Source organism: Naasia lichenicola (assembly GCF_004801885.1).
Classification (GTDB): Bacteria; Actinomycetota; Actinomycetes; order Actinomycetales; family Microbacteriaceae; genus Naasia; species Naasia lichenicola.
The window spans coordinates 1-112,984 of the sequence record NZ_SSSM01000001.1 but is presented as its reverse complement, the minus strand read 5'-3'; the positions used below and the strand labels follow the sequence as shown (position 1 = coordinate 112,984).

Genomic DNA, 112,984 nt, shown 5'->3' with positions numbered 1-112,984 from the left:
CGCCGGTGAGTGGGGCCACACCAAGCTCTCCCTCGGCGGTCCGCTCTGCAACTGCGGCGAGCACGGCTGCGTCGAGGCGTACGTCGGCAGCATCGCCATCGCGAACCGCTGGCGCGAGCACGGCGGTCAGCCGTCCGACAACGAGCAGGTCGCCTACGCCGAGCTGCTGGCCGCCGTCGAGGCAGGCGATCCCGTAGCGACCGCGGCTCTGGATGAGACGCTCGAGCTCATCGGCACGGCCCTCAGCGATCTGGTCAACCTGCTCAATCCGGAGCGCATCATCATCGCCGGCGCCAACGGCGTGCAGCTGACGTCGGAGCAGATCGCCGTCATCGAGCGGGCGACCCGCGCGCACGCCCTCCATCGCCCGGCATCCCAGTTCGACATGGTGCACGCCACCGTCTCCGGAGACGCCGGCGCACTGGGTGCCGCGATCCTCGCGGCACAGCGTCTGATCCGCCTCCCCCTGGCCACCGGGCGGATGTGACCAGTGCTCATCTCCGTTACATAATCGTTACTATAAGTCTTGAAGAAAGTGCAAGACTTCCCGTGGCTCGCCAATGGAGGCGGGTTACGGAGCCAGCTCCGTCAGTTTTGAAAGGTAATGACGCCGTGAAACTGTCTACCAAGGGCCTGTCCCTTCTCGCCGTGGGGGCATCGATCATCGCCCTCTCCGGCTGTTCAGCTGGTGGCCCGACCACCGGTGGCGATTCCTCCGAAGGCGCGGCGAGCACCCGTGCCTGCGTGATCCTCCCCGACGCCGACTCCGGCACCCGCTGGGAGCGCGGCGACCGCCCCGCTCTCGACAAGGCGCTCAAGGACGCCGGGTACGACACCGACATCCAGAACGCCAAGAGCGACACGACCGCCTACGCGACCATCGCCGATCAGCAGCTCGCCCAGGGCTGTGGCGTCATGATCCTGATCGACTACCAGGGCGCGGCCATCCAGGTAGCCGCCAAGGCCAAGGCCCAGGGCATCCCGGTCATCGCCTACGACCGCCCCATCGAAGGCGCCGACTACTACGTCTCGTTCGACAACTTCCACGTCGGCGAGCTGCAGGGCCAGTCCCTCCTCGATGGCCTCGAGGCCGCAGGGGTCGACCCCAAGGCCGCCCAGGTCATCTACGTCGGCGGCGACGCGACGGATGGCAACGCGAAGCAGTTCCACGACGGAGCCGACTCGATCCTGAAGGCCGCGGGCGTCGTCCCGGTCTTCGAGACCAAGGGCACCTGGGTCGCCGCCGAGGCCGGAACCGCCTTCGAGCAGGCCTACACCACCGTCCAGGGCAACCTCGACGGCGTCTGGGTCGCGAACGACACGAACGCGCAGGCCGTCATCGCGGTCCTCGACAAGAACGGCAAGAAGATCCCGGTCACCGGCCAGGACGCGTCGATCATCGGTCTGCAGAACGTGCTGCTCGGCAAGCAGGTCTCCACGATCTACAAGCCGTTCACGGTCGAGGCCGACGCCGCGTCGAAGCTCGCCATCCAGATCCTCGGCGGCGAGAGCCCGTCCGTCGCGGACAAGACCGATGACGGCGTGCCGTACGTCAAGCTCGACCCGGAGGTCATCACCCCCGACAAGGTCGTCGACGTGATCGACGGCGGCGACGCGACATACGCCGACGTCTGCACCGCCGACGTCAAGGCAGCCTGCGACGCCGCAGGCCTGACCGAGTAGTCGCACACCGCCGCATCGCAGCATCTGCACCACACCGCCGTGGGCCTGAGCCGTTCGTGACTCAGGCCCACGGAGGTGGTTTCACCCCCTCGCGGCGACGGTGCCACGAGGGAAGTGGTCCGGCTGGGCCGGCTCAAGAACGGGAGTGTGGACGTGGAAGTCCCGATTATCGAATTGACCGACATCCGCAAGAGCTTCGGCCCTGTCGAAGTCCTCAAGGGGGTCAACCTCAAGATCTATCCCGGCAAGGTGAGCGCCCTCGTCGGCGACAACGGCGCCGGCAAGTCCACGCTCATCAAGGGGCTCGCGGGAGTGCAGCCGTACGACTCGGGTGAGGTGCTCATCGACGGCACCCACACCGACCTGACCTCCCCCAAGGTCGCGACCGCGAACGGCATCGAGGTCGTCTATCAGGACCTCTCGCTCTGCGAGAACCTCGACATCGTCCAGAACATGTTCCTCGGCCGCGAGGAGCTCCGTCACGGCACCATCGATGGCGGGCGGATGGAGCGCGAGGCCTCCGCGACCCTGCAGTCGCTGTCGGTCAAGACGGTGAAGTCGGTCCGACAGAAGGTCTCGTCCCTGTCCGGCGGCCAGCGCCAGACAGTCGCCATCGCCCGTTCCGCGCTCAAGAAGGCGCGCGTCGTCATCCTCGACGAGCCGACGGCCGCGCTCGGCGTCGCTCAGACCGCCCAGGTGCTCGACCTCGTCCGTCGGCTCGCCGATCAGGGGGTCGGCGTGCTGATCATCAGCCACAACCTGGTCGACGTCTTCCAGGTCTGCGACTACGTCAACGTGCTCTACCTGGGCACCATGGTCGCCTCCGTGCCGGTCGCCGAGACCAGCAACTCCGACGTCATCGGCTACATCACGGGCGCCAAGACCTACCAGGGAGTGTCCCAGTGAGCGCCGGACCCGCGGCCCAGCCCATCGGCAGCGGACACGAGGGATCGGTCCGCGAGCAGCTGAGCGCCTACCTGTCGCGTGTGCGCGGCGGCGAGATGGGCGCCCTGCCCGCCATCGGCGGCTTCATCGTGCTCAGCGCACTCTTCACCGCGTTGAGCCCGTTCTTCCTCACCCGACTGAACATCGCCAACCTGCTCACCCAGTCAGCCACGCTGATGATGCTCTCGATCGCCTTGGTCTTCGTGATCCTCATCTCGGAGATCGACCTGTCCGCCGGTGTCACCGGCGGCGTGGGCATGGCGATCTTCATCCTGCTCACCAACTTCGCCAAGGTGCCCTGGATCCCCGCCCTGCTCGCCGCGCTCGTCTTCGGCCTGCTGGTGGGGGCCTTCATCGGCTTCTTCGTGGCGAAGGTCGGGGTGCCATCGTTCGTGGTGACCCTCGGGCTCTTCCTGGGCTTCCAGGGACTGCAGCTGGTGCTGCTCGGCAGCGGCGGCGTCTTCCGCGTGGAGACGCCCGAGCTGATCGCGATCATGAACAACAACCTGCCCGTCTGGGGAGGCTGGGTGATGCTCGCGGTGATGATCGTCATCTCGATCGCCACCGGGTTCTACGACCGCTACCGCCGCACCGCATCCGGCGTGCCGAACCGCCCGATCCTGCTCATGTGGGGCAAGGTCGCCGCGCTCGCCGTCGGATTCGGCATCCTCGTCGCGCTGCTCAACCAGAACCGCTCGGTCTCGGTGCTGCCCATCCAGGGCGTGCCGATCGTAGTGCCGATCGCGCTGGTCATCCTCTGGATCGGCACCCAGATCCTCGACCGCACGCGCTTCGGCCTGCACCTCTACGCGGTCGGCGGCAGCCCCGAGGCGGCACGCCGAGCGGGGATCAACGTCGCGGGCATCCGCATCGCGGCGTTCATGATCTGCTCGGCTCTCGGCATCGTGTCGGGCGTGCTCTCGGCCAGCCGCGTCGGCGCCGTCGAGGCGTCGTCCGGACGCGCGATCGTGCTCTCCGCGGTTGCCGCAGCGGTGGTCGGCGGCGTCAGCCTCTTCGGCGGACGCGGACGCCTCGTGCACGCGGCGGTCGGCGCGCTGGTCATCTCGGTGATCGACAACGGGCTCGGCCTGCTCCGGCTCCCCGCGGGCATCAGCCTGCTGGTGACCGGCGGGGTGCTGGTGCTCGCGGCCACGGTCGACGCGGTCTCGCGACACCGCTCGGGCGGCAATCTGACGCGCACCTAGCCCGCGTTCGACCACGAAGGGGCTCGGATGCACGTCGCATCCGAGCCCCTTCGCCGTCGCTTCTCCGCTGTCGGCCCCTCCGCACCTCTCACACGGATCCGTGCCAGTGGCTCACGCCTTGTCGGGCCACCTCTTCCAGCCATCGGGGAGTGCATCGAGCCGCGCCTTCGCCGCCTGTGCCCTGTCGAGCGGAAAGCCATCGAGCGTCGTCTCGCCGCTGCGTCCGCCCTCGAAGTTCTGCAGCGAGTACCCGAAGAACCCGCCGCTCCCGAACCGCACCCTCTCCGCGAAACCGCCCGCGGCCACGACCAGGGCCGACCACTCCAGCTGCTCGACCTGGGTCGACCAGGTCTCGTCGCACGCCTCGCAGCTGCAGGTCGGGAACGGGAACTCCGCGAGGACTCCCGCCAGCAGCCACATGGACGGATACGACGTGTAGACGAAGGTGAGCGGCGCGCCGTCCGGATCGGCCGGCGCGAGCCGAACCGCGCGGATGACATCCGTCCGACGAGCGAGCAGGCCACCCGCATGGGCGATGTCGTCCTGGGCCTCGACGAGGTAGCGCGAGCAGAGGTGCTCGATCAGCGCATCGGCCACCGCATGAAGGGGAGCGAATCGGTCGAGGTTCGCCTCCACGCTGTAGGTGTCGAGTGGGGGCGACTCGCCCTTCCAGCGGTCGCCGTACTGGATCACCCGCCCCGCGGGGTCGCGGAACACCTCATCGCGGATCGCGGGTCGCACGTAGTCGCTCACCAGCCGAGCGTACGGCGACCCCTGGATCAGCAGGCGGACTCGTCGACGGGTCGGACCACAGCGGCGCTCGCCTGGGCCCGCCCCGAGCGGTCGATGGCCGCGACCACGAAGGAGGTGGCGATGAGGATCGGGCCCAGGATGTAGGCGACCTGCTGGATGGGCGAGAGCACCGACATCAGGAACAGGGTGATGTCGAGCAGGCTGAGCGAGCCGAGCGGATTCAGCCGCAGGTCGGAGGTGGATCCGCCGTAGACCAGGAAGCTCCCGACCACGGCCAGCGCCGTGATTCCCACGCCCGCCCAGAAGATGCGGATCGGCGTTGCTCGTTCCATGGGCTGGCACTCCTTCGCTGCAGGGCTCTCATCCTCGTCCCGGTATCGGGCAGGGGAAAGCTCCAGTTTCCGACCCGCGGATGGGACGCGACGGCCGGCCGACTACCCGATCGCGGAGCGCACCTGCTCTGCGACCTTCCTGCCCTGACGCCCCGGCGCCTGCGGGTTCTGCGCCTGCTGCGCGGCGTGCAGCGCTCCCAGGTACCCGAAGATGCCGGCCGGAGAGATGCTGCTGCCCGGGCCGGGATAGGTGTGGCCCATCACGGATGCCGTGTTGTTGCCGGCCGCGTACAGCCCGTCGATCGATGAGCCGTCCTCGCGCAGAACCCGCGCGTGCTCGTCGGTGACGAGGCCGCCCTTGGTGCCGAGGTCTCCCGGGTAGAGCTTGAAGGCATGGAACGGACCCTTCTCGAGCGCGCCGAGGTTGGGATTCGGCTTCACTCCCGGGTCGCCGTAGTACCGGTCGTAGGAGGTCCGACCGCGCTGGAAGTCCCGATCCACCCCCTCCTTCGCGAAGCCGTTGAACCGCGCCACTGTCGCGAGCAGCGTCGCGCGGTCCATTCCCGTCTTGGAAGCCAGCTCCGCGAGGGTGTCGGCGACGACGATCTCGCCCTGCTCGATCAGCTCCTTCTTGCCCATGAGCGTGAAGGTGTTGAGGTAGCGCCGGGTGTGCCGTGCGTCCGTCACCAGCCACGAGTGGATGGCCGGGCTCACCTTGTCGCGCTCGAGCATGTGGTGCCCGAAGTCGACGTACGACTCCGACTCGTCGAGGTACCGCTCGCCGCTCTGATCGACGACCATGCTGTAGGGGAAGGACCGCTCCCCCAGCACGAAGCTGTTCGCACCCGACGCCATCTTGACGCCCGCACCCCACCAGGCGTCCTCCATCATCGCGATGTCGCCGCCGATGTCCATGCCCACCTTGATGCCGGTGCCGAGCTGGCCATCAGGAGCGGCGGACCACCCCGGGATGCCCTGGTACTTCTCTCGCCACTCCGTGTTGCGGGCGAAGCCGCCGGCCGCGAGCATGACGCCTCGGCGAGCGCGGATGCGCAGCTGCCGTCCGCGATTCGTGACGATGGCACCCACGGCCCGGCCGTCCTCGACGATCACCTCGGTGATGGGCGATCGCAGCCAGACGGGCACTCCGTGTCTACGGACGATGTACATGAGAGAACCAGCGAGGGCCGGGCCCATCCCCCGCTCCTGATCGCCGGCCACCAGGTGTCGGAGCGTGCGGAAGATGAACTGCGCGCCGCGGAGGAAGCCGTGCGGCGAGGACCAGGCGCGGCCGAGCAGCCACACGTCGTCATTGCGCAGCGGCGCCGGGATGCCCTGATCCATCCGGGACTTCTTCTGATAACCGCGCAGCTTGCGCATGTTGAAGGAGCGCAGCTCGATGGCCCGACCGGTCTTGCTGCCCGGGAGATCGGGGTAGTAGTCGGGGTAGTCCTTCGAGCGCGACCAGACGATCCCCTGGTCGGACAGCATGTTCACGTACGTCGGGATGGCGGTGAGGAACGCGAGCTTGCGCTCGCGACTGGTCCACGGACCGAGGTCGGGGATGATCGCGTCCATGTAGGCGAGCGCCTCCTCGATGGAGTCCTGGATGCCCGCCTTCTTCATCACCGGGTTGTTGGGCACCCACAGGCCGCCGCCCGAGATGCAGGTCGTGCCGCCCCACTTCTCCTCGCTCTCGACGACCAGCACGTCGAGCCCGTTGAGCGTGGCGGTGATGGCGGCGGACAGACCCGCGGCCCCCGATCCGGCCACCAGGAAGTCCACCTCCCGGTCCCAGGCTGTCGCCGTTCCTCCTGCGCTGCCTGAGCCGCCTGACTGGGAGAGATCTGCTTCGGCCACCGTCACCCCTTTCGCCGAGCGTCGATGCTCGGTCGCGATCTGCCGATTCTTCGCCTGCTCACCACGGCTGTCAACAAAGTTGATCGACTTCGGCGTGGCCATCGATGTGGCGGCGGGACGGACTGCTCCCGACGCTCGTCCCGGTCGATGTCGGCGCCGAAGATTAGCGTGGAGGAATGGTCGCTTCCTCCGACGCCGATCCGTCGACCTGCGCCATCCCGGGTTGCCTGAGCGCGAGCGACGATCCGGCGGCCATCTCGCTCTGCGCCGATCACCTCGCCATCGCCGCAGAGCTCCACGGGTTGCAGCACGGAGCGAGCGACCCATTGCCCGAACCGTGTGTGCTCTGCGGCTCCCGGCTCGGAATCCGCCTTCCCACGGGCTGGACCTGCGCGGTCTGCGAATGGCCTTACGGCGAGCATCCCGACGCCGAGTTCGCGGCGCCCCGCGTGGACGTCGTGTACTACCTCCGATACGGCGATCGGGTGAAGATCGGCACCACCGTCAGCCCACGCCAGCGCTTCGCGGCGCTCTGGCACGACGAGGTGCTCGCCTTCGAACGCGGCGATCGCCGCCTGGAGCATCGCCGGCACCAGCAGTTCCACAGTGCCCGTGCGGGCACCAGCGAGTGGTTCCACCTGACGGACGAGATCCGGGCGCACGTGGATGTGCTCGCGGGCGGCGTCGATCCCTGGGACCGCTGGCGGCGCTGGATGGCGGAGGCGACGGCGATCCGCTGAACGCCCCTACCTGAGGTAGGCATCGACGATCAGACCTCGGATGTCGCGCAGCCGGTCGATCAGCGCCGTGTAGGTCCGCTTCGTCACGCTGCTGACCTGCAGGTCGTAGGGGCCGAGCGCGGGCAGCTTGCCGGTGCGCACGCGCACCACCTCCCAGTGCGCGGCTCGGATGGCGCGATCCTTGCGCCGGTCCGCCGCCTCACGAGACCCCACGTGCTCGAGGCCGTGCCGGCCCGTGCTGTCGTATTCGATGGCGACGCGCAGTTCGGGCAGCAGGATGTCGGGCCACGCCTCGAGGTGGTCGAAGAAGGGTCGCCCCAGCCGGATCGCGTTGACCCCTTCGGAGAATTCGATCCGCTCGCGCAGCCCGGCCCGCAGCTCGGCCTCCACGACGGACGCCGGCTTCGGGGCGCAGGCGGAGGCGAACGGCTCCCCCACGGGCACATCGGGCGTCTTCGCGCACAGGACGCGGAGCGGCTTGGCCGGTCGTGGCAGCGCAGGCTCCTCGGGCACCCGGATCCGCGGCGGGCTCGCCTCATCGGAGCACTGCGGGCACCACGCGGATCGCCGCCGCTGTCGGCCCGGCCGAGTGCGCTGCTCCTCAGGGGTCGCGACGAAGACGTGTCCGACCTCGCACTGCCACTGAAGGAGCACCTCGGCCGCGGGCGGGATCTGGGTGAGGGTGATGCCCCTATTCAGCTCGGGGTGGTACTGCCTGATCAGAGCCGGAAACGACGACCACGCTTCCCGGTAGGTGCCGACGGGGTATGGCACGTCGACACCGCGGGAGAACTGCCGCCGCGCCCACCACCACTCCACCGGCTCCGCCATGGATGCGAGAGTACGAAGCACCACCGACACCCATCGACCACCTGGCGGAAGCCCGGCGAAGCAGGAATTCGCGGATCACTTCAGCGGCGCGGATGACGGTCGGCGCTCACCCCGCTGGGATATCGCAGTTCGCCACTGCCCGCTCGAGGGCGTAGCCGGGCACGACCTCCGACCAGGGCGACCATCTGGTGCCGGCCTCCTGCGCGGCGTACTCCGCGAAGGTCGGCGGCGTCGACAGCGTGTAGCCCGCGTGAACGAAGCATTCGTATGCCGCGACATGCCCGTCATAGCTGGCCGCCAGCTCGTCGTCCGCGGTCGGAGTCGATGACGCGGATGATCGAGCCTGGGTGGTCGTGATCGTGCCGTCGGGGCGCAGTTCGACGCTCACCAGCGAGAACGATGATCCCGCCGCGTCGCCGAGGGGATCGGCGACGCTCCAGGTGATCCGCAGTCCTGAGTCCTCGACCACGCTCCGCTTCGCGCAGCCCTCGACGAGCTGCCCGTCGAGCCTCTGCGCCTCGAGGCAGATCAGGTCGTCGACGTCACGAGCGATGTAGACGGCGGCGGCGCCTGCGTCCGCGGCGACATCGGGATCGGCGCTCGATACGTCGAGCTTGCGGACAGAACTCAGCTCGATCCCCGAGAGGAACATCCCGGTCGCGATCACGCCCTGGGGCCGATCACCATCTGCCTGATCGTCGAGCAGCCTGTCCAGCGCCGCATTGCGTGCGGGCGCCGAGGTCGGAGGGGTGGATCCGGCAGCGAGCTCGGCTGGCGGTGCGGCCGTCTGCAGGACGGCCGCCGTGACCACTGCGCCGACGAGCGCCGCGAGGAGGACGGGCAGCGCCAGTGCACGGACCCCGGCTGCGGCCCGACCGGCGGCCGACGGCGGAGTATCCGCGTCGTGCGTCGCATCCGGGTGGGACTGCTCGGGCCGATCCTCGATCGCTCGCCGAAGGGCGTCCGTCAGCTGGGCGTCCTCCGTCGAGACCTCGGACTCGAGCTCCGCCAGCCGGGCCAGCGCGCTGTCCCGAATCGCCTCATCACTGACTGCCGAGTAGGCGGCCTCCTGCAGGTCGCGCATCTGAGCACGCGGCGACACCGCGCCACTCGGCCCCGGCTCGAACGGATGCATCCGCCACCACAGGGCGTCCGACAAGTCGTGATCTCCGCTGTAGCTCGCCGCCACCCGGGCGAACAGGGCGGGGTCGACGCGCGCCATCTCGGCTGCATCAGTCAGATCGGGCACCGGCGCCTCCGAAACGGGGTCGTCCGCCATCCTGCATCAGATCCCACCGGACGCGAGCATTTCCGGGTGCAGTCGCAGGCCGAAGCCACGCCCGTCCGATCAGGCGGGCTGAAGCACCTCGGCCATCGCGTGCCGGTAGTGACCGATCAGCTCGTCGCAGATCGCCGCCCACGACCTTCCTTCGACGGCGATCCGTCCGCGATCGCCCATCTCCCGTGCAAGGTCGGGTTCCTCGATCAAGCCGGCGACGACCGCGGTCAGCTCCGCATCGTCGAGCGGGTCGTAGAGGAACCCGGTCACCCCGTCCGCCACGATGTCGAGCGGACCGCCCGCGGCAGGCGCCACGACCGGGATCCCGGTGGCCATCGCCTCCTGCAGCGTCTGCCCGAAGGTCTCCTGCGTGCCCGTGTGCACGAAGATGTCGAGGGCCGCGTAGGCGTCCGCGAGCCGGTTGCCCCGAAGCTCGCCGAGGAACGCCGTGTCCGCGGGCAGCAGCGCTTCGAGGGTCGACCGCATGGGACCGTCGCCGACGATCACCAGCGAGGCGCCGAGACCGGTCAGGGCATCGAGACGCTCGACCTGCTTCTCGAGCGCGAGTCGACCGACGTATCCGACGATGGGACCGCGCCTGCCCCGCAGCACCGACTCCCGGAGCCGGGCCACCTTGTCCGAGTCGCGACGATCGGGGCTGAACCGGATCGTGTCGACCCCGCGACCCCACTGATGCAGGCTCCGCTCTGCGACTCCGAACCGGATGAGGTCGGCCCTGGCCGATGATGAGGGAACGAGGTTGCGTGTCGCCAGGTTGTGCAGCTCCGCCATCATCTGCTCGGCCCGCTGGGTGATCAGGCGATTGCGGAACCGCCGGGAGTAGCGCGGGATGTCGGTCTGGTAGACAGCGATGGATGGAACCCCGAGCTGACGTGCCCCGAGCAGAGCGGTGCGGCCGATCGTCCAGGCCGGCGAGGCGACGTGCACGACATCGGGTGCGAAGCGCTCCAGCGCGTTGGGAACCCGCCGGGGCCCGGGCACTCCGAGGTTGAAGCCTTGGAACGGGATCGAGTTGGTCGTGACGACCTCGAAGCCTGCGAACGACTTCGGGGCCGGCTTCGGGCAGACGACGATCGCCTCGTGCCCCTGCGCACGCAGATGCTTGAGCGCCTGCCGCACGCTGGTGGTCACGCCGTTCATGTCGCTCAGCGGCGACTCGCTGACGACGGCGACCCGGAGCTGTTCGCTGCGGTGGTCCGTCCCGCTCGTCGACTCGTCGATATCTGTCAAGCGGAACGACTCCCGGTCCTGTCAAGCTGTCGCATCATCGTCATCGCGGCCGACGCTATCCGCCCGATGCGAACGCAGTGATTCGGGCGCTGATCAGGAGATGAAGAGCAGGTGAACACACGGCTGACACCGGACGCATGGCCGATGCCGCGCAGCTCCTCCCCGACCCGCATGCGCTCCGTGCGGGACAGCGGCGGCACGGGCCCCGTCATCGTGCTGCTGCACGGCTTCCTGGCCTCCTCCGGATACTGGAACCGGCTCGAGCCCCATCTCGTCGCTTCCGGGTATCGGGTGATCGCCGTGGACCTGCTCGGCTTCGGACTCGCCCCCAAGCCGCAGCGCTCGCGGTACGGATATCCGGAACACGTCGCCTACATCGATTCGGTCGTCGCCCGGCTCGGTCTGCGCCAGCCGTTCCTGCTGGTGGGCCACTCGATGGGTGCGCTGATCGCCGCGCGCTACGCGCTCGAGCACGAGCAGCGCGTGGAGGCGCTCGTCCTCCTGAATCCCCCGCTCTATCGAGATGCGCAGGAGGCGAGGGCGGTGCTTCGAAGGACCGGGCGGGTGTACCGCTTCCTGCTGGACTCGCGCTTTCGCCAGTTCGGCTGGAGTCTCCTGCCGACCATCACCTTCTTCCGGATCAGCCGCCACAGCCTGCGCTCACGAGAGCTCAGCCTGCGGAACGTGATCGAGCGATCCGGCATCGACGATGATCTGGCACGCCTGGGGACGCGGACGCTGCTGCTTGTCGGTCTGCGCGACCGTCCGGAGTACGGCGTCAATCTGCGCAGCTGGGCGCGCAACTCCCAGGTCACGGTGCTCACGGCCGACGTCTCGCACCACTCCCCTGTCATGAGGCCGCGCCAGGTCGCAGACGCTGTGGATGCGTTCGCCCGAGGCGCCTGAACGCGCCTCAGTCCGATCGACGCGGGATCTCGATCTGGCGCAGGCCGACCCGCTCGGCAGACCGGCCGAGTCGCAGATGCTCGGCGAGCTCGCGCGCCAGAGGCCTCCATTCGGGCAGGATCCGCGCGAAGACCTCCTGCCATCCGGAATTGCCGTCCTCGATGAAGTAGGTGACGCTGAATCCCGCGAGGTCGAGGTGCCAATAGCCCGTCGCCGGAGCATCATCCGCCACCGACGCCACCAGGCTCACCGGCGGCAGTCCGGCGAAGGCGAACTGCCGAAAGGTCGGATCCAGGACGAGCGCCGGGTCGCCGACACTGACCACCATGTGGCCCGCGCGCTGGAATTCCGAGCCGTCCATCGCCGGATTGTCCGGCGCGATGTCGTTCGTCGTCATCGGCCGTCCGGAGCTGCCCGCGAGATCGGTGAGGAAGGCACGAGCTCGCTCCCCCGTCGCGACCATGCGCCCCGTCGCGTGCACGTACGCGGCGATGGATACGGCTCGCGGTCGCACCACGAGGCCCAGCTCATCCGCGGTCGCGGTCAGCAGGGCCGCGGCTTCCACGCACTCCGCCTGCCGCCCGAAGAGGTCGCCCACCATCGCGGTGGCCTGCTGAAGGGTTCGGAAGGACGCGGCCGCTGAGCCATCCGGAGACGATGTGCCGTCTGCGCGCTCGCCCATCGACCCCTCGTCCTCGTCCGCGTGAGCCCGGATCTCGGCCCCAGTTCACTGTGGCGGCCCGGACGCCAGGCACACCCGAGACGCCTAAACGAGCTTTGCTCAGATACTTGAGCAGTCGCTTCCACGACGCGCGGCGGAGCTCAGGGCACCCCCGTGTCAGACCATCTCAGGCGCGGTCGTGGAGAGTGATCTGGTAGCCGTCCGGATCGGCGAAGGTGAAGGTGCGACCGAACGGACCGTCGATCGGCGCGCTGACGATCGTTGCGCCCGCGGCCGCGAGCTCGTCGTGGATCGTCTGAGGATCGGTGGCGTGCAGCCAGATCGCCGCGCCGATTCCGGGCTGAGCGACTGCGTCGAGGTCGACGCCGGGAACGAGGTCGCGCACCGCGAACGCGACGGGCTCGGTGTCGAACACGACGGCATGCGGCGGGCCGGCCGGCGATCGCGTGAGGCCCAGGTACTGCTCGTAGAACGCGGCCGAGCGCTCGAGATCGCGCACCTGCAGAGAGATGAAATGGGGTCCCGTGACGGTCATGATGATGCTCCTTGTCTTCGATGTCAGCCTTGTGACATCGTTCGAGGCTATGTCAGAATACTGACATGAGTCAAGCTGCGCAGGGCATCGACCTGGACACCTCGCTCGGTTACCTCTTGAAAGAGGCGTCGAGCGCCCTCCGAGCCGCCATGGAGGCGGTCCTCCGCCCGCTCGGGATGACCGTCACCCACTACTCGTGCCTCGAGCTGCTCGCCCAGCGGCCGGGACTGTCCAACTCCGACCTCGCTCGCGGAGCCTTCGTGTCGCGGCAATCCATGAACGTCCTGCTGCAGTCCCTGGAGCGGGACGGCTTCGTGGTCAGGCCGGCAGACGAGGCGGTCGGACGCGTGCAGCCGACCCGGCTGACCCCGCGGGGACGCAGCAGCCTCGCTCAGGCGACCGAGGCCGTTCGGTCGGTGGAGCAGCGGATGCTGAGCGGCCTGACCGAGCGCGACCAGGGGGAAGCGCGTCGGGTGCTGCGCAGCCTCGTCGCGTCGCTTCGCGATCCGTCGGGCGGCGTGGTGGGTTAGAGGTGGGCCCTGAGGGACTCGAACCCCCGACATCCTCGGTGTAAACGAGGCGCTCTACCAACTGAGCTAAGAGCCCGGACTGAGCGGTGAGCCCGGAGGCTCAAGTCTAGAGAAGGCAGCGATCACCGCGAGGACGGCGGACAGGAAGCACGAGATGGCACGCATCACCGAATTCACCCGCGATGGCCTGACCTTCGACGTCACCGACGCCGGTCCCCTGGACGGCCCCGTCCTCGTCCTGCTTCACGGCTTCCCGGCGGATAGATCGAGCTGGCGAGGGGTGGCACCGCTGCTGCACGACGCCGGTTTCCGCACGCTCGCACCCGATCAGCGCGGATACTCCCCGCGAGCCCGACCCAAGGGTCGGGCTGCCTACCGCGGGCGCGAGCTCGCGCGCGATGTGCTCGCCCTGATGGATGCGGCCGGAGTGCATCGAGCAGGCGTCGTCGGTCACGACTGGGGCGGCATCGTCGCATGGTGGCTCGCCATGGCGGCACCGACGCGCGTGCGGCACCTCACCGCAGTCTCGGTGCCTCACCCCACCGCGCTCCGACGTTCTCTCCTGTCCTCGGATCAAGCCCTTCGCTCCAGCTATGCCGCGTTCTTCCAGCTGCCCCTGCTGCCGGAACGCCTGATGATCCCCCGCCTCGACGGGCTGCTCGCCCGCTCGGGAGTCCCGCACGACTTCGCCGTCGACTACGCCCGCCGCATGCGGGAGCCGGGCGCTCTCACGGCCGCCCTCGACTGGTACCGGGCGGCAGCGCTGCCGGGTGGTGGCCGTCCGAATCGGGACGGCCTCGTCCATGTGCCGACTCGCTACATCTGGAGCAGTCGCGATGCCGCTCTCGGTCGACGTGCCGCGGAGCTGACGCGCGATCAGGTCGCAGGACCATACGAATTCGTGGAGCTCGACGAGCTGCACTGGATCCCCGAGCGCAGCCCCGAACGGCTCGCCGCCGCGATCCTCGCGGACCGGATCTGATTCGACTCCCGACGCCGGGCCACAGCCAGCCGATCGCCGAGGCAGGTCTGCGACGATGTGGCGATGCCAGCGCCTCCGAGTCGTCGACCGGCGCGATCGAGGGTCCGCGTGCTAGTCGCCGGGCTGGTCGTGCTCGCGCTGGGCCTCCTCTCGACTCGACTGCTTGACGGGGTGGCTGGCGACGTCGTGGGTGGCGGCCTGTACGCGCTGCTCGTCTATCTGGCCATCGCGTTCGGGCTCCCCCGCATCAGCGCGATCGCAGATGCCATCACCACCTTCGTCGTCTGCGCGCTGATCGAGCTGTGGCAGCTGACCGGGATGCCGGCTCAGCTGGCCGAGGCGTTCCCGCCGGCCGCGCTGCTGTTCGGCACGACGTTCACACTGGCGGATCTGCCGCCGTACGCGGTCGGCGCTCTGGCCGGCGTCGCGATCGACCGTCTGCTCCGCAGAATCCGACGGTGATCTCTCGTTCTCCAGAATCTGCCGAAATGATCGAGTCATTCGGGCGTTTTCTGGAGATCGACCCTGTCGCACAGGCCCTACGATCGCGCCATGGCCCAGCATCCGTCCCGCTCCGTCGAGACCGAGCACCGCTGGCCCGCGGTCATCGCCATCCTCGTCGCACTCGGTCTCTATGCACTCCTGCCCGGGTCGTTCTTCCCGGAGCTGCGCTACGTCGTCGTGGCCGTCGGGCTGATCCTGCTGGTCCCGATCGTGGTGCTCAATCCACGACGCCTCAATCGGGAGACGCGGTGGTCGCGGATGATCTCCATCGCCCTCGGACTACTGCTGCTCGCCGCCAACTCCGTCGCGCTCGTCGTGCTGCTCAGCCGCCTCCTGGCGGGCGGTGACACCGACAGCGTCAGCATCCTCATCGCCGGATTCCAGGTCTGGCTGACCAATGTGATCGCCTTCGCGCTCATCTACTGGGAGCTCGACCGCGGTGGCCCCGTCGCACGGCGGATGGACGCCCGCGCCGGGCTGCCCCTTGCGGACTTCATGTTCCCGCAGGACCAGAACGGCGACGCGATCGTCGAGGTCGCGAAGGGCTCGTCTGCCAAGTCGGACTGGATGCCGGGCTACGTCGACTACCTGTACTTCTCCCTGTCGAACTCGATCGCCTTCAGCCCGACCGACGTGATGCCGCTCACCCACCGCGCAAAGCTCCTGATGGCCGTCCATGCGCTGACCTCGTTCGTGACCCTTGCCCTGGTCATCGCCCGCGCCGTCAACATCCTGAACTGAGCCGGCACGAGTTGACAGTTGTGGTGGGTGCGCGACCTGCTGCACCCACCACTACTGTCACCTCACGGATTCGGCGGCCGAATCCTGCGGATCCGCCGCCCCGGACACACCCTGCCGGGCGCGCGCCGATGACGTCAGGACAAGCGACTAGGCTCACTGATTGGCTTTATTGGTTGTCGCAAACCGACAACTCCGGCCCCGTATCAGCAGGCACGATCTGCCGCGAAGGAAGGTCTAGGTTGACCGTCAACGACCAGGATCCGTACTCGGTGAACCACACCGACCCCGACCCCGAAGAGACCGCCGAGTGGAATGAATCCCTTGACGCGCTCGTCAAGGAGCACGGCCACCAGCGCGGCCGCGAGATCATGCTCAGCCTGCTGAAGCGGTCGAAGGATCTGCATCTCGGCGTGCCGATGGTGCCGACCACCGACTACCTAAACACGATCGCGCCCGAGAACGAGCCCGAGTTCCCCGGCGACGAGGCCATCGAGCGCCAGTACCGCGCCTGGCTCCGCTGGAACGCGGCCATCATGGTGCACCGCGCTCAGCGCCCCGGCATCGGCGTCGGCGGCCACATCTCGACCTACGCCTCCTCGGCGACGCTGTACGAGGTCGGCTACAACCACTTCTTCCGCGGCCAGGACGCCCCCGGCGGCGGAGACCAGATCTTCTTCCAGGGTCACGCCTCCCCCGGGATGTACTCCCGCGCGTTCCTCGAGGGCCGGCTCAGCACCGACCAGCTCGACGGCTTCCGCCAGGAGAAGTCGCACGCGGGCGGTGGGCTCTCCTCGTATCCGCACCCGCGCCTCATGCCGGAGTTCTGGCAGTTCCCGACCGTGTCGATGGGTCTCGGGCCGATCAACGCGATCTACCAGGCGCAGCTCGCCAAGTACCTGACCAACCGCGGCATCAAGGACGCGTCCGACCAGCAGGTCTGGGCGTTCCTCGGCGACGGTGAGATGGACGAGGTCGAGAGCCGCGGGCAGCTGCAGGTCGCCGCCAACGACGGCCTCGACAACCTCAACTTCGTGATCAACTGCAACCTGCAGCGCCTCGACGGACCCGTCCGCGGCAACGGCAAGATCATCCAGGAGCTCGAGAGCTACTTCCGCGGCGCCGGCTGGAATGTCATCAAGGTCGTCTGGGGCCGGGAGTGGGACGAGCTGCTCGCCCGCGACACCGATGGCGCCCTCCGCGACGTCATGAACCAGACGCCCGATGGCGACTACCAGACCTACAAGACCGAGAACGGCGCCTTCGTGCGCGAGCACTTCTTCGGCAAGGACCCGCGCGCACTCGAGCTCGTCAAGGACTACACCGACGACCAGGTCTGGGCGCTCAAGCGCGGCGGCCACGACTACCAGAAGGTCTACGCGGCCTACAAGGCGGCGACCGAGCACAAGGGCCAGCCGACCGTCATCCTGGCGAAGACGATCAAGGGCTACGGCCTCGGCCGCTCCTTCGAGGGTCGCAACGCGACCCACCAGATGAAGAAGCTCACCCTCGACGACCTCAAGCAGTTCCGCGACGAGATGCGCATCCCGGTCACCGACGCTCAGCTCGAGGAGAACCCGTACCAGCCGCCGTACTACCACCCCGGCCAGGACGACCCGGCGATCCGGTACCTGCAGGAGCGCCGCCGCGCGCTCGGCGGCTACATCCCCGAGCGCCGCACCAAGCACACCTCCTTCACGATCCCCGAGGCGTCGACCTACGCGATCGCGAAGAAGGGATCCGGCACCCAGCAGGTCGCCACGACCATGGCGTTCGTGCGGGTGCTCAAGGACCTGCTGCGCGCCAAGGACTTCGGCAACCGGATCGTGCCGATCATCCCCGACGAGGCCCGCACCTTCGGCATGGACGCGTTCTTCCCGAACGCCAAGATCTACAACCCGTTCGGCCAGCACTACACGTCGGTCGACCGTGAGCTGCTCCTCGCCTACAAGGAGAGCCCTCAGGGTCAGATCATCCACGTCGGCATCAACGAGGCGGGCGCGCTCGCGGCCTTCACGGCGGTCGGCACCTCGTATTCAACCCAGGGCGAGCCGCTCATCCCGGTCTACGTCTTCTACTCGATGTTCGGATTCCAGCGCACCGGCGACGCGGTCTGGGCGGCGGGCGACCAGATGGCCCGCGGCTTCATGATCGGCGCCACGGCCGGCCGCACCACGCTGACCGGCGAGGGACTGCAGCACGCGGACGGCCACTCGCCGATCCTCGCCAGCACCAACCCGGCGGTCGTCTCGTACGACCCGGCGTACGGCTACGAGATCGGCCACATCGTGCGCACCGGCATCGACAGGATGTACGGCGGCACGCACCCCAAGCCGAACGTCATGTACTACATCACGGTTTACAACGAGCCGATCGTGCAGCCAGCCGAGCCCGAGGGCTTGGACGTCGACGGCGTGGTCAAGGGCATCTACCTGCTCAAGGGCGCGTCCATCGGCGGGCCGCGGGCGCAGCTCATGGCGTCCGGCGTGGCCGTGCCGTGGGCGCTCGAGGCGCAGAAGCTGCTCGCCGACGACTGGGGCGTCTCGGCCGACGTGTGGTCGGTGACCTCATGGTCCGAGCTGCACCGCGACGGCATGGCGGCGGAGGAGCACAACTTCCTCAACCCCGACGCCGAGCCGCAGGTGCCCTACGTCACCTCGCGTCTGCAGGACGCCCATGGCCCGTTCATCGCGGTCACGGACTACTCGCACGCGGTGCCCGACCTGATCCGTCAGTTCGTGCCCGGCGACTACTCGACGCTCGGAGCGGACGACTTCGGCTTCTCGGACACCCGAGCCGCCGCCCGTCGCTTCTTCAAGATCGACGGACCGTCGATGGTCGTCCGCACCCTGCAGGCGCTCGCGCGTCGCGGTGAGATCGACCGCGCCATGGTCAGCCAGGCGATCGACAAGTACCGCCTGAACGACGTCAACGCCGGCACCAGCGGCAACGCCGGCGGCGACAGCTGATCTGTCCCTGAGCGACCAGGCAACTTCCTCGACACCTCTCTCGACAACGGAGCGAACAGGCCGGCAGTGGCGCGTACCAAAGCGGAGACCCTCGCCTGGCTGCGCACTGTCTCCGGCGAGCTCGCGACCGCGACGCTGAAGCGGCTCGAGGACACCCTTCCGTGGTACTCCTCGATGCCGCCCGGCCGACGGTCCGCCGTCGGCCTGGTCGCACAGGCGGGGATCACGTCGTTCATCAGCTGGTACGACGACCCCGAGTCGCTGCCGTGGATCGCGGCCGACGTCTTCGGAGCCGCTCCCCGCGAACTGCTCCGGTCGGTGTCGCTGACCCAGACCCTGCAGCTGATCCGCGTCACCGTCGAGGTCGTCGAGGATCGCGTGCGCGATGGCGGCGACGGGCTGCGAGAGGCGATCCTGCTCTACTCCCGGGAGATCGCCTTCGCGGCGGCCGACGTCTATGCGCGCGCCGCCGAGGCGCGGGGACTGTGGGATGCCCGACTCGAGGCGCTGGTCGTCGACTCCATCCTCTCGGGTGAGGCGGATGACGAGCTGCCCTCCCGGATCGCAGCCCTGGGCTGGCACGGACACGGCGAGGTCTGCGTCCTCGTCGGGACCACGCCGCAGATGCTCGATGTCGACCAGCTGCGCAGAACCGCACGGCATCTGCAGGCGGACGTGCTGATCGGTGTGCAGGGCACCCGGCTCGTGCTGGTGATCGGCCGGGCCGAGAACATGCCGGCCGATGTCGAGGACCAGCCGTCACCGTCGGGACCGCTGAGCTTCATGGAGATCGCTCAGCGGCTGGAGCCTGGCTTCGGGCCGGGCCATCTCGTGCTCGGACACGAGGTGCCGGATCTGGTGCAGGCGTCCCGCAGCGCCCGAGCCGCCCTGGCCGGCTTCGCGGTCGCGCGGGCCTGGCGGAAGGCGCCTCGCCCGGTGCACGCCAACGACCTGCTGCCCGAGCGTGCACTAGCCGGTGATCCTCTCGCCCGATCCACGCTCGTCAGCAAGATCTACCGGCCGCTGCACGACAACTCCCCCGAGCTGCTGACCACCCTGTGGTGCTATCTCGACAACGGCCGCTCGCTCGAGGCGACCGCGCGCGAGCTCTTCGTGCATCCGAACACCGTGCGGTACCGCCTGAAGCGCATCTCGGAGACGATCGGCTGGGACGCGACCGGCGCCCGCGAGGCCGTCATCCTGCAGTCGGCGCTGATCCTGGGCGCCATCGCCGAGCCGGCCGCCCCGGTGAAGCGCCGCTGACCCGAGGGCTCGATACATCTCGCTGGTCGAGGAGGGCGCCCAGCGCCCGTCTCGAGACCGGCTGCGGAAGCTGCCCGGTAGTCCTCCTGCGGCAGCCGGTCTCGAGACGCGCCGCAGACGGCGCTCCTCGACCAACGAAGAGAGGTCGAGTAGGGCGCCCCGCGCCCGTATCCAGGCCCTTGCGCCCGCCGCCTACGTGCGGGAATTACGGAGGCGGTCGCGAGCATGGGTGCGCGCCTCACGCTCTGCCTTGCGGGCCTCGGCGAGTGCCTTCTGGGCCTCCCGCACCCGCTTGCCCGCCTCTCGCACCTTGGCGTCGGAGGCGATCCTCGGGTCCTCGCCTGTTTGAGCCGGCCGCTCGCGAACGGCCGGTCGAGTGTCGATGTAGCGCTCGATGCCGTCCAACACACGATCGAGGCCGAACGCGAACGGATCGTCCTCGCCGGGCTCCAACGCACCGTCGTCGAGGATGCGGCGGACGAAGGGCAGATGCTCCGCCGTCACGAGCGCCTTGAGGGTGTCGGCGGCGACCAGGTCGAGCGCGTTCTCCGTGCGCCCTGCCGCCGTGGCCGCCTCCCGGTAGCCGCGCTCGATCGACCCCTGCCACCGAGTCTGCGCCAGCACTGCGAGGGAGATCGACAGCTTCTCCTCGGAGTCGAGCGGCTGGCCCTCGAGCACTTCCAGCGCCACGTCGAGCCACGCGAGGCTGTTCGGCGTGACCGGGGTTCCGGTGATCGCGATGTCGAGCAGCCACGGGTGCAGCTCGTAGACGCCGACCTGCTCGCGCGACCAGACCCGCAGCGCTTCGCGCCAGCCATCCGCTTCACGCACGCTTTCGGGCGGGATGCCGTAGCCCTGCTCCCCCATCAGCATGACCAGTTCGTCCTTGTTGCTGACGTAGCGGTAGAGCGACATGGTCGAGAAGCCGAACTCGGCTGCGACGCCCGCCATCGAGACGGCGGCGAGCCCGCCGGCGTCGGCGATGCCGATCGCGGCGTCGACGATCCGCTCGATGCTCAGCTCGCGCTTGGGCCCGCGCTGCGGGTTGGCCGCGATGCCCCACGCAAGTGCGACGCCGCGCGGCAGGTCGGGCTCGGCCGGGTCATCCACGGCTTCATCGTATGTCGCTCTTGACAACTGTGTACCTTCTACGCATTATAGTCTGTGACGTACACAGTATGCGGGCTACGCAGTTAGCACAGGCCCCAGATAGGGAGTGATGCAGATGATCGAGGTTGAGAAGCTGTCCAAATCGTTCGGCAGGCAGGAGGTGCTCCGCGGAGTCGATCTGACCGTGGAGGCCGGCGAGATCGTCGGGCTCCTCGGCCCCAACGGAGCCGGCAAGACGACGCTCGTCAACATCCTCAGCACCCTCGTGCTGCCCGACTCGGGAACGGCGAGGGTCGCCGGCTTCGACGTCGTCACAGAGTCCGACGAGGTTCGGCGCCGGATCAGCATCACTGGGCAGTCCTCAGCGGTGGACGAACTGCTCACAGCGGATGAGAACCTGCGGATGATCGGGCGGCTCTCCGGCCTCAGCGCCTCGAGCAGCCGCCAGCGATCCGCCGAGCTCCTCGCGCGTTTCGACCTCGTCGACGCAGCCCGCAGGCGGGTCGCGAGCTACTCCGGCGGTATGCGCCGACGGCTCGATCTCGCGTTGAGCCTCGTCGTCGCGAAGCCGGTGGTCTTCCTCGATGAGCCGACGACCGGGCTCGACACCCGCAGCCGACGCGAGCTCTGGGCCGCCATCCGCACCCTCGCGGACGACGGGGCCGCGGTGCTGCTCACCACCCAGTACCTCGAGGAGGCAGACCAGCTGGCGGACCGCGTGGCGCTGCTCGACGGCGGTCGCGTCGTCGCATCCGGCACTGCAGACGATCTCAAGGCTCGGATCGGCGATGAGCTGAGCCTGCCTGCTCCCACCCTCGACGACGTATTCCTGGCACTCACCGGAAGGAACTGACATGACCACCCTCGCCAGCAGCACCGCCTTCGTGCCGCGCCCCCTCGCTCCGTTCACCGAGGAGGGGGTGTTCATCCGTCGCGCGCTGCTGCACTCTCTGCGCAACACCGAATCGGCCGTGATGGCGATCATGCTGCCGGTCATGCTCATGCTGCTGTTCACGTTCGTCTTCGGTGGAGCCATCGACGGATCCGGCGACTACGTGGACTACGTCGTCCCGGGGATCATCCTGCTCTGCGCCGGATTCGGCGCCGCGGCGACAGCGGTCAGCGTCAGCCAGGACATGACCACCGGCATCATCGATCGTTTCCGGACCATGCCCATCCGCGCATCGGCTGTGCTCACCGGACACATCGTCGCGAGCCTGGTCCGGAATCTGATCGCGACCGGGGTCGTCATCGGCGTCGCCCTGCTGGTCGGCTTCCGACCGAACGGCGGAGTCGTGGATTGGATCGCCGCGATCGCGCTCGTCGCCCTGTACATCCTCGCCATCACGAGCCTGTTCGCCGCCGTCGGACTGGCGGCCTCCAACGCCGAGGCGGCCAGCGGATACGGATTCATCCTGCTCTTCCTGCCCTATCTCTCGAGCGCCTTCGTGCCCGTCGAGACGATGCCCGCCTGGCTGCAGTGGTTCGCGGCCCACCAACCGGTCACGCCTCTGGTCGAGACGATCCGGGCGCTGCTTCTCGGCGGGGACGCCTCGACGCGTTGGCCGACCGCCGTGGCCTGGAGCGTCGGCATCATCGTCGCCGCGTCGATCTGGGGTGCTCTGCTATTCCGCCGCAAGGCCGGCCGCCGCTGACCGAGGGCCTCGATACGGCCGTGAACGGCCTACTCGCCCACCGAGACGGCCACCTCGTTGGTCGAGGAGGGCGCCCCGCGCCCATCTCGAGACCGGCTGCGAAGCACCGCACCGCGATCCTCCCGCGGCGGCCGGTCTCGAGACGCGCCGCAGACGGCGCTCCTCGACCAACGAAGGAGGATCCAGGCCACGCGTACGCGCAGGATTAGTGGACGCCCCACAACGGATTCGCGGATCTTTGGTGTGCCATGACGCTGAGTCGGGGTCGCGGGTTGGCAGGATGAACAGGTGATCGTCGTCGTCGCCCCGGGTCAGGGTTCCCAGACCCCGGGTTTCCTCAGCCCCTGGCTCGAGCAGCCCGCCTCCCGTGAACTCCTCCAGACCCTCTCGACCGCCGCCGATCTCGATCTGATCGAGCACGGCACAGTGTCGGACGCCGACACGATCCGCGACACCGCTATCGCGCAGCCGCTGATCGTCGCGGCGGGCATCCTCACGCTGTCGGCTCTCCTGGATGGCGCCAGCACCACCCCCGCCGGGATCGCGGGCCACTCGGTCGGAGAGATCACGGCGGCGTCAGGAGCGGGGATCCTCACTCCTACGGACGCGATGACACTCGTCGCGGCTCGCGGGCGCGCGATGGCCGAGGCAGCCGCGCTCGTCGACACCGGGATGAGCGCGGTCATCGGCGGCGACATCGCCATCACTGAGGCGCGCCTTGCCGAGCTGGGTCTATTTCCCGCCAACTACAACGGCGGCGGCCAGCTCGTCGTCGCCGGCGCCAAGGATGCGCTCGCGACGCTGGCGGCCGAGCCGCCTGCTGGTACCCGCGTGATCCCCCTGCAGGTCGCTGGCGCATTCCACACCAGCTACATGCAGTCCGCGGTCGAGAAGGTCCGCGAAGTCGCCTCGACGCTCGCACCCGCCGACCCGACCCTCACCATCTGGACCAATTCCGACGGAACGCAGGTCACCTCGGGCCGGGCGTACCTCGACCTCCTCGTCGGTCAGGTCTCCTCGCCGGTACGGTGGGATTCGACGATGGAGTCCTTCAGCGCGGCCGGCGTCACCGGCATCATCGAACTGGCCCCGGCCGGGGCCCTCGTCGGTCTCGCGAAGCGCGGCCTCAAGGGAGTGCCGACCGTGGGCATCAAGACACCCGCCGACCTCGACGCGGCTCGCGCCATGCTCGAAGGCGCGGCAGCCTGATGGCCGCTCCGGCCCTCATCCAGTCCAAGGGCGTCGAGTACACCCGCATCCTCGCCATGGGAGCCGCGCGCGGCGATCTCATCGTCCCGAACGACGACCTGATCGGCCCGATCAACTCGTCCGACGAGTGGATCCGTCAGCGCACCGGCATCATCACCCGCACGCGCGCCTCCGCCGACATCAAGGCGCTCGATCTCGCGACCGAGGCCTCTCAGGAGGCCATCGCCGCGTCGGGAATCGCCCCCGAGCTGATCGACCTCGTGCTCGTCGCGACGATCAGCAACATCCAGCAGACGCCGTCGCTCGCCGCGGTGCTCGCAGACCGGGTGGGCGCCAACCCTGCCGCGGCGTACGACCTCAACGCAGCGTGCGCCGGCTACACCTATGCCATCGCCCAAGCGGATGCCCTGATCCGGGCGGGGGTCGGTCACTACGCGCTCGTGGTCGGCGCCGAGAAGCTCTCCGACGTCGTCGATCCGGGCGACCGCAGCATCTCGTTCCTGCTCGGCGATGGAGCCGGCGCCGCGGTCGTCGGCCCGAGCGACTTCCCCGGCATCTCCGCCACGGTCTGGGGGTCGGACGGCTCCAAGGCCGACGCGGTCGGGATGAACGGAACGCTCACCGAGTACCGCGACGGCACCTCCGCATGGCCCACCCTGCGCCAGGAGGGCCAGACGGTCTTCCGCTGGGCGGTCTGGGAGATGGCCAAGGTCGCCAAGCTCGCACTCGAAAAGGCCGGCGTCACTCCGGATCAGCTGGCCGCCTTCATCCCCCACCAGGCCAACATGCGGATCGTCGACGAGCTGGCCAAGCAGCTGAAGCTGCCGGACACCGTCGAGATCGGACGGGACATCGCCACGACAGGCAACACGTCGGCCGCATCCATACCGCTCGCCACCCACCGACTGCTCCAGGAGCACCCCGAGCTGTCCGGCGGTCTCGCCCTGCAGATCGGATTCGGCGCAGGTCTCGTCTACGGCGCGCAGGTCGTCGTCCTCCCCTAGAGCGGCCGTTCCCGCCCCCTTATGTCCCGGGCCGTGCGAGACCGCTTCGCTAGGCTTTGACCCGCCTCACACCGCAACTCAAGGAGAAACCCATGGCCCTGTCCACTGAAGAAGTACTCGCCGGCCTCGCCGAGCTCATCAGCGATGAGACCGGTATCGCGACCGACACCGTCGAGCTCGACAAGTCGTTCACCGATGACCTCGACATCGACTCGATCTCGATGATGACGATCGTCGTCAACGCCGAGGAGAAGTTCGACGTCAAGATCCCCGACGAAGAGGTCAAGAACCTGAAGACCGTCGGCGACGCCGTCGGATTCATCGTCAAGGCTGCGGGCTGACCCAGCCGCACGAGCCGGTCTGAGAAGACCGCGCACCACGGCTGCATCACCAGGATCGCGCACCAGACCAGCAGGAGCACCACATCATGCCCAAGAAGATCGTCGTCACCGGGATCGGAGCCACCAGTCCCTTGGGCGGCAACGCCCGCGACTCATGGAACGCCCTGCTTGCCGGGGAATCCGGAGCCCGGCCGATCGAAGCCGATTGGGTCGCCGCACTCGAGCTGCCGATCACCTTCGCCGCGCAGGCGAAGGTGCCGGCCGTCGAACAGCTCGCTCGCATCGAGGCCAAGCGCCTCGACCCGGGCAGCCAGTTCGCGCTGATTGCGGCTCGTGAGGCGTGGGAGGACGCAGGTCTGGGCGAGGACTTCGTGCCGGAGCGCTTCGGCGTCGACTGGGCCACGGGGATCGGCGGCGTCTGGACGCTGCTCGACGCATGGGACACCCTGCGCGAGCGCGGACCGCGACGCGTGCTGCCGATGACCGTGCCCATGCTGATGCCGAACGCTCCGGCCGCAGCCATCGAGATGGCGCTCGGCGCCCGCGGCGGCGCGCGCACCGTGGTGTCCGCCTGCGCGTCCAGCACGGAGTCGATCGCCAACGCGTACGACCACCTGCAGCAGGACCTCGCCGACGTGATCATCGCCGGCGGCAGCGAGGCGGCCATCCATCCGCTGCCGCTCGCCTCGTTCGCCGCCATGCAGGCGCTGTCCAAGCGCAACGACGACCCGGCGACCGCCTCCCGCCCGTACGACCTCACGCGGGACGGATTCGTCCTCGGCGAGGGTGGCGCAGCAGTGGTGCTCGAGACCGAGGAGCACGCGCTCGCCCGTGGTGCGAAGATCTACGCCGAGGTGGTCGGCGGCGCCGTCACCAGCGACGCGTACCACATCACCGCTCCCGACCCCGAGGGCTCCGCCGCCGCTCGCGCCATGATCCGCGCGATCGAGCACTACGGCTACTCGCGCACGGATATCACCCATGTGAACGCCCACGCCACGAGCACGCCGGTCGGCGACATCGCCGAGTACAACGCGCTCAAGCGGGTGTTCGGCGACCACCTGGCGAACATCGCGGTGTCGGCGACCAAGGCGTCCACCGGTCACCTGCTGGGTGCCGCCGGCGGCATCGAGGCGATCTTCACCGTGCTGGCGCTGCACGAGAAGGTGCTGCCGCCCACGATCAACCTCTCTGAGCAGGACCCGGACATCGATCTCGACGTCGTCCGTGAGCCGCGCAAGATCGAGGGCGACGTGATCGCCCTGAGCAACAGCTTCGGCTTCGGCGGCCACAACGCCGTCGTCGCCTTCAAGTCCTACTGAGTATCGGACCGTTGGTCGAGTAGGGCGCCCCGCGCCCGTATCGAGGCCCTCGCAGAGCCCGAAGTCCCGTCGAACCGGCCTGGACACGGCCCTGGCGGTCCTAGGCGACCGACAAGGGGCTTATTGAACCTCGCTCGCCCACGGTGGGTTGGCGCCCTTGCGGGAGACGGTGATCGCGGCGCACTGCACGCAGAAGTCCCCGATCCGCTCGAGTTCGACGTCGGGCAGCGCGTCTCCCGACGCGAGCTCCGCCGCGGTCAGTCCCTTCTCGAGCAGCTCGATGACCGAGTGGATGAGCGCGGACATGAAGGAGTCGCCGGCACCGATGGTGTCCGCGACCTCCACCGCCACGCCGGGTGCCGTGTAGCGGTGCACAGCGGTCGCCAGGAGCGCTCCCTCTCCCCCGCGAGTGATCGCAGCGACCGCCGGCCCGAGATCGAGGATGTGGTCGAGCACCTCGTCCAGCGATGCTCCCGGGTAGAGCCAGGCCGCATCCTCATCGCTCATCTTGAGCACATGGCTGAGGCGGGCGATCTGCTCGAACTGCGCGAACGCCTGCGCGTGGTCCGGCAGAAGGGACGCGCGGACGTTGGGGTCGAAGGTGATGATGGAGCCGGAACGGTGCTCGCCGAGCAGGCGAACCACCACATCGGCACCGGGCGGAAGGAAGGCGGCGATCGATCCGGTGTGGATGACGTCGGCGTCAGGAAGGCGCGCGTCTTCCGGGAGGCTCCAGTCGATCTGGAAGTCGTAGGTCGCCGCGCCCGTCTGATCGAGGGTGGCTGTGGCCGTGGAGGTCCGCGGGGCGGACTGCGATCCGACCACGAGCTGCACGCCGGCATCGGCCACGTGAGCCGCGATGGTGCGTCCTCGCTCATCGCCGCCCAGCGAGGTGAGCAGCGAGACGCGGTCACCGAGCCGACCGAGGCCGAAGGCGACGTTCATGGGCGATCCGCCCGCGTACTCGACGCGGCCGTTCGCGGACTCCACGATGTCGACGAGTGCTTCGCCGATGACGGCGACCTGCAGGGCCGATTCCGTCGCCTCGGTCGTGCTGTCGGGATTGCTCACCATCGTGGCGACCTCTCTGTCGCTTCCCATCGTGCCAGAGCGGACGCGGCCGTACGTCCAAGCGGAGATGGGACCGGATCCGGGTTCGAAACGACGCAGACGGCCTCAAGTCCGCTTGCGTGCACGCATGGAGACCGGGGATGGAGCCGTTAAAGGATGAAGAGCCCCCGGCGCGGTACCCATCCGGCCAGGGGCTCTTCTGTCGCAATCGCTAAGTTCGAGGGCTACTACCCAAGTAGCCCGAACGGGTTGGAGCGCGAGGCGAACACCTTTAAGTTATCTGCACCCACCGACTCTGGCGGGTCGTGTCGCGGCGTGTCGGCAAGACTTCCTCGATGACCTTGCCGGCACCGCCGCGAACGGGTCAGCCGGCCCGGTGCAGCCAGACGACGGGGCTGTTCTCGCCGGCGTGACGGAACACGTCGAGCTCGTCATCCCAGTCCTGGCCGAGGGCGGTGCGGAGCTCGCGGTGCAGGTCGAGCACGCTGGCGCCGGCGACCTCCATGGCGTAGCGGATGCGGTCTTCGGGAACGACGACGTTGCCCGCGGTGTCGGTCTGCGCGTAGAAGATGCCGAGCGCGGGAGTGTGCATCCAACGGGCGCCGTCGGTGCCGTTGCCGGCATCCTCGGTCACCTCGTAGCGCAGCTGCTCCCATCCGCGCAGAGCGGAGGCGATGGCAGCGCCGGTGCCGGCGGGGCCCTCCCAGTAGAAGTCGGCGCGCTGAGCACCGGGCAGGGTGGGCTGGTCGATCCAGTCGAAGTTGACGGCGCGACCCAATGCGCGTCCGGCCGCCCACTCGACGTGGGGGCTGAGGGCGCGTGGGGAGGAGTGAACGTACAGCACACCCCGGGCAAGCGATGCAGACACGATGATTCTCCGTTCGATAGGTGCGTCTTCCCCAACGACCTTTTGAACGAGCAACTTCGAGGTGCATAAATGAAGTTCTCAAGCATCAGCATGGCTGACTCGAAAGAGTATGCCGGACGACACGCCGGAATGACAAGGCTGTAGTGCACCGATCAGGTCTCGACCGGCGTGTCGCCGAATAGCATGTCGAAGGCGGAGCGGGAGGGCCCAGATGTCGGTGCGAGGAGGGCTCTTGGCTGTGCTCACTCTGGGCCCCGCATACGGCCAGCAGCTGCATGGCGAGCTGCTGGATCGGGCCGCGCACCGGCGGGCGATCAACGTCGGCCAGATCTACGCGACGCTGGATCGGCTGCTCACCAGCGGACACGTCGAGCGAGCCGGAGAGACCGACGACGGCCTCCCCCTCTATGCGCTCACGGCGGCCGGACTCGTGGAGGCAGAGGGCTGGATGGCCGGATTCGACGAGCTCGAGGCGGATTGGATCGAGATGCTCGACCGGGTGCTCATCGCCAGCTCGATCGACGGAGCCGGCGTCGGCCTCATTGACCGGTACGCCGAGCTCTGGACGATGTCGGCGGCCGGAGGCGTTCAGGCGAGCGGATCCGCGCGATTCGCGGATGCAGCCGCGACTGAGCTGGCCGGGGCGGCGCTGCGCTGGCTGGATGGGATCCGGCCGGCCGCCGCATCGGGCGATCTGGCGCACGGCCTCCGGGAAGACCGCCCACGACGCGGTCGCCGCCCCGCCTCCGCCTGAGCGCACGGCCTCGATACGGGCGCGGGGCGCCGGAAGACTCGTTAGTCGAGGAGGCGCCCCAGCGCCGTCTCGAGACCGGTTGCCCAAACTCAGCCGGTCTCGAGACGCTCCTTCGTCGCTCCTCGACCAACGGAAGATGTTCGTTGGTCGAGGAGGCGCGCCAGCGCCGTCTCGAGACCGGTTGCGCGGGCTCAGCCGGTCTCGAGTCCCCGGCGCAAGCGTGCGCCGTGGGCCCAGCTCCTTCGTCGCTCCTCGACCAACGGAAGATGTTCGTTGGTCGAGGAGGCGCGCCAGCGCCGTCTCGAGACCGGTTGCGCAATCCCGAACGACCAGCGGACTGCCGGACACTCGTTGGTCGAGTAGGGCGCCCCGCGCCCGTACCGAGGCCCTCGAGCTCAGTGGAGCAGGGAGCCGTCCTTCGCGAGGACGTTCTTCTCGCCCGCTTCGACCTTGAACGGGAAGCGGTTCTGCTTGGGCGGCATGGGGCAGTTGAAGTTGTAGCTGAACGCGCACGGCGGCAGCACCGCGGTGTTGAAGTTCAGCGTGATCGTGCCGTCCGGGTTCGGCACGGTGAAGAGGAACCGGCCGACGCTGTAGGTCGAGTCGCCGCTGGTCGCATCGGAGAAGACGAGCTGCAGCGCGCGGCCCTCCTGGAACGCGACGATCGTGTACTCGGTGCCGTCGTGCTCGAAGGTGATCTCGCCCGGGATCACCTTGTCGCGCGACTTGCCCTCGTCCTGCAGGTGCTGGAAGCTGAGGGTCGTGCCTTCGGGGTTGGGCGTGAACCTGCCGGTGACGATCCAGCTCTCGTCGAACGGGAACGCGTCGATGCCGCCGAAGTTCTGGATCGCCTCGGACTGGGAGTCCCAGACGCGCAGGCCGTAGTTGCCGTCGTCGCCGGTGATGACCGTGCCGACCGTGTGGTCGTCGAAGGACACCTCGCTGGGCTTCTCCGCGTCGCGTCCGTGAACGATGACCGATCCATCGACCAGCTGGCCGTCGACGGTGATGCCATCCGATGCCGTCGCCGTCAGCTGGAGGCCCGACTGACCCTCGGGCAACGGTGCCCAGATGCCGGGGACACCCCAGATGGGCTGCTCGGAGTCCACCCACTGGGTGTTCACCAGGGCGAGGAAGCCCTTCGGGGTCACCACGGCCTCGCCGCGGCGAGCGCGGAAGCGCTCGACGATCTGCTCGGCGGTCGGCTGGGCGGGAGCAGCACTGGTGGTCGCGGTCGTGTCGGTCATTCGTCCATCCTTCAGTTCTGCGGGGCTGTCGTCGAGTTCGACACGGCCGGTCGCCACAGCTCCAGCTCGGGAACCCCCGGCACCTCGAAGCCGAGCACCTGACCGTAGAAGGACAGGGATGCCTCCCGGGCACGGATGCGCGTCTCCGTCTTGCGGAAGCCGTGCGACTCTCCTTCGAACGCCACGTAGGCGTGCGGGATTCCCTTGGCCAGCAATCCGTCGCGGAACCTCTCGGATTGCGCGGGCGGCACCACAGGATCGTCGAGGCCCTGGAGGAGCAGGACCGGTGTGCTGAGTCGGTCGATGTGGTTGAGCGGAGAGCGCTCGTCGTAGATGGCCTGCGCCTCGGGCAGCGGACCCACGAGGCCGTCGGTGTAGCGGGACTCGAAATCGTGGGTGAACTCGGCGAGCGCCGTCAGGTCGGCGACGCCGTAGAGGGACACCCCCGCTGAGAACACGTCGCTGCCGGTGAGGGCGGCGAGCACCGTCCAGCCGCCTGCCGATCCACCCTCGATGCCGAGCCGCTTCGGGTCGGCGGAGCCTTCGGCGGCCAGCCCCTGGACGACGGTGATCACATCTTCGACGTCGACGATTCCCCACTGACCCCGCAGGCGGTTGCGGTACTCCCGGCCGTATCCGGTGGAGCCGCCGTAGTTGACGTCGACCACGCCGATCCCGCGGCTCGTGTAGTACGCGAAGACCAGGTTGAGCGAGGCCTGGGTGTGTGCGGTCGGACCGCCGTGCACGAAGGCGATGTACGGCGGCAGCTCGCCGTCGGGCGCGGTGTAGTCGGGGTTGCGCGGCGGATAGACGATGGCGTGCACCTCACGTGCGCCCGCGAACGTGCGCTCCTCGGCCAGTGGCAGGTACGCCTCGTCGGGCAGCGCGTCGACGTCGAGCCGGATATCGCGGAGAGCTCCGGTGTCGAGGTCGAGCTCGCGCATGCCACCCGCGATCCCGGCCGCTCCCCCGTCGAAGAGCAGTCTCGAGCCGCGGCGGTCGGCGAGCAGGATGCTGGTGAACGGCACGTCCAGCTCGACGGCTACCCCTGTGCCGAGATCGAGGAGCTCGAGCCGGTCGCTGCCGAAGGTGGACTGGAGGAGCACGCGACCGCTGCCGGTCCCGGATTCGAGCGGCGCGTACCAGGTCGTGCCGACGTTCCAGAGCGGGCCTCCGGTGTCGCGCTCCTGCGTGAGCAGCGGCGAGCTGGTCCCGTCGAGGCTGACCGTGGCGAGGTTCCAGAAGCCGCTGGCGTCGGTGATCGCAGTCAGGGTCGCGTCGTCGCGCCATTCGGGCTGCAGCACGGATTCGTCTGGGCCACCCAGCAGAGTGCGCGGTTCTCCGATTGTGCCGTCGGCCGCGATGGGGGCGACGCGGAGCTCGGTGCCGTCCCACGGCATCTGCGGGTGGTCCCAGGCGATCCAGGCGAGGTGGGTGCCGTCGGGTGAGAATCGCGGGGCGACGACGAAGTCGCTGCCCGAGGCGAGGGTTCGGATGCGGGCCGGATCATCGGCGGCCGTGCCGTCGAGCGGGATGGCGACGATGTCTCGAGCGACCCGCTTGCCGTCTTCGAGCTCGCGGATGGCGATGACCTCATCTCCTCGGACGGAGAGCTCGCCGAAGCTGAAGTGCTCACCGCCAGGGGTCAGCGGTGTGGGCTCGGCGCCGGCGCGGAGCAGGTGGACCCGCTGGTCGCCGAACTGCACGAAGACGAGCGCCCCGTCGTCCGTCGCGGTCCAGGCGCCTCCCCCGTACTCGTGCACTCGGCTGCGTGCATTCCATGGCGCCGGGAGCACGGCGATCGGCTCGCCGCCGTCCGGGTTGGCCCGGAAGACTCCGTAGCGGCCGCCCTCGGAGCCGCGCAGCTCGGACCACCAGATGTCGTCGCCCACATACCGGCCGGACTGCACGGGGTGCGAGCCCTGAGCCACGTCGGCGGCGCTGATGGGTGAGACCCATGATCCGTACGGAGCGATCGTCATGGATTCAGCGTAGGAGGTGCCTCCGACCGGGCAGGTACCGAGGGCCTCGATACGGGCGCGGGGCGCCCTACTCGACCAACGAGACCCGTTGGTCGATTAGGCCGCTCACGGCCGTATCGAGGCCCTCCGGCGCAGATCCGCTCAGAGGGTGACGATGACCTTGCCGCCCGCGTGACCGCTCTTGACCAGGTCGTACGCCGCGGACACCTCGCTCAGCGGGAAGATATCCGAGATGACGACCCGGAGCTTCCCGGCGGCGACGAGGTCGAGCAGAGGCTTGCCGGAGGCGCTGCGGATCGCGTTGCTGTCTGCCGCCGGGAGTCGGGTGATCCCGAGCTCCGCCGCCTGATCCGGCTCGGCGGCGACGGTGAAGATACGGGCCTTCTCCACGAGGGCGATGGACGCGTCGAGCGCCTCCTGGGTGCCGACCGCATCCATCGCTGACGCGATGCCGGACGGCGCGAGCGCGGAGAGGCGTTCCTGGAGCCCGTCGCCGTACAGGACGGGCTCGACGCCGATCGCAGTGAGAGCGTCGGAGTGCCGAGCCGACGCGGTGCCGAGCACGCGTGCGCCCTTGGCGACGGCGAGCTGCGCAGCGATGAAACCGACTCCTCCGGAAGCCCCATGCACGACGACGGTGTCGCCCGGCTTCGGATTCGCGTGCTCGACGAGATCCCATGCGGTTGTGCCTGCGAGGAGCAGACCGGCGGCCTGCTCGAACGTCACGCCTGCCGGCTTGGGCGTGAGAGATCGGGTCCGGACGTTCACCTCGGTGGCGAGGAGTCCTCCCGCGTTGCTGATGACCACTTCGTCACCGACCGAGACGGGGCCGAACTCGGTCGACGCTCCGTCCGAGATCGCGGTGACGACGCCGGCCGCCTCGTTTCCGACGCGGAGGGGCAGCTTGGCGGGATCGGTGCCGTAGAGCCCGGTGAAGACCTTCCAGTCGTAGGGGTTGAGCCCGGCGGCTTTCACGGCGACGGTCACCTTGCCCGCTTCTGGTGCGGGAACCTCGACCTCGACGATGGACAGGGTGGACGGGGCACCGTATTCGGTGGCGACGACTGCATGGGCCATGATCCCGCCAACCTACCGGGGCCCGGATCTATGCCCGGCCGATCATCCTCGCCCGGGCGACCGGGCTTCGACACGCGCCTGCGGCGCGGCTCAGCCACCGGGATGGACCAGACCACTCCTCCCCGGTGGCTGAGCCGGGCGCGGAGCGCCCGTGTCGAAGCCCGCTGGTGCCGGCTACTCCGCCATGCCGTAGTCGTCGACCACCGCGACGTCGAGCGGGAAGTCGATCGGGAAGGTCCCGAACATGATCCTCCCCGCAGCGGCGGCCGACTCCAGCACCGCCTGCCGGACCTGCTCGGCGAGCGCGATCGGCGTGTGCACGACCACTTCGTCGTGCAGGAACAGCACGAGGTGCGGACGACGGGACGGATCCCAAACGTCGTCTCGCGGCGGGTGGCGGCCCGCCCCGGGAACGGGCAGCGCGACGAGCCGATTGCGCAGCTCGGCGAGCCAGCACAGCGCCCACTCCGCCGCCGTGCCCTGCACCACGAAGTTGCGGGTGAAGCGTCCACGATCCCGGGCAGCCGATCCGGCCCGCCGGTCCGCGGCGGCGAGGTCGGAATCCGACGCCGTCGCCCGCGCCTCCGACACGTTCTCCATGGCAGAGCCGTCGATGCCGCCTCCGCGGGGCGAGCTCCGCCCGAGGCGGGTGGTGACCTGTTCCCCGCGCTCCCCCGCTCGCGCGGCATCCTCGACGAGCGAGATCGCCCGCGGATACGCCTTCTTCAGCCGCGGCATCATGGCGCCACCGGCTCCCCGGGTGGCGCCGTAGATGGCGCCGAGCATCCCGTATTTGGCGGACTTCCGATCCGGCACGGCACCCGAGGCGACGATGCCCGCGTAAAGGTCCGCTTCTCGACCAGCCTCGGCCATCGCCAGGTCTCCGGCCATCGCGGCGAGCACCCGGGGCTCGAGCTGTGCGGCATCCGCGACGACCAGCGTCCAGCCGGGATCCGCGACGACGGTGCTGCGCAGCTGCTTGGGAAGCTGCAGCGCTCCCCCGCCACGGGTGGCCCACCGCCCGCTGACGACTCCGCCGGGAACGTAGTCGGGATGGAATCGACCCTCGGGGGTGACCCAGGCATCGAGCCAGGTCCAGCCGTTGGCAGTGAGCAGGCGGGCGAGCTGCTTGTACTCGAGCAGCGGCGGGATCGCCGGATGCTCGATGCGCTTGAGCTCCCACGACCTCGTGCTGTCGACGCGCAGCCCCGCAGCCCGCAGGGCCCTGAGGACGTCGACGGGCGAATCGGGGTTGAGCGTCGGCGCGAGCAGTCCGTCACGGATGACCGCGGCGAGCACCTCGAGCTTCTGCGGCCGGACCCCGTACGGCACCCTCGGTCCGAGCAGCTCGGTCAGCAGGGCGTCGTGCCGTTCGATGCTCCACGGCATTCCTGCGTTGCGCATCTCGGCGGCGGCAAGGGCACCCGCAGACTCCGCCGCGAGCAGCAGTCGAAGCCGTCCCGGCTCCGCGCTCTCGCTGACCGCCGCCAGTTGGCGCCGCAGCTCGTCCACGGGATCCGCGACAGCGGGGAGCGCCTCGGCGATCTCGAACAGCGCGCTGACCGTCGACTCGGCCGCCGGCGATGCCTCATCCAGCTCATCCCGCGGCAGACCCGCCACCCCGCTTGACGCGCTCAGGGTCGACGAGCGGAGGATGGCGCGGCTCAGGCGGAGGTCGTGGCAACGGGCGATGCGCACACCCGCCGCGAGCAGCTGCGCATAGCTGACCGACGTGTCGGCCCAGACCCAGCGTGGAGCGTCCGCCCGTTCGCGCTCGCGCACGAACGCGATGAGCTCAGCATCGTCGAGCACGAGCTCGTCCGCCGGCGAGTGCTCGCGATCGAGCGCCGATCCATCGTCGGCGAGCGCGACCGCACGGGTGCCGTGGGGCACGCGGGCGAGAACGATGAACACCTGAGAAGTCTCCCGTGCCCCACCGACGTCAGGAGTACTCCGCCGACTGCTCAGGCGGGCAGCGATGCCTCGATCAGCTCGACGATCTGGGGGGCGTCGGGCTCGGTGCGCGGACGGAAGCGGTGCACGGTGCCGTCGGCGGTGATCAGGAACTTCTCGAAGTTCCAGCTGACCTTGCCGGCCTTGCCGTCGGCGTCGGCCGTCTTCTTCAGCTCGGAGTAGAGGGGGTGCTCGTTGCGGCCATTGACCTTGATCCGCTCGAACATCGGGAAGGTGACGCCCCACGTGGTGGAGCAGTACTCCTCGATCTTGTCCTCGGAGCCGAGCTCCTGCAGGAACTGGTTGCTCGGGAAGCCGAGCACGGTGAAGCCTCGATCGCCGTACTGCTTCTGCAGGGCCTCGAGCTTCTCGTACTGCGGGGCGAGGCCGCAGCGGGATGCGACGTTGACGATGAGCTTGACGGGCGAGTCGAACTTCGACAGCGACGTCACCTCACCCTTGATGGTGGTGACGGGGATCTCTGTGATGTCCATGAACTGATCGAACCATGCAGTGGATGCAGAAATGCCCGGCTCGAGGATCTCTCAGCGCCCGCTCGGTCTCGCATGACACTCGGTCGCGCCTGGACACCGTCCGTTCACCTGCCGGGGGCATCCTCATCGGATGGATACGCCCGATGAAGACGCAGCGGTCGCTGAGGTCGTCGACCGGCTCGCAGCGAAGCACCCGGATATCGAACGGGAGCGCATCGCCAGCATCGTCGACGACGTGCACTCCCACTTCCGGGGCGCCTCGGTCACCGACTTCATCCCGGTGCTCGTGGAGCACGACGTGAAGGAGCAGCTCCGCGAGATCGAGCAGGACGAGGAGCCGGCCGCTCCCTAGGCCCGTGGGAATGCGCCTCTCATAAGAGAAGGGGCGGCGGGCGGGGGCTCGACCGCGCTAACCTTGCGCGATGAGCGCGCCCGAGACGAAGTACCTCCGTCCGCGCCTCCACGACCGCATCTTCAACGCGGTCATGCTCGCCGCGCAGAAGGTGGGGATCAGCTTCGTCGGCTCCCGGACCCTCACCGTGAAGGGTCGCAAGTCAGGCCAGCCCCGCACCACCCCGGTCAACCCGCTCGTCGTCGCCGGTTCCACCTATCTCGTCGCCCCGCGCGGGACGACCAACTGGGTGCGCAATCTTCGTGAGGCGGGCGAGGGCGAGCTCACCATCGGTCGCCGGACCTCCCGCTTCACTGCGGTCGAGGTGCCGGATCACGAGAAGCTGCCGATCCTGCGCACCTACCTCGTCAAGTGGGCGTGGGAGGTCGGGATGTTCTTCGACCTGCCGAAGAACCCCACCGATGATGCGATCAGGACCATCGCGCACCTGCACCCGATCTTCCGCATCCAGCTGGACAAAGACCTCAAGATCCGCTGAGGCGCACCCTGTCCTTTCCCGGTGGCTGAGCCGGGCGCCCGCGCCCGCGTCGAAGCCCACCCACTCCCCGATGGCTGAGCCGGGCGCCCGCGCCCGCGTCGAAGCCCTCCTGCAGAGCCTGAACACGCTTTGTCCGAGCTCGGGCATACGGTCGTCTCATGATCGCAACGGGCAACTTCACCACGTCGAATTTCATCCCCGCACCGGTGGAGCCCGCAGCTCCGATCGAGACCGGGCTGCCGGTCGGCGTCGCCACCATGATCAAGACCTTCACCGGCGAGATCGACGGGCGTGCGTCGACGATCTTCGTCTCGGCGTTCGACCCGAGCACCGGGGTCGGCACCTACATGGCGCTCGAGTCCTTCGAGGGCTCCATCGGCGGCAAGACCGGCGCATGCAATCTCCTGCACGTGGCCTCCACCGGCGGAGACGACGCGTACAACCAGCTCTTCATCATCGTTCCCGCCAGCGGCACGGGCGAGCTGGCTGGCATCACCGGGACTGGCGCTCTGTCCGTCGGCGAAGATGACGCATACACGGTGACGCTCGACTACTCCATCGTCTGAGCGAGGACACGGCGCTGCGCCGAATAAGCTGTGTGCGTCGAGGGGCGGTAGCTCAGCTGGTTAGAGCACTGGACTCATAATCCATCGGTCACGGGTTCAAGTCCCGTCCGCCCTACAAGCCCGGAATTATGCGGATCTTGAAGCCTCCAAACGTCTGTAGCGAGGCACTCGGATCGTCGCGTGACAACATTTTGACAACACTTGCCGAACGAGGGGCCTGATCGAGACGGGTCGCAACCTCGTCCAGATCTCGCTAGAGGGGCGAAGTGAGCGGTCCGCCTCACTTCCGTCGATACGGTGCGAGCGGGTCGGCGTAGGTGTCAAGCACTATCTCGCACCAGGCGCGAGCAGCGTTACCGCCAGCCGAGCGTGACGCGCCGTAAGACGGGTGCGCGCGACCTGCCCGTGCCCTCCGCCTTCCGCGTTTCGAAGCTCGGACACCCCTTGGGCCACCGAAAGGAGCCCGCCAAGGATGCGTCGAATAGAGGGGGCACCGTCGATGCTGTCCTTAACATCGGCCGGGCCTAGCCCTAGTAGCCGTTGCGAACGCGCCACCAGTCCGGTCAAGCTCTCTGTTTCCCCAACTTCCTCGTTAAAGGCGGCTAGAACCGTCTTAGCGGTCGCCTCGATGAGCTCTTTGGCTGCTCCGACAACACCCCCTGGATCCCCATCTAGAAGGAGCAGGATTCGTTCGAACGCCTCGAGGATCCCTTCCGCATCCCGGAGGGACGTCATCCCGGACAACGAGGCAAGCGGAGCAACCGCCGTGACGATTCGTCGTCGCTCATCGATTAGCAGACCGTCGAGAGCAAGGATGTTCTCGAATCGAGTTAGACCGTCGTCCGGCGGAAACTCGATGAGGACGCTTTCGTAGACTCGGAACACCCGCCGTATGTGATCCCGGTCGTCCCAGTGAACTGCAGCTTCGTAGTCAGCCCAGAGCGCAACCCGTTGCCCTCCGTAGGACGCGCTTCCTTGACCAGGAGCAAAACCCTCGGCTTGCCAGACACGTTCGATGTCTCGGAGAACAATCGAGCTTGCCCAATCACGGAATACCCCTCGCACACGGCCGGTGATCCTCGTCATAGCTGTCAGAGTACGAGTCACGCTATGACTGCGCTCCCTGAGATGGAGGCCCATCGTGCAGCATCTTGAGCTCCTCACTGATCCGACCAGCTGGGATCGATTCCTCGATGATTTCGATGATGAGATGGCTGGGATCTCCGGGATGCACCGATTCCTCGTCATGACTGCGCACGCGCAGTTTCGGGAAGAGTTCGACCGGCTCATGGCGGACGTCACCGACGACTCGTACGACGGTGGAGATGCGATTTGGGACGCGGAGAATGCCCTCGGCATCAACCCTTGGGACGTCGAGGGGCACGCCGGCTTGATGGCGATCACCCGAGCCGTGTCTCTCGCTGAAGTAACGCTGGCGAGAATGGCGGCCGCATGGGTAGGTCCCGCTCACCACTATGTCTTCCCGATGGGAAACCTATGGTCCAGGCAGTGGGAGGCACTGTTTTACAGGACTGTGCTGGTCAAGCCGTTCCTAATGAGCGCGAACGGGTTTTCGGCTGCGCGAGACCTGCGAGACCTCTACACGCACGGATATGGCGTCCCGGCCACCGAGGAACGACGTAGCCAGGTCGCGCAGTCGCTCTACTCAAACTTCAGTTCCAGTTCGGCGACGCCGGAAGAGCACGCGCTGGGATTCGACGGCGAGGCGTACTTCTTTGGCCAGTTCGCCCGTTTTGATCCGAAGGCTGGGCGGATTGTTACTTATCTTGGGATGTCGAAACGAGCCGAGGTCTCGAAGCTGGCGGCACATCGGGTCATGCGCCAGATCGCTATTCATATTCACGCCGCTCACGCTTCGTTCGAGGCAGGTTTGAGAACGGACCTGAGCAGCACAGGAAACAAGTTTGTCAGGACCGCGACACGTTGGTGGGAGAGGAGAAGTCAGCCCGACTGAGTCAGGTTGGACGTGATGGGGCCAGCCGTCTACCGGGATGCTGTGGCCGCGCCTGTCCTACGAATCGGCCAGTTTGATGACACTTGCGGAACGAGCGGCTTGATCGAGACGGGTCGCAACCGCGTCCAGATCGTCGTCGAACAGGTCCGCATAGACGTCGAGAGTCATCGCCGCGGAGGCGTGACCGAGCATCTTCTGGACGGCTTTGACGTTCGCGCCAGCCGCGATCGCGAGCGAGGCTGCCGTGTGCCGTAGATCATGGATGGTCATCCCAGGCAGACCCGCTGCGGCCATTGAGCGGTTGTACCAAGAGTGTGGCTGAGCGGTGGGAGTAACCAGGGGCCTGCCCCGCAGATCGGCGAAAACGAAGTCCTCCCGTTCACGACCCGCTAGCGCTGCAGTCAGAGCCGGTACGAGGAAGGCCGGAAATGGCACGGAACGGCGCTTGTGCGTCTTGGGCGTACCGATGATCACCTCGCCCTTGACCAGCACGGCGTTCTGGACGACGGAGATTCTTCTCCGTTCGAGATTGATGTCCTGCGGTCGAAGGCCTGTGGCCTCACCCCACCGAAGCCCCGTGTAACCGAGGAGTCGGATGAGCGTCGAGTAGGTCCCGCTCGCTTCTGCGAGTCGGTGGAGCTGCTCGTGGGTGAGATACCGATGCTCGCGGCCGACCTTCCGAGGCAGCATCACTCCGCGCGCTGGGTTTGACGGGATGCGATGGTCTCGGACGGCGGCTTCAAGAACGGAAGCGAGGATCCCATGGGCTCGCAGCACCGATGAAGCCGACTTAGCCTTGACCTCGGAGGAGCCTCGCGCAAGGTCTGCTACCCAGGTCTGCACATCGCTGAAGCGGATCTCGCCCACACTCTTCGAACCCCAAACGGGCTCGACGTGCAGCCGCCAAGAAGACTCCACGACTGCTATCGACGAGGGCTTGAGGTGAGTTTGGCCGGCCAGCCACCCGACGCCAAGTTGACCCACGGTCGCTCGCGCGGACGCAGGGTCAATGTAGGTTCCATCGGCCTTTCGCGACTCAACATTGGCGAGGAAGATCTGAGCTTCCTTCTTCGTCCGGAAGCCGCGCTTGGTCGTCTGCAGATGGTCAGGCTTGCGATACGTGACGCGGTAACGGTTTCCGGACGACGTGGGGTAGCTGTCAATTGTTCCCATGGTCGGGCACCTCGATTCCTGCGTTGTGGAGCATGCCGATCGTCATTCGGAGGCGGTTCTCGAGTAGCCGGAGTTCCTCGCGGGTGTCCTCACCGGACTTCGTGCGGAGGTGGATGAGCCGCCCGCGGACGTTGGCGATCGCAAGCGTGTCCAGATCGTCCAGGTAGGCGTCGACGAGTCGCAGCACCTGATCCACGCGCACGGATGACGGCAGCCGCGGAGTGATGTTTGCCTGGCCATGGAGCCAGTGCGTGACGGCAGCGGCCGTCGACCCACTGGCATACGGCGTCCCACCTCTGTCCTCGGGCTGCCGCTCGAACGGTTTCTCCAGATCGACCAGTAGTGCGGCTGGCGGGATCTGGAGCGCGAAGCAGATGGCCATGAACTGGCGGACCGTAAGGTCTTCGCGGCGCCCGCTCTCGATGCTGGCGATGATGGAGCGGCTGACCTCTCCCCCGGTGTGGTTCGCGAGCTGCTGCGCGCTCCACCGGTTCAGCTTCCGGTAGTGGTGGATGCGGGAGCCGAGGCCCGGCATCGGCAGCTGTGTCATGGGCAGACGATAGATCGATCCGTAGTGCTCTTCCAGCTCAACTTCTGACTCGATTACTCGCACTGGAAGATGATCGCGCACGACTTAAATCGATATGTAGCGAATGACATATCGGTGGATAACTGACCATGATTCGAGATGGCCTTCTCGACTGAGCCCTCAGATCCGGTCCAGGATCCGGTGAATTTCTCGACTGAGCCGCATGTACGCCGGATAGATCTGATCAACCTCGGGCGGTAGCCGCTTCTCCGCATTCGCGAACCGAGCGCACGCGTTCGTGAACGCCGCCAGGTGTTGCAACGGAATAAGGATCATCGACAGCTCCATCCGAGCGCGCCGCTGGTCCTCCGTCAGCGTCGAGGTCGGCACCATGCTCATCTCCCAGAGGAAGCGCGAGACCGTCATCTCGTACTTGTCCGCCAGCGCCTGCAGCGCCGCATCCTCCTCCAGCGTCAGCGTCACAACGTGGCGATGGGTTCGAGGTGTCGAAGAGTTGGGACGGCGTCGAGGGGCGGGCATCGGGCCTCCATGAGATGGCAGTTGCCTGCCATCGTCGAAGAGATACCCGGACGTGCGCGACCGACCTGTGCCTCCGAGACACAACCAACCGCTACTTGGCTCGGCGCTTAGAGTCCGTAGCCCCGTGTCGACTTGTCGACACGGTCCCTCGCCCGTCGTGCGACCTCGTCGTCGGACCACGAGCGCCTGATCGGTTTGCCCGATCTCGCCGGCCTGTTCAGCGAATCAGCGAGGGCTTCCGGGAAGTCCGACGCGGCGACCTGCAAGGCCCGCAGCTCATCTCGCAGAGCAACGACGTGAGTTCGCATCGTGTCCGCGAGCTGCTCTGCGCGCTGTGCCTCACCGGCAGCACGGTGCGCTTCGAGGATTGCAACAACAGCACGGCCCACCTGTTGGATGAGTGCGGCGTCGGCTGCCGCCTGGCTCATCTTCGGATCCGCCAGCGCGAGCAGTGACGCGACCGAGGACAACGAGTGCAGCTTGAAGGACGGCGCCTTCACCTCATGAGCCGGCAGGTGCGCGCTCTTGGCGAGCGACCGCGCCGTGGCGGCAAGCTTGCCGGGCGTTGGCTCGAGCTTCATCGACCAGGCGGCGAAGACGCCGGACACTTCCCGCGCGGCCAGAGACCAAGCCACGCGGTCATCGACCGGGACGGCCTTCAGCTGCTGTGCCAGCTTCGCAACCTCCGCAGCGAGCTCCCGCTGATCCGTCGCCGACGGCTGCTGGCTCGGTTGGCCGGACTGGGACGAGCTGTAGCGCCAGGGATTGCGGAATGCGCTTTGCCACTCGCCCACCGCGGCAGCGGCCGCCTCGACTGAATCCGTCCATCCCCCGCGCAACCGCGGAAGCGTCAGATCCCGGGCGAGACGACCTCCTCCGTACCAAACCGGCCGATCACCCTTGGCCGGACGCAGGGCTACCGAGTACCCGGCGATGACGTCATCGCGACCTGCCGCAAACCGCGGTCGAATCAGAACACCCTGGCCGCCCATCCGCTGGAGGAAGCTGGCCTCAGTCGTTGATGCTGCTGCTGCACCGCGAACCAGCCGCTCGAGCCGATGCGAGTCCACCTCGACCGCACCAGCACGCTCCGCCCGCGCCCGCTCCCCCGGCTTGACTCCACGCTCACCCAGCCCGTTCTCTCGCGACTCGAGAATCCGCAGCCCATACTTCTTCTCCAGATCACGAGCTGCGTTCTGCGCCTTCCGGAAGTCATTGTGGGTCGAGGCCTTCGTGCCGTCCTCACGGACGAGAGAGACAGCGATATGGATGTGATCGTTGCCGTTCGAGGAGACCCCATGCCGGATGGCCACCCACCGGCACGGCGCCTCACCGGTGGTCTCGCTGAAGCCCATCGCGTCGACGAAGTCGTCGGCGATTGCCGCCCACTTCTCATCGGAGAGCTGACCCTCCTCCGCACTCAGGGAGAGGGATGCATGCCAGACGGACGCGGGCACTCGGGCCTTGATCGGCTCGCCGCCATCGGGATCCTGGACCGTCATTAGTCGAGTGACCTCGGTACCGAAAGCCTTGCGAGGCTGATCGAGCTCTTCGGCTATCGCGAGGGCCGTCGCGCGATCGAGCACTCCATGCCCGAAGAAGGTGACCGTGGCCTCGTCGCCGGAGACGATGTGCTGCTCTTCGTGCTCGTCCTTGCGTCCGTCGCCGGCGAGGTAGACGAGCAGGCCGGCCATCTTGGCGCCGCGAGTGATGTTCGGAATCACCGTCGTCACCGCCTCTGCCCAGCGCAGCGACCGCGAATGCGGCCACACATCAAGTGTGGGCAGGACCGCCCCGACGGGCCAGGGTTACGTGCCCTAAACCTATAGCTTGCTCCGCTAACCGACCCCGGCAGAGACCCTTCGACAATCACGGACCAGGATTCGATCCTCTAGCGGATCGTCCTTCGGCCGATCTCTGTTCTTGGGCAACTTCGTTGCGTTTCGGCCTTGGAGTGTGTTCGTCGTGCTCGCTCCGGCAAGGGCGCTTTGCGTCGCTACGCGATGCCGACGAAACCCATGTCGGCACCCATGCCTGCGCTGTGCGCGACGAAGGCTTCAACTTCTGCCGAAAAGCAATTCAGTTGGTGATTGGGCGAGCGCGTCGGGCGTTGCTCCTACGCTTGAACCATGAGTAAGAACGGTCGCGTCGCACGCGCCAAGGCGCGAATGCATGCGTCGAGTGCCGCCCGGTCGCTGGCTTCCTTCTACACGCCCATTCCCGCAGTGACGCAGCCGCCGTACGAGCTGATGTCGCTGGAGCCCGAGTACGACGAGGACTCCCACGGGACCTACTCGAGTCTGCTCATTCACGAACTCGAGAAGACGGGCCCGCGAGCTCCGCGAAGCATCGCTCTTACGGGGCCGTACGGATCCGGGAAGAGCAGCGTCATCGACCGAGTCAAGACACACTTTGGGGATCGGGCGATCTCCATATCGTTGCCGACCCTGGGTGACGGAGTGATCGAAGAGAAGCGAGACACGTCTCGAGCCTCGGACTCGAATCGATTTTCAAAGACCAACATCGTTCAGAAGGAGATCGTCAAACAACTTTTATACATCGAGAAGCCGACGAAGATGCGAGGCTCACGTTTTCAACGGATTGCCCCGATGCGATGGAGCATCGCTATCGCGCTGTCGTTGGCTGTCGGCCTTGCGGCCGCGGTCGCCCTATACGCAACCGATGCCCTCGCTAGCGTGGTCGCGCTGCTCCCGGCTCATTGGCTCTCGGCGTGGGCGGTGCACCTTGTTGCGATGGCGGCGATTGTGGCGGTTGCACTTATCGTCCAGTCTGCGTTGCACAACCGCGTCACCCTCCAGGAGGTCGCTTCTGGCTCCGCCTCCATAAAGCTGACCAGTGCCAGCACCAACTATTTCGACGAATATCTCGACGAGATCGTGTACTTCTTTGAGCGCACGGAAGCAGAGATCGTCATCTTCGAAGATCTCGACCGGTTCAACGAGCCTCACATCTTCGAGACCCTGAAGGAACTGAACGGGTTGCTCAACGGCTCGAAACAGCTCCGCCGCAAGAAGACCGTCCGCTTCGTCTACGCCATCCGCGACAGTGTCTTCGACCTCGAGCGAACACCCGGCGGCACGGATGTGGGCGACGGATCCGAGCGGGCGAAGTTCTTCGGCGCAATCATTCCCCTCGTTCCGTTTATCACTCACCGAAGTTCAGCGGCGCTCCTTCTCCAGGTGCTTGGCCAGAACGCGCCCAGTAGTTCCATGCTGATCGAGACGGTGGCGGCGCATCTCACAGATATGCGACTCATCAAAAACATTAGGAACGAATGGGAGGTGTTCCGACGGAGGATCCTCTCGACGACCGGACTCCAGGGACTAGATGCTGACAAGCTGTTCGCGATGGTCGTTTACAAAAACCTCCATCCAGGAGACTTTGAGAAGATCCGGTCCGGGTCCAGCTCACTCGATGTCGCGTTCAGGGCTGCAACCGACACAGTGCAACAGAATTCAGACCGGCTGGCCAAGGAAGCCTTGGACCTGAGAGACCGCGCCAAGTCGCAGACAGCCGAGACGAGAGCTGCCGAGCTAGGAGTAGCTCTGCGCTCCATCTTCGACCAGATCTTTCCTCGCCTCGGTCATGGGGCTCCGACCGACTTCCGGGTCGGTAGTGCCAGCTTTGCACCCGTCGAACTTGAGACACCTGCATTCTGGCGTCGACTGAACTCGAACGGGGCGAAGCTAACAGTTACATTTCTCACCGTCCGCAACTACCAACAGCAAACAGCCTCTCTCGAATTCAGCAGGGAGGAAATCTGGACTTTCCTTGGAGGCCTGAACCTGGATCTCGATCAGTGGGAGCGTGAAGCAAGCGAGACATTGCGCCGAAGAGCTAACTCTTTGATGGACGAGCGGCAAGGTCTGGAGTCGATGAGCCTTTCGGAACTGCTAAGCGCAGATCAACTTTATGAAGTTGTGCTCACATCAGACGATCTACCACTACTGCCCGTGGCTATGAAGGCGAGCAAGGGTCAAGTTGTGTTCAACAGGTTGATCGCCGAACTCTTCACCGATCCGCTTACGACCGCGTTACTGCAGGCCGAACTCATCGACCTCAATTTCACCCTGTATTCCTCGGAATTCAAGGATGCTCGTATCTCCGCGGCTGCCATGACGTATTTCATACGGTTCGTGCAGAAACACGAGGCTAACCTTCTTTACGCCTTCGACGAGGTCGCCGACATCGAGGGCCTGGTGAAGTACGCGGGATTGCCGGCCCTGGAGGGACGTTCGCTCTACAACGTGCAAATCCTGGACCACCTCCTCACTGGCAGTGCGACGGGAGGCCCCCTTGACGAAGCCGTCCACCTGGTATCGAGCCTCGCAACTGGAACAACAGTCGACCGCGCATTCCTCTACGAATATGTGGAGCGCAGCGAGAACGCCTTGGCGTTGCTTCATCAACTGGCACCACTGGACCGCGATATTTTCGCCTGGCTAGTCGACCGATATGGAGAGGATCCCCGCTTGCCATCCTTTCTATCCTCCGCCCTCGCAGGCGCCTCGAATCGGCCTTACGACACGAACGCAGCCGTCCGAAAGGCGATCGAGGGGGCGCCGGAGAAGCTGCCCGTGTTCTCAAAACCGGCCGCCCCTGAGACCGCGGATTCCATCGCCACAGCGGTAGCGCGACTGGGGGTGGAATTTCTTGACCTGCGGCAACTGCACGCGTCGCTGCGGGCAGCCGTCATCGACAGGCACGCCTTCGCCATCACGGAAGCGAACCTTCGGGACGCGGCCCCCGAGAGCGGCCTCAGCCTTGACGACCTGCGGTCGGACGACCCACCGCTTGCCGAGCACATGCTGGCACACCTGGCCGACTACGTCGAAGTCATACACGCTTCGCACGGTACCCGGACCACGATCCGCGACTCGGGCCAATTCGCTGCAGTTCTTTGGTGGGTCAACGGTAAGGCGCCGGCGTTAGTCGAACGGGTGGCCGAACTGGCGTCGACGGAGTGCACGGCCGACGACATATCCGAAATCGCCGAAACCCTCTGGGGAGCGGTCGCGCGAGCGGGCCGCGTGCGCCCTACCTTGAGCAACCTTAAGGCGCTCATGGAAAGCGCCGCCCGGGGCGCTATGTCCGCCGCGGACCTCGAGCAATTGCTAGCTCGAGTCCCGTCCATCGAGGTGGACCCAGCCGGCGAGTCCTTTGCGGCAGAGCTGCAAGGCCTTGTACTTCTTGCGGCGAACATGACACCGGAGCAGAAAGTGCGACTCCTAGTCAGCATGGGAGACGCGACCTCCATAGACATTGGCGATGTGGCGCCCGACGATTCGGAGCTCGTCGCCCGGCTGGTCGAGGCTGGCCGCCTACCCGACACTGCGGATACCTTCGCCCATGTGCGTGGTTACCCGCGGGCACGGGCGGCGTTCATGGCACAGTCCCCCGGGTTCCCCGCCTTCGTCAACGACACCGAGCTCGACGCGAGCGACCTTCAGTCCATCGCTGGAAACGAGGCCATTCCAGACAACGTCCGGACCGCGGTCCTGTTCGCCACCGGCTCGTTCGATCGCGGCAACCAACGAACGGTGGATGAGCTGCTCAGATTCGCGACGGCGAATGGCAGCAACGTGCAAACACGGTTGCTGGTAAGGGCGGTCGAGCTGGGAGCGGCACGGGACCGTGTCATGGCCCTTGTCCCCATCAACATCGGCGCTCGAAACATCGGCAGTCTCACAGCGCTCCTGGTAGCGCTCGGCGGTGAGTACGCGAAGCTCGCGACCGCCGGGTCAGGAACCGCCAAGCTCATCGACGACCCCGCGCACAGGTCACTAGTCGGGCGACTGCAAGTCGACGGATTCGCTGGAAAGATCGCTGAGGATCGTGGCAACCCGACCACGATGGTTGTCTATCGGCGGCGCGGTGCGGCGGGCTAAGCGTTCGGCCTGGACGAGCGAAGGACGCTTCTCGCATAGATGCGCCGCTTCTCGCAGATGGAGCCGTCACGACGGCGCCAGAGAACCGCCCATCGCGACGGCGCGAACCACTGCGCCGTCGACCGTCTCGTGAGCAAGAAGCTCATCAGCAAGCCTGTCGAGCGCCGCGCGATTCTCAGTGAGCACCCTTATCGCTCTGGCCTCTGCTTCGCGCATCAATCTCGCGACCTCGGTGTCGATCACCCGCTGGGTCGCCTCGCCGTAGGCGTGAGCCTCTCCCCCACCGACGCCGAGGTAGCGGGGACCGTCGGACGAGTAGCCCACCGGCCCGAGCTCCGGCGATAGCCCGAACTCGGATACCATCCGCGTCGCGAGCTGCGTTGCGCTCGCAAGGTCATTGGACGCGCCCGTCGATCCTTGACCGAAGACGACCAGCTCGGCAGCGCGACCGCCCAGCCGGACGGCCAGGCTGGCTCGGAGGCGTTCCTCCGTGTATAGGTGGCGCTCCTCGTCCGGTATTTGCTCGGTGACGCCGAGAGCCATACCGCTCGGCAGGATCGTGACCTTGTCGACAGGATCGGCTCCGGGCGTCAGTGCGGCTACTAGGGCGTGACCGGACTCGTGGAAGGCCACGCTCTTGCGCTCGTCCTCCAGTAGGAAGTTGGATCCGAGCCGCTGCCCCAGGAGGATGCGGTCGCGTGCACCGGCGAAGTCTTCGCGTGTCAGTTCAGTTCGGCTGTCACGTACCGCGAAGATCGCCGCCTCGTTGACCAGGTTGGCTAGGTCGGCTCCGGAGAAGCCTGGCGTCGATCGCGCGACCGCTCCGAGGTCGACGCTTGCTGCGAGCTTCTTGCCTCGGGCGTGCACGGCGAGGATCTCCGCCCTCTCCCCCGCGTTCGGTAGCGGGACTGTGACTTGTCGGTCGAACCGGCCTGGGCGGAGCAGCGCGGGATCCAGCGTCTCGGGGCGATTGGTCGCGGCGAGAACGACGACGCCGGTCGATGGATCGAAGCCATCCATCTCGGCCAGCAGCTGGTTGAGGGTCTGCTCGCGTTCATCGTTGCCGCCGAACTGACCGTTGCCGCGACGCTGACCGATGCCGTCGATCTCGTCGATGAAGATGATGGAGGGCGACCGCTTGCGGGCCTCCGCGAAGAGGTCGCGCACTCGGGACGCGCCGACTCCGACGTACAACTCGATGAACGACGAGCCGGTCACGGGGAGGAAGGCGACGTTCGCCTCGCCGGCGACTGCGCGGGCCAGCAGGGTCTTGCCGGTGCCAGGAGGGCCCGACATCAGCACGCCCTTCGGTCCGACCGCGCCCGCCGCCGCGTACTTAGGGGCGTCTCGGAGGAAGTCGACGACCTCGCTGATCTCCTTCTTCACGCCGGCGTATCCCGCGACGTCGGAGAACTTAGTCGTGGGGCGCTCGGTGTCGATGACGCGTGGCTTCATCCGGCCGATGGCACCGCCCAGCATGCCTCCACCTTTGCGAGCCACGCGTCCCACGTAGATGAAGTACCCGATGAGCAGCGCGAGGGGAAGGAATGACAGCAGGACGCTCAGGAACGACTCCGCGACAGGGATAGCCCGGAAGTGCGGCACGATCGTCGGGTTCGTGACCGCCGCGAGGAAGTCAGGATCGTTCTGTGCCGCGGCCGTTGGGTAGCGGGAGGTGAATGAGGCGCCGTCCTCGAACCCGTCAACATATACGCCCGTGATACCGCCGTCGGCGCTCAGGACAAGGGTGTCGACCTTCTTGGTCTCGAGTTGGCCGACCAAGTCGCCGTAGTCCACCGCTATGGCCGCGGCGCCGAAGAGGTTCGGCATGAGCAGCAGGAAGGCGGTGATCGCGAATCCAGCGGGCACGAGCCAGCGCCGCCACGCGGGCGGTGGCGGCGGGGCCGGGGCGACCGGCTTGTCCTTCGGAGGAACAGGTCGTCCGGTCGCAGTCATACAGCCGAAGCTAGTTGTGGCTGAGAGTGTGCATCGATCAGCTTCCGGTCACTCGGTATGTGCAAGACGCATGGCGAGCGGACATCTGGCCGGGGGCGCTCTCGCTCCAGGGGGGCAGGCCAGCTGCTCGCCCCCGGTCATAACCACCATGCGAGCAGCGCATCGCCCGATCGGCTCTTTGCATGTCGCCTTCGACGGCGCGAGTGGAGAACTAGCCTCTCGACGGTGCCACATTGCACCCCGATCCGAGCCCAAAGGGAGCATTCGTGCCAGTCGTGACCATCTCGGATGCTCCAACCATGGCGGCCGGCGCCATCAATTTCCGCGTTCTTGCCACTCCCAGCCGGGGTACCTCAGAGCTGAGCGCGTGGCGAGCGGAGCTGTCACCTGGGGGGAGCTCGGGCATCCACTCGCTCAATCACGAGCAAATCGTCATTGTCGATGAGGGCGAGATCACGCTGCTCGTGTCGGGCGAGACGGATATCGGGACGCATGGAGACATCCTCGTTATCCCCGCCGGTCATCTCGTGGAACTCATCAATATGACGGATGCCGTTGCCTCCGCGACCATCGTCAGCCCTGCGGGGTTCCTGGCCACCGTCGCGGGGAAGAGCTTCGCTCCGCCCTGGTCGCTCTGACCGCTTAGAGAATTGTTCGAGTTTCGGTGGCGCCCGCATTCGAGGCCGATGCTGTCATCCGCCAAGTGACGAACAAGCTCGTCATCGCGTATCCGGACCGGAGCCGTGATCTTATCGAGCTTCGGGTTCGCGACGAGGTGCGAGCGCTCGAAGACTCACCTGTGACCGCGTACATCGGGATCATCGCCGAGCGTCGGGTCAGGTCCCGCCTGCGGGCTGGCTGACCGGCGGACGAGTCGACGCGACGTCAGAGATCCGACGCAGATGCTCGAGTACCACGCGTACTCGCGACCCGCGACATGTGGCTCTGTACAGCCAGGCGCGTCGACCTGATTGCAATGACCGCGACTAAAGCGGTCACGACGATGACAAGAGTGATCGACCACGCGAACCATCCGGGCGGCCGGGCGATCGATATCCACGTGATCGCGAAGGTGGCTGCTGCGCACGGCGAAAACGTGAATGACCAGAAGCCCAGACTGAACTGCAGGTGCCGATAGACGGGAATCAGGGCCACCTGAACTGCGAGCATCAGCACTAGAAGCGCGGCCAGGATGACTTGCGCGCGCGCCCCGGTCCCTTCTCCTAGTGCGAACATCGCGTTGCCGGCGACGGCGGGTGGGGCCACGAGTATCGCGAGAGTCGGAAGAAGTGGCGCGGGCAAAGGTGGGTGCAACATGAGGCGCGTCACGAACAGCCCCATCACGAGGATCCAGAAGAACACGCCGATCCCGAACAAGCCGACGGCCAGTGCTGGAGCACCCACTCGCGTCATGGACAGGGCCGCGATGAAGGGAGCCGCGACAACCGGGAGAAAGTAGCCGCCGTGCAGGCTCTCGATAGCGATATGACCCAAAAGCCATTGTGCGATGAACCAGGCGATGAACGCCGTCAGGAGGACTAGAAAAACGATGATCAGCGCAGAACCGACGATCGGAGCCACATGGATCAGGTGCGTGGAAAGAAGCAATCCCACGACTAAAGGAACTGCGGCAAACGGTCCTTGGGTCGGATGCCTGATCTGCGTAGCCAGCGATTGCAAGCTTCGTCGACCTGCGACCAGGTGAATCACAAGGAGCACCAGCCATGCGACGAACGCGATGCCCCAGAACGTTTCGGCGATAGCGTCGGGCAGGTGCAGCGATTCTGCTGTGGCCGTCCAGGTTCCGGCCAAGCCGACTAGACCGAATGAGATCGCGAAGGTATTGAGCGGTATCCGCTCCCCGGTGGTTGGAGCCTGCGTCATCTATTCGTTCCGTCTATACGTGTTCGCTGCCTATGGAGACGCCGAATCCCGCCCCGCTACGAGCAACGCGGCGGGGCGGGATCTCCGGATCAGCGTTATTTGACGCTACGGGCGGCGTCCAGGATGACCTTCGTCACCTGAAGCGGCTTGGCGAGCATGGAGAGGTGGGGCGCATCGATCCTGGTGATTTGACCGTTTGAGCGCTTCGCCATGATCTCCTGCTCGGCTTTAGGCAGCAGTTGGTCTGCAGTGCCGATGACGAACCAGCTCGGAACCGTCTTCCAGGCGGGGGTGCCGACGAATGGCGAGCCGATGGATGCGAGAGCTGCGGGGCTCTGGCTGGCGGCTAGGAGGTTGGTTTCGACGGTTGGCAGGCTGGCGGCGAAGATGGCCTTGAACTTGTCGAGCTTGATGTAGCTGTCGTAGAGCGCCTGGGGTGCGTCCGGAGCGGGCAGGACGAAGTCGAAGACGTCGGTTGCCGGGACGTTCAGCAGCGATCCTGGCTGTGCGTTCGTCAGCGACTGCGCGCTTTCGCCAGCGTCAGGGGCGTAGGCGTCGATGTAGACCAGCGCCTTCACGTTGGCGTTGCCCGACGCTGCTCCGGTCATCACCATGCCGCCATACGAATGGCCCACGAGGACGACGGGGCCGGACGTCTTCTGAGCAAGGAAGTCGGCGAGCACCTTCGTGTCGTTCTCAAGACTGCGCAACGGATTGGGGGCGACCAGCACCTTGTACCCGGCGGCCTGCAAGGCGAGCGTCACGGGCGTGAAGCTCGAGCCGTCAGCCCATGCTCCATGGACGAGCACGATGCTGGGTTTGGCGGCTCCGGACCCGCTCTGCGGGTGCGTGGCTGGGGACGGGGTGGCTGACGCGATCTGCGACTGTCCTGCGACGAGCAGCGCGAATGCGGCGAATGCGCCGGCGGCGAGGGTGATGGCCCGAAGGCGGCGGGGGTGGGAGCGGAGGTTGTTCATGCGGTTGAGTATGGATTCCGTCCCAGCCCATGTCTCATGCCGAAGATGCATAGCCATGGGCCACGATTCGGATGGCTCCACAGGGCATGCAATTGACAGAACTGCGCATGCTCTTTCGACATGGGCTGCCTAATCCAGCGGTGCGAGGCTGGCGTTCGACCTGATCGGACGACACAAGGAGTACCCATGAGCAAGACCACGACACCGGACGGAACCGAGCTGTTCTACAAGGATTGGGGTTCGGGCCCGGTGGTCACGTTCTCCCACGGATGGCCGCTGAATGCCGATGCGTGGGACAGTCAGATGCTCTTCCTTGTCCAGCAGGGGTATCGCGTGATCGCGCACGATCGGCGGGGCCACGGACGATCAAGCCAGCCCCGCGAGGGCAATCACATGGATCAGTACGCCGATGATCTCGCCTTCCTCATCGAGTCGCTGGATCTGACTGGCGTGACTGCGATCGGCCACTCGACGGGCGGAGGCGAAGTCGCTCGCCTGATCGGCCGCCACGGAACTAGTCGTGTCTCCAAAGCGGTGCTGATCGGCGCCGTACCGCCGATCATGGTGGTCAGTGAGAGCAATCCGGAAGGTTCGCCGATGAGTGTTTTCGACGGCCTGCGCGCGGGCGTGGCGGGCGATCGTTCCGACTTCTGGCGGGGGCTCGCTGTTCCCTTCTACGGCGCGAATCGCGGCGGTTCAGAGGTCTCGGAAGGCATGATCGAGCAGTTCTGGTTGTGGGGAATGCAGTGCGGGGTACTCAATGCGTATGAATGCGTCGAGGCGTTCTCAGAGACGGATTTCAATGAAGATCTGAAGAAGATGACGATCCCCACGCTCGTGCTCCATGGCACAGATGACCAGATCGTGCCGATCGAAGCCTCCGCGGAGAAGGCCATCAAGATCCTTCCCGACGAGAAGCACATCTTCTATCCCGGCGCCCCGCACGGCCTCACGGCCACCCTGCAGGACCAGGTCAACAACGACATCCTCGAATTCCTGCGGAGCTGACGCACCGCATTGACCTGATCGTCTCCGATTCTCCGGTGCGGCTAGCGAACTCGGGCGAGTTCGTTGGCCGCACCGGTCGTTCATCGGAGGTGTCGCTGCTCGGACAGCCATCAGAGCTCGGCCTGCGCCGAGGCCGATCGGCGGGCTAGGACTTCTTCCGCGGGCGAGCGACGCGGGTGGTTGCTCGGGGCGTTGTCGGCGTCTCCATGCGGTGGTACAAACCCGCGAGCTCTACCCGGGAGTGAACAGAAAGCTTGGTGAACGCGTAGCGCAGATGCGCGTTCACGGTGTGCGGGGACAGGCGCAGCTTTTCGGCGACTTGGCGGTTCGTCAGACCCTGAACGATCAGCGCTACCACTTCTCGCTGCGCGGCGGAGAGACTCGTCCACGCGACGGTGCCGTCGGCGCTGACCTTCCCCTCATCCCGCTCGCCGAGCGCGGCGAGCTTCCTGTTGACGCGAGCCTCCTCGCGAAAGGCGCCGGCCTCTGCATAGAGAGTCTTTGCAGTTCTATACAGGTCGATCGCTTCGAGCGCACTCACGGGTCTTGTCATCCGAGCCAGGTCCTCGACGGCCGAGGCGAGGACGATCGGACGTTCGATCGATTCGAGGAGAGTGATGGCCTTCACCATTGCCATCCGGTCGTCCGTCAGCAGTGCTCGCGCGTGCAGGGCCGTGGCTCGAAGGATCGAGAAGGTGTGGTTCTCCCGCGCTCGATTTTCGATGAACTCGATCATCTTGAGGGCCGCGTTTTGATGGCCGGTCCGAAGTGCAAGTCGCACGAACACCACGTCGTCTGCCGCGTCAGTGCTTCCGACGAAGTAGGGCGAAGGAATGTGGAGTCGGTCGATCACGGGAAGGGCGAGGGCGATCGCCTCGTCGGATCTGCCCTCGAATTCGTAACAGAGCGCAACTAGCCAGGAGCCCACGTTCTGGATTCGGGAAGCCTCGTCTTTCATCATTCGCTCGGCGTCGGGACGCCACCGAGCCATCGCCTGCACGTCTCCCTCATAAAGCGCCACACGCACGAGCGTGTAGATCGCCGTGATGTCGGCGAAGTTTCCGGGACCGAGCTCATCCACCATTTCAAGCACGGCGTTTGACTCGACGGTTGCGTCCGCTAATCGCCCCGCGTCGAGAAGAATGCGTGATCGCACCATCACCCAGAGGCGCATGGCGCCTCCCTGGCGTGAACGAGTCGTCTCTTGCACTCCGCGGTCGGCTTCACGCAACGCGGACCGTATGTCTCCGATGCTGGCGTAGGCGAAAGCCAGGAACACCGCCTCCGTTGAAAACGACGAAAGGTAGCGAATATGGGCTCGATCGGCGATCACTAGCGATTCATGCGAGGACGCGAACGAGGCCTGCCACTGACCTCCGTAGAACTGGGTGGCAGCTCGCGCCATGGTGTGGCTCGCTAAAAGCGCGAGATCGTTCGGTTCGGCACTCATCTTGTCGACGACGCGCTGATGGTCGCCTGTCATCAAAGAGTTCATTGCGAGTTGTGACTCGAGGAGCGCGCGAGTACCCTCGCTGAGCCCGGGAAGCGCCAAAGCCATCCTCGAGTGCCGAACGGCTTCTGCAAAGGAGAACTGACGCGACATGTCGGCGATGCCGATTCGCAGGCGAGCCTCCTCTTCGGACGATGTCGTCCTGCTGAGCTCCTCCTCGATGAGCTGCCTAGCCTGCTTCGCCTGACCGCCCTGCCACATGTACGTTGCGGTCTCGGTTACGAGCTCCGCCCGGTCGAGGTAGCTATCTGGAGCGAGTTCCAGGGCACGCAATACGAGATCAGCTGCGGTCGACGGCGTCAGTGAGCTCAACTGACGCGCGGCGCTGCGAAGGAGCAACACCGCCTCGAGGTCGCCGAACTGCGCGCTGCTCGCCAGCATCGTCGCAACTTCGACGACGTCGCCGCCTCTCGCCAGTTGGACGTCGATCGCCTTTCGCTGCAGGATCCGATGGGCGCTGGAGGGAACTCCCTCCTGGATGATCTCTCGAAACAGATCGTGCGAGAACCGAAGGTCATCGCCGACCTCCAGGAGCAGTCCTGCTTCGACCGCCTCTCGTACCGGATCGATGAGTTCCCGCACGCTGACGTCGAGCATGTCAGCGAGCACGTCGAGAGCGAACGACTGACCGATGACAGATGCCACTTCGAGTGTCTGGCGTCCGGGGCCGGACAATGCCATGGCTCGCGCTCTCACGGATTCGCGGAACCGCTGGGGAACGGCTGCGCCAAGCAAGGTGGCGACGCCGTTCTCGACCTGGACGAGGCCCTCATCGATGAGGCCGGTGAGGAGTTCCTGCACATAGAGGGGAAGGCCTTCTGCTTGCAGCACGGATTTGAGCATGCCTGCGTCAGGAGGGAACCCGACGAGGTCCTCCACCATCATCGCAACCGCTTCGTCGGAGAGCGATTGCAGAGTGACCACGTTCGCCTCGATGTCCGCGTAGCGCTCGAATACGCTGACAACCCGGCTCGACCTCAGTGCGCTTTGGCGGACTGCTACGACCCAGAGGATGGGTGAAGCGACGAGACGCTGAGGGAGCGTCTTCATCGCGAGCAACGTTGCGTCGTCGCACCACTGAACATCGTCGATCACGACCACCATCGGGCCACCGAGCGAAGCATGGTCCAAGCCGTCCTGGAGTTCCTGGAGGATCCAGAAGCGGTCCTCTGGACTGGATTCGAGGCCCTCTACTTCGTGTTCCTCTAGAAGCGAGATGCCGCCCGACTGCATCGCGTTGAGCAGCGGCGCGAACGGGGTCAGGTGACCTTCTGAATCGCCGCTGCCATAGAAATAGCGTACACCGGCCGCGCTCGCCAGAGCCTCAAGGTCTTCGAGCACTCGAGTCTTGCCCGATCCCGGCTGTCCGGTGACAGCCACCCATCCGCCGAGGCCGGCTGCAGCTCGTCGCACTGCGCTCTCGAGGAAGCGCAACTCTTCATCGCGTCCACGCGTAGGCGCGCGGCGTGTGCGAGCGCGTCCGCTCGGCCGTGTGCCGTCTACGTCAATCTGCGTCATGGGGGCCCTCGACAGGAATGTCCGTGTGCTCGGCGCGGCCTCGCAATGGGCAGACACAGTTCATCTTGGACCGGGACTCTACCCCTGAACGCATCTCCGCCACGCGAGACACCTGAGATGCACCGTCGACAAGACACACCCCCGTTGCGCACCGGCCGGTATCGGCCGTAGATCCAGGGTAATTGGCGAGTTCCCGGATCAACTCCTCAAACTGCGCAATCCACACGACTTCGCCCCAATCCCAGTCATTTGACTGGGCCTTCCGGGTGGTGGATTGAGCAACGCTGATACGGGAGTGAGGACAAACCATGGGCAGGCCAGGTCGTCCGGTGGTATTCATCCACGGGTTATGGAAGGGCGTCTCGATCTGGTCCCGTTGGGTCGATCGGTTCATCGCTGAGGGGTATCGCGCCGAGGCGCCTACCTGGCCCGGCGAGCGTACCGACGTCGAGGAGACGCGCTCGCACTCGAAGGATCTTGAAGGGATCTCGCTAGACGACGCGGTCAGGCACTTTGAGGATCGGATCGCGGCTCTCGATGAGCCTCCGATCGTCGTCGGGCATTCTTTCGGAGCTTTGATCGCCGAAAGGCTCCTCGCAGACGGGGTCGCCATCGCGGCAGTAGCGATCGATCCGGCCCAGTCAGGAAATGCGCTGCCGGGCTCGATCGAGCGACTGCGCCTTACAGATCCGGACTTTGGGTTCGACCCGCTAGGCAGCTCCATCGTCACGATGACCGTGGAGCAGTTTCACAACGCGTTCTGCACTGCCGCGTCCGATGACGAGGCAGCCTCGTATTACGAGCGTTTCTACATCCCCGCATCAGTGAATCCGCTGCTCGAGGTGGCGTCGGATGGATTCCGATTGATCCGGACTCCTCCAGAAGGGCCTGCGGGTCCATTGCTCCTCCTTCCAACGAACCGACCCTCAAAGGACCTAATCGCGCTAGAGGACCCCTCGATACTCGCTTTTCGCGATTCGATATCTGTCGAACAGAACTTCGAATTCCTGGGAATCGGGCACTCATTGGTATTCGACGAGAACTGGGAACAGGTTGCGAATGTAATTGTCGATTGGTTGGAGGAGAAGGGCCTGCGGAACTGAACCTCTCATCGCGAGAGCTCTACGGCGGAAATGCAGGTGAGGTGCGTCTCGTCTTGCCGAGACAGGGTGGCGCGGGCGCTCGTCACAGGCCTCCCTCTTCCGTGGAGTTCAGAGCGTCCCGCAATGCCGCTCGTGACGTGATGCCGAGCTTGGGAAAGAGGTTGTAGAGGTGGTAGCTGACCGTCCGAGAGGAAATGAAGAGCCTCTCGGCGATCTGCCGGTTCGTTAACCCTTGTGCGGCCAGCGATGCCACGACCCGTTCCTGCGGGCTGAGAGCGCCGCCGACCTGAGATGGATTCGAATACTGGTATGAGGCGAGCTCGCGGTTGCCGCGAGCTGTCCATCCCTTCGCACCGAGCGCGTCGAAGTCCGGTATCGCGCGGCGAACCTGTGCTCGAGCCCTGAGAGGGTCACGTCGGTGCCGAAAGAGGAAGCGTGCGTAGAGCACGCGAATCCGCGACGTGTCGAACGGAGCGGCGACCTGATCACTCAGGTTCAGAGAATCGACGAATAGTGTCTCGGCGTCGTCAATGTCGGGCTCGATCACCGCGCGAGCTGCGCTGAGGTGCATCGCGTGTCGAGGAGATAGGTCGGCCACACCACTTGCGAGGGCCAGATTGATTCGAGCGTCCGCATCGCGCGGGCGGCCGACGCCCTCGCACGCATCCGCAAGATCGAGGAGCTCCGCCGGGCCCCAGAGCGAGGCGGACCATCGAGAAGGCTCGACCGGCAGGTCGCAAAGAAGGGCGTAGGCGCCTTCGAAATCGCTTCTCTCCAAAGCCACGGTGCTGCGGGTGTGCCATACGTCTTCCAGCAACGGCTGAACAGCCCGAGGTAACGCCCACTTCTCGACAATCCGGGCATGCTCTAGCGCCTGCTCACCGTCGCCCATGTAGGCACATGAAATGGCGATTATCCCATGAAGTCTCGCCTCCAGATATCCGGGGTTCGGTCGGGCGAGACCGGTGAGGGCTCCGACCGCTTGAGCGCTCAGCACCGCCCATAGCCCCGAGGGCTTTTCGGACGTGTTCACTTCAATAGTCGACGTCTCCTCCGGTTGAGGCATCGTCGCGGTCAGCAGCTGATTGATGAATCGAGTCTCATCGGCGCTCCAGTTGAGGCGCATCGCGGTAGTTGTCAGGACAGAGAGTTTCCACTCAGGACCCGAGCGAGCCGACTGCTCTACTCCGCGTCTCAGTTCCTCTCGGACCATTGGATCATCGGATTCGCCCCGTTCGTGGAGCGCGAGCGCAAATGCGTTGACTGGGTCCACCAACCAGGTGTTGTCGCTCACGAGGTCCTCGGCCTGCTGCCACCACGAAGAGTCGTAGGAGAGCTGGCCGCACACGATCACCATGCCGAGCACCTCGTTGAATACACGGGGATCGTCGAGCGCCACCTTCTCCATCCGGCTCTGATCGAGGCGCCTAGTCTGGACCTCTCCCGATTCGTAGACCGGCCGTGGCCGGCCGGGCGCGGACGAGGCCTGTACCTGCACGGGCGGGGCGGTTGGCCTTAATTCGGCCGCCAGCGAGACTGTCGCCGCCGTTCCCCGAGACGCTGCGTCTTCATCCACGCCATCACGCTAGGGCGAGGCGTCCTTCGGCGTCGTCGCATGTACGTGCTAAATCTCTGATCGTCGATGCTCGGGCGAGGGCACGAATTCGATGGGTCCACACATGAACGTGCGATGCGCGTCAGTGCAGGAGCAGCACCCAGTTTGCTGGCACCCGACCCTGTGGCCCTGGAGACGATTGAGCCAGTGGGCGACTCAGGGGCGGATGCAACGCGGGCCCGTATGTGAAATCCCCCAGTTCGTAATTCCAGAACCAGTCCTCGCTTGGCTCGAATGACTGAGCGACGGCATGGCCGCTCTCATGCGCGTGCGATGAAGCATGTTGAGACGGCGACGAATCGCAGCACCCGACGTGTCCGCAGGCGGCACAGCGACGAAGGTGCAACCACCATCCGCCTGTTGGAAGGCATTCGACGCATCCCGTACCCGAAGGCGCGATGATTGTGTCGAACAGTTCGATCTCTGGCATGTGCCCTTCTCAGTTCTTTGCCCAGGGTGTTGGATTTTCAGCTGGCTAGGGATTCGGCCGACTCGAGGAGCTTCGGCACGAATGTTCGAGCGGAGGCTTTCGCAGTTCTGACGAGTCGTAGGAATCTCATGACCGAGGGCGATGCTTCATCGAAGCGTCGGGCAAGACTGATCGTCGCAGTCATTCGCTCTGGCGGACTTGCGACGAATGCTCCCTCTTCGAAAGCCCGCATCGCCTGAAGCCGAGGGACGATCGCAACACCATGCCCACCGATCGCGATCGGTACGAGCAATTCGCAGTGCTCGGTCTCGATGCGAGAGTCGGGCTCCACCCCGACCATGTCGAACAGAGCCTGCCCCTGCTCGATCGGGTGCGAGCTCCGGGGCATGTGCACCAGCGGACGACCTCGGATCATGTCTGCCGTTACGGTCGGAATTACGTGTGATCTTGCGGCTGTCTTCGCGCCATGAGCCATGACGGCGAAGTAGTCGTCCTCCCAGAGCTCGGTGAGCGCGAAGCGATCTGAGGTTGGCTGGGAGTCGACGATGGCAAGGTCGCGCGTGCCCGATTCGACCGCTTCGAGGGCTGCAGCAGTGGACCGCGAATGGCCCACTCTGATGTCGACTTCCGGATGGACCTGCTGGAAGCGGCCTATCAGGCCGCCGATGTGAGCGAGGTTGAGGTTGGGCGCACCGGTGATGAGGAGGCTCCCCCGGCTGCCAGCGTGGATCAAATCCAGTTCCCTCTTGATCCTCTCGGTCTCCGAGATTGCCCTGCGCGCGGGCTCGATGACGATCCTTCCCGCATCGGTTAAGAAGACTCCACGTGGTGTGCGGATGAAGAGCTTGAGGTCGAGCTCTGCTTCGAGCAGCGCCACGCGCCGGGTCAGTGCCGGTTGCGAGATGTAGAGCGCCGTCGCGGCAGCTGAGAACGAGCCGAGCTCGCTCACCGCGATCACTGCCTCTAGTTCACGAAGGTCCAATCTGTCCTCACCTTCAACGTGCAGGAAAAGCTCGAGCTTTCGCCCGGCGCGGCAGCTGAAGGCCGCCCTAGCTGATGGTCGCGTTCCGCCTTCGGCCTCGACCCAGTCATTCGACTGGCCTTTCGACTGGACGGCCGGTGACCTGGCCGTTTCAAAGTCCGATCAGGCGCATGCGCATTCGGCATGGAGGCGAGCGTGATGGCCCCGTAGCGTCCCAGGTGAGCCCAGCCGTCGAAAGCAACCAGATTGAGGTGGATCCGTGAGCCAAACGGATGTGGTGAGAGAGAACAATGACGAGTTCGCAGCCCGACGCGGATACGAGGGCGCGGCCATCTACCCATGGCAGAACATCTGCGTGATCACCTGTTTGGACCCGCGAACGGATCCCGCTGGATTCATGGGTCTCGGCCTTGGAGCCGCAGCCACGCTGCGCAATGCCGGAGGGCGCGTGACCAGCGCCATGTTGGCGGATCTCGCGCTGATCAGCTTCCTTTCGGAGCGGCAGCTCAAACCAGGAGAGCCGATTTTCGAGGTGATGGTCGTCCATCACAACCAATGCGGCACCCACTTCCTCGCCGACGACGCATTCAGGCATGAGCTCATGCAGCGTGCAGGTGGCGATGAAGAGGATTGGATCGCCGAAGCCGTGGTGCATCCGGAGGAGACAGTCGAGAAGGACGTCGCTGCGATCCTCGCCGATACGGGCCTGTCGCGGCGGATGACCGTTTCCGGTCATGTCTACGACGTGACAACGGGGATACTTCGCATGGTGGTTCCTACCGCACCGATGCCCTCACTTTGAGCCGATGACTGGCGAGCGAGAGGTCATAGCCGACGGAGACTCCCGTGCACAGGCATTCCTTGACGGCGTAGGTCTGCGGCCGGTGTATCCGACTCCTGAATCTCGACAGGCGCTCGAAGGCTTTGACGAGTCCCTCCCTCGTCACGGTCTCGGCGATCAGGCCACGATCAAGCTGCTGGACGACCTCGGCTCCCCCGGAACCGTCGCTACCAATGGCGGTCGGTACTTCGGCTTCGTAGTCGGCGCGAGCCTTCCGGTTGCGGCCGCCGCAGAGCGCCTATTGCTTGCCTGGGACAACGGAGCAGCGGCGTATGTGACCGGGCCGAGCGCGGCGGCAATCGAAAAGGTCGCGGCTCGATGGATGCTCGAGATTCTCGATCTGCCGTCCGAGAGCGCCGTGGGGTTCACGACGAGCGCATCCACCGGAACCCTGATTGCGCTGATCGCCGCCCGTCGAACTTTGCTTGGGCGCCTTGGATGGGACCTGGATCGGCGTGGCACCAGCGGAGCGCCGGACATCCGCATCGTGACGAGCGACGTCGCCCATATCAGCGTCACAAAGGCGGTGCGGGTTCTGGGGTTCGGCCTCGAGAACGTGGCCACGGTTCCCAGCGACGAGTTCGGCCGACTCGACGCATCAAAGCTGCCGGCGATAGACGACCACACGATCGTGGTGCTGCAGTCAGGCGAGGTCAACACCGGGGAATCAGATCCGTTCCGGGACGTGATAGCCGCGGCCCAGGCAGTCGGCGCCTGGGTGCACGTGGATGGAGCGTTCGGCCTGTGGGCTCGCGCCTCCAAGCACCGAGCCGAGACTGACGGCGTCGATGCGGCCGACAGCTGGACGGTCGATGGGCACAAGTGGCTAAACACTCCCTACGACTCGGCAATGGTCATAACTCGTCGGTCAGAAGACCTCGTAGCTGCCATGCAGTCCGACTCCCCGTACGCCCCGTCCTCTCCTGACGCACAGAAGAATCTCTCGCTCGACTTCTCCCGACGCGCGCGCGGCGTGGCCATCTGGGCTGCTCTCCGATCACTCGGACGCGACGGAGTGGCCGAATTGATCGAACGCACCGTCGACCTCGCTGCCGTCGTCGCAGATGGCCTCCGGGATGCGGGCTATTCGGTGCTGAATCGTGTGGTGCTCAATCAGGTGCTCTTCGCGTCTGACGATGACGAGGGCACCCTGCGGATCCTTCATGCGGTGCAGGACAGCGGGAAGTTCTGGTTCGGCCAGACACTGTGGCGTGGGAAGGTCGCCCTCCGTATCTCCGTTTCTTCATGGAGAACGACCCGTGATGACGTGGACCAACTGATCGTCATGCTGGCGCTACTGCGCCAGTCGGACTCTTAGCGCTCTGGCGGCGAGCGTCGCTCAGAAGTAGCGGGTCAAGGGCTCTCTGATCGGTCGATTTCACCGTCGAGCCGGTATCGGATTTGTGAGATCAGCCATGCGTTTCCGCTATTGGACGCTCAGTTCTCGGCCTCCCTAGCCTGGGGCCACGCCACAGAGCTCGGACATCCTCAACACGAATTGGAACAACCATGACCACAGCCGCCACCCCTGTCATCTTCATTCACGGCCTTTGGGTCCACGGATCCGCCTGGGCCGACTGGATGGCGAGATTCGAAGTGGCCGGCTACCTCCCGGTCGCGCCGGGCTGGCCCGGCGACGCCGAGACAGTGGGGGCCACTCGCGCACACCCGGAGGCCGTCGCCAACGTCAGCGTCCAGCAGGCAACCGATCATTTCGCGCGCATCGCAAGAGAGTTCTCTGTACCGCCAATTGTGGTCGGACACTCCTTCGGCGGCTTGATCGCTCAGAAGCTGCTGGAGGCCGGCGTCGTCTCTGCCGCTGTCGCCATCGATCCCAGCGGAATCAAGGGCGTGAAGGCTCTACCCATTGCGCAGATCCGTGCGGTGTTCCCGATTATCAGCAAGAAGTCCAACCGCACGAAAGGCATCGCGCTGACCCGCCGCCAGTTCCGCTTCGCGTTCGGCAACAAGATCGCCCGTCAGGAAGCCGACTCGCTCTTCGACAAGTGGTCTGTGCCGTCGACGGCTCTTCCCGTCTTCGAGACTGCCTCGCAGAAGAAGGACGCGAACTCGGGGACGAAGATCAACACGGCCAAGCAGGATCGCGGCCCGCTCTTGATCACCGGCGGACAGTTCGACCACACGGTGCCCGAGGTGGTCACCCGGCAGTCATACGAGCTGTACACCGGCTCAGCGAAGACGGACTACCACCGCTTCGACAATCGAGGGCACAGTCTGACCATGGACCATGGGTGGACCGAGGTCGCAGACTATGTCCTCGGTTGGCTTGGCCGGCAGTCGCTCGGGACCGTGACCGGAGGCGCCACAACCCGCGCCGAGAAGATCTGACAGCGGCTTCTGCGACTCGCCAACCGCTCGCTGGGTAGGTTCGATGCCTTGTTGACCAACTCGTGTCAGTCGGAAGCTGGGTGGGCAGGTCACCAGATCTGAGCCAAGCTACGAGCGAGAAGATCGCGAGGAGTAGGCGCATGTCGCAAGGCGAAGATCCGACCGGGGCACGAATGCCCATCGTGCCCCAGACCGTGGACGGACCGCTGTCGAGCTCCGCGGTCTTCCTTACTCTCGTACTCTCCGATCGACCAGGCGCCGCCACCGATGCGCGAGCGGCACTCGGCGAGCTCGGTGGTCTCGTCCGGGCAGTCGGGTTCCGCGACCTTTCCGGCCATCTATCCTGCGTGGCCGCCATCGGCGCCGACGCTTGGGACGCGATCACAGGACTGTCCAAGCCGGCGCAGCTGCATCCGTTCGTCGAGGTGAAGGGCGATGTGCACACCGCACGCTCGACTCCCGGCGACCTGTTCTTCCATATCCGTGCCGAACGCGCAGACCTCTGCTTCGAATTTGAGCGGCTGCTCCTCGCCAAGCTCGGCGATGCGGTCGTGCGCATCGACGAGACAGTCGGTTTCCGCTACTTCGACGACCGCGACCTGCTTGGCTTCGTCGACGGCACCGAGAACCCCACCGGCCGCGGCATGGCGCGCTGGGCGCTCGTCGGTGACGAGGACCCCGATCATGTGGGCGGCAGCTACGTCGTGGTGCAGAAGTACGTGCACAACCTGCGGAACTGGAACGCGCTCGGAACCGAGCACCAGGAGAAGGTGATCGGGCGAACGAAGGCCGACAATGTCGAACTCGACGAAGCCCCCGCTGCGCGCAAATCGCATAGATCGTTGGCCACGATCGTCGACGATCAGGGCGTCGAGCACGACATCCTGCGCGACAACATGCCGTTCGGCCGGCCCGCTTACGGTGAGTACGGCACCTTCTTCATTGGCTACTCGAAAGACCTGTGGGTCATCGAACACATGCTGACCCGAATGTTCGTCGGTGAGCCGCCCGGTCAATACGACCGCATCCTCGACTTCTCCAGCGCCACCAGCGGTGCGGCGTTCTTCGCGCCGTCCAACGATGTGCTGGAGTCTTTTGGCGACTAGCGCTCCTTGACTCGACCAATTCACCTAGCAAAGCGGGCTAGAGCTCGCCATGGGGCCTTAGCCCAAGAGCCCTGGGGTCCTGGCGTCACCAGGCGTCCGTGGTGGACCGCGTCGATGACCTCCTCCGGCACGGAAATCGAGAGAACGCGTCGCGAAGTACAACCGGCTCACCGAGATCGCCGGAGAACAATCCGGAGCTGCCCTACGGGCTGCGCTGACTCCGACCGGTCGCCTCGTGGGCGACGCGCAGGAAAGCAGAACCAGCTGGCTGGGGCTCTCCCGACCAGATCGCCCGCAACGGCCGGGCAAGTGGCGGCCCAGAGAGCGGGACCCGCACCAGCGACCCGTCGTTGATGTCGGCGGCGACCGTGCGGAGGCTCATTACCGCCGGTGCGATTCCAGCCCGCGCGTTCGCCCGGATGATGCTCGTGGTCTCCAGCACCGCGGCCGGAACCGACGTGTTCAAACCGGCCTCCCTGAGCCATGCGGCGAGGGTCGCGCGAGTCCCGGAGCCTTCTTCCCGCAGGAGCAGAGCCGTCGCCGCAAGGACCTCCGCAGTGATCCCGGTCGACCGAGCCCAGGGATGGTCCGGCGCGACGACGACCGCGAGCTCATCGTCCGCGATCACCTGCGCGGACACACCTGCCGCCAGGGCCGGCGTCTCCGTGAACCCGAGGTCGGCGCTGCCGGAGCGCACGAGGCTCGTCACCGCAGCAGAGTTCCCGGCGAGCAGTCGCACGGTCACGTCGGGTTCACGGCGTCGGAACTCGAGCAGCCAGCCCGGCAGCAGCAGCTCCGCGATGGTCTGCGACGCCGCGACGACGAGCAGCCCCGCCGGAGCTCGGAGCGCGCCCACCCCCGCCTCGAGGCGGCGAGACGCGTCGAGGACCGGCCCGGCGAGCCCGAGGACGAGCCGTCCGGTCTCGGTCAGCACCGACCCGGTGGCCGACCGGTGCACCAGCGGGTGACCGACCGAGCGCTCGGCGACCCGGATACGAGCAGACACCGCCTGCTGTGTGATCCCGAGCGCGCCAGCGGCAGCGGAGAAGGAGCCGGTCTCGGCGACGCGTTCCAGGACCTCGAGGGTGTCGAGGTCGAGAGCGCGGTCCGTGAGTCGCCGTAGTGCCACAATCATTGATTGTGCCCTACCACGAGGTTCGGGGTACTGCCGAGACCGGGACGCGTGCAGGCTTGACCCATGACCACACCCCGCACCGCCCAGGCACCCGCGACCGGTAGTCAGATGCACCGGCGACCGCAGGCGGCGTTGTTCCGTGACCTGGAGCGGCCGGGTCTGATCGTGTCGAATCTCACACCGAACTGGTTCGCGTCGATTATGGGCACTGGGATTGTCGCTGTCGCAGCTGCGTCACTCCCACTGCAGCTCCCGGGACTCCGGTTCGCAGCGACGGTGGTGTGGGCGATTGCCGCGGTCCTGCTCGTCGCCCTCACTGTCGCGACGGTGCTGCACTGGGTCCGCTACCGGAGCACCGCAGCCAGGCACCACCTCAACCCGGTGATCTCGCACTTCTACGGCGCCCCGCCGATGGCGTTCCTCACGGTCGGGGCCGGCACGATCCTTCTCGGCAAGGATTGGATCGGCCTGCCCGCCGCCGTGACCATCGACTGGGTGCTCTGGACCATCGGCACCGTCGGAGGACTGCTCACGGCAGTCCTGGTGCCGTACCTGGCGTTCACCCGCCACGAGAACAAGCCGGACTCCGCGTTCGGCGGTTGGCTGATGCCGATCGTTCCGCCGATGGTGTCCGCTTCGACCGGCGCACTCCTGCTGCCGTACGCCCCCGCCGGTCAGGCGCGGGAGACGCTGCTGTGGTCCTGCTACGGCTTCTTCGGCCTCAGTCTCGTCACGTCGCTGGTCGTGATCACGTTGATCTGGAATCGACTGGCCCAGCACAAGGTCGGTGCCGCCGGCATGGTGCCGACCCTGTGGATCGTCCTCGGACCCGTCGGACAGTCGATCACGGCGGTGAACCTCCTCGCATCGAACGCACCCACCGTCGTCGACGCGTCCACCGCTCACGCGCTCCTCGTCGTGGCGCTGGTGTACGGGTTCGCGATGCTCGGCTTCGCGCTGCTGTGGACCGTCATCGCCCTCGCCGTCACCGTCCGGACCGCCCGCGAGCACCTGCCGTTCAGCCTGACCTGGTGGTCGTTCACATTCCCCGTCGGCACCTGCGTCACCGGACTCAACGGGCTCGCCCTGCACTCAGGCCTCACCGTCGTCGCCGTCCTCGCCGTCATCTACTACGCCGGCCTCGTCGCCGCATGGATCACCGTTGCCCTTCGCACCTTCCACGGATCCGTCGTCCGTGGCACCCTGCTGGCACCGCCACAGCCGGCATGAGCACCCCCGAGGAACTCGCTGACGTTCGATCGCTGAACGGTCTCGCGGAGACGTGGCGGACCGCGGCCAACGGCAGCCGACGGTTCGTCCCGAGCTTCGACCCACGATCCGGCGGCAGATCCAGCCGCGTCCTGGTCCTGATGCAGTCGCCCGGCCCCCAGACCATCGCCGCAGCGCACGCAGCGATCTGCAGCGAGGACAACCCGGGCCCGACCGCGGCCGCGTTCCGAGCAGCCCGTATCGAGTCCGGACTCGCACGCGGCGAGTACGTCCGCTGGAACCTCATCCCATGGGAGCTGCCCGACCGCGTGCGACTCGCGGACATCGACGAGGGGCGGCATGCCCTCGCCACACTGCTCGCGGCCCTCCCCACGCTCACTGCGATCGTCACGTACGGGACCGTCGCCCTCGACGGCGTGATGCGACACCTCACCCTGGACGAGCACCCCCGACTCCTTCCGGTCATCGCAGCACCACATCCGTCTCCCGCTAACGGCCGCCACCGCTCGGAACAACACTTCCGTTCCGTGCAAGCACTCCGGCTCGCGGCGCTAGCGCGACAGACGTGACAAAAACGAACGATTCCGCTATTAGTGACCGTTGGCTGGAATCGGCCTCTCGTCCAAGCCTTACGAGAGGAAAATCACACTAGTAACGCTGGACAGTAACAACGGTGCGCGGCACTATGACCGTCGTGATCCGCTCATTCGCAGACCGCGACACCGAGCGGATCTGGTTGCGTCAACGGGTCGCAGCCCTGGGCCCTGAACTCCAATGCGGCGCCAACCGGAAGCTGCTTCTTCTCGACGCCGCTGAGAACCTGCAGGATCTCCGGATTCCGCCCGGCAATCGACTTGAGCAGCTCAAAGGCGACCGCTCCGGTCAGCACAGCATCCGCGTGAATGACCAGTGGCGCATCTGCTTCATCTGGACAGAAGCAGGAGCCGAGAATGTCGAACTCGTCGACTATCACTAGTCGAGGCAACCGCAGAAAGAAGGCCATGGACACCGCACACGTACCGATCCACCCCGGCGAGATTCTCGCCGAGGAGTTCCTTGGTCCCCTTGGCATCACCAAGTACCGCCTCGCGAAGACGATCGATGTGCCGGCGACTCGCATCGGGGAGATCATCCGCGGCACGCGAAACGTCAGCCCGGATACCGCGCTACGTCTCTCGAAGGCGCTTGGTACCTCCGAACGCTTCTGGATGAATCTGCAGTCGCACTACGACCTCGAAGTCCAGCGCGAACTGCTCCAGGCCGAGCTCGAGCGGATAAAGCCGCTCGTTGCCAAGATTGACGGGCGTCTCAGCGAGTGATCTCCTGAAGCGCCCAGGAATTGCCGTCTGGGTCGGAGAAGTAGGCGTAGCGGACACCGCCGCCCATGTCACTGATATCCGACACTTCCACGCCACGGTCCAGCAACGTGCTGCGGACCAGGGCGAGATCATCGACCACGAGATGGAGGCCCTTCACGGGCGACGCACTGCTGCCGAGCATGCCGGTCCCGATGACGATCGAGCACGCAGATCCAGGAGGCGTCAGCTGGACGATGCGCATTCCATTGCCCGGTTCCACATCGTGGTCGAGGTTGAACCCGACTCTCTCCGCGTAGAAGGCCTTGCTGCGTGCGATGTCCGCCGAAGGCAGCGGGATGAGTTCGAGGCGCATGTCCATGGCGGGGCGGTCCATCTCTCTTGCGGTGGGTGCTGATTGTGGCAGGTGGTTTCGTGCTGCGGAACGTGGCAGCTCACTGCGCAGGGGTGCTCGCCGCTGATGGCGGCAGGGACACGACGACCGTGAGCCCGTCGCCCGGTTGGTTGTCGAGGGTGATGGTCCCATTGGCTTGCGCGACGATGGCGGCGGCGATGGCCAATCCGAGGCCCGCTCCTTCGCGGCGGACGCGAGCATCGTCCGCGCGGGTGAAGCGTTCGAGTGCGAGCGGTTCGAATGCCGGATCAAGGCCTCCGCCGGTGTCAGCAACGGACAGCTCGAGTCCCTTCGATGCGGATGAGCATCGCACGGTGATGGTGCCGGACTGGCCGACAGCAGTGATGGAGTTGGTCAGGAGGTTGTCGACCAGACGTCCGAAATCCTCGTCGCGAACGGCGTAAAGGATGGACCCGTCGAACGCGGAGCCGAATGGGTAGTCAACGACGATCCCCGAGCCTGGTGTGCGGAACCTGGCGCGTTCGACGGCCTCGGAGACTTCGCGTTCGAGCGAGCGCGCGGTCGCCAAGGCTGCAGGAGGGGCGGAGGACTCGATCGTCGACAGCACGAGGAGCGAGCTCACGAGAGACGCGAGCCGGGCAGCACTTCGCTCTGCGCCTTCGATGTCGGTGACGAGCTGCTCGATCGATGACGCCTCCGCGCGAGCGAGCTCGAGCTGGGTTCGCAGGATCGCAAGCGGGGTACGCAGTTCGTGGCTCGCGTCGGAGACGAGCTGGCGCTCTCGATCCGCCGAAGCGCGAAGCCGTTCGATGAGCTCGTTGAGGGTGCGGGCGAGCTGCGCGATCTCGTCGTTCGCACCGCCCACGGGAAGCAGATCCGATCCTGGCGCGGTGCTCAGCGTCTGGGCGCTCTCGCGAAGGCGTCCGACGGGCGCAAGTGCTGCGGACGAGAGCAGCCAGGCCGTGCCGCCGACCGCGAGGTCGATCACCGCAAGCAGGACGAACAGGAGGTTGCGCAGCTGATCCGCGACCGTGTCCTCCTCGCTGGCGGCGCGCGCGGCAATCACCGTCCAGGTTCGGCCTGCGATCTCCACCTCTGTCTTGTACACCACATATTCGTCGCCGGCCGCGAGCATCGTGCTCGTCCCATCCGTGACATCGTGCCGGCGCACTGCCTCGCTCAGCTCTTCGGGAAGGGTGTCGACCTGCGCCACGCCGGCAGGATCGATGACTGCGACCAGCTGGCCGGGTCCGGCCGCATCGAAGCTGTCACCCGGTTCGTTCTGCAGCGCGACGACGAATGGAGCGGCGTCGCTCATGAGCACCTGAACGGTACCGTCGCGCACGATGCGCGCGATCTGGGCGTCGATGATGATGCCGGCGATCACCGACAGCAGGATCGCGATGATAAGGCTGCCGCCGGCGATGCGCGCGCGGAGTCCGATTCCAGCGAGCAGTGGCGCCCGGCCGGAGGTCGGCGCTCCCGTCATGATGGCTCAGGGGTGACGAGCGAGAACCCCACACCCCGCGCCGTCACGATCCGCACGTCCGCGCCCGAGGCGTCGAGCTTGCGGCGCAGGTAGCTGACGTACTGGTCGACGATGTTCGGATCGATGTTGTCGGTTGTTTCCCACACCTCGCCGAGCAGCTGCACGCGGCTGACCGTCTCCCCCACGTTCTCGGCGAGCACGCGCATAACGTCGAACTCAGTCCGGCTGAGGGGAACGTCCTTCTCCCCGGATCGAACACGGTGACGGCGGAGATCGATGATGACGGTGCCGATCTCCATGCGGGAGGGTGCGCTGAGCGCGTCTCGGCGACGGACCGCGCGGACACGGGCTGCGAGCTCTGCGAAGGCGAACGGCTTGATCATGTAGTCATCCGCGCCCGCGTCGAGCCCGCGAACTCGATCGTCGACAGCATCCCGAGCGGTCAGCAGGATGACGGCGGTGGTCTCGTCCTCCTCCTTGATCCGCCGGCAGAGTTCGAAGCCCGACATCCCCGGGAGCATGACGTCGACGACGGCGAGCTCGAACGGGGACGACAGCACCTCGCCGAGGGCAGTGACCCCATCGAGTGCGGAGACGACGTCGTGCCCTTCGGCAGTGAGTCCGCGTGAGACGAGGGCGGCCATCTCCGGTTCGTCATCGACGACGAGGATGCGCATGGCGGCTCCCTTCCGAGCGGACTCCTCGCATCCTAGGTCGGCGCCTCAGGCCGTCACGGTCGCCGTGGCCGTCGACCCTTGGACCTGACGACGCTGTGCTGCCAACCGCACCGACAGGTAGACGACGAGGGCGATGATCACAGCCCCCAGAACGACACTGGTGATGGTGTATCCGAGTCCGAGGCCACCATCTGCGGTTGGTGCTGAGGAGAGGTCTCCGATTGAGGCTCCGAGGGGTCGGGTCATGATGTACGCCGCCCAGAAACAGACCACCGCGTTGGCCTTGAAGACGAAGAACGCGATGGCGATCACGCCGATGACCGCAGCGAACAGGACGGCCGCGACGAGGTAGCCCAGGCCGAGCGCCTCGGAGAGGTAGTCACCGGCCGCGGTGCCCAGCGCGAACGTGAAGAGGATCGCGAGCCAGTAGAACGCTTCGCGCGGTCGGCTCACGATGGAGTGGATCGAGAGCGTCCGCTCCCTGAGGAACCAGACAGTGAAGGTGGCGGCCAGCAGGACGCTGAAGACGATCGTCGACGCGAGCAGCGGGACGCCGACGACGTCGGTGAGGTTGTCGGTGATCAGGGTGCCCACGACGCTGATCAGGACCACGGTGAGCCAGTACACGACGGGCGTGTACCGCCTGGTGGCGAACTGCACGGCAAGGGCGATGAGGAAGAGAGCGCCGACGAGGATGGTGGTCAGGGTGAGCCCGAAGCCGAGCGTGTCGTTGAAGTAGTCGGCGGCCGTTTCACCGACCGTGGTGGAGAAGACCTTGATGATCCAGAAGGCGATAGTGACCTGCGGGACCTTGCTGAGCAGCAGATCGCTGATCCGGGTCGATGCGGGGTCGGAGACGCTGCGCGAGGCGGAGGCATTGCGTGGTGAAGTCATGCGCTCAGGTTTCCGATCAGCGCTGTCCCGCACCTGGGCCGCGGGGACCTGCGGGCTGAGGGTGCGTTCAGAGAACCGGCCGAGGAGCCGATCCTGTACGGACTCTCACCCGTGCGAGGCGGTGCACGGATCGCGGTGCACGCCTCAGGTGGTGGAGCGTGCGCGGCGCTGACGAAGCAGATTGACGAGGAGGGATCCGACCGAGAGCACGACGATTCCGATGAGGATGATGTCGATGTACTTCGAGACGAAGTCTGCGACCCCGGGGATCTGACCGAGGAAGTAGCCGGCGAGGATGATCAGCAGCGCCCAGAGCGCTCCCCCGACGATGTTGTAGATCAGGAAGCGCCGGTAGTGCATTCGCGCTGCGCCGGCGGCGACGGGTGCGATGGTGCGCACGACGGGCACGAAGCGCGCGATCGTCACCGTCCTCGCCCCGTATCTCTCGAAGAATGCGTTGGTCCGGTCGAGGCTCGCCTTGCTGATGAGCCCGGCTTGCTTCCGTTCGAAGACGGCGGGGCCGGCTCGGTGTCCGATGAGGTACCCGAGCTGGTCGCCGATCACCGCCGACAGGATCACCGCGCCGATGACCACGGGCAGCGGGACGTTCAGCACTCCAGAGAACGTGAGGACTCCGGTGAAGAAGAGAAGGGTGTCGCCGGGCAGGACGAACCCGATGAGCAGGCCCGTCTCGACGAAGATGATCGCACACACCACCAGGAGGCCCCACGGGCCGCTCGATTCGATGATGCTCTGCGGATCGAAGATGCCTCGGATCACTGGGCTGCTCCCTCAGAGACGAATGTCGAACGGGATCCGACTCGGCGGTCGCTCTGCAGGGCGACCAGGGCTGCTGTGACGCCGGCGGCGATGATCGCCACGGTGCCGGAGCCGACTCCGAGACCTCCGCGGGAATGGGAGACTCCGAGCCAGTCGGCGACCGACGCGCCAAGGGGTCTGGTCACGATGTAGGAGGCCCAGAACGCGGCGATCGGGCCGAGCAGTCGGAACCTGTAGGCGAGGCCGGGTAGGGCGATGATCACGGCGAAGAGCGCGGCCGACCCCAGATAGCCGAGGTTCAGGGCGTGCGCGGTCATGTCGCCCAGTGCGGTGCCGAGGGCGAAGGTCGCGACGACGGTTGCCCAGTAGAACAGCTCGCGTCGTCGCGAGGTGATGGTGTGGATCGAGATGCTGCCCTCGATGCGCAGCCATGCGATGAGGATTGCGGCGAGCAGGAGCGCGAAGACCGCACTGGACACGAGGTACGGCACTCCGAGGACGACGTGTGCGACGTCGGCGACCATCGTGCCGAAGATGCCGACCATGGCGACGACCAGCCAGTACTTCCACGGCACGTAGCGCGGCGCACGCAGCTGGACGGCCAGCGCGATCGCGAACAGCACCGCGGTCACCACGACGACGAGCACGGGTTCGAAGGTCACGACCAGGTAGTCGGACGCGGACTCGCCCATGCCGGTGGTGAGGATCTTGATCACCCAGAACAGGACGGTGATCTGCGGCACCTTGGATGTCAGCAGAGCCGACGGCCGCTGCCCCGAGGGCGCTGTGGGTTCAGACATCGTCTCCACTCTGTCCTGCCAGCGCTGAGAGCTGACCCTTGAGGTCCGCCTAGTAGGTGAACAACCCTTCAGAAAGCATCCGATCCCGCCGGTCGCACCTGCGCTCGGCGGGATCGGATGGGACGGTTAGCTAGTCGCTGATCCGCTGTCGTCGTCGTTGGTCTCGGCGTCGTCGGCACTGTCGTTGACGTCGTCATGACCGCCGCCGTGTCCCGACTCCGTGCCGGTGATCGCGAATGAGGCATCGAGCTTGACCGTCGCATTGGTGCCGTCGGCCTGCACGATGTGCGCTTCATAGGTGGCGCCTTCGGCGTCGTTCTCCATGCGCTCGATCGTCGCGCCCGGGTATGCAGCCTCGACCACGGCCTGGACCTTGGTCGCGATATCGCCAGTGAGGATGGCCTCCGTGATGCCGTTGGCGGTGTGCCCGCCCTGGCTCGGATCCGGCGCCGTCGTCGAGGTGGAAGTCGTCGGCGACGTCGTGCTCTCGGCCTGGGCGGGCAGCGCCGCGGCGGTCAGCGCTCCGACCGCGATGACGCCGGCGAGGCCTATACCGGCCAGTCCGAGCTTGTTCGTCTTCTTCATGATTGCTCCTTGCCTGTTGTGCCCGCCGTCTGCGGGTGAGGCCACGGTGAGCGGGGCCCTTATCGACGGCCTATGAATTCGACCCAGCGACGCCATCCCTGAATGGACGTTCAGGCGCCCGGGCCCGAGGCAGACAGGAGGCTGAAGAGACCTCGCAGTTCGCTATGTCCGTGTTCTTGCCGGTCAATGACTTGGGTTCACTACCGCCCGAACAGACTGCGGAGAGCCGCGGGGATCCGGACGAGCACCACGATGACAATCGCGATTCGAGCCCATTCCACCGACCCGAGCGTGAGCGACGCAGCCGCGTTGTTTCAGTTCGAGCGCCCGTCAATCCGAGGCTGTGAGGATCCTCAGTCGCCATCGAGGCCATACGGGCGCATTCCAAGAGCGGCCCGACACACTTCGTCGGAGGAGGCGTTTTCGTGCGTGTGCTGGTGGTGGAAGACGACGATGCGATCGCGCGCTCGATCGTCCAGGCTCTCCGCGAGGCGAGTTATGCAGTCGACCGCGAGGCCGATGCCGCTGCTGCCCTGTACGCCTTCGAGATCGATGAGCCGGACCTCGTCGTCCTCGACCTGCGGTTGCCGGGTTTGCGAGGCGGGGGCTTCGAGTTGTGCCAGCGCATCCGTGAGATCTCTGCTTCGGTGCCGGTGATCATGCTGACGGCGATCGACTCTCATACCTCTAAGGTGCGGGGCTTGGATGCGGGCGCCGACGACTACCTGACGAAGCCGTTCCATATCGACGAGCTGCTCGCCCGGGTTCGGGCGCTGCTCCGCCGCTCACCCATAGCGCAGCCCCCGATGCTGCGAGCGGCGGACCTAGTGCTCGACCCCGCCACCCGGAGCGTCCAGCGCGACGGTCGTCGGATCGAGCTCACGGCCAAAGAGTTCGCCGTGCTTGATTACCTGGTCCGAAACCAGGGTCGCATCGTCAGCTCCTCGGAGCTGATCGATCACGCCTGGGACAGCGCCTACGAGGGGTACAGCAACGTCGTCCCGACCTACGTCCGCTATCTGCGTCGGAAACTCGCCGTCCCGGGACGGTCGGACCCGATCACCACCCACCGCGGCAGCGGCTACTCGATCGCCGCCTCCCATTGATCCTCCGCCGCGCACGGCGTCGACTCGCAGTCGTCTTCGCAACGGCACAGCTCACGCTCGCCGTCGCTTTCGCCTTCGCGGTCTACGGCTACGTCACCATCGCATTCGACTTCGACGGCCCCGCGGAGAGCGGCGTCGGCGCATCCGCCGAGGCCGGGTTCGCCGTCCTGAGATCCGGGCTGGTGTGGGCCTGCCTTGCCCTGCTGCTGATCGCACCTGTCACGAGTTGGCTGCTAGCAGGAATGGTCCTGAGGCCGGTCCGGCGCAGCTTCGAGGCACAGGAGCGCTTCGTCGACGACGCGTCGCATGAACTCCGCACGCCCCTGACCGCTATCCGCGCTCAGCTGGAACTCGCCGTCCATCGCCAGCGGGCTCCCGACGAGTACGTGGACGCCATTCGCCGCTCCCTCGTGGCCACCACTGTGCTGGAGCAGACGCTGTCCGATCTGCTCGTGCTGTCTCAGTCGGATCGCGAGATCAGCGCGGATCGGACGCCGGTCCGCCTCTCCGCCGTGCTCGATCGGTGCGTCTCACTCCTGCCGGATGTCGCCCAACGAGTCATTGCGGAGGTGGATGACACGGCCACTGTCGAGGGTCTTCCGGGCCTGCTCGATCGCCTGCTGCTCAACCTGCTATCGAATGCGGCCCGCTACTCCCCCGCAGTCAGTCCCATCCGTGTTCGCATAGCTCGCCGACCCAACGGGGTGGCACTGACCGTCACGGACACCGGCATCGGCATGAGGGCGTCCGAGATCACCCACGCGACGGAACGGTTCTGGAGAGCGGACTCCTCGCGCGCATCGGACGGGAATGGGCTCGGACTGGCCATTGTCCGTCAGATAGCCGACCTTCATCACGCGCGGCTCACGATCGAGTCGACCGTCGGAGCCGGGACGAGCGTCGGCGTGCTGTTCCCTCTCTCACGTTGATCTCACGGGGCACTTCCTAGCTTGAAGATGAGCGGCATCCCGCCGCACAGAGAAAGGACCCAATCATGACGAAGCGACAGCGCATCATCGTCGGCTCGAGCGTCGCGATCATGGCCGCCGTTGCCGGTGGGCTCGCGATCGGACTGCCCGCTCAGGCATCATCCGTCAGCACGACCAACACGGTCTCGACCACCGGAGCCGTGGAAGACGGCACCGCCGACGGCGAGACCGCCGACGATCAAGGCATCGAAGATGGTACGGCCGACGGCGAAACGGCCGACGATCAAGGCATCGAGGACGGCACCGCGGACGGCGAAACCGCCGACGACACCCCCGCCACGCCCGCAGGCTGACTCACGGGCCAGAATGGCCCGCGTGCTCAAACGAGTGCGCGGGCCGTTCCATTCGGCCGCCTCTGCTTATGCGATGCACCGACCAGAAGACCACTACCGAGATCGAAGCGCCGAGCACAACGCCGGCAACGGTGTCAGAGAGCCAATGCACCAGCAGATAGGTGCGGCTCCACGCCATCAGCACACCCCAGACGATCGCCAACACCCACACCCACACTCTGCGGACGATGAGCGCGATGCCGACGGCCAGCGCGGCGGCCATTGTGCTGTGGCCGGACGGGAACGAGTCACCGCCCGCCGCCACCAGGGCGTCCAGGGGCCGCGCGCGACCCACCACCGCCTTGAGTGCGTTGAAGGCGATGAGCGAGATGAGGATGCTCGCGACGAGCGAAACCCCCACGCGCCACTCACGTCGCGCGAGCAAGACGATCGCCAGGACGACCACCACGGTCGTCACATCGAGCGTACCGCCGACCGCGTTCAGCACGCGCGCCAGCGAGTCAGCGAACTGGGTACGGAGGGTGGCCATCAGGTCGTGCCAAGACTGATCCGGACCGATGGCACCGCCCGCCGCGACGAAACGGATGGCCACCCCCGAGGCGATGACGAACAGGATCGCGAGAGAGGCAGCGGACACCGCTCGCGGGTGGATCTCGCGTCCGATTGGAACCATACGTCGTGTCCTTTCGATGGACAGCAACGCTATGAAGCGAGCTCGACAGGCCCATGAGACCAACACTCGTTGGGGGTGAGAGTACTCACAAGATGCGCCGTCGGCGTCGAGACTCCGGAGTGATCGCGGCGTTCCCACGCATACCGACGACGGCCCAGCGGGCGCCCGTGCTCCGCCGCCGTCGACGAGGTCTGCGAACCGACGGTGGAATCTGAGGGAACTTTCATGAACGCCGGGATCGACGATCGGGGGTCACTGATTGCGGTTAGGTTCGCCTTACCAACCCGCCGCCCGACGAAGGACAACCGTGCTCGCCAACTTCCTCATCGGCCTCCGTGAGGGCCTCGAGATCGGCCTCGTCGTCGGCATCCTCATCGCCTACATCAATCGGGTCTCCCGGCGGGATGTGCTGCCGAAGCTCTGGCTGGGTATCGGGATCGCCATCGCGCTCGCCCTCGCGGTCGGCGCGATCCTCACCTGGGGCCCGTACGGATTGAGCTCTCAAGGTCAGGAGGGTATCGGCGGAGTTCTCTCGGTGCTCGCCGTTGGCCTCGTCACCTGGATGATCTTCTGGATGGCTCGCAACGCCCGTGAGCTCAAGGGCGAACTGCACGGGGCGCTGGATAAGGCCCTCAGTGGCGACGCACGCGGGCTGGTCTTACTCGGCGTGGTCGCTGTCGGTCGCGAGAGCATCGAGACTGCTCTGTTCCTCTGGGCGGCAGCGAAATCGGAGACCAACACCCTGCTCGGCACCGCCGGCGCCATCGGCGGGCTGGCCGTCGCAGCCGCACTCGCCTATCTGATCTACCGCGGTGCGATGCGGATCGATCTGCGCCGATTCTTCTTCTGGACTGGACTCTTCCTGGTGCTCGTCGCAGCGGGCGTGCTGTCCTACGGCCTGGGCGAGCTCCAGGGCGCAGGACTCGTGCCGGGCAACGGCCAAGCCGCGTTCAGCGTCGCCGGTGTCATCCCACCCACCAGCTGGTATGGCAGTCTGCTCTCCGGCATCTTCAACTTCAATGCGGAGCCGACGTGGTTGCAGACGGTCGGCTGGGGCGCCTACCTCGGCATCGTACTCACGCTTTTCCTCCGGGCCAGTGGGGTGGGCAGGAAGGCCGCTCTCCAACCGTCCACATCCACCGCCGTCGCATCCTGACGTCCAGACGCCGAGTGACCGGGGACAGACGAAGACTTCAGCAAGGACGCGCCTGTTATGGGGTGGCGACCGGGAGAAACGACCCGATGTAGTTACGCTGGACAGTAATAACGGCGTGCGGTACTATGACCGTCGTGATCCGCTCATTCGCTGACCGCGACACCGAGCGGATCTGGTTGCGTCAACGGATCGCCGCCCTGAGCCCTGAACTCCAACGCGGCGCCAACCGGAAGCTGCTTCTTCTCGACGCCGCTGAGAACCTGCAGGATCTCCGGATTCCGCCCGGCAATCGACTTGAGCAGCTCAAAGGCGACCGCTCCGGTCAGCACAGCATCCGCGTGAATGACCAGTGGCGCATCTGCTTCATCTGGACAGAAGCAGGAGCCGAGAATGTCGAACTCGTCGACTATCACTAGTCGAGGCAACCGCAGAAAGAAGGCCATGGACACCGCACACGCACCGATCCACCCCGGCGAGATTCTCGCCGAGGAGTTCCTTGGTCCCCTTGGCATCACCAAGTACCGGCTCGCGAAGACGATCGATGTGCCCGCGACTCGCATCGGGGAAATCATCCGCGGCACGCGAAACGTCAGCCCGGATACCGCGCTACGTCTCTCGAAGGCGCTTGGTACCTCCGAACGCTTCTGGATGAATCTGCAGTCGCACTACGACCTCGAAGTCCAGCGCGAACTGCACCAGGCCGAGCTCGAGCGGATAAAGCCGCTCGTTGCCAGCTGACTCGCTGACGGTGTCTCCACGAACGCCTTACAACATCACAGTCCAGGACTCGATCCGTGACAACAATTTGACAACACTTCGCGGAAAACAAGGGTGATTCAGGCACATCGAGGGAGCTCAACTTCCGCGTAATTCCGGGCTTCTGTAATTGAAAAAGACGCCTCTGATCAGCCGACTCGAGCACTGGACTCATAATCCATCGGTCACGGGTTCAAGTCCCGTCCGCCCTACAAGCCCGCAATCATGCGGATCTGAAGGCCTTTGAGCAACTTTTCTGAGGGTCCCGAACCTCCGTCTGACCACATCTTCACCACACTTGCAGAACGAGCCGCCTGATCGAGACGGGTCGCAGCCGCGTCAAGATCGTCGTCAAAGAGGTCTGCCTAGACGTCCAGCGTCATCGCTGCGGACGCATGACCGAGCATCTTTTGCACCGTTTGACGTTCGCGCCAGCCGCGATCGCGAGTGAAGCGGCCGTGTATCGCGGATCGTGAATGGTCATTCCCGGGAGCCCCGCCGCAGCCAGCGAACGGTTGTACCAAGAGTGCGGTTGAGCCGAGGGCGTGATGCGCGGCCTGCCTCTCAAACCGGCGAAACGAAGTCCTCACCTTCGCGCCCTGCCAGCGCTGCAGCGAGTGCCGGCACAAGGAAGGCCGGAAATGGCACGAAACGACGCTTGTGCGTCTTCGGCGTGCCGATGATCACCTCGCCCTTGACCAAGACGGCGTTCTGAACAACGGAGATTCTCCGTCGTTCGAGATTGATGTCCTGTGGGCGAAGACCTTTTGCCTGGCGGTCATGCGAGGGAGCTTGACAGGTCGCGCCAGGTGTCGAGGTCGCTCTGCCGCTTGGGCAGGACGATCTCGCCGACGACGTGGACGGCGTCAGCTCCAGCGGTGAAGCGCAACGGCGGGGTGTCGATTTCGGCAAGGGTGAGCAGCGCGGCGGCGAGCTTGGCTGGGTCGCCGACCTGCTGGTGGTTCATCTCGTCCTGTGAGCGGCGGAACTGGGCTGATTCCTCGGCGTAGGCGTCGACCACGATATCTCCGTAGGCGACGGAGCTGGTGTCGAGGAAGTCGGTCTTGAAGTAGCCGGGTTCGACGATTGTGGCGGAGATGCCGAACGGTGCCAGTTCGAGGGCGAGGGATTCCATCCACCCTTCGACGGCGAACTTGGACGCGCTGTAGGTGCCGCTGCCGACCACTCCGACGGTGCCGGAGATGGAGGTGATGGTGAAGATGTGCCCGGCGCCCTGTGCGCGCATGGTTGGGAGCGCTGCGCGGGTGATGTTCATGGTGCCGAAGGTGTTGGTGTCGAACTGCTTGCGGATCAGGCTCATCGAGGTCTCCTCGAACACTCCGAGCTGGCCGTAGCCGGCGTTGTTGACCAGCACGTCGATGCTCCCGAACCGGTCGACAGCGGCTGCGACTGCGGCGTCCGCCTGTGCGTCGTCGGTGATGTCGAGCGGCAGGGCGAGGAGGTTCGGTGAATCGCCGAGGGCGGCGGTGACGGTTTCGGGGTTGCGGGCGGTGGCTGCGACGCGGTGGCCGGCGTTGAGTGCTGCGGTGGCGATGGCGGCGCCGAGGCCGCGGTTCGCGCCGGTGATGAACCAGGTCTTCTGCTCAGGCATGGTGTTCCTTTCGAAGGTGCTTCGGTGGGTCAGAGAGTCGGGTATCAGCGCAGGTAGCGCTCGGACTGCACGAGGAGGCTGAGCGCGCCTGCTCCGCCGCGTGCGATGAGCTCGTCGAATGCGGCCCGGTTGGCGGCAACTCCGGTGCGGAATGCGGTGAGGGTGGGCCACCACAGTTCCCGGGCGCCGAGCCATGTCGCACCGTCCGGGTGCGCTTCTGCGGAGACGTGGTCGCGGACGTGCCGGAACGCACCGATCCGGTTGCCAAGTTCCGCGTCATCCTCCTCTGCCCAGTCGGGGTTGCCGTCGCGGTGGATGAACTGGAGCATCTTGATCGAGAACGGCCGGTCCAGCGGTGACCAGATGACGTCGGCGTAGGAGGCGCCGTCCTGGGCGCGCTTGCGCGGGACGATCACCTCGGGCTTGGAGTAGAGCCATTCCAGGCCTTCGCCGACGAAGTTCGGCTCGTCGGGCTGGACGAAGTCGACGTACTGCGGCTCGCTGCCGAACGCCAACGCGTCGTCGAGCGTGTCGAACTCGGTCTCGGCGATGCCTTCGTACCGAGTCTGGTCCTGCCCGAACAGGTCGGAGGGGATGTGGTGGGACTGGACGTAGCTGACCATGCTCGGGATGGGTCGGCCCATGCTGGCGTGCGGGTGGCGCCAGTGGTCGTGGAACTCCTGCACCGGGACGGACTCCTGGCGCGGGATGAGGGCGAAGAACTTGATCACTGCGGGGCTCCTTCTGGCCGACCGGTAGCGTCGACCGCCCTCCCATTCCACGACCGCACCTGTGGGCGTACCAGTGCTCAGGTCACCCAGGGTCTGACAGACCCCCTCAACCGCGGTGGGTGCGGCGTACCGTTGATGGCATGGAGAAGCGGGATGAGGTGCGGGAGTTCCTCGCCACACGCCGCGCCCGGCTGACACCTGAGCAGGCCGGCATCGTCAGCTACGGCACCCGACGAGTCGCCGGGCTGCGCCGCGAAGAGGTCGCGCAGCTGGCCGGGGTCAGCGCCGACTACTACACCCGCCTCGAACGGGGCCGCACCACCGGCGTCACCGAATCCGTCCTCGACGCCATCGCCCGCGCCCTCCAACTGGACGACACCGAACGGGCGCACCTGTTCGACATCGCCAAGCCCTCCCCGACCCGCATCGGCACCCGACCAGCGACGCCGACCCAACGAGTCCGACCTGGGCTGCTCAGGTTGCTGGACGCTATGAGTGATGTCCCGGCGATGATCCAGGGCCGACGCATGGACATCCTCGCCACCAACCCGCTCGGCGAAGCCCTCTACCTCGGATTCGGTCAGGAGCCGGGACGGCCGAGGAACATGGCCCGGTTCGTCTTCCTCGACCCGCAGGCCCCGGAACTGTTCCAGAACTGGGAACGCTCCGGCCGGGACTGCGTCGGGATGCTGCGGTACTCGGCGGGACGGCATCCAGACGACCGGCAGCTCAACGAACTCATCGGCGAGCTGTCCGTCCGCAGCCCGCACTTCCGCGCATGGTGGGCCGATCACAACGTCCGTCGGCACACCACCGGCACCAAGCACTTCAACCACCCCATCGTCGGCGAGATCACCGTCGGCTTCGAATCCCTGTATGTCGGCGACGACCTCGAACAGAACCTCGTCACCTACACCGCCGAACCCCACTCCACCTCGGCCCAAGCACTCAAGCTCCTCGCCAGCTGGACCATCACACCGGTCACCGCCAGCAACACCGACACGACGTCCGCGCGGATGGCACAGGACAGCTAGCCTCGCCAGGACACTGCCCGAGACATCGCCGCCAGGACATCGGTAGATACGACCGGACACGAGCAGAGGGCCGCCGGGACACCGCGACGGACACGGCGCTAGCCGTTCCCGTCCCGCCTGCGGGACATCCGCGTGCGGTAGCGCTGGCCCGCGTTCACGCGGGCCTGGCACGCCGAGCACCCGCAGGGCGGTCGGGCGGAGCGGTTGGCAGCTTGGCGGGAATATCGGGCGCTGCCGAATGATCCACGGCCGATGGCCTGAACGTGCGACGGGGCTCCGTAGTGCGGACGGTCAGAACGCGATGACTGTGGCGCTCTCAAGAGTGAACCGGACGAACTCGTCACGGGCGACGCTCAAGAGCAGCCCGCGGGCCAGCAACGCGTCCTCGGCTCCGTCCGCTTGGGCGGAGTTCACGCACGCTCCCACTCGTACGCCATCGGCGATGAGCGCGTCGATCTGAGCGTTGAAGACCGCGGTTGTTTCGTCGTCGGTGCCCGTGAGCTGACGTTGCGCCGGCCCGAAGCAGAAGACCTCTATGTCGACGCCACGCTCATGCGCGACTTCGTGGATGCGTTGCGCGGCGCGGGTACCTGTACGGAGCGAGTCGGGGTCATCGTGAAAGATGTGCACAACGGTCTTGGGGTTGGTCATCGTGATCTCCTTCTGACGACTTCGGCGTAGTCGGCTGCCCGTTCGGCAGCGTCCGCCTCACTGTAACGGCCGGTCAGCAGGCGCTCAGTCGGAGCGATCATGGCCGGCAACTGACCCGTTCCCAATCGGATGCACCTCGACGACCCGGGACACTCATAGGTCAGGGCGCGGGCGGTCTGGGACGTTCATCTGGACACCGGCGCTAGCCGTTGCCGTCCCGCCTGCGGGACATCCCCGACGCGGTAGCGCTGACCCGGGGAGGCCAATGGCAGGGGGCTGCGCCCGGGACGCGACGAGCCCCCGGCTGGCTGGCCGGGGAGCATCGTGTGCGACGAGCCCTAGCCTGTGATGCAGGTTGGAGACTGGTCGGGGCGAGAGCGTCATCGGTCGATGGAGGCCATGTTGGTGTCGTCGTGTCGTTCGCCGGCTGCGGGCTCCAGCGCAGTGAGGCGAGCGATCTGGTCATCGATGAGTTCGACGCGGTCGGCGGCGGTGTTCTCCTCGACCCGCTCGACTCGGCGCGTTCCTGGGATTGGGGCGATGTCGTCTCCACGTGTGAGGATCCAGGCGAGTGCGGTCTGCGCGGGGGTCGCTCCGATTTCGGCGCCGATCGCTCGGACCTCGTCGGCGAGGCGGAGGTTGCGGGTGAAGTTCTCGCCGACGAACCTCGGGTTGGTCTTGCGCCAGTCATCGTCAGGGATGTCGGCTGCGGAGCGAATCTGCCCGGTGAGCAGGCCATGGCCGAGGGGTGAGTACGGGACGAATCCGATGCCGAGCTCGCGGAGCACGGGAAGGATCTCGGATTCCACGTCGCGGGTCCAGAGGGAGTATTCCGTCTGGAGCGCGGTGACCGGTTGCACGGCGTGCGCGCGGCGGATGGTGCGCGCGGAGGCCTCGGAGAGGCCGAAATGCAGCACCTTGCCCTCGGCGATCAGCCCGGCGACGGCACCCGCGGTTTCCTCGATGGGAGTGTTCGGGTCGACGCGGTGTTGGTAGTAGAGGTCGATGTGGTCGGTCCGGAGTCGCCGAAGGGAACCTTCGACGGCGGTCCGGATGTTCTCGGGGGTGCTGTCGACGACGCCGGGACCGGCGCCGGAGTGTGAGACGAGTCCGAACTTGGTGGCGACTTTCACCTGATCGCGGCGGTCGCGTATGGCCTTGCCCACGATCTCTTCGCTGAGGTAGGGGCCGTAGACCTCGGCAGTGTCGATGTGGGTGACCCCAAGGTCGAGGGCGCGGTGAATGGTGCGGATGGACTCGCCGTCGTCGAGGCCTCCGCCTGTTGTGTAGGTGCCGGCCATGGTCATGGCGCCGAGGCCGATGCGGGATACCGGGAGGTTCCCGAGGTGTGCGTTCTTCATCGTGATGTCCTTTCGCAGGTAGTTCAGGCGTCGTGGGAGAGGGATGCGGACAGCTCGCGGTTCGCGTCGATCTGCTTCTGGATGGTGGTGAGGTTCTGCTCGACTGCGCCCATGGCGTCGGCGCCGGCAATGAAGCGCAGCGGCAACGGCTCGATGTCGGAGACAGTGACGATGGCCTGACCGAGCTTGCGGGGGTCACCGCCTTGCTGGCCGTTCATCCCCTTCCAGATTTCTATGGTCCGCGCCGTGCGCTCGGCGTAGTCGGGGATGTCGAGCTCGGGCCAGATCGTGGAGGCACCCTCGACTAGGAGCTCGGTACGGAAGAAGCCCGGCTCGACCGCCATGGTCGCGATCCCGAACGGCTCGACGTCGAAGCGGAGCGATTCCATCCACCCTTCGAGGGCGAACTTGGACGCCGCATAGGCCGAGGTGAATTCACCACCAACGAGCCCCGCCGTCGAGGTCACAGTGATCACCTTCCCGGAGCGCTGGTCGCGCATGACGGGAGGATGGCGCGTGTGACGTTCAGCGGGCCGAAGAAGTTGGTCTCCATCTGAGCGCGGAACTGGTCGGGGCTGATGGTCTCGAAGGCGCCGGCATAGAAGTTGCCCGCGTTGTTGACGAGCACATCGATCCGGCCGAAGCGGTCCACCGCTGCTGCGGCAGCATCCTCCGCCGCCGCGGGGTCGGTGATGTCCAGTGCGACGGTGAGGAGGTTCTGATGCGCTCCGATCGCGGTCTCCACGCGGGCGGCGTCTCGGCCGGTGGCGACAACCGACTGTCCAGCTGCGAGCGCGGATCGGGCGATGTCGACGCCAAGCCCTCGTCCCGCTCCGGTGATGAACCACACCTTGCTTGCCATGACAACGCCTTCCTCGCATACAGTCCGCCCGGTCGGCGGCTGATGGTGAGAGTCAACGCTTGTCCCCTCCGGTTAGCGTGGCCCTGTCTACGGGTGCCCTGACAGGGACCCTTCACCGCTGCTACAGCGGCGTACTTTCGAAGGAATGAACACCTCGGACGCGATCAGCCAGTTCCTCACCACTCGGCGCGCGAAACTCACTCCCGCACAGGTGGGTCTGCCCGACTACGGCGGCCGTCGCCGTGTGCCCGGGTTGCGGCGCGAGGAAGTCGCCATCGTCGCAGGGATGAGCGCGGAGTACTACAAGCGCCTAGAGCGCGGCAACGCTGTTGGAGTATCGGAAGCGGTCATCGACGGCGTGAGCCGAGCGCTCCAACTGGACGAAGCCGAGCGCGCACATCTGCACCAGTTGATCCGCGCGGCGAACGACGGCGTCCATCCACAGCGCCGTGCACAGACTGTCCGGAAGACTCAACTCACCTCAGACCTGAGGCAGACCATCGACGCGATGTCGACAGTGCCGGTCTTCGTGCAGAACGGCCGTCTCGACGCCGTCGCCACCAACCGGCTGGGTGCCGCACTGTTCTCAGAGATGCTCGACGGCTCACCGCAACCGGCCAATGCGGCCCGCTTCATCTTTCTCGACCAACGCGCTCAGACCTTCTACCGGAACTGGGACGCGCAAACCCGGCAGATCGTTGCAGTGCTGCGCGCTGAAGCCGGCCGATCCCCCTACGACCGACAACTCAGCGACCTCGTCGGCGAGCTGTCCACCCGCAGCGACCTGTTCCGGAAGCTGTGGGGTTCGCACGATGTGCGTGAACACCGCATAGGCCTCAAGCCTGTCCACCATCCGGTCGTCGGCGACCTCGACCTCACGTTCCAAGCGCTGGACGTCTCGGCGGACCGCGGGCTTCAGATGATCGTATTCTCCGCAGAACCCGGATCGCCCTCGCACGAGCGGCTACAGCTGCTCGCCAACGTCGCAGAGACCTCGGACCAACCGGTCGTCTCCTAGCTGCACGCCGCGTCACATAGGGCACGAATGTCGGGCAGATCCAGGAGACATCAGCCGGGAGATGGATGCGACGTTCAGGCCTCCGCGGGCGCTAGGCGCTCCACCACCGCCGTAGTGGTCGTAGCAGTGCGACGCGCCGGCTTCGGGCCGGGTGCGCATTGGGGGCGACGTGATCGCTTCGAGTGTTGGCGGCGGGCCGCGTCCTAGCAGTTGGCATCTTCCTACGCGGGCTGGGCGGCCTTGGAGGCCTCGATGAGTTGCTCCAATGCGGTGATCGGGATGATGTCGCCGGTGAACGCGAGGAACTGCTTCATCGGCATCGACTCGACCATCCGGAGCTGATCTTGCTGGTCGGCGGCCTGCGCGCGCTGTTGGTCCGTCATCGCGGCGGCCATGCCCTGAAGCAGGGCCGGTCCGGCGATGGGGTGCGCGAACCAGTCGCCGACGGTCGATTCGAGGGAGAGCACCGGGATGATGACGTCGCCGGTGAGCGTGATCTCCTGCTCGGCGATGATCGTCGACGAGTCCTCGCCGACCTCGACTCGGTACTGCCCTGGCGCGACGACCCACTGACCGAGTGGAGTGTCCCAGTATGCGAAGGCACGTCGGGGCAGGTCGAGGGTTACGGTGCGTGACTCCCCGGAGGCGAGGGCGATCTTGGTGAACGCGCGGAGCTCCCGGATCGGGCGGCGGACCGGCCCCGCGTCGGTGCCGACGTAGAGCTGCACGACGTGACTGCCCGCGACCGCCCCCGTGTTCGTGACGGTGACAGCTGCGGTGGCGGTGTCGTCGCCGGTTAGCTCGACGGAGAAGTCGCTCGTCTGGAAGGTCGTGTAGCTGAGCCCGTGGCCGAACGGGTAGCGGACGGGTGCCTCGACGGTCTCGTAGTGGCGGTATCCGATCATGACGCCTTCGCCGTAGCGGACATGCCCCTGCTCGCCGGGGAAGTTGAGGTAGCTGGGGGTGTCTTGGAGCCGGAGGGGGATGGTCTCGGCGAGGTGGCCGGAGGGGTTCGCGACGCCGAAGAGGAGGTCGGCGATGGCGGAGCCGCCGGCCTGACCGAGGAGGAAGCCTTCCAGGATCGCGTCGACGTCGTCGTGCCAGCCTTCGAGGGAGACGACGCCGCCGTTGCTGAGCACGACAACGGTGCGGGCGGAGGCTGCAGCGACTGCGCGGATGAGCTCGACCTGGTCGGCCGGCAGGTGGAGCGAGGTGCGGTCGAATCCTTCGGACTCCTCCTTCTCCCCCAGCCCGGCGAAGACCACAGTGATGTCCGCGGCCGCGGCGGCCTCGACCGCTTCGGCGCGAAGCGCGTTCGGCTCGATGGAACCGTCTATGGCGTAACCGGCTGCGAAGCTCACGGACTGGTTGCGCTGCGCGGCCAGAGCTTTGATGGCGTCCAGTGCCGCGTCCGTGCGGGTGGCGTTGATGTGCGAACTGCCGCCGCCCTGGAAACGGGGCGTGGCTGCCAGCCCGCCGACGACGGCGATGGTCGTCACATCATCGATGGGCAGCGCGGCGTTGTCGTTCTTCAGCAGCACCGCGCTCTCTGCGGCAAGCTCCCTGGCCAGCGCATGGTGAGCGTCGACGTCGAAGGCCTGCGTCGGGTCAGGTGCGTGGGCGGCCAGAGCGAGGACGCGCTGCACCGCGTGGTCGACGAGTGCCTCGTCAAGGTCGCCGCGGCGGACAGCGTCGACGATCTCCTGGTCGGTTGCTCCACCTGATCCGGGCATCTCCAGGTCGAGGCCGGCGCCGAGGGCTGCAACTCGGTTGCTTACAGCTCCCCAGTCCGAGATGACCGCACCACTGAAGCCCCACTCTCGGCGCAGGACATCCGTGAGCAGCCAGGCGTTCTCGGACGCGTACACGCCGTTGATCTTGTTGTACGCGCACATGACGGTGGCCGGCTTGGCCTCGGTGACGACGCGCTCGAAGGCGGGCAGGTAGAGCTCTCGAAGAGCGCGCTCGTCGACGTCGGCGCTCACTCGCATCCGCTCGGTCTCCTGATTGTTCGCGGCGTAGTGCTTCACCGAGGCGCCCACGCCCTGGCTCTGCTGACCGCGGACGTGAGCGGCACCGAGCACGCCCGAAAGCAGAGGGTCCTCGGAGTAGTACTCGAAGTTCCGGCCGCAGAGCGGGGACCGCTTGATATTGATGCCCGGCCCGAGCAGAACAGCAACACCGAGCGCGCGGGCTTCTCGTCCGACGGCCTCGCCGAGGCGCTCTGCGGCCGCAGGGTTCCAGGAGGAGCCGATGGCGACAGCGGGCGGGAAGCAGGTGGCGGGCAGGCTGTCGTTGATGCCGAGGTGGTCGCTGACGCCGTTCTGCATGCGCACGCCATGCGGTCCGTCGGTGAGCACGATCGACGGGATGCCTGCTTCCAGGAGCGGCTTGGTGCTCCAGAAGTCGCGACCCGAGAGCAGCGACGCCTTCTGTTCCAGGGTCAGGGTCGTGATGTCGAAGTCGGGCATCAGCGTGCTCCTTCAGGGGTCAGCGCCGAACGGAGATCGGCTTCGAGATCGGCGGGTGCGCCGGGGATGTACTGCATGACGATGTTCAGCGACATCGCGGCAGCTTCTGGGGCGGAGCCGTCGAGTGGAATGCCTGGGAAGTGCTTCTGGAAGGCGTCAGTGACAGCGCGCCAGACGACCGGGTCGCTGGCGAGTTCCTTCAGTGTGGTGTCCATCGTGTACAGCACCGTCTCACCCCAGCCCTGAGGGAGCGCGTACCGCCAGGAGTGACTGCCGGCCGCTATCTCGACGACTGAGCCCCTTGGGTGCAGGGGAAGTTCGACGAGCGCGGTGGTTCCGTCGGGGATGGTGACGTCGAGCGCGACCTCGCCTTCCTCGATCCGCCATTCAACGTCAGCCAAGCCGTGCACGGTCTGGTGGGTGAGGTGGGCGGAGGTCAGGCCGCCCCCGGGCTGTGGTGCGATGCGCATGCGGCGGTAGCCCGGCTCCAGCCGGCTGAGGCCGCCGATGACGCGATGCATCCAATCGGAGACCGCGCCCAGCGCGTAGTGGTTCAGCGACGTCATCCCGGTCGAGTTCAGGGTGCCGTCGGGCAGGACGGAGTCCCACCGCTCCCAGATGGTGGTGGCACCCATCGTGACGGGGTAGAGGAAAGACGGGGCTTGCGTCTCCATGAGCAGGAGGTAGGCGGTGTCGAGGTGGCCGGTCCTGGTGAGCGCGTCGGTGACCAAGGGTGTGCCGGCGAATCCGGTGGCGATCTTGTACCCGGCCTTCGCAACCAGCTCCGCCAGACGGTTTCCGGCTTTCGCCCGTTGGTCGCTGTCGAGGATGTCGAAGGCGATCGCCAGCGCATAGGCGGTGGCCGTCTCGTTCATCACCCGGCCCGATTCGGAGACGTATTCGCGTCGGAACGCGGCGCGAACGCGATCGGCGAGGGCGGCGAAGTGGGTGGCGTCGTCCTCGTGTCCGAGCAGCGCGGCGGTCTGTGCCATTTCGCGGGTGGTCTTGCAGAGGTAGGCGGAGGCGACGAGGTGGCGGTCGGTCTTGCCGCCGGCGGGGTTGTCGGCTGGTGCGTCCGGGTCGAGCCAGTCGCCGTACTGGAAGCCGCTGCTCCACAGGCCCGTCTCGTCGAGCAGGCCTTCGACCTGGCGGATGAAGGTTGCCATGGAGGTGTAGCTGCTGGCGAGGATGTCGAGGTCGCCGTACTCCTGGTACATCGCCCAGGGCAGGCTGACCGCGACATCGCTCCACAGCGCGGTCGGGCTGGAAGGGGTGGAGAGCATGTTGGGGACGACCCAGGGCACGTAGCCCTTCTCCACCTGCTCGGCGGCGAGGTCTTGCAGCCACGATCCGAGGACGCCGCGGACGTCGTAGAGGAACGCGGCGGTGGGGGCGAAGGCGTTGATGTCGCCGGTCCAGCCGAGTCGCTCGTCCCGTTGCGGGCAGTCGGTGGGGAGACCAACGAAGTTGCCCCGCATCGACCAGACGGAGTTCGAGTGCAGCTGATTGATCAACGGGTCCGAGGTGGTGAGCCAGCCTGTTCGGGGCATGTCGGAGTGGACGACGATGGCCGTGAGCGAGTCGGCAGTGAGCTCCCCCGGCCATCCGTCGACCTGGACGTAGCGGAACCCGTGGAAGGTGAACCTGGGCTCCCACGTCTCCGACTGCGCGGCCCCGCCGGCATCGGTCGCGCCGCGCATTGTGTAGGTGTCGGTGGCGCGGGCGGTACGACTCGTCTCGAAGTCCGCCTCCCCCGCGATCATCAGTTCGGCGTGACGGAGGGTGATGGTGGTGCCTGCTTCGCCGGTGACAGCGATGCGAACCCAGCCCGAGATGTTCTGTCCGAAGTCCAGGACGGTCTTGCCACTCGGAGTCGTCAGTATCTCGACGGGTGTCAGCTCCTCGACGCGCCGGATCGGCGGCGCCGTCGGCTCGATCAGCGACGCTTCTGGCCACTCGACCGCTTCGACGGCTGCCCATTCGCTGTCGTCGAAGCCCGGGGCGTCCCACCCGACGGGCTCCAGCTGAGCGTTGAAGTCCTCCCCGTCGTAGATGCTGTTCGCCCGTACTCCACCGGTGCCTGCGCGGAAATCGAGGTCACTGATGATCGTCTCGATGCGGCCATCGGTGTACTCGATGTCGAGGTGCAGCCAGGCGGCCGGCCGATCGGCGAAGTGGTTGCGCTTCTCCTCCCATCCCAGGCGCCCCAGAGCCCAGCCTTCCCCGACGATGGCACCGACGACGTTCTCCCCGAGGACCACCTGATCGGTGACGTCGTGCGAGCTCACCGACAGGCGGTGCCGGTAGGAGGTCCAACCTGGTGCGAGCACCTCATCTCCGACGGCGTTGCCGTTGAGGTGCGGCTCGATGAGTCCTAGTGCCGTGCTTCGCAGCGTCGCCTTCACCGGCTGGTCCGAGAGGGTGAAAGCCTTGCGGAAGTAGGCGGCCGGCTCATCCTCGGCACCGGTAGAGGTGAGGGGGGTGATGAAGAGGGCGTTGGTGCTCGGCATGGGGTCCTCGTTGGGATCGGGGTATCGGTCTGGGGTTCGGGCCGCCTGGCCGCTGACGCGCGCCGTTGCGAGGACGCGCACAGCGGCCCTCGTCAGCGGACCGACTTGATGCGCAGCACGACCAAGCCGCCAGCGACGGTGCAGGCCGCGGCGATGATGTAGAGCAGCGTGTAGTTCTTATCCGTCGAGCTCACGGCACCGATCGCGAGGAAGACCGGCGCGATGAACGGCGCGACCGCCTGCGGGATAGAGGTGGCGAAGCCGGTGATGCCCATGAATCGACCCGCGTCGGTCTCGCGCTCCGGGAGCACGTCGAGCAGCAGCGCCTGATCGACGGCGGCGAAGGCGCCGATGCCGACGGAGCCGAGAAGCGATCCGACGACGAGGAAGGTGACGTCGGGGGCCAGCGCCATGGTGATGGCACCCGCGCCGAAGATGATGCCCGCGGCGAGGACGAACAGGCGTCGCTGCCGAAGCCTGTCGGAGAGGAACCCGCCGCCGATCGCACCCAGCGTGGTGGCGAGGATGCCCGCGCCACCGACGAGTGCGATCACACCCGCGACGGCTTCGACGGTGATGCCGAGCTTCTGGGCGAAGAAGAAGGCGGTGAATGTGGTGTTCAAGGTCAGGCCGAAGTAAAAGAGGAACCTTCCGAGCCAGTTGATGGAGAAGTCCGGGTAGCTCTTGGGGTTGTACAGGTACTTCGCGAACACGGCCTTCACTCCGAGCACGGTGTCGAACACTCGTCCTCGGCTGTCGTCCTCATGCACCAGAAGGACGAACAGCCCGACAAGGATCACGCCGACCGCGCCGGGCACCAGGAAGAGCAGAAGGTTCTGGCTGGTGAGAGATCCGGCGATGACGACACCGAAGACCGGGGCGATCTGGGTAGCGAAGCCGACGAGGCCGGCGACCTCGCCGCGCTGCGATTCGGGGAGGCGGTCGGCCGTGGAGATCTGGAGGTTGGCCAACGCCTGACCCCAGCCCATCTGGGCGAGGATCCAGCCTGCGCCGAGCAGCCAGATGTTGGGGGCGGAGGCCATGACGATGAGAGAGATCACACCGAGGACCGTCCCGCCGATGAGCCAGGGTCGGCGCCGCCCGATGCGTGTGCGGGTGCGGTCCGAGAGGATGCCGGCGATCGGGCCGACGATCACGACCACCAGCGCGCCGGCGCCGGTGATGTAGCCCAGGTACTCCTGATGGTCAGGCTCCAGCTGGCCGACCCGGATTGCCAGCGAGATGGCGATCGGGGTGATGAATGCGACGAACACGCCGAACTGGGCGAGCACCATCAGCCAGATGTAGCGGGCGCCCACCTTGGTCTCGGTGGGTGGCGTGGACTCGGCGACGTTCTCCGTCACGATCCCGGGGACGGCTGCTGTCGGCTGAGGGCTAGGGGGTGTCACTGCAGCGGCGGGGACGTCGCCGGGGAGGTTCGTCATGAGGACTCCATTGTCGTTATGGGGGCAGACCTGGTGCTAGAGCGGGCTAGCTGGAGCGACACTAACCGGGCGGCGCTAGCGCGCGCAAGCCAGCCACGCACTAGCTTTCGCTAGTGCACTAGAGCGCGAAAGCGATACCATCCGACTCGGAGGCAATATGTCCGGCTCCCCAGCCACCCGACGCGTCACAGCAGCGGATATCGCACGCGAGGTCGGCGTATCTCGCGCCACAGTCGGCTTCGTGATGAACGCCACCCCGGGACAGACCATCTCCGCGGGGACACGGGACAGGGTCTTCGCCGCAGCGCGCCGACTGGGCTACCGACCTCATCTCGCAGCACAGGCTCTCGCACGGGGACGGACCCGAATCATCCTGCTCGTACTCCCCGACTGGCCGATGGAATACAGCATGAGCCGTCACGTCGATGAGGCATCGAACTTCCTCGACGAGGCGGGGTACTCCCTCGTCACCATGACCTCGCACCGCGGGGGCAACGCCCGGCCGCTCTGGGAGACGCTTCAACCCGACGTGGTGATGGGCATGCTCCACTTCGATCAGGACACCTTCGACGACATCCGGGCCGCGGGCGTCACCGCGATCATCCCCGACCCATCCAGTGCGGCAGCCGAGCCGGAGGCGCCGGTGAGCGCCGGACCCCGCCTCCAGGTCGAGCACCTGCTGGAGCGGGGCCGCCGCAACCTCGTCTACGCGACCTCGGCCGATCCCCGCCTGGAATCACTCACCTCCTCCCGCTATGCACTTGCCGCCGCAACCGTTGCGGAGCACGACGCTGGCGTCCTGCCGGAGCACGCTGTCAACCCGGAGAACGTTGCTGAGCTGGTCCTGCGCTGGGCACGGGAGGGTGTCGATGCCGTCGTGGCCTACAACGACGACATCGCCGCTCTGGTGACCGGAGCCGCCATCAGGCAGGGCATCGAGATACCCAGGCAGCTGGCCGTCATCGGTCATGACGACGCCCCGATCTCCCGGATCTTCGTCCCGTCGATCACAACGGTCCATCTGGACGATGTCGGCCTCGGTCGATACTTCGCCGACCTCGCGCTCAGCGCCGCCAACGGCTCCCCTGCGCCGAATGCCGAGTCGAGCCCGCAGCTCTCGCTGACCGTCCGAGAGACCACCTGATTTGCACCCCTGGTACCCGTCCGCACGAGCCGATGGCCGCCGCCCACCACTCTCCGTGGCCGGCCGGCGGACACCTCAGATCCTGATCTCCTGGAGCGCCCAGGAGTTGCCGTCCGGGTCGGAGAAGTAGGCGTAGCGGATACCGCCGCCCATGTCACTGATATCCGACACTTCCACGCCCCGGTCGAGCAGCGTGCTGCGGACCAGGGTGAGATCGTCGACCACGAGGTGGATGCCCGTCACGGGCGACGCACTGCTGCCGAGCATGCCGGTGCCGATGACGATCGAGCAGGCAGAGCCAGGAGGCGTCAGCTGGACGATGCGCATCCCGTTGCCCGGTTCCACATCGTGGTCGAGGTTGAACCCGACTCTCTCGACGTAGAAGGCCTTGCTGCGTGCGATATCGGTCACAGGCAGCGGGATGAGTTCGAGGCGCATGTCCATCGTGAGGCGGTCCATCTCTCTTGCGGTGGGTGCTGCTTGTGGCATGCGGTTCCGTGCTGCGGAACGAGGCAGTGCGCCAACGCAGGTGACGCCGTGCGCAAAGTCGGATTGCACGTGAACCACATGCCTCGGCGAAGAGCGCTCCCTCTCAGCCGTCGGTCTCGGCGTCGCTCTCGGCCTCCAGCTTCTTGTAGTGCCTGTTGCGCGGGCGGAGTACCACGACGGCGAGGACCGCGGCGAGAACTGATGCGACGAGGATCGCGACCTTGGCGTCGTCGTCGTGCACGCTGCCGAGACCGAAGCTGAGCTCCGCGACGAGCAGCGACACGGTGAAGCCGATCCCGCCGAGCAGCGCTACGCCGGTCAGGTCAATCCAATGGATGGATCGATCGATCGTGGCCCTGGTCAACCGGGTGGTCAGCCAGGTGGTGGCGAGGATGCCGATGGGCTTGCCGAGCACGAGCGCGGCGATGATCCCATAGGTGACGGGGCTCGCCAGAGCAGTGGTGAAGCCGTCCCATCCGCCTATCGCGACGCCGGCCGCGAAGAAGGCGAAGACCGGCACAGCGATGCCTGTGGAGATGGGCCGGAAGCGGTGCTCGAACACCTCGGAGAGGCCGGGACCCGCTTCAGGTCCGCCGCTCGCCTGGCTGCGGATGACCGGGATGGCGAAGCCGAGGAGCACTCCCGCGACGGTGGCGTGGATGCCGGAGGCGTGGATCAGGGCCCAGACGACTACGCCGATCGGCAGCAGGATGAGCCAGGCCGCCGCCTGCTTGGTGCCGAAGAACCGCCGGTAGCGCTGGGCGAGAAACGTGTACAGCGCGAGCGGGATCAGCGCGAACAGCAGCGGCGGGAGGTCGATGTCGGTCGTGTAGACGAATGCGATGATCGCGATCGCGATCAGGTCGTCGACCACGGCGAGGGTCAGCAGGAAGATCCGCAGCGCGCTCGGGAGCTTCGATCCGACGATGGCCAGGACGGCGACGGCGAAGGCGATGTCGGTGGCGGTCGGGATCGCCCATCCGCGGAGTCCCTCGGGGTCGACCAGGTTGAATGCGGTGTAGATCAGGGCGGGGACGATCACTCCCCCGACGGCAGCCGCTACAGGCACGACCGCCTTGCTGAACTCGCGCAGCTCGCCGGCGACGAACTCGCGCTTCAGCTCGAGGCCCACGAGGAAGAAGAAGATGGCGAGCAGTCCGTCGGACGCCCATTGCCCGACGCTCAGGTCGAGATGCAGCGACTCCGGTCCGAAGGTGAAATCGCGGACGGCGAAGTAGGCGTCGGCGATCGGCGAGTTGGCCCAGATGACCGCGATCAGCGCGGCCACGACGAGGATGCCGCCGCCCACGGTCTCCTTGCGGAGGATCTCGGCGAGACGGGAGGACTCGGCGGATCGACTGGGCGAGAAGAGGTTGAGGACTGCGCGAGCGGGAGCGGGCTTCGGCATGGCGCCTTTCGGAAGGGTCGAAGAAGAATCTGCCGACCAGACTTCCCGGCGCACCGAGCTCGACTCTACCGGCCCGCCCCACGGCCGACGGATCGTCGAACGGGAGGTGTCGTCGACACTCACATGAGACGTCGGTGATTCAGACGCGTGACAGAAGGGAACTCGATCGCACCCGCGCTCACCTCCCGGAGGCGGACCGGCCATCCGTCATACGCTGAAGTGGTGGCAGATGAAGCGATGATCATCCGGGACATATCGCGCGACGACTTCGACCAGTGGGCCGAGCTGTTCCGCGGCTATCGGGAGTTCTACCGCCTCAGCCCGGACGACGACGTGATCCTGCGGGTGTGGGAGTGGATCCACGACGAGAGCATCGAAGTCCGAGCCCTCGTCGCCGTGCTCGACGGGCAGGTGGTGGGGTTCGCCCACTACCGGAGCTTCCACCGCCCTGCCTCCGGCACAGTCGGCATCTACCTCGATGACCTCTTCACCGGCCCCGCCGCGCGAGGCGCCGGCGTCGGACAGGCGCTGCTCACCTCCCTGGGAAGGCTCGCCGGGTCCGAAGGACGATCGGTGGTTCGGTGGATCACCGCGGCCGACAACGCCACGGCGCGACGGGTCTACGACAAGGTGGCGACCGCTACGCCGTGGGTCACCTACGACCTCTTCCCCATCAGGTCAGCAGGCAGAGACGCCTGAGTCGAATCCTGCGCGCATCGCTCGGCGGCTCGAGTCTGAATCTCTGCCCTGCCTCGGCCGAACTCCCCGGCGGGCGCATCGGTGTTGGCGGAAGAATAAGCGCATGCGCATTCCCGAGTCTCGCGGCCCAGCCAGCGCCGTCCTTCTCGACATCCTCGCCACGGGCGGCGGATCGGCTCCGGAGCGGGACTCCCTGCGTGGCTCGGTCGATGACGCCCTCGCGGCGACCGAGGACATCTTCCGGGACGACGACCTGCAGCTCACCCTGTTCCTCCTCTACCAGCTCGGCTACGGCGGGGTCGACGGCAGCGACGAGCTCGAATGGGACCTGACCCTGCTCGGAGCTCGCGCCGCGCTCGAAGCCGCGCTCGAGACAGCTCTGCGCGACCGAGTGCCCGTGCCGAAGCGGCCCGAGCCGAATGCCGAGTCGGTCGCCACCGCCCTCTTCTCCCTGACCGGTCAGGATTCGGGCCCGAGCCTGTCGCGGTTCGTGGCGAAGAAGGCAACGGATGGGCAGCTCCGCGAGCTCGTGGTCCTGAAGTCCGTCTATGCACTGAAGGAGGCCGACCCGCAGAGCTGGGCGATCCCCCGCCTCCAGGGCCGCGCCAAGGCCGCACTGGTCGAGATCCTCGCCGACGAGTACGGCGGCGGGCGAGCAAAGCGCATGCATTCGACGATCTTCGCGGGGGCCATGACGGGTCTGGGACTGGACAGCACCGACGGCGCCTACCTCGATTCCGTACCCGCATTGGCGCTGGCGTCGGTCAACGTGATGTCCCTCTTCGGACTGCACCGGCGGCTGCGCGGCGCGTCCGTCGGTCTGTTCGCCGCCTACGAGATGACCTCCTCGCTGCCGAACCGGCAGTATGGCAACGGAGTGCGCCGACTCGGATACGGCGACGACGTCGCCTGGTACTTCGACGAGCATGTGGAGGCCGATGCGGTGCACGAGCAGATCGCCGCGCGCGACATGGCCGGCGGTCTCGTCGAGGCCGAGCCGCACCTGCTCGACGACGTCCTATTCGGCGCAGCAGCAGGCATGACCGTCGACGGCTGGTTGGGAGAGGACGTGTTCCGGGCATGGAGCGAAGGGACCAGCGCCCTTCGACGCCCATTGCCGGTGGCGGCCCCGGCACAGGCGGGGCAGACATCCACCCCGGCCACGGGGTCCGCGTGACGAGCGCCTACACCGGTCGCGACGATGACGGCGAGATCGTGGCCTGCCCCGACGGCCCCTTCCTCGTGCGCGGCAACGTCGAGATCGTGCTCCCGGACGGCACCCCGGTGCCGCGCACCCGCCGAACCGTCGCGCTCTGCCGATGCGGCCTGTCGACCATCAAGCCCTACTGCGACGGCACCCACAAGGTGACGGGCTTCCGCACCGGCTGACGCACCCCTGCGCATACGAGCCCTCAGCGACGGTCAGATCGTTCCCCGTGCGAGCCCGATGAGGCGATCGAGCACCCGTTCTCCCCCGGTGCGCAATCCGTTGTGGAGGTGCTCGTTCGTCACCCATCTCCGCAGTCCGGGCAGCACGTCGGCGGTCTCCTCCGACAGCGCGCGATCGACGTACGGGTCGTCGACGTAGATCACCGCTGCGCAGGTCACATCCACTCGACTCAACACGTCCAGATCGAACAGGCGCGGCCACTCATGCTGGGCGAGCAGTTCGGCTGCCTGCGCGTAGGGCCGGAGCCCTGGCATGTCCTCGAAGTGCCAGGGGTAGATGTGCTCCGCCGTCAGCAGGCTCGAGCCATCGGCGAAGTCCTCCGGCTGCACGCGGTGGGATGACCAGCGGGTGGCGACCCCATCGGCGTAGCTGGACTCATGGAGCACGGAGTAGATGGGATTGCGCGTTCCGAACGGCAGCATCTCCATCACGTCGTGCGAGAAGGCGAGCGACGCGGGATCCAGCTCGAGCAGGAAGTGCAGCTCTTCCGCGCCTCCGTCCATGCCGAGGTGATGGCCGAGCGTGCGGAGGAGCCGGGGCGTGATCACCTCGCCAGAAGGACCGAGGATCTTCCCCGCCGCGGACAGCGCCAGAACCCGGTCGAGACGCTCCTGGTCTTGGGGAAAGCGGCGGTGGTACTCGCGGTTCAGACGCCGCATCGTGCGGAAGGTGGTCGCGTACACGTCGTCGACCGACCGACCTATCGGGGGCAGTCCACCGGTGAAGATGACCTCCTCCAGGCTCTCCGGGTGCACCGTCAGGTAATGGAGCGCGCAGAATCCGCCGAACGACTGCCCGAGCACACTCCACCGCTTCGCCCCGAGGTGCTCTCGCATCCGTTCGGCGTCCTGAACGATGGAGTCCGCCCGGAAGTTGGTGAGATATCTCGCGTCGTCCTCTGGGTCGCCGGCGTGGCCGAACGGCGTCGAAAGTCCGGTGCCGCGCTGATCCAGCAGCACGACCCGGTAGTCCTTCAACGCCCGTGCGATCCAGCCGGGCTCCGCAGCGGAGGGCGTCCGCGGCGACTCGAAGCCCGGCCCGCCCTGTAGGAAGAGCAGGAAGGGCCGGTCGGTTCCATCCGGCGCCGCAACCTCGCGGGCGAAGACCTCGATCGTTGGACCGTCGGGCTTTCCATAGTCCAAGGGCACCTGGATCCGGTGCTCTCGCAGGACGAGCCCGCGGACGGATCGATCTGTCATGTCGACCCTCCTTCCGACCGCACTGCGACGCGGCACGGAACGATTCTCCTCCGCTCGGCGACCCGGCCTACAGCACGGTGGTCTCGTCCTTCCAGGCCGGCTGCACTGCGTCGTCGAGCTCGACCAGCAGCGGCTCCTTGTCGGAGAGTGTCCACTCCGGCAGGTACATGCGCTCGCCCCCAGCCATCACCGACGCGTGGGAGAGGATGCCGGACGCGGTGATGTTGGCCGCCTGCACCGCGTCGGGGTAGGCGGTCTCTTCGCCGAGCACTGCCATCAGCAGCCGATGGGCGAGGTGCGGGTGCGAACCGCCGTGTCCGCCACCCTGGACGAATGAGCGGTGGCTCTCCACGTCGTCACCCTCGCCGTAGACGCCGGCTCGGGTGAAGGACTGGATCTCCGCAGGCAGACGGTCTGCGAAGTCGGGAACCTCGATAGGTTGCACCTTCTCCCCCAGATACATCAGGTGGGAGCCACCCTCTGTCTGCGACCACTCGAACGAGCGCGTCGCGCCGTAGACGTCGAAGCTCTCGCGGTATTCGCGGGCGACCGCCCACAGGTGGCGGGTCACCTCTGCGCCCACATCGCTGCCGAGGAATCGGATGTGCGTCGACTCGATCGCGTAGGGCGAGTCGTAGCGCCCCTTCATGCTGTCGAAGACGCTGCCCGAGCCCAGAGCCTGCACGTATTCGGCCTGGTGACCCGCGATTCCGAGAGTCGGCCCGATGGCGTGCGTCGCGTTGTACATGGGCGGCATGCCGTCCCAGTACGACGGCCATCCCGTCATGTCCTGATGATGGGACGAACGGAGGAACTGCAGCTTGCCCAGACGCCCGGAGCGGTAGAGGTCCTGCACGAAGAGGAACTCGCGCGTGTAGAGGGTGGTCTCCATCATCATGTAGGTCAGTCCGGTGCGCCTCTGCGCATCGACGATCCGCTTGCAGTCCTCGACCGACGTGGCCATGGGAATGGTGCAGCCGACGTGCTTGCCTGCCTCGAGCGCGGCGACCACCTGGTCGGCGTGCAGCTGCAGCGGGGTGTTGATGTGGATCACGTCGATGTTCGGGTCGGCCAGCATCGCGTCGTAGTCCGTGTAGCGCACGTGGATGCCGTACTTGTCGCCGACCTCGTCGAGCTTGGACTCGGTTCGCTGGCAGATCGCGTACATCTCCGCATTCGCGTGACGCTGGTAGATCGGGATGAACTCCGCACCGAACTCGAGCCCGACGATGCCGACTCTCAGAACCTTCGTGGTGGTCATGTGCTGCCTTTCGTGTGTGCGTGCTTGGGGGCGGGCGGGTCAGCCCGCTCGGGCGCCGAATCGATCCAGGAGCCGGTCGGCTGCGAGGTAGGCGAGGGCCTGGATCGTCTGGTTGGGGTTGTATCCGCCGTAGCTGACGAAGCTTCCGCCGCCGACGGCGTAGAGGCCGTCGACCTCGTGGACCGCACCGAACGGGTCGGTGACGGATGCCGCCGGGTCGTATCCCATGCGGTGAACGCCCACGTCGTGCGCGGACAGGTGATAGGGCGGTCGCGGGGAGTCCATCCAGGTCTCCTTCGCTCCCATCTCCTGCGCGATCCGGCGCTTGATGTCCCCGAACAGCTCCACCGAGTTGGCGTCGTGGTCCTCCCACTCATGGGTGATCCGGATGGCGGGCACCCCCCAGCGGTCGGTGATGTTCGGATCGAGGTCCACGTAGTGCCGCTTGTACGGGAAGTTGGTCGTCTGCGAGTACATGCGGTGCATGTGGGTGTAGTTGTCCCGCATCCAGTGCTTGAACTCGAGGCCGAACTTCTTCACACCCGGATTCATCAGGTGGTACGCCTCGATCGGCTGCAGATCGCCCGTGACACTGATGACCGGCGATCCCCACAGCACACCGAGGTCGTTGTCGGGGACGAGCTCCGAGGTGAAGTCGTCGACCGCGCTCGACGCATTGAAGGTGCCGAGGAACGGGTTGGTGGCCTCCGGCAGGATCGACGCGAACCAGCCGAAGTTGTGGGTCATGAAGTTCGCCCCCACCTGCCCGTTTCCGCGGATGCCGGACACCAGCATGAGGCGGACGTTCTCGAGGGCGTAGGCGGTCAGGATGACCGTGGGCGCCTCGACGTCGTGCACGACATCCGCACCGTCGACGTAGGTGACCCCGACGACCCGCTTGCCGTCGGGCGTGCGGTTGACCCGCAGCACCCGTGAGTGGGTGCGCAGGTCGAGGTTGCCGGTCAGCTTGGCCGCCGGCACGCTCGTGACGTGGGTGCTCGACTTCGCTCCCACATGGCAGGGGTAGCCGTGACAGAATCCGCAGTTCACGCAGGCCGCACGGCCCTTGTACTCCGTGGAATTGAGCGCGAGCGGCTGCCGGAACGGATGCATCCCGAGTCGCTCGGTCGCAGCCACCCACGGGATGTCGCCCGGACCCTGCGGCACGGGCGGCATCGGGTAGTCGCGATTGCGAGGTGGATCGAACGGGTTGGTTCCCGGTGCGAACTCCCCCTTGACGTTGCCCGCGCGCCCGGAGTAGCCCTGCTCCCACTCGACCTTCTCGTAGTAGGGCTCGAGGTCGGCGTACCCGATCGGCCAGTCCTCAACCGTCGAGCCCTCGGGGAGCTTGTCCACGCCGAACCGCTCGGAGATCGCCGACTTCATTCGGAACTCCGCCTCGCGGAAGCGGTAGGCGGCGCATCCCCAATGCAAGGTGCCTCCGCCGATGCCGATGGAGGGCATGCCGTACAGGGGCTCGTCGGAGCCGAGGGCTCCCGCGGACCAGGGCAGCACTCGGGCCGTGCTGTTCTCGTCGGCGCGCCACGTGACGGGGTCGACCGTCACGCCCGACACGATCGCTCCGCGCTGGTAGTAGCGGAGTTCGTCCTGCTTGATCGCGAAGTCCTCTTCGCTGTAGTCGCTGCCCTTGTCGAGGCCGAGCACCCGGGCGCCCGCCTTCGTGAGCTGCTCGGCGAGGATGCCGCCGGCAGAGCCCAGGCCGACGATGATGACGTCGAACTTCTCGGTCATGTGCGGTTCGCTCCGATCCGGGAGTACAGGTCGCCGATGGTCAGGATGGGGATGCTGCGGGCATCGACGCCGGGCTGCATCTGCTCCCGGCTGTAGCCCCACTGAGCCCCCGGGAAGCCGACGAGCTTCCAGCCCACGACGTCGCGGTTGCCGCCATAGGCGGGATCGCCGAAGAAGCCCTGCACGGTGTGCTCGCGCACGACCCGATAGAACTGCCCGGCGAAGTCCTCGGGCTGAGACTGCGAGCGGGCATCCAGCCCCGCCACCAGGGATCGCTGTTCGAAGTCGTACAGCATCGAGAACTCCTTCCCGAAGACGCTGACCGCGAGGTCCGAAATCGCCTCGAGACCCCGTCGGTAGAGCGGCTGGAGATCCCGCATGAAGCCGGCGAGTGCACGGTCGATGTAGTAGACGACGCCTGCCTCGCGTGCGCCGGGCGAACCTTCCTCCGACGGGATGATCTGCGCCGCGAACGCGTCGATCGTCGCTGCGTCGGCCCTGTTGAAGAACAGCAGCGCCTCGGTCGGAACGAAGGTGGACTTCACCATCGTGCTACTTCCGGTTCGCGCGCTCGGCGAGCTTGCGATCGACGAGCGGTCGCAGGTACTCGATCCCCTCACGGGCGTCCTGGTCTGGTTCGATGCCGCGACGGTGGAAGCCCGTCTCCATGGTCAGGTAGCCGTCGAATCCAACGTCCAACAGGGCATCGACGGTCGACGGGAAGTCGACCACGCCCTGACCGGGCGGGAGGCGATCGTTGTCCGAGATGTGGATGTGCTTGAGGTCGGCGCCCATCTTGTAGACGTAGTCGGTGTTGACCTCACGGCTGTAGTTGACGTGGAAGGTGTCGAACATGAGCTTGACGTTGGGCCGGTCGACGTCCTGCATGAGCTCGATGGCATCGTCCGCCGACATGCAGAGGTTGGTGTCGTGGGAGGTGGGCTCGATCACGAGTGTGACGCCCGTGTGGGCGATGGCGTCGGCCACCTCGGTGAGCACCTCGCGGCTCCATGCCCATGCCTGGCGACGGCTCGTGCCGAAGATGCTCCATCCGGGCAGGTAGATGAGGGTCTTGCCTCCCCAGAAGGCGACGAGCTCCGCCAGCTCCTTGTAGTGCGCGACGGTGGCGCGGCGCTCCTCTATGTAGGGGGACGCGGGGTTGTTGCCCGGTCCGCCGGACGGCGCCGGAAGCATGCTGGACAGGGCGATGTCGTGCTCCTGGAGCAGGTCGCGCACCTGAGCACGGCGGTCGGCTCCCAGATGTGCGGGATACGCATGGGGCGCTGCGGCCCCGATCTCGATGCCGTCGTATCCGAGGCGGGCGATCCGCTTGATGGTCTCGTCGAGCGTGTACGAGGGCACCCAGACGAAGAAGCTGGAGTACGACCAGGTGTTGTAGGAGATCTTCATGTAATTTCGTCCTCTGTTGATGGGAGGAGGGGTTGGGCCGTATTCCCAACCCCTCCCTTGCTGCTGGTGAAGCGGACCTGCCGCTACTCGGTCTGGGGGCTCTTGCCGACGTAGTCGGCGACGTTCGACTCGTCGATGAGCGTCGAGTCGAGCGTGATGCGCTCGTCGATCGCCTCCCCCGAGCAGAGCTTCGCCGCGGCGATCACCGACTCCTTGGTCACCAGCGGGTACCCGACGGTCGACTGCATCTCGCCGTTCTGGATGTACTCGAGCGCCTTGTCCTCGCCGTCGATGCTGAAGACCTGGATCTCGCCTTCCCTGCCGGCCTCCTTGATCGCTTGGATGGCGCCGAACGCCATCTGGTCGTTGTGCGTGTACACGCCGTCGATTGATCCGGACGGGTACTTCTGCAGGAGGTCCTGCATGACCGTCAGGCCCTTCGCCTGGTCGTAGTCGGCCGTCTGGCTGTCGACGATCGTCACGTCGGAGCCCTCGAGCCCGGTGCGAAGTCCGTCTCCGCGAGCGATCGTCGGTGACGCGCCGAGGCTTCCGGCGAGCTCAATGAGCTTGCCGCCGTCGCCCAGCACCGCGGCGATGTTGGTGCCGCTAACAACCCCGGCCTCGACGTTGTCGGAGCCGATGTAGGTGTCCACCGTGGTGTTCACGTCGCGATCAGCTGCGATGACCTTGATGCCGGCCGCGACCGCGCGATCCACGACACCGGCGAGGGCATCCGAGTCACGCGGAGAGATGATCAGCACGTCGATGCCCTGCGCGATCATCTCGTCGATCTGGCCGGACTGGACCGCCGCGTCGTTCTGGCCGTCCGTGACGGTGACCTTCATCCCCGGGAACCACCTCGCAGCGAGTTCGGGGATCTGCTGGGACGACGTGGCGCCGTATGGGAACGACGTGGCGCTCCATGAGACGCCCACGCTGCACTGGACGGAGTCGGGTGCAGCCGCGAGTTCGAGCTGCGCTGCGCACTCGTCGCCGCAGTAGATGCTCGGCTTCGGAGTCTCCGAGACGATGCTGGTCGACTGCGGAGACGTGGTCGTCGCCGCGCAGCCGGCGGTGCCGAGCGCGATTCCGGCTGCGAGGGCGAGCAGCACTGCTGCGCCCTTGAGCCTGGGTCTGGTGAAGTGCATTCTGTGGCCTTCCGTGTTGGTGTGATGGGTGGTGCCGTCTGAGACCTACCGGAGGAGGCGGTCGCGGACGCTCTCCTGAGGCGCGGGCTTGGCCCGGCGGTCGGAGATCCTTCTGCGGGTGGCCTGAATGGCGAACAGGACCGCCAGCACGATGACCACGCCCTTGACGATCTGCTGATCGAAGGGTGAGATCCCGATGAGGTTCATCAGGTTGGAGAGCACCGCCAGCAGCACGGCGCCGAAGACGGTGCCGAGCGCGCCGCCGACCCCGCCCATGAGGCTGGTGCCGCCGATGACGACCGCGGTGATGGCGTCGAGGTTCGCGAGCCCGCCGGCAGTCGGTGCGCCGACGCCGAGGCGGGACGCGGTCATCACCCCGGCGAGAGCTGCCGTCACTCCGCTGACCGCGTAGGCGAGGAGCAGGGTCCGGGTGGTGGGGACGCCGGACAGCCGTGCCGCCTCGGAGCTGCCGCCGATCGCATAGAGGAACCGGCCGAAGGAGAGGTAGCGCAGCACCAGGACACCGATGGCCGCCACGATCAGGAACACCAGGAAGGGGCCGGGAAGACCCAGCACCTGCCCGCTTCCCAGGAAGTTGAACAGGTCGCCGATGTTGTTGAACGCCTGAGGGCCGCCGTTGGTCACGCGCAGCGCGAGACCGGTGATGGCGACCATCGTCGCGAGCGTCGCGATGAACGGCTGGATCTTGAGGACGGCGACGATGAGGCCGTTCAGCAGGCCCGCGCCCACGCCGACGAGCAGTGCGACGACGATGGCGAGGCCCGGCACCATCCCCTGATTGATCAGGATGGCCATGGTCACCCCGGACAGCGCGAGGATCGAGCCCACCGAGAGGTCGATGCCGCCTGTCAGGATGACGAAGGTCATGCCGATGGCGACCACGCCGACGATGGACGACTGTCGCGCCACGTTGAGCAGATTGGCCGGCTGATAGAACGCCGGCACGAAGACGGCGAGCGCGATGAGCATCACGATGAAGATCGCGATGGTGATCCAGTTCCGACGGAGGGTCCTGATGACCCCGTTCGATCGGATCGACGGACTGAAATCGGTCACTGTCCTCTTCCTCCTACTGCGTAGTTCATGACTTGCTCTTCGGTTGCCGTCTCGCCATCGAGCTCGGCGACGGCGCTGCCGTGGTGCATCACGATGATTCGATGGCTGAGCGACAGCACCTCGGGGAGCTCGGAGGAGATCACGATGATGGCGAGGCCCTGCTCGCACAGGCCGCGGATCAGCTCGTAGATCTCCTGCTTGGCACCCACGTCGATGCCGCGCGTCGGCTCGTCCAGGATCAGGACGTCGACACCCGCGTCGAGCCACTTCGAGAGCACGACCTTCTGCTGGTTTCCCCCGGAGAGCTGGGCGACAGGGGCATTCACATCGCCGACCTTGATCCGCAGCTTGTCCTTGTAGGCGAGCGCGAGCCTGCGCTCGGCCGCAGGGCGGACGACGCGCAATCCGCGCCGCAGCATCTTGACGACCGGGATGTTCGCCGCAGTGGACAGGGCGATGAAGATGCCCTGCGTCTTCCGCTCCTCCGGCACCAGCCCGATGCCTGCCCGGATGGATCGCAGGGGGCTGCCGTTCGGCACGTCGACGCCGTTGACTCGCACGGTTCCGGAGTTCACGGTGTCTGCGCCGTAGATGGCTCGCGCGAGTTCGGTGCGGCCGGCTCCGCGGAGTCCCGCGATGCCGAGCACCTCGCCGGCCCGGACCGTGAGGGAGACATCGTCGAGCACTCCGTCTCGAACGAGGTGCTCCACCGCGAGGACGACGTCGCCGAGGTTCTGGTTGACCGAGCGGGAGGACCGCGCGAATTCCCGCCCGACCATCTTGGAGACGAGATCGTCGTGGTCGGTCTCGGAGATCCGCCCCGCGCCCGTCAGTCGGCCGTCCTTCAGGACCACGTAGTGATCGGCGAGACCGAACACCTCCTCCAGACGGTGCGAGACGAAGATGACGCTCACGCCACGCTTCTTGAGTCCTTCGACGAGGGCGAGGAGGTGATCGACGTCCTCGCCGCCGAGAACGGCGGTGGGCTCGTCGAGGATCACGATCTGCGCGCGGCGATGGAGGGCCTTCGCGATCTCGAGCATCTGCTTCTCGGCGATGCTGAGCTCGCGCACCCGCTTGGTGACGTCGATGTGAACGTCGAGACTGGCGAGGAACTCCGTCGCCTCCTTGCGAGCCGAGCGCCAGTCGATGATCCCCCGGCCCGGGAACGATCCGAATACGAGGTTCTCGGCCACGGACAGCTCGGGGAAGAGGCTCAGCTCCTGGTAGACGGTGGCGATGCCGAGATCTTCGGAATCGCGAGGGCTGAGGATGTCCACTCGCTCCCCGTTGACGAGGACCTCGCCCGCGTCCGGGCGGTGCGCACCCGAGAGGATCTTGATCAGCGTGGACTTGCCGGCACCGTTCTCGCCGATCAGAGCGAGGACCTCGCCCGCCTCGATGGTGAAGCTGACATCATCGAGGGCGTTCGCCCCCAGGAAGCTCTTGCTGAGGCCCGATACCTGGAGCCTCGGAGCAGACGCATCCCGGCCTGCCGCAGGTGCAGCCTCTCCCGGAGTGAATCGTCGTTGGTTCATGGCTCGACTATAAGTAGCCGCGAAACGGTGAAAAAGTGCCTGATTAATTATCATTTCGACATATATGTGGCGTAAAAGGCGTGCGTATGATCGGAGTATGGGTACGTTATGGACGGAAGTTCAGCTCCTTGAACCGGACCGCCAGCTCTCGCCGAGTGCGCACGCCGCCCGCAGCACGATCGCGCGCATCATCGCCAACGGCGGCGAGGTGAGTCGGCGAGAGATCATCGCCTCGACCGGCCTCGCGCGATCCACCATCGACGGTCATCTGGAAGTGCTCCTCGACGCCGGACTCATCCGGGACGCGGGAACACCGAGCCAGCCCGCCCGAGGACGCCCGGCCCGCTCGTTCATGATCAACCCCGACCGCGGGGTCGTCCTGGTGGCTGACATCTCCATCGATCTGGTCCGGATCGCCATCACCACTCCGGCCAAGCAGGTGCTCGGGCGCCGCACCCTCTCCGTCGACGTCAGCAGAGGTCCCGACGAGGTCGTCGAGCTGATGGCAAGCGCCTTCGACGCTCTTCTCGAGGAGCTGGGGACGCCCGACGCCGAAGCGCTCGCAATATCCGTCGGCATCCCCGGACCGGTCGATTCGCGCCGAGGCATCGTCGTGCGCCCGCCCCTCATGCCCGGCTGGGACGGCTTCGAGGCATGCAGGTTCATGGCGGACCGCTTCAACTGCGACGCCGTCGTGGACAACGACGTCAACCTGAAGTCCCTCGGTGAGGCACGCGCCCTGGGAGGAGCGACCCTTCCCCTGCTGCTCGTCAACATCGACACGGGCATCGGCGGAGGCTTCGTGAGCGAGAGCGGCCTTCTCCTGCATGGCGCCGATGGATCGGCCGGCGACATCGGCCATGTGCGAGCAAGCGGGTCCTCCGACGTCCTCTGCAGCTGCGGCAACCGCGGGTGCCTGTCTGCGGTCGCATCCGTCGACGCGATGGCGGCGAAGGTGGGCGAGGCGCTGGGTCGAGAGGTGACCTCGCGAGAGCTGATCGATCAGCTCTCCCGTGGCGACGCCACCACCGTCAGCATCGTGAAGGAGGTCGCCGCCGTGCTCGGCAACGCGATCGCCGATTTCGTGAACTTCTGCAACCCCGCCCGGGTGGTCATCGGCGGTGAGGTGACTCAGTGCACCGACGACGTCCTGTCGCAGATCCGCAGCGTCGTCTACCAGCAGGCGCAGCCCCTGGCGACGAGGAACCTGTCCATCGTGCACACCGAGCTGGGCGACGAGGCGGGCCTCATCGGCGGCATGGTGTCCGCCATCGAACAGGTTTTGTCGCCCCGAGGCATCCAGTACCACACGCGACCGGCCGACTCGGACATGAAGCCGTTGGGCAAGAACTAGGCCACGCAACACCGAACCAGCGCCTGCACAATCAGATCAGCAGGCGGGGCCTGTCCTGTGACGACCAGGTCGCGCCGCAACCCGGTAGTGCGCCACGTCGGGCGCGCTGACCACGCTACGAAGCGACCCCCCAGATCGAAATCCGACGAACGCGCGCTCCGATCCGATTTGCGCGAGAGCGCGAATCAGCGCGCGCTGTGCGTGGGCCCGGCGATCAGATCGCGAGCCGCGACGGCCGTTCTGCAGATTCGGCCGCCCGCCGAATGGTCTCGGAAGGCTTCTCGCCGAATCGTCGCTGGTAGCTGGCGGCGAATCGGCCCAGGTGCGTGATTCCCCATCGAGCAGCGACATCGCTCACGGTTGCGCTGCCCGGTTCGGCGTCGAGGAGCTCGTCGTGTATCCGCTCCAGACGGAGTTGGCGCAGATAGCCCATCGGGGTGCTGCTCGTGGACCTGCGGAATTCCTCCTGGAGACTTCGGACGCTGACCGAGACGGCGACGGCGAGCTCGGACACCGTCCATGCGTGCTCGAGGCTCCCTCGCAGCAGTTCGATGGCATGGGCCACGGGGCGGGGGCCGGCGGCGGCGACCGGGGCGGCGAGGGATTCCTGATGATTGTGCGGCTGAGCGAGCAGGAGCGACTCCATCAGCACCTGCTCGAGGCGCTGGGCGGCGATCGGGTGCTGCAGCATGTCGGGCGCGCTCGTGGACACGTGGTCGATGAATCGAAGTGTCTCGAGCACCGCGCATCCCGGCCCGCTGGTGAGGTCCAAGCCGGCCGAGAACACCAGCGGCTTCGTGACGCTGTGTCCGAGCAGATTCTCCAGTTCGATCTCCAGCTCCGCCTTGGGGATCATCACCGCCATCTGCGAGAAGTCCTCATCGCAGTCCAGATCCGCAGGGTGGCCGGGCATGAAGATGGCCCCGGTGCGCGGTGATCCATGCACGGGGGTCTGCGAGCCGGCCCGCATCGTCGCTCTGCCGGTCAACGGCATGTCGACGTGGAAGTCGGTGGCCTCACTCGTTCGGATCCGGATGGCATCCCCGAATCGCAGGTAGCCGGCGGTGATCCGGCCGACCTTGACCATGTTGAGATGGAGATCGACGGCTGCGGTCGGCGATGCGGAGGGGAAGTCGAGCGGGAGGTAGACGTCGCTCAGGACTTGGCGGGCGTGGTCGATGTCGACTGTCGCTGCGAGCGGATGGCTCGTGAACAGTTCCGTGGCGGCTTGTGGCACCCGGGGAGTATAGATCTGACGCAAACGCCGCATGTCGACATCCGACCTCGGTCCCCGATCTGCTGGGGATTCCGGGGAGGCTCGGAGTGCCCCTGCGCCGCGCAAAGTGGATAGTCATGCGCGGGTGGCGGATTTCTCCCCCTGCGTCCCCGACCTACCGTGAAGGGATCCCAGTCCGCCGGCTGCGATTCCGACGGAGAGGGTTGATGGTCAGGGTGCCTCGCAGAATCCTGGGGCCGGACGTCTCCTTCCCGCAGACGCGCGCTGCGGCTGCCCAAGCCCTCGCTCCACTGATACTGGGCGGGACCTGGCCACTCGACGAGGTCGTCACGATGGCGTGCAGCTCGTTCGACGTGAATGCCGCGACGGTGAGTGTCATCGACGGTGGGCGCTTATTGCATAGGGCCCAGACGGGCGTTGTGCCTCAGCGGATCCTGCTCCGAGAGTCATTCACCCTCGCCGCCATCCAGGAACCGGACGGGATGGTGGTTCCCGACGCCGCGGCCGACCCGCGGTTCCGGAGACTGCCGCACGTGCTGGGAGCACCGCACATCCGCTTCTATGCCGGCTTTCCGCTCGAGAGCGCGGAGGGCGGACGCATCGGCTCCTTGAACCTGTTCGATCCGAGCCCGCGCCCCTTCGAGCAACCTTCGCGTTGGCTGCATCTCCTGCGCCTATACGGCGTCTTGGCGCAGTTGGACCTGCACCGTTCCGCTTCCGTCCGACCACCGCACTGAGGAGCACCATTGACGCGACACTTCGATTTTGAAAGTATCGCTGACATGCCCATCTTCATCACCTGCCCCGTCGACAGCGTCGACCGCGCCACCGCCTTCTACACCGCCCTCGGCTGGACTCTCAACACGGAGATGTCCGACCACAACGTGTCGTGCTTCGCGATAGCGCCGGAGCAGTACGTCATGCTCGGCAGCCGCGAGATGTACGCGAGCGTCGGCGGCACCGAGGACCTCATCGGTGGCCCCGACACACCCTCCAAGGTCACCGTCTCGTTCGACATGGGCAGCCGCGAGGCGGTGGACGAGCTCACCGAGCGCGCGGGGGCTGCCGGTGGTCGGATCGGCGACACCGACGACTACCCCTTCATGTACCAGCGCCAGTTCGACGACCCCGACGGCTACCACTACTCGCCGTTCTGGATGAAGCCGGACGTCGCTCCGACCGCGTGAGCGACCTCGCGGCGGCGCTCGACGTCGTCGGATCGCGATGGGCCCTGCTCATCGTCGAGCGCCTGCTCGACGGCCCTCAGCGCTACGGGGACCTGCAGCGCGACCTCGGAGTGCCGATGAGCATGCTCGCGACCCGTCTGCGAGAGCTCGAGGTGGCCGGCGTGCTGACCCGGCTGCCTCTTCGTCACAACACCAGGGCCTATGCCCTGACCGAGCGCGGGCTCGCGCTGCGCGAGGCGATCGGCGCGCTCGGCCGCTGGGGCGCCGACGAGACGCAGCACGAACCCTGAGACCGGTCACCGCACCGACCGGATGATGATGCGATAGACCTGCATGGTGGACGATGCGGAGCTGAGGCGCTGGCTGCTCGGCGGCGATCCGTCCATCACCGCACAGGTGCTTGCTCACGCCGACCGAACGGACTCCTCCGGCCGGTCGTCCACCGGCGACGGCGAGGATCTCGTCAGCAGGATCCTCGACCTGCAGCAGCCCGACGGCAACTGGGGCGTAGGCGTGTACGACTCCGAGGGCTGGAACTCGACCACCGACGCCCTCTGGCTCCTCTTCGAGCTCAGGGCCGACCCCGACGACGAGCGAGTGCGCCACGCGGTGCACCTCGTCCACGATCAGGTGCGGTGGGAAGCGCGCAACGGCGGCCTGCCGTTCTTCTCGGGAGAGACGGAGGCGTGCGTGAACGGCCGCGTCGCCACGCTCGGGGCGTACTTCGGCCGTCCCGACCGGGCACTCATCGACCGCCTGCTCCGCGAACAGCTTCCCGATGGGGGCTGGAACTGCGATGCACCCGCGAGCACTCGATCCTCATTCCACTCCACCATCTGCGTCCTCGAGGGGCTCCTCGAGTTCGAGCGAGTGACCGCAGCCCGGGAACTCGCCGTTGCACGGCATCGAGGCGAGGACTACCTGACGGAGCGGGGGCTGCTGCGCTCGAAGTCGAGCCACCGTCTGCTCGACGAATCCTGGGCGACTCCCCATGTCCCGAGCTACTGGTGCTACGACGCTCTCCGCGGCCTCGACTACCTCCGAGCGAGCGGATCGCGACCCGACGCTCGGATCACGGAGGCGGTCGCGACCCTGCATGACGCACGGCGCAGCGACGGAACCTGGCGGTCCGCATCGCACGCAGGGACTCCCATCATCGAGCTCGAAACGGCCGGAGATGCGAGCCGCCTGACCACGCTCCGCGCCCTGCGCGTGATCGAGTGGGCCTCCCCGGTCGCCTGACACCCCGGCAGCGCAACATGGCCGGGCTAGCGGCCGTGAGCCACCCACGACAGTGACGTCTCGGTCAGACGTCGCGTTCTGACGTCAGCTCGAGGTCTCGTCCGTCTTCACGCGCCGGCCCCGAAGGTAGAACGGGAGAACGACGATGACCAGCACGAAGCTGGCGACGAGCACCGCACCGGGGATGGCCGGATTGAGCTGCACGAGGTTCGCGACAACGACGGCGATCAGACTCACGCCTGCCACGGCGACCCCCAAGATCAGCAGACCCCGGGCGGTTGAGCGGACGCGAGAGCTTTTTGCCATAGGTCCACGCTAACCGAGGTTTTGCCCTGGTCTGCCCCGCCTTTTGCGACGGATGCTCATGTTCGCCGGGATCGCACAGCGCCCATCTCCGCTGATCCTCGGAGGGGCGAGGCTCGGATCTGGGTGTCCGCTTGCAAGACTTCGACGGGCAAACGGAAAAGGGGATCCGCCGTGTGGCGGATCCCCTTTTCGTTGATCCAGGCTTGGCTGGATCGCCA

The 112,984-nt window shown here is 66.4% G+C and carries 110 protein-coding genes, 3 tRNA genes and 1 pseudogene (1 of these 114 cut by a window edge); 55 read left to right on the top strand and 59 right to left on the bottom strand.

Annotated features, from left to right (window positions below; all coding sequences use genetic code 11):
- The 4 genes from E6C64_RS00555 to E6C64_RS00540 form a co-directional block, all read left to right on the top strand.
- Positions 1-487, top strand: the final stretch of a protein-coding gene (locus E6C64_RS00555) for an ROK family transcriptional regulator (RefSeq protein WP_158437686.1). Its footprint begins 722 nt before the window's first position; 487 of the gene's 1,209 nt are visible here — the last part of the coding sequence; the start codon falls outside the window, past its left edge; the stop codon is at positions 485-487.
- A gap of 125 nt (positions 488-612) precedes the next feature.
- The gene (locus tag E6C64_RS00550; RefSeq protein ID WP_233255387.1) at positions 613-1,683 is read left to right on the top strand and encodes a sugar ABC transporter substrate-binding protein; all 1,071 of its coding nucleotides are present in this window, start codon (positions 613-615) and stop codon (positions 1,681-1,683) included.
- A gap of 153 nt (positions 1,684-1,836) precedes the next feature.
- On the top strand, positions 1,837-2,589 hold the full coding sequence (locus tag E6C64_RS00545) for an ATP-binding cassette domain-containing protein (RefSeq protein WP_136425680.1): 753 nt from the start codon (positions 1,837-1,839) through the stop codon (positions 2,587-2,589).
- Positions 2,586-3,833, top strand: coding sequence for a sugar ABC transporter permease (locus E6C64_RS00540; RefSeq protein ID WP_233255386.1), 1,248 nt, complete (start codon positions 2,586-2,588; stop codon positions 3,831-3,833). Before E6C64_RS00545 ends, E6C64_RS00540 begins: the two co-directional genes overlap by 4 nt.
- 111 nt (positions 3,834-3,944) lie before the next feature.
- On the opposite strand, the gene E6C64_RS00535 is transcribed toward E6C64_RS00540, so the two are convergent.
- The 3 genes from E6C64_RS00535 to E6C64_RS00525 all read right to left on the bottom strand — a co-directional run bounded on the left by E6C64_RS00535 (position 3,945) and on the right by E6C64_RS00525 (position 6,778).
- Positions 3,945-4,586, bottom strand: a complete 642-nt coding sequence (locus E6C64_RS00535) for a DUF6226 family protein (RefSeq protein ID WP_136425679.1) — start codon at positions 4,584-4,586, stop codon at positions 3,945-3,947.
- A 26-nt stretch (positions 4,587-4,612) separates the two neighbouring features.
- The gene (locus E6C64_RS00530; RefSeq protein ID WP_136425678.1) at positions 4,613-4,918 is read right to left on the bottom strand and encodes a hypothetical protein; all 306 of its coding nucleotides are present in this window, start codon (positions 4,916-4,918) and stop codon (positions 4,613-4,615) included.
- A gap of 102 nt (positions 4,919-5,020) precedes the next feature.
- Positions 5,021-6,778 carry an FAD-binding protein gene (locus E6C64_RS00525; RefSeq protein ID WP_233255385.1) on the bottom strand — a complete coding sequence of 586 codons (1,758 nt, stop codon included), beginning with the start codon at positions 6,776-6,778 and terminating at the stop codon, positions 5,021-5,023.
- 176 nt (positions 6,779-6,954) lie between these two features.
- On the opposite strand from E6C64_RS00525, the gene E6C64_RS00520 reads away from it, so the two are divergent.
- Positions 6,955-7,518, top strand: coding sequence for a GIY-YIG nuclease family protein (locus E6C64_RS00520; protein WP_233255384.1), 564 nt, complete (start codon positions 6,955-6,957; stop codon positions 7,516-7,518).
- Positions 7,519-7,524: 6 nt separating this feature from the next.
- Here E6C64_RS00520 and E6C64_RS00515 read toward each other — a convergent pair whose 3' ends face one another.
- From E6C64_RS00515 to E6C64_RS00505, 3 genes are all read right to left on the bottom strand, one after another.
- Positions 7,525-8,349, bottom strand: coding sequence for a zinc-ribbon domain-containing protein (locus E6C64_RS00515; protein ID WP_136425676.1), 825 nt, complete (start codon positions 8,347-8,349; stop codon positions 7,525-7,527).
- A gap of 106 nt (positions 8,350-8,455) precedes the next feature.
- Entirely contained in the window at positions 8,456-9,598 is a 1,143-nt protein-coding gene (locus tag E6C64_RS00510; RefSeq protein WP_136425675.1) for a hypothetical protein, read from the bottom strand.
- 99 nt (positions 9,599-9,697) lie between these two features.
- Complete coding sequence (locus tag E6C64_RS00505; RefSeq protein WP_233255383.1) at positions 9,698-10,879, bottom strand: glycosyltransferase family 4 protein; 1,182 nt, start codon at positions 10,877-10,879, stop codon at positions 9,698-9,700.
- 111 nt (positions 10,880-10,990) lie between these two features.
- On the opposite strand from E6C64_RS00505, the gene E6C64_RS00500 reads away from it, so the two are divergent.
- The gene (locus E6C64_RS00500; RefSeq protein ID WP_136425674.1) at positions 10,991-11,785 is read left to right on the top strand and encodes an alpha/beta fold hydrolase; all 795 of its coding nucleotides are present in this window, start codon (positions 10,991-10,993) and stop codon (positions 11,783-11,785) included.
- Between the two features lie 7 nt (positions 11,786-11,792).
- On the opposite strand, the gene E6C64_RS00495 is transcribed toward E6C64_RS00500, so the two are convergent.
- Positions 11,793-12,467 (bottom strand): hypothetical protein, encoded by a 675-nt coding sequence (locus E6C64_RS00495; RefSeq protein WP_136425673.1) that lies wholly within the window; start codon positions 12,465-12,467, stop codon positions 11,793-11,795.
- A gap of 166 nt (positions 12,468-12,633) precedes the next feature.
- Positions 12,634-13,002: a VOC family protein gene (locus tag E6C64_RS00490; protein ID WP_136425672.1), complete on the bottom strand. Its 369-nt coding sequence runs from the start codon at positions 13,000-13,002 to the stop codon at positions 12,634-12,636.
- A gap of 65 nt (positions 13,003-13,067) precedes the next feature.
- Between E6C64_RS00490 and E6C64_RS00485 the strand changes: the two genes are divergently transcribed.
- Positions 13,068-13,532 carry a MarR family winged helix-turn-helix transcriptional regulator gene (locus tag E6C64_RS00485; protein WP_136425671.1) on the top strand — a complete coding sequence of 155 codons (465 nt, stop codon included), beginning with the start codon at positions 13,068-13,070 and terminating at the stop codon, positions 13,530-13,532.
- A 3-nt stretch (positions 13,533-13,535) separates the two neighbouring features.
- On the opposite strand, the gene E6C64_RS00480 is transcribed toward E6C64_RS00485, so the two are convergent.
- Positions 13,536-13,608, bottom strand: a tRNA-Val gene (locus E6C64_RS00480).
- A 78-nt stretch (positions 13,609-13,686) separates the two neighbouring features.
- On the opposite strand from E6C64_RS00480, the gene E6C64_RS00475 reads away from it, so the two are divergent.
- From E6C64_RS00475 to E6C64_RS00455, 5 genes are all read left to right on the top strand, one after another.
- On the top strand, positions 13,687-14,514 hold the full coding sequence (locus tag E6C64_RS00475) for an alpha/beta fold hydrolase (RefSeq protein WP_136425670.1): 828 nt from the start codon (positions 13,687-13,689) through the stop codon (positions 14,512-14,514).
- Between the two features lie 108 nt (positions 14,515-14,622).
- On the top strand, positions 14,623-14,976 hold the full coding sequence (locus E6C64_RS00470) for a ribosomal maturation YjgA family protein (RefSeq protein ID WP_158437685.1): 354 nt from the start codon (positions 14,623-14,625) through the stop codon (positions 14,974-14,976).
- Positions 14,977-15,066: 90 nt separating this feature from the next.
- Positions 15,067-15,759: a DUF1345 domain-containing protein gene (locus E6C64_RS00465; protein ID WP_136425668.1), complete on the top strand. Its 693-nt coding sequence runs from the start codon at positions 15,067-15,069 to the stop codon at positions 15,757-15,759.
- A 239-nt stretch (positions 15,760-15,998) separates the two neighbouring features.
- Positions 15,999-18,725 carry a pyruvate dehydrogenase (acetyl-transferring), homodimeric type gene (gene aceE / locus E6C64_RS00460; RefSeq protein ID WP_136425667.1) on the top strand — a complete coding sequence of 909 codons (2,727 nt, stop codon included), beginning with the start codon at positions 15,999-16,001 and terminating at the stop codon, positions 18,723-18,725.
- A 66-nt stretch (positions 18,726-18,791) separates the two neighbouring features.
- Entirely contained in the window at positions 18,792-19,988 is a 1,197-nt protein-coding gene (locus E6C64_RS00455; RefSeq protein WP_136425666.1) for a PucR family transcriptional regulator, read from the top strand.
- Positions 19,989-20,180: 192 nt separating this feature from the next.
- Here E6C64_RS00455 and E6C64_RS00450 read toward each other — a convergent pair whose 3' ends face one another.
- On the bottom strand, positions 20,181-21,098 hold the full coding sequence (locus E6C64_RS00450; protein WP_136425665.1) for a TetR/AcrR family transcriptional regulator: 918 nt from the start codon (positions 21,096-21,098) through the stop codon (positions 20,181-20,183).
- Between the two features lie 115 nt (positions 21,099-21,213).
- Here E6C64_RS00450 and E6C64_RS00445 point away from each other — a divergent pair, with 115 nt between their 5' ends.
- The 6 genes from E6C64_RS00445 (at position 21,214) to fabF (ending at position 26,629) form a co-directional block, all read left to right on the top strand.
- The gene (locus E6C64_RS00445) at positions 21,214-21,951 is read left to right on the top strand and encodes an ABC transporter ATP-binding protein (protein ID WP_332908207.1); all 738 of its coding nucleotides are present in this window, start codon (positions 21,214-21,216) and stop codon (positions 21,949-21,951) included.
- 1 nt (position 21,952) lies between these two features.
- Positions 21,953-22,753: an ABC transporter permease gene (locus E6C64_RS00440; protein ID WP_136425663.1), complete on the top strand. Its 801-nt coding sequence runs from the start codon at positions 21,953-21,955 to the stop codon at positions 22,751-22,753.
- 288 nt (positions 22,754-23,041) lie between these two features.
- Positions 23,042-23,962 (top strand): ACP S-malonyltransferase, encoded by a 921-nt coding sequence (locus E6C64_RS00435; protein WP_136425662.1) that lies wholly within the window; start codon positions 23,042-23,044, stop codon positions 23,960-23,962.
- The gene (locus tag E6C64_RS00430; protein ID WP_136425661.1) at positions 23,962-24,966 is read left to right on the top strand and encodes a beta-ketoacyl-ACP synthase III; all 1,005 of its coding nucleotides are present in this window, start codon (positions 23,962-23,964) and stop codon (positions 24,964-24,966) included. The genes E6C64_RS00435 and E6C64_RS00430 overlap by 1 nt, the downstream gene beginning before the upstream one ends.
- Positions 24,967-25,058: 92 nt before the next feature.
- Entirely contained in the window at positions 25,059-25,307 is a 249-nt protein-coding gene (locus E6C64_RS00425) for an acyl carrier protein (protein WP_136425660.1), read from the top strand.
- Between the two features lie 86 nt (positions 25,308-25,393).
- The gene (gene fabF / locus E6C64_RS00420; RefSeq protein ID WP_136425659.1) at positions 25,394-26,629 is read left to right on the top strand and encodes a beta-ketoacyl-ACP synthase II; all 1,236 of its coding nucleotides are present in this window, start codon (positions 25,394-25,396) and stop codon (positions 26,627-26,629) included.
- Between the two features lie 120 nt (positions 26,630-26,749).
- Here fabF and E6C64_RS00415 read toward each other — a convergent pair whose 3' ends face one another.
- Both E6C64_RS00415 and E6C64_RS00410 read right to left on the bottom strand, forming a co-directional pair.
- The gene (locus E6C64_RS00415) at positions 26,750-27,730 is read right to left on the bottom strand and encodes a carbohydrate kinase family protein (protein ID WP_233255382.1); all 981 of its coding nucleotides are present in this window, start codon (positions 27,728-27,730) and stop codon (positions 26,750-26,752) included.
- Positions 27,731-28,064: 334 nt separating this feature from the next.
- On the bottom strand, positions 28,065-28,568 hold the full coding sequence (locus E6C64_RS00410; RefSeq protein ID WP_199240919.1) for a DUF3145 domain-containing protein: 504 nt from the start codon (positions 28,566-28,568) through the stop codon (positions 28,065-28,067).
- Positions 28,569-28,806: 238 nt separating this feature from the next.
- Between E6C64_RS00410 and E6C64_RS00405 the strand changes: the two genes are divergently transcribed.
- The gene (locus E6C64_RS00405) at positions 28,807-29,322 is read left to right on the top strand and encodes a PadR family transcriptional regulator (protein ID WP_233255441.1); all 516 of its coding nucleotides are present in this window, start codon (positions 28,807-28,809) and stop codon (positions 29,320-29,322) included.
- 395 nt (positions 29,323-29,717) lie between these two features.
- Here E6C64_RS00405 and E6C64_RS00400 read toward each other — a convergent pair whose 3' ends face one another.
- From E6C64_RS00400 to E6C64_RS00380, 5 genes are all read right to left on the bottom strand, one after another.
- Positions 29,718-30,569: a DUF1684 domain-containing protein gene (locus tag E6C64_RS00400; protein WP_136425657.1), complete on the bottom strand. Its 852-nt coding sequence runs from the start codon at positions 30,567-30,569 to the stop codon at positions 29,718-29,720.
- Between the two features lie 11 nt (positions 30,570-30,580).
- Positions 30,581-32,551: a S9 family peptidase gene (locus E6C64_RS00395; RefSeq protein WP_136425656.1), complete on the bottom strand. Its 1,971-nt coding sequence runs from the start codon at positions 32,549-32,551 to the stop codon at positions 30,581-30,583.
- Positions 32,552-32,692: 141 nt separating this feature from the next.
- On the bottom strand, positions 32,693-33,628 hold the full coding sequence (locus E6C64_RS00390) for a quinone oxidoreductase family protein (protein WP_136425655.1): 936 nt from the start codon (positions 33,626-33,628) through the stop codon (positions 32,693-32,695).
- A gap of 174 nt (positions 33,629-33,802) precedes the next feature.
- The gene (locus tag E6C64_RS00385; protein ID WP_136425654.1) at positions 33,803-35,542 is read right to left on the bottom strand and encodes a bifunctional 3'-5' exonuclease/DNA polymerase; all 1,740 of its coding nucleotides are present in this window, start codon (positions 35,540-35,542) and stop codon (positions 33,803-33,805) included.
- A gap of 50 nt (positions 35,543-35,592) precedes the next feature.
- Positions 35,593-36,075 carry a glutathione peroxidase gene (locus E6C64_RS00380; RefSeq protein ID WP_136425653.1) on the bottom strand — a complete coding sequence of 161 codons (483 nt, stop codon included), beginning with the start codon at positions 36,073-36,075 and terminating at the stop codon, positions 35,593-35,595.
- A 130-nt stretch (positions 36,076-36,205) separates the two neighbouring features.
- Between E6C64_RS00380 and E6C64_RS00375 the strand changes: the two genes are divergently transcribed.
- The 4 genes from E6C64_RS00375 (at position 36,206) to E6C64_RS00360 (ending at position 37,646) form a co-directional block, all read left to right on the top strand.
- Positions 36,206-36,427, top strand: a complete 222-nt coding sequence (locus E6C64_RS00375) for a three-helix bundle dimerization domain-containing protein (protein WP_136425652.1) — start codon at positions 36,206-36,208, stop codon at positions 36,425-36,427.
- A gap of 70 nt (positions 36,428-36,497) precedes the next feature.
- Positions 36,498-36,965: a nitroreductase family deazaflavin-dependent oxidoreductase gene (locus E6C64_RS00370; RefSeq protein WP_136425651.1), complete on the top strand. Its 468-nt coding sequence runs from the start codon at positions 36,498-36,500 to the stop codon at positions 36,963-36,965.
- Between the two features lie 158 nt (positions 36,966-37,123).
- Positions 37,124-37,531, top strand: coding sequence for a DUF3224 domain-containing protein (locus tag E6C64_RS00365; RefSeq protein WP_136425650.1), 408 nt, complete (start codon positions 37,124-37,126; stop codon positions 37,529-37,531).
- Between the two features lie 41 nt (positions 37,532-37,572).
- Positions 37,573-37,646 (top strand) — tRNA-Ile (locus tag E6C64_RS00360).
- A gap of 212 nt (positions 37,647-37,858) precedes the next feature.
- On the opposite strand, the gene E6C64_RS00355 is transcribed toward E6C64_RS00360, so the two are convergent.
- Complete coding sequence (locus E6C64_RS00355; RefSeq protein WP_158437683.1) at positions 37,859-38,617, bottom strand: abortive infection family protein; 759 nt, start codon at positions 38,615-38,617, stop codon at positions 37,859-37,861.
- 55 nt (positions 38,618-38,672) lie between these two features.
- Here E6C64_RS00355 and E6C64_RS00350 point away from each other — a divergent pair, with 55 nt between their 5' ends.
- Positions 38,673-39,506, top strand: a complete 834-nt coding sequence (locus E6C64_RS00350; protein ID WP_158437682.1) for a hypothetical protein — start codon at positions 38,673-38,675, stop codon at positions 39,504-39,506.
- Between the two features lie 57 nt (positions 39,507-39,563).
- Here E6C64_RS00350 and E6C64_RS00345 read toward each other — a convergent pair whose 3' ends face one another.
- From E6C64_RS00345 to E6C64_RS00330, 4 genes are all read right to left on the bottom strand, one after another.
- Positions 39,564-40,679, bottom strand: a complete 1,116-nt coding sequence (locus E6C64_RS00345) for a site-specific integrase (protein WP_136425647.1) — start codon at positions 40,677-40,679, stop codon at positions 39,564-39,566.
- Positions 40,666-41,229 carry a helix-turn-helix domain-containing protein gene (locus E6C64_RS00340; RefSeq protein WP_136425646.1) on the bottom strand — a complete coding sequence of 188 codons (564 nt, stop codon included), beginning with the start codon at positions 41,227-41,229 and terminating at the stop codon, positions 40,666-40,668. The genes E6C64_RS00345 and E6C64_RS00340 overlap by 14 nt, the downstream gene beginning before the upstream one ends.
- Positions 41,230-41,388: 159 nt before the next feature.
- Positions 41,389-41,691 (bottom strand): hypothetical protein, encoded by a 303-nt coding sequence (locus tag E6C64_RS00335; RefSeq protein ID WP_136425645.1) that lies wholly within the window; start codon positions 41,689-41,691, stop codon positions 41,389-41,391.
- Between the two features lie 164 nt (positions 41,692-41,855).
- Entirely contained in the window at positions 41,856-43,481 is a 1,626-nt protein-coding gene (locus E6C64_RS00330) for a relaxase/mobilization nuclease domain-containing protein (RefSeq protein ID WP_136425644.1), read from the bottom strand.
- A gap of 516 nt (positions 43,482-43,997) precedes the next feature.
- On the opposite strand from E6C64_RS00330, the gene E6C64_RS00325 reads away from it, so the two are divergent.
- On the top strand, positions 43,998-47,657 hold the full coding sequence (locus E6C64_RS00325; protein ID WP_136425643.1) for a YobI family P-loop NTPase: 3,660 nt from the start codon (positions 43,998-44,000) through the stop codon (positions 47,655-47,657).
- Between the two features lie 66 nt (positions 47,658-47,723).
- Here the strand turns inward: E6C64_RS00325 and ftsH are convergent, their stop codons facing one another.
- Positions 47,724-49,526, bottom strand: a complete 1,803-nt coding sequence (gene ftsH / locus E6C64_RS00320) for an ATP-dependent zinc metalloprotease FtsH (RefSeq protein ID WP_199240918.1) — start codon at positions 49,524-49,526, stop codon at positions 47,724-47,726.
- 386 nt (positions 49,527-49,912) lie between these two features.
- Between ftsH and E6C64_RS00315 the strand changes: the two genes are divergently transcribed.
- Both E6C64_RS00315 and E6C64_RS18835 read left to right on the top strand, forming a co-directional pair.
- A complete protein-coding gene (locus E6C64_RS00315; RefSeq protein ID WP_136425641.1) occupies positions 49,913-50,251 on the top strand; it encodes a cupin domain-containing protein in 339 nt (112 codons plus the stop codon).
- Positions 50,252-50,277: 26 nt separating this feature from the next.
- Complete coding sequence (locus tag E6C64_RS18835) at positions 50,278-50,475, top strand: three-helix bundle dimerization domain-containing protein (protein ID WP_158437681.1); 198 nt, start codon at positions 50,278-50,280, stop codon at positions 50,473-50,475.
- A 23-nt stretch (positions 50,476-50,498) separates the two neighbouring features.
- On the opposite strand, the gene E6C64_RS00310 is transcribed toward E6C64_RS18835, so the two are convergent.
- Together E6C64_RS00310 and E6C64_RS00305 are read right to left on the bottom strand one after the other, a co-directional pair.
- Positions 50,499-51,497: an SLAC1 family transporter gene (locus E6C64_RS00310; RefSeq protein ID WP_136425640.1), complete on the bottom strand. Its 999-nt coding sequence runs from the start codon at positions 51,495-51,497 to the stop codon at positions 50,499-50,501.
- A 95-nt stretch (positions 51,498-51,592) separates the two neighbouring features.
- Complete coding sequence (locus E6C64_RS00305) at positions 51,593-52,474, bottom strand: alpha/beta fold hydrolase (protein WP_158437680.1); 882 nt, start codon at positions 52,472-52,474, stop codon at positions 51,593-51,595.
- Between the two features lie 186 nt (positions 52,475-52,660).
- Here E6C64_RS00305 and E6C64_RS00300 point away from each other — a divergent pair, with 186 nt between their 5' ends.
- Positions 52,661-53,482, top strand: a complete 822-nt coding sequence (locus tag E6C64_RS00300; RefSeq protein ID WP_136425638.1) for an alpha/beta fold hydrolase — start codon at positions 52,661-52,663, stop codon at positions 53,480-53,482.
- Between the two features lie 145 nt (positions 53,483-53,627).
- Here E6C64_RS00300 and E6C64_RS00295 read toward each other — a convergent pair whose 3' ends face one another.
- Positions 53,628-56,510, bottom strand: a complete 2,883-nt coding sequence (locus E6C64_RS00295) for an ATP-binding protein (protein WP_136425637.1) — start codon at positions 56,508-56,510, stop codon at positions 53,628-53,630.
- Between the two features lie 308 nt (positions 56,511-56,818).
- Between E6C64_RS00295 and E6C64_RS00290 the strand changes: the two genes are divergently transcribed.
- Positions 56,819-57,613: an alpha/beta hydrolase gene (locus E6C64_RS00290; protein WP_136425636.1), complete on the top strand. Its 795-nt coding sequence runs from the start codon at positions 56,819-56,821 to the stop codon at positions 57,611-57,613.
- An 82-nt stretch (positions 57,614-57,695) separates the two neighbouring features.
- Here E6C64_RS00290 and E6C64_RS00285 read toward each other — a convergent pair whose 3' ends face one another.
- From E6C64_RS00285 to E6C64_RS00275, 3 genes are all read right to left on the bottom strand, one after another.
- Complete coding sequence (locus E6C64_RS00285) at positions 57,696-59,021, bottom strand: helix-turn-helix transcriptional regulator (protein WP_136425635.1); 1,326 nt, start codon at positions 59,019-59,021, stop codon at positions 57,696-57,698.
- Positions 59,022-59,310: 289 nt separating this feature from the next.
- Positions 59,311-59,658, bottom strand: a complete 348-nt coding sequence (locus E6C64_RS00280; RefSeq protein ID WP_136425634.1) for a UBP-type zinc finger domain-containing protein — start codon at positions 59,656-59,658, stop codon at positions 59,311-59,313.
- 37 nt (positions 59,659-59,695) lie between these two features.
- Positions 59,696-60,640: a LysR family transcriptional regulator gene (locus tag E6C64_RS00275; protein ID WP_158437678.1), complete on the bottom strand. Its 945-nt coding sequence runs from the start codon at positions 60,638-60,640 to the stop codon at positions 59,696-59,698.
- A gap of 259 nt (positions 60,641-60,899) precedes the next feature.
- On the opposite strand from E6C64_RS00275, the gene E6C64_RS00270 reads away from it, so the two are divergent.
- The 4 genes from E6C64_RS00270 (at position 60,900) to E6C64_RS00255 (ending at position 64,936) form a co-directional block, all read left to right on the top strand.
- On the top strand, positions 60,900-61,442 hold the full coding sequence (locus E6C64_RS00270; protein WP_136425632.1) for a carbonic anhydrase: 543 nt from the start codon (positions 60,900-60,902) through the stop codon (positions 61,440-61,442).
- A 4-nt stretch (positions 61,443-61,446) separates the two neighbouring features.
- A complete protein-coding gene (locus tag E6C64_RS00265) occupies positions 61,447-62,799 on the top strand; it encodes a pyridoxal phosphate-dependent decarboxylase family protein (RefSeq protein WP_136425631.1) in 1,353 nt (450 codons plus the stop codon).
- Positions 62,800-62,990: 191 nt separating this feature from the next.
- Positions 62,991-63,830 (top strand): alpha/beta hydrolase, encoded by an 840-nt coding sequence (locus E6C64_RS00260; protein WP_136425630.1) that lies wholly within the window; start codon positions 62,991-62,993, stop codon positions 63,828-63,830.
- Between the two features lie 140 nt (positions 63,831-63,970).
- Positions 63,971-64,936 (top strand): Dyp-type peroxidase, encoded by a 966-nt coding sequence (locus E6C64_RS00255; RefSeq protein ID WP_136426340.1) that lies wholly within the window; start codon positions 63,971-63,973, stop codon positions 64,934-64,936.
- Between the two features lie 202 nt (positions 64,937-65,138).
- Here the strand turns inward: E6C64_RS00255 and E6C64_RS00250 are convergent, their stop codons facing one another.
- The gene (locus E6C64_RS00250) at positions 65,139-66,071 is read right to left on the bottom strand and encodes a LysR family transcriptional regulator (protein WP_233255380.1); all 933 of its coding nucleotides are present in this window, start codon (positions 66,069-66,071) and stop codon (positions 65,139-65,141) included.
- A 63-nt stretch (positions 66,072-66,134) separates the two neighbouring features.
- Here E6C64_RS00250 and E6C64_RS00245 point away from each other — a divergent pair, with 63 nt between their 5' ends.
- The 4 genes from E6C64_RS00245 to E6C64_RS00230 all read left to right on the top strand — a co-directional run bounded on the left by E6C64_RS00245 (position 66,135) and on the right by E6C64_RS00230 (position 68,620).
- Complete coding sequence (locus E6C64_RS00245) at positions 66,135-67,301, top strand: TDT family transporter (RefSeq protein ID WP_438941825.1); 1,167 nt, start codon at positions 66,135-66,137, stop codon at positions 67,299-67,301.
- A complete protein-coding gene (locus E6C64_RS00240; protein WP_136425628.1) occupies positions 67,298-67,870 on the top strand; it encodes a uracil-DNA glycosylase family protein in 573 nt (190 codons plus the stop codon). The genes E6C64_RS00245 and E6C64_RS00240 overlap by 4 nt, the downstream gene beginning before the upstream one ends.
- Positions 67,871-67,986: 116 nt before the next feature.
- A complete protein-coding gene (locus E6C64_RS00235) occupies positions 67,987-68,277 on the top strand; it encodes a type II toxin-antitoxin system RelE/ParE family toxin (RefSeq protein ID WP_269846362.1) in 291 nt (96 codons plus the stop codon).
- Between the two features lie 25 nt (positions 68,278-68,302).
- Positions 68,303-68,620: a HigA family addiction module antitoxin gene (locus tag E6C64_RS00230; protein ID WP_233255379.1), complete on the top strand. Its 318-nt coding sequence runs from the start codon at positions 68,303-68,305 to the stop codon at positions 68,618-68,620.
- Here the strand turns inward: E6C64_RS00230 and E6C64_RS00225 are convergent.
- The 7 genes from E6C64_RS00225 to E6C64_RS00195 all read right to left on the bottom strand — a co-directional run bounded on the left by E6C64_RS00225 (position 68,610) and on the right by E6C64_RS00195 (position 74,197).
- Positions 68,610-68,993, bottom strand: coding sequence for a VOC family protein (locus E6C64_RS00225; RefSeq protein WP_233255378.1), 384 nt, complete (start codon positions 68,991-68,993; stop codon positions 68,610-68,612). The two genes, E6C64_RS00230 and E6C64_RS00225, sit on opposite strands and share 11 nt — an antisense overlap.
- 58 nt (positions 68,994-69,051) lie before the next feature.
- The gene (locus tag E6C64_RS00220; protein WP_136425626.1) at positions 69,052-70,461 is read right to left on the bottom strand and encodes a sensor histidine kinase; all 1,410 of its coding nucleotides are present in this window, start codon (positions 70,459-70,461) and stop codon (positions 69,052-69,054) included.
- Positions 70,458-71,138, bottom strand: a complete 681-nt coding sequence (locus tag E6C64_RS00215; RefSeq protein WP_136425625.1) for a response regulator transcription factor — start codon at positions 71,136-71,138, stop codon at positions 70,458-70,460. The genes E6C64_RS00220 and E6C64_RS00215 overlap by 4 nt, the downstream gene beginning before the upstream one ends.
- Positions 71,139-71,183: 45 nt before the next feature.
- Positions 71,184-72,032 carry a COG4705 family protein gene (locus E6C64_RS00210; RefSeq protein WP_136425624.1) on the bottom strand — a complete coding sequence of 283 codons (849 nt, stop codon included), beginning with the start codon at positions 72,030-72,032 and terminating at the stop codon, positions 71,184-71,186.
- Between the two features lie 144 nt (positions 72,033-72,176).
- Entirely contained in the window at positions 72,177-72,812 is a 636-nt protein-coding gene (locus E6C64_RS00205; protein WP_136425623.1) for a DedA family protein, read from the bottom strand.
- Complete coding sequence (locus tag E6C64_RS00200) at positions 72,809-73,612, bottom strand: COG4705 family protein (protein WP_136425622.1); 804 nt, start codon at positions 73,610-73,612, stop codon at positions 72,809-72,811. The genes E6C64_RS00205 and E6C64_RS00200 overlap by 4 nt, the downstream gene beginning before the upstream one ends.
- A gap of 126 nt (positions 73,613-73,738) precedes the next feature.
- Entirely contained in the window at positions 73,739-74,197 is a 459-nt protein-coding gene (locus E6C64_RS00195) for a hypothetical protein (RefSeq protein WP_136425621.1), read from the bottom strand.
- Between the two features lie 425 nt (positions 74,198-74,622).
- Here E6C64_RS00195 and E6C64_RS00190 point away from each other — a divergent pair, with 425 nt between their 5' ends.
- From E6C64_RS00190 to E6C64_RS00180, 3 genes are all read left to right on the top strand, one after another.
- The gene (locus tag E6C64_RS00190) at positions 74,623-75,303 is read left to right on the top strand and encodes a response regulator transcription factor (RefSeq protein ID WP_136425620.1); all 681 of its coding nucleotides are present in this window, start codon (positions 74,623-74,625) and stop codon (positions 75,301-75,303) included.
- On the top strand, positions 75,300-76,232 hold the full coding sequence (locus tag E6C64_RS00185) for a sensor histidine kinase (RefSeq protein ID WP_136425619.1): 933 nt from the start codon (positions 75,300-75,302) through the stop codon (positions 76,230-76,232). Before E6C64_RS00190 ends, E6C64_RS00185 begins: the two co-directional genes overlap by 4 nt.
- 65 nt (positions 76,233-76,297) lie before the next feature.
- Entirely contained in the window at positions 76,298-76,585 is a 288-nt protein-coding gene (locus E6C64_RS00180; protein WP_136425618.1) for a hypothetical protein, read from the top strand.
- Between the two features lies 1 nt (position 76,586).
- On the opposite strand, the gene E6C64_RS00175 is transcribed toward E6C64_RS00180, so the two are convergent.
- The gene (locus tag E6C64_RS00175; RefSeq protein WP_233255377.1) at positions 76,587-77,222 is read right to left on the bottom strand and encodes a phosphatase PAP2 family protein; all 636 of its coding nucleotides are present in this window, start codon (positions 77,220-77,222) and stop codon (positions 76,587-76,589) included.
- 343 nt (positions 77,223-77,565) lie between these two features.
- Here E6C64_RS00175 and efeU point away from each other — a divergent pair, with 343 nt between their 5' ends.
- The 4 genes from efeU to E6C64_RS18830 all read left to right on the top strand — a co-directional run bounded on the left by efeU (position 77,566) and on the right by E6C64_RS18830 (position 79,382).
- A complete protein-coding gene (gene efeU / locus E6C64_RS00170) occupies positions 77,566-78,414 on the top strand; it encodes an iron uptake transporter permease EfeU (protein WP_136425616.1) in 849 nt (282 codons plus the stop codon).
- A gap of 125 nt (positions 78,415-78,539) precedes the next feature.
- Positions 78,540-78,830, top strand: a complete 291-nt coding sequence (locus E6C64_RS00165) for a type II toxin-antitoxin system RelE/ParE family toxin (RefSeq protein ID WP_438941824.1) — start codon at positions 78,540-78,542, stop codon at positions 78,828-78,830.
- A 25-nt stretch (positions 78,831-78,855) separates the two neighbouring features.
- On the top strand, positions 78,856-79,152 hold the full coding sequence (locus E6C64_RS00160) for a HigA family addiction module antitoxin (RefSeq protein WP_199240916.1): 297 nt from the start codon (positions 78,856-78,858) through the stop codon (positions 79,150-79,152).
- Between the two features lie 110 nt (positions 79,153-79,262).
- A tRNA-Met gene (locus E6C64_RS18830) sits at positions 79,263-79,382 on the top strand.
- Between the two features lie 352 nt (positions 79,383-79,734).
- On the opposite strand, the gene E6C64_RS18825 is transcribed toward E6C64_RS18830, so the two are convergent.
- From E6C64_RS18825 to E6C64_RS00150, 3 genes are all read right to left on the bottom strand, one after another.
- Positions 79,735-79,872, bottom strand: a complete 138-nt coding sequence (locus E6C64_RS18825) for a hypothetical protein (RefSeq protein WP_158437677.1) — start codon at positions 79,870-79,872, stop codon at positions 79,735-79,737.
- Between the two features lie 76 nt (positions 79,873-79,948).
- Positions 79,949-80,782 carry an SDR family NAD(P)-dependent oxidoreductase gene (locus tag E6C64_RS00155; protein ID WP_136425613.1) on the bottom strand — a complete coding sequence of 278 codons (834 nt, stop codon included), beginning with the start codon at positions 80,780-80,782 and terminating at the stop codon, positions 79,949-79,951.
- Between the two features lie 44 nt (positions 80,783-80,826).
- Positions 80,827-81,513, bottom strand: coding sequence for an EthD domain-containing protein (locus tag E6C64_RS00150; protein ID WP_136425612.1), 687 nt, complete (start codon positions 81,511-81,513; stop codon positions 80,827-80,829).
- A 140-nt stretch (positions 81,514-81,653) separates the two neighbouring features.
- On the opposite strand from E6C64_RS00150, the gene E6C64_RS00145 reads away from it, so the two are divergent.
- Positions 81,654-82,547 (top strand): helix-turn-helix transcriptional regulator, encoded by an 894-nt coding sequence (locus tag E6C64_RS00145; RefSeq protein WP_136425611.1) that lies wholly within the window; start codon positions 81,654-81,656, stop codon positions 82,545-82,547.
- Between the two features lie 291 nt (positions 82,548-82,838).
- Here the strand turns inward: E6C64_RS00145 and E6C64_RS00140 are convergent, their stop codons facing one another.
- The 3 genes and pseudogenes from E6C64_RS00140 to E6C64_RS00130 form a co-directional block, all read right to left on the bottom strand.
- A complete protein-coding gene (locus E6C64_RS00140; protein WP_136425610.1) occupies positions 82,839-83,198 on the bottom strand; it encodes a DsrE family protein in 360 nt (119 codons plus the stop codon).
- A 380-nt stretch (positions 83,199-83,578) separates the two neighbouring features.
- On the bottom strand, positions 83,579-84,559 hold the full coding sequence (locus E6C64_RS00135; protein ID WP_136425609.1) for an aldo/keto reductase: 981 nt from the start codon (positions 84,557-84,559) through the stop codon (positions 83,579-83,581).
- Between the two features lie 23 nt (positions 84,560-84,582).
- Positions 84,583-85,421: pseudogene (locus E6C64_RS00130) on the bottom strand (SDR family oxidoreductase).
- Positions 85,422-85,566: 145 nt separating this feature from the next.
- On the opposite strand from E6C64_RS00130, the gene E6C64_RS00125 reads away from it, so the two are divergent.
- Positions 85,567-86,439 (top strand): helix-turn-helix transcriptional regulator, encoded by an 873-nt coding sequence (locus E6C64_RS00125; protein ID WP_136425608.1) that lies wholly within the window; start codon positions 85,567-85,569, stop codon positions 86,437-86,439.
- A 221-nt stretch (positions 86,440-86,660) separates the two neighbouring features.
- On the opposite strand, the gene E6C64_RS00120 is transcribed toward E6C64_RS00125, so the two are convergent.
- From E6C64_RS00120 to E6C64_RS00110, 3 genes are all read right to left on the bottom strand, one after another.
- Positions 86,661-88,910: a glycoside hydrolase family 3 C-terminal domain-containing protein gene (locus E6C64_RS00120; RefSeq protein WP_136425607.1), complete on the bottom strand. Its 2,250-nt coding sequence runs from the start codon at positions 88,908-88,910 to the stop codon at positions 86,661-86,663.
- Positions 88,910-91,420, bottom strand: a complete 2,511-nt coding sequence (locus tag E6C64_RS00115) for a glycoside hydrolase family 78 protein (protein ID WP_136425606.1) — start codon at positions 91,418-91,420, stop codon at positions 88,910-88,912. The genes E6C64_RS00120 and E6C64_RS00115 overlap by 1 nt, the downstream gene beginning before the upstream one ends.
- Before the next feature lie 92 nt (positions 91,421-91,512).
- On the bottom strand, positions 91,513-92,865 hold the full coding sequence (locus E6C64_RS00110) for an MFS transporter (RefSeq protein ID WP_136425605.1): 1,353 nt from the start codon (positions 92,863-92,865) through the stop codon (positions 91,513-91,515).
- Positions 92,866-93,022: 157 nt separating this feature from the next.
- On the opposite strand from E6C64_RS00110, the gene E6C64_RS00105 reads away from it, so the two are divergent.
- Positions 93,023-94,009, top strand: coding sequence for a LacI family DNA-binding transcriptional regulator (locus tag E6C64_RS00105; protein WP_136425604.1), 987 nt, complete (start codon positions 93,023-93,025; stop codon positions 94,007-94,009).
- Between the two features lie 75 nt (positions 94,010-94,084).
- Here E6C64_RS00105 and E6C64_RS00100 read toward each other — a convergent pair whose 3' ends face one another.
- Both E6C64_RS00100 and nhaA read right to left on the bottom strand, forming a co-directional pair.
- Complete coding sequence (locus E6C64_RS00100; RefSeq protein WP_233255376.1) at positions 94,085-94,498, bottom strand: VOC family protein; 414 nt, start codon at positions 94,496-94,498, stop codon at positions 94,085-94,087.
- A 103-nt stretch (positions 94,499-94,601) separates the two neighbouring features.
- A complete protein-coding gene (nhaA, locus tag E6C64_RS00095) occupies positions 94,602-95,906 on the bottom strand; it encodes a Na+/H+ antiporter NhaA (protein ID WP_136425603.1) in 1,305 nt (434 codons plus the stop codon).
- Between the two features lie 222 nt (positions 95,907-96,128).
- Here nhaA and E6C64_RS00090 point away from each other — a divergent pair, with 222 nt between their 5' ends.
- From E6C64_RS00090 to E6C64_RS00080, 3 genes are all read left to right on the top strand, one after another.
- Positions 96,129-96,605 carry a GNAT family N-acetyltransferase gene (locus E6C64_RS00090; protein WP_233255375.1) on the top strand — a complete coding sequence of 159 codons (477 nt, stop codon included), beginning with the start codon at positions 96,129-96,131 and terminating at the stop codon, positions 96,603-96,605.
- Between the two features lie 103 nt (positions 96,606-96,708).
- Positions 96,709-97,782: an iron-containing redox enzyme family protein gene (locus tag E6C64_RS00085; RefSeq protein WP_136425602.1), complete on the top strand. Its 1,074-nt coding sequence runs from the start codon at positions 96,709-96,711 to the stop codon at positions 97,780-97,782.
- A complete protein-coding gene (locus E6C64_RS00080; RefSeq protein ID WP_233255374.1) occupies positions 97,779-97,994 on the top strand; it encodes a CDGSH iron-sulfur domain-containing protein in 216 nt (71 codons plus the stop codon). The genes E6C64_RS00085 and E6C64_RS00080 overlap by 4 nt, the downstream gene beginning before the upstream one ends.
- A 33-nt stretch (positions 97,995-98,027) precedes the next feature.
- Here E6C64_RS00080 and E6C64_RS00075 read toward each other — a convergent pair whose 3' ends face one another.
- The 8 genes from E6C64_RS00075 to E6C64_RS00040 all read right to left on the bottom strand — a co-directional run bounded on the left by E6C64_RS00075 (position 98,028) and on the right by E6C64_RS00040 (position 107,440).
- Positions 98,028-99,254 (bottom strand): alpha/beta fold hydrolase, encoded by a 1,227-nt coding sequence (locus tag E6C64_RS00075; protein ID WP_136425600.1) that lies wholly within the window; start codon positions 99,252-99,254, stop codon positions 98,028-98,030.
- Between the two features lie 67 nt (positions 99,255-99,321).
- Positions 99,322-100,515 (bottom strand): Gfo/Idh/MocA family protein, encoded by a 1,194-nt coding sequence (locus E6C64_RS00070; RefSeq protein ID WP_136425599.1) that lies wholly within the window; start codon positions 100,513-100,515, stop codon positions 99,322-99,324.
- A gap of 39 nt (positions 100,516-100,554) precedes the next feature.
- Entirely contained in the window at positions 100,555-102,267 is a 1,713-nt protein-coding gene (locus E6C64_RS00065; RefSeq protein WP_136425598.1) for a GMC family oxidoreductase, read from the bottom strand.
- Positions 102,264-102,815, bottom strand: coding sequence for a gluconate 2-dehydrogenase subunit 3 family protein (locus tag E6C64_RS00060; RefSeq protein ID WP_136425597.1), 552 nt, complete (start codon positions 102,813-102,815; stop codon positions 102,264-102,266). Before E6C64_RS00060 ends, E6C64_RS00065 begins: the two co-directional genes overlap by 4 nt.
- A 4-nt stretch (positions 102,816-102,819) precedes the next feature.
- Complete coding sequence (locus E6C64_RS00055; protein ID WP_136425596.1) at positions 102,820-103,677, bottom strand: sugar phosphate isomerase/epimerase family protein; 858 nt, start codon at positions 103,675-103,677, stop codon at positions 102,820-102,822.
- Between the two features lie 83 nt (positions 103,678-103,760).
- A complete protein-coding gene (locus E6C64_RS00050; protein WP_136425595.1) occupies positions 103,761-104,825 on the bottom strand; it encodes a substrate-binding domain-containing protein in 1,065 nt (354 codons plus the stop codon).
- Positions 104,826-104,870: 45 nt separating this feature from the next.
- Positions 104,871-105,902, bottom strand: coding sequence for an ABC transporter permease (locus E6C64_RS00045; RefSeq protein ID WP_199240915.1), 1,032 nt, complete (start codon positions 105,900-105,902; stop codon positions 104,871-104,873).
- Entirely contained in the window at positions 105,899-107,440 is a 1,542-nt protein-coding gene (locus E6C64_RS00040; protein WP_136425594.1) for a sugar ABC transporter ATP-binding protein, read from the bottom strand. Before E6C64_RS00040 ends, E6C64_RS00045 begins: the two co-directional genes overlap by 4 nt.
- Positions 107,441-107,537: 97 nt before the next feature.
- On the opposite strand from E6C64_RS00040, the gene E6C64_RS00035 reads away from it, so the two are divergent.
- A complete protein-coding gene (locus E6C64_RS00035) occupies positions 107,538-108,794 on the top strand; it encodes an ROK family transcriptional regulator (protein ID WP_158437676.1) in 1,257 nt (418 codons plus the stop codon).
- A gap of 214 nt (positions 108,795-109,008) precedes the next feature.
- On the opposite strand, the gene E6C64_RS00030 is transcribed toward E6C64_RS00035, so the two are convergent.
- Positions 109,009-110,031, bottom strand: a complete 1,023-nt coding sequence (locus E6C64_RS00030; RefSeq protein WP_233255373.1) for an AraC family transcriptional regulator — start codon at positions 110,029-110,031, stop codon at positions 109,009-109,011.
- Between the two features lie 116 nt (positions 110,032-110,147).
- Between E6C64_RS00030 and E6C64_RS18820 the strand changes: the two genes are divergently transcribed.
- Genes E6C64_RS18820 through E6C64_RS00010 form a run of 4 tightly spaced genes read left to right on the top strand, consistent with a single transcriptional unit; the run spans position 110,148 to position 112,460 of the window.
- Positions 110,148-110,768, top strand: a complete 621-nt coding sequence (locus E6C64_RS18820) for a GAF domain-containing protein (RefSeq protein WP_332908215.1) — start codon at positions 110,148-110,150, stop codon at positions 110,766-110,768.
- Between the two features lie 45 nt (positions 110,769-110,813).
- Complete coding sequence (locus tag E6C64_RS00020) at positions 110,814-111,218, top strand: VOC family protein (RefSeq protein WP_136425590.1); 405 nt, start codon at positions 110,814-110,816, stop codon at positions 111,216-111,218.
- On the top strand, positions 111,215-111,508 hold the full coding sequence (locus E6C64_RS00015; protein ID WP_136425589.1) for a winged helix-turn-helix transcriptional regulator: 294 nt from the start codon (positions 111,215-111,217) through the stop codon (positions 111,506-111,508). The genes E6C64_RS00020 and E6C64_RS00015 overlap by 4 nt, the downstream gene beginning before the upstream one ends.
- A 43-nt stretch (positions 111,509-111,551) precedes the next feature.
- Entirely contained in the window at positions 111,552-112,460 is a 909-nt protein-coding gene (locus tag E6C64_RS00010; RefSeq protein WP_233255372.1) for a prenyltransferase/squalene oxidase repeat-containing protein, read from the top strand.
- An 84-nt stretch (positions 112,461-112,544) separates the two neighbouring features.
- Here the strand turns inward: E6C64_RS00010 and E6C64_RS00005 are convergent, their stop codons facing one another.
- Positions 112,545-112,766: a hypothetical protein gene (locus tag E6C64_RS00005; protein WP_136425588.1), complete on the bottom strand. Its 222-nt coding sequence runs from the start codon at positions 112,764-112,766 to the stop codon at positions 112,545-112,547.
- Between the last annotated feature and the right edge of the window lie 218 nt (positions 112,767-112,984).

What these genes read in the sequence shown, in the direction of transcription:
- E6C64_RS00530 (WP_136425678.1), bottom strand. Translation starts at nt 4,918, where the DNA reads ATGGAACGAGCAACGCCGATCCGCATCTTCTGGGCGGGCGTGGGAATC.
- E6C64_RS00520 (WP_233255384.1), top strand. Translation starts at nt 6,955, where the DNA reads ATGGTCGCTTCCTCCGACGCCGATCCGTCGACCTGCGCCATCCCGGGT.
- E6C64_RS00515 (WP_136425676.1), bottom strand. Translation starts at nt 8,349, where the DNA reads ATGGCGGAGCCGGTGGAGTGGTGGTGGGCGCGGCGGCAGTTCTCCCGC.
- E6C64_RS00495 (WP_136425673.1), bottom strand. Translation starts at nt 12,467, where the DNA reads ATGGGCGAGCGCGCAGACGGCACATCGTCTCCGGATGGCTCAGCGGCC.
- E6C64_RS00490 (WP_136425672.1), bottom strand. Translation starts at nt 13,002, where the DNA reads ATGACCGTCACGGGACCCCATTTCATCTCTCTGCAGGTGCGCGATCTC.
- E6C64_RS00485 (WP_136425671.1), top strand. Translation starts at nt 13,068, where the DNA reads ATGAGTCAAGCTGCGCAGGGCATCGACCTGGACACCTCGCTCGGTTAC.
- E6C64_RS00475 (WP_136425670.1), top strand. Translation starts at nt 13,687, where the DNA reads ATGGCACGCATCACCGAATTCACCCGCGATGGCCTGACCTTCGACGTC.
- E6C64_RS00465 (WP_136425668.1), top strand. Translation starts at nt 15,067, where the DNA reads ATGGCCCAGCATCCGTCCCGCTCCGTCGAGACCGAGCACCGCTGGCCC.
- E6C64_RS00445 (WP_332908207.1), top strand. Translation starts at nt 21,214, where the DNA reads ATGATCGAGGTTGAGAAGCTGTCCAAATCGTTCGGCAGGCAGGAGGTG.
- E6C64_RS00440 (WP_136425663.1), top strand. Translation starts at nt 21,953, where the DNA reads ATGACCACCCTCGCCAGCAGCACCGCCTTCGTGCCGCGCCCCCTCGCT.
- E6C64_RS00430 (WP_136425661.1), top strand. Translation starts at nt 23,962, where the DNA reads ATGGCCGCTCCGGCCCTCATCCAGTCCAAGGGCGTCGAGTACACCCGC.
- E6C64_RS00425 (WP_136425660.1), top strand. Translation starts at nt 25,059, where the DNA reads ATGGCCCTGTCCACTGAAGAAGTACTCGCCGGCCTCGCCGAGCTCATC.
- fabF (WP_136425659.1), top strand. Translation starts at nt 25,394, where the DNA reads ATGCCCAAGAAGATCGTCGTCACCGGGATCGGAGCCACCAGTCCCTTG.
- E6C64_RS00415 (WP_233255382.1), bottom strand. Translation starts at nt 27,730, where the DNA reads ATGGGAAGCGACAGAGAGGTCGCCACGATGGTGAGCAATCCCGACAGC.
- E6C64_RS00400 (WP_136425657.1), bottom strand. Translation starts at nt 30,569, where the DNA reads ATGACCGACACGACCGCGACCACCAGTGCTGCTCCCGCCCAGCCGACC.
- E6C64_RS00395 (WP_136425656.1), bottom strand. Translation starts at nt 32,551, where the DNA reads ATGACGATCGCTCCGTACGGATCATGGGTCTCACCCATCAGCGCCGCC.
- E6C64_RS00390 (WP_136425655.1), bottom strand. Translation starts at nt 33,628, where the DNA reads ATGGCCCATGCAGTCGTCGCCACCGAATACGGTGCCCCGTCCACCCTG.
- E6C64_RS00380 (WP_136425653.1), bottom strand. Translation starts at nt 36,075, where the DNA reads ATGGACATCACAGAGATCCCCGTCACCACCATCAAGGGTGAGGTGACG.
- E6C64_RS00375 (WP_136425652.1), top strand. Translation starts at nt 36,206, where the DNA reads ATGGATACGCCCGATGAAGACGCAGCGGTCGCTGAGGTCGTCGACCGG.
- E6C64_RS00370 (WP_136425651.1), top strand. Translation starts at nt 36,498, where the DNA reads ATGAGCGCGCCCGAGACGAAGTACCTCCGTCCGCGCCTCCACGACCGC.
- E6C64_RS00365 (WP_136425650.1), top strand. Translation starts at nt 37,124, where the DNA reads ATGATCGCAACGGGCAACTTCACCACGTCGAATTTCATCCCCGCACCG.
- E6C64_RS00355 (WP_158437683.1), bottom strand. Translation starts at nt 38,617, where the DNA reads ATGACGAGGATCACCGGCCGTGTGCGAGGGGTATTCCGTGATTGGGCA.
- E6C64_RS00345 (WP_136425647.1), bottom strand. Translation starts at nt 40,679, where the DNA reads ATGGGAACAATTGACAGCTACCCCACGTCGTCCGGAAACCGTTACCGC.
- E6C64_RS00340 (WP_136425646.1), bottom strand. Translation starts at nt 41,229, where the DNA reads ATGACACAGCTGCCGATGCCGGGCCTCGGCTCCCGCATCCACCACTAC.
- E6C64_RS00325 (WP_136425643.1), top strand. Translation starts at nt 43,998, where the DNA reads ATGTCGCTGGAGCCCGAGTACGACGAGGACTCCCACGGGACCTACTCG.
- E6C64_RS00315 (WP_136425641.1), top strand. Translation starts at nt 49,913, where the DNA reads ATGGCGGCCGGCGCCATCAATTTCCGCGTTCTTGCCACTCCCAGCCGG.
- E6C64_RS00310 (WP_136425640.1), bottom strand. Translation starts at nt 51,497, where the DNA reads ATGACGCAGGCTCCAACCACCGGGGAGCGGATACCGCTCAATACCTTC.
- E6C64_RS00305 (WP_158437680.1), bottom strand. Translation starts at nt 52,474, where the DNA reads ATGAACAACCTCCGCTCCCACCCCCGCCGCCTTCGGGCCATCACCCTC.
- E6C64_RS00300 (WP_136425638.1), top strand. Translation starts at nt 52,661, where the DNA reads ATGAGCAAGACCACGACACCGGACGGAACCGAGCTGTTCTACAAGGAT.
- E6C64_RS00295 (WP_136425637.1), bottom strand. Translation starts at nt 56,510, where the DNA reads ATGACGCAGATTGACGTAGACGGCACACGGCCGAGCGGACGCGCTCGC.
- E6C64_RS00290 (WP_136425636.1), top strand. Translation starts at nt 56,819, where the DNA reads ATGGGCAGGCCAGGTCGTCCGGTGGTATTCATCCACGGGTTATGGAAG.
- E6C64_RS00285 (WP_136425635.1), bottom strand. Translation starts at nt 59,021, where the DNA reads ATGGAGAAGGTGGCGCTCGACGATCCCCGTGTATTCAACGAGGTGCTC.
- E6C64_RS00280 (WP_136425634.1), bottom strand. Translation starts at nt 59,658, where the DNA reads ATGCCAGAGATCGAACTGTTCGACACAATCATCGCGCCTTCGGGTACG.
- E6C64_RS00265 (WP_136425631.1), top strand. Translation starts at nt 61,447, where the DNA reads ATGACTGGCGAGCGAGAGGTCATAGCCGACGGAGACTCCCGTGCACAG.
- E6C64_RS00260 (WP_136425630.1), top strand. Translation starts at nt 62,991, where the DNA reads ATGACCACAGCCGCCACCCCTGTCATCTTCATTCACGGCCTTTGGGTC.
- E6C64_RS00255 (WP_136426340.1), top strand. Translation starts at nt 63,971, where the DNA reads ATGTCGCAAGGCGAAGATCCGACCGGGGCACGAATGCCCATCGTGCCC.
- E6C64_RS00250 (WP_233255380.1), bottom strand. Translation starts at nt 66,071, where the DNA reads ATGATTGTGGCACTACGGCGACTCACGGACCGCGCTCTCGACCTCGAC.
- E6C64_RS00245 (WP_438941825.1), top strand. Translation starts at nt 66,135, where the DNA reads ATGACCACACCCCGCACCGCCCAGGCACCCGCGACCGGTAGTCAGATG.
- E6C64_RS00240 (WP_136425628.1), top strand. Translation starts at nt 67,298, where the DNA reads ATGAGCACCCCCGAGGAACTCGCTGACGTTCGATCGCTGAACGGTCTC.
- E6C64_RS00235 (WP_269846362.1), top strand. Translation starts at nt 67,987, where the DNA reads ATGACCGTCGTGATCCGCTCATTCGCAGACCGCGACACCGAGCGGATC.
- E6C64_RS00230 (WP_233255379.1), top strand. Translation starts at nt 68,303, where the DNA reads ATGGACACCGCACACGTACCGATCCACCCCGGCGAGATTCTCGCCGAG.
- E6C64_RS00225 (WP_233255378.1), bottom strand. Translation starts at nt 68,993, where the DNA reads ATGGACCGCCCCGCCATGGACATGCGCCTCGAACTCATCCCGCTGCCT.
- E6C64_RS00220 (WP_136425626.1), bottom strand. Translation starts at nt 70,461, where the DNA reads ATGACGGGAGCGCCGACCTCCGGCCGGGCGCCACTGCTCGCTGGAATC.
- E6C64_RS00215 (WP_136425625.1), bottom strand. Translation starts at nt 71,138, where the DNA reads ATGCGCATCCTCGTCGTCGATGACGAACCGGAGATGGCCGCCCTCGTC.
- E6C64_RS00210 (WP_136425624.1), bottom strand. Translation starts at nt 72,032, where the DNA reads ATGACTTCACCACGCAATGCCTCCGCCTCGCGCAGCGTCTCCGACCCC.
- E6C64_RS00200 (WP_136425622.1), bottom strand. Translation starts at nt 73,612, where the DNA reads ATGTCTGAACCCACAGCGCCCTCGGGGCAGCGGCCGTCGGCTCTGCTG.
- E6C64_RS00195 (WP_136425621.1), bottom strand. Translation starts at nt 74,197, where the DNA reads ATGAAGAAGACGAACAAGCTCGGACTGGCCGGTATAGGCCTCGCCGGC.
- E6C64_RS00180 (WP_136425618.1), top strand. Translation starts at nt 76,298, where the DNA reads ATGACGAAGCGACAGCGCATCATCGTCGGCTCGAGCGTCGCGATCATG.
- E6C64_RS00165 (WP_438941824.1), top strand. Translation starts at nt 78,540, where the DNA reads ATGACCGTCGTGATCCGCTCATTCGCTGACCGCGACACCGAGCGGATC.
- E6C64_RS00160 (WP_199240916.1), top strand. Translation starts at nt 78,856, where the DNA reads ATGGACACCGCACACGCACCGATCCACCCCGGCGAGATTCTCGCCGAG.
- E6C64_RS00155 (WP_136425613.1), bottom strand. Translation starts at nt 80,782, where the DNA reads ATGCCTGAGCAGAAGACCTGGTTCATCACCGGCGCGAACCGCGGCCTC.
- E6C64_RS00145 (WP_136425611.1), top strand. Translation starts at nt 81,654, where the DNA reads ATGGAGAAGCGGGATGAGGTGCGGGAGTTCCTCGCCACACGCCGCGCC.
- E6C64_RS00140 (WP_136425610.1), bottom strand. Translation starts at nt 83,198, where the DNA reads ATGACCAACCCCAAGACCGTTGTGCACATCTTTCACGATGACCCCGAC.
- E6C64_RS00135 (WP_136425609.1), bottom strand. Translation starts at nt 84,559, where the DNA reads ATGAAGAACGCACACCTCGGGAACCTCCCGGTATCCCGCATCGGCCTC.
- E6C64_RS00125 (WP_136425608.1), top strand. Translation starts at nt 85,567, where the DNA reads ATGAACACCTCGGACGCGATCAGCCAGTTCCTCACCACTCGGCGCGCG.
- E6C64_RS00120 (WP_136425607.1), bottom strand. Translation starts at nt 88,910, where the DNA reads ATGCCCGACTTCGACATCACGACCCTGACCCTGGAACAGAAGGCGTCG.
- E6C64_RS00115 (WP_136425606.1), bottom strand. Translation starts at nt 91,420, where the DNA reads ATGCCGAGCACCAACGCCCTCTTCATCACCCCCCTCACCTCTACCGGT.
- E6C64_RS00110 (WP_136425605.1), bottom strand. Translation starts at nt 92,865, where the DNA reads ATGACGAACCTCCCCGGCGACGTCCCCGCCGCTGCAGTGACACCCCCT.
- E6C64_RS00105 (WP_136425604.1), top strand. Translation starts at nt 93,023, where the DNA reads ATGTCCGGCTCCCCAGCCACCCGACGCGTCACAGCAGCGGATATCGCA.
- E6C64_RS00100 (WP_233255376.1), bottom strand. Translation starts at nt 94,498, where the DNA reads ATGCCACAAGCAGCACCCACCGCAAGAGAGATGGACCGCCTCACGATG.
- nhaA (WP_136425603.1), bottom strand. Translation starts at nt 95,906, where the DNA reads ATGCCGAAGCCCGCTCCCGCTCGCGCAGTCCTCAACCTCTTCTCGCCC.
- E6C64_RS00085 (WP_136425602.1), top strand. Translation starts at nt 96,709, where the DNA reads ATGCGCATTCCCGAGTCTCGCGGCCCAGCCAGCGCCGTCCTTCTCGAC.
- E6C64_RS00075 (WP_136425600.1), bottom strand. Translation starts at nt 99,254, where the DNA reads ATGACAGATCGATCCGTCCGCGGGCTCGTCCTGCGAGAGCACCGGATC.
- E6C64_RS00070 (WP_136425599.1), bottom strand. Translation starts at nt 100,515, where the DNA reads ATGACCACCACGAAGGTTCTGAGAGTCGGCATCGTCGGGCTCGAGTTC.
- E6C64_RS00065 (WP_136425598.1), bottom strand. Translation starts at nt 102,267, where the DNA reads ATGACCGAGAAGTTCGACGTCATCATCGTCGGCCTGGGCTCTGCCGGC.
- E6C64_RS00060 (WP_136425597.1), bottom strand. Translation starts at nt 102,815, where the DNA reads ATGGTGAAGTCCACCTTCGTTCCGACCGAGGCGCTGCTGTTCTTCAAC.
- E6C64_RS00055 (WP_136425596.1), bottom strand. Translation starts at nt 103,677, where the DNA reads ATGAAGATCTCCTACAACACCTGGTCGTACTCCAGCTTCTTCGTCTGG.
- E6C64_RS00050 (WP_136425595.1), bottom strand. Translation starts at nt 104,825, where the DNA reads ATGCACTTCACCAGACCCAGGCTCAAGGGCGCAGCAGTGCTGCTCGCC.
- E6C64_RS00040 (WP_136425594.1), bottom strand. Translation starts at nt 107,440, where the DNA reads ATGAACCAACGACGATTCACTCCGGGAGAGGCTGCACCTGCGGCAGGC.
- E6C64_RS00035 (WP_158437676.1), top strand. Translation starts at nt 107,538, where the DNA reads ATGGGTACGTTATGGACGGAAGTTCAGCTCCTTGAACCGGACCGCCAG.
- E6C64_RS18820 (WP_332908215.1), top strand. Translation starts at nt 110,148, where the DNA reads ATGCGCGGGTGGCGGATTTCTCCCCCTGCGTCCCCGACCTACCGTGAA.
- E6C64_RS00020 (WP_136425590.1), top strand. Translation starts at nt 110,814, where the DNA reads ATGCCCATCTTCATCACCTGCCCCGTCGACAGCGTCGACCGCGCCACC.
- E6C64_RS00010 (WP_233255372.1), top strand. Translation starts at nt 111,552, where the DNA reads ATGGTGGACGATGCGGAGCTGAGGCGCTGGCTGCTCGGCGGCGATCCG.
- E6C64_RS00005 (WP_136425588.1), bottom strand. Translation starts at nt 112,766, where the DNA reads ATGGCAAAAAGCTCTCGCGTCCGCTCAACCGCCCGGGGTCTGCTGATC.